The sequence below is a fragment of the Burkholderia sp. ABCPW 11 genome, assembly GCF_001523445.1.
In the GTDB taxonomy this organism is placed as follows: domain Bacteria; phylum Pseudomonadota; class Gammaproteobacteria; order Burkholderiales; family Burkholderiaceae; genus Burkholderia.
Genome location: NZ_LOVM01000013.1, coordinates 57,672 through 172,384 on the forward strand (window position 1 = coordinate 57,672; position 114,713 = coordinate 172,384).

At 64.8% G+C, this 114,713-nt stretch carries 104 protein-coding genes, 1 tRNA gene, 2 pseudogenes and 1 riboswitch (2 of these 108 cut by a window edge); of the genes and pseudogenes, 27 read left to right on the forward strand and 80 right to left on the reverse strand.

The window, feature by feature from the left end; translation table 11 throughout:
- Nucleotides 1-394 carry the start of an aminopeptidase P family protein gene (locus tag WS61_RS05995; protein WP_059499689.1) on the reverse strand. The gene continues 1,421 nt to the left of window position 1, outside the view, so only the first 394 of its 1,815 coding nucleotides appear in the window; its start codon is at nt 392-394; its stop codon lies off the left edge, out of view.
- 18 nt (nt 395-412) lie between these two features.
- Nucleotides 413-667, reverse strand: a complete 255-nt coding sequence (locus tag WS61_RS06000) for a hypothetical protein (protein WP_034209823.1) — start codon at nt 665-667, stop codon at nt 413-415.
- A gap of 171 nt (nt 668-838) precedes the next feature.
- Between WS61_RS06000 and WS61_RS06005 the strand changes: the two genes are divergently transcribed.
- From WS61_RS06005 to WS61_RS06035, 7 genes are all read left to right on the forward strand, one after another.
- Complete coding sequence (locus tag WS61_RS06005) at nt 839-1,603, forward strand: response regulator transcription factor (protein ID WP_059499690.1); 765 nt, start codon at nt 839-841, stop codon at nt 1,601-1,603.
- A 26-nt stretch (nt 1,604-1,629) separates the two neighbouring features.
- A complete protein-coding gene (gene hemA, locus WS61_RS06010; protein WP_034209821.1) occupies nt 1,630-2,928 on the forward strand; it encodes a glutamyl-tRNA reductase in 1,299 nt (432 codons plus the stop codon).
- An 89-nt stretch (nt 2,929-3,017) separates the two neighbouring features.
- Nucleotides 3,018-4,100, forward strand: coding sequence for a peptide chain release factor 1 (gene prfA / locus WS61_RS06015; protein WP_059499691.1), 1,083 nt, complete (start codon nt 3,018-3,020; stop codon nt 4,098-4,100).
- A gap of 7 nt (nt 4,101-4,107) precedes the next feature.
- A complete protein-coding gene (gene prmC / locus WS61_RS06020) occupies nt 4,108-4,950 on the forward strand; it encodes a peptide chain release factor N(5)-glutamine methyltransferase (protein WP_034209819.1) in 843 nt (280 codons plus the stop codon).
- Nucleotides 4,951-5,017: 67 nt separating this feature from the next.
- The gene (gene grxD, locus WS61_RS06025; protein ID WP_006477066.1) at nt 5,018-5,329 is read left to right on the forward strand and encodes a Grx4 family monothiol glutaredoxin; all 312 of its coding nucleotides are present in this window, start codon (nt 5,018-5,020) and stop codon (nt 5,327-5,329) included.
- A 23-nt stretch (nt 5,330-5,352) separates the two neighbouring features.
- Complete coding sequence (locus WS61_RS06030; protein WP_059499692.1) at nt 5,353-5,949, forward strand: UbiX family flavin prenyltransferase; 597 nt, start codon at nt 5,353-5,355, stop codon at nt 5,947-5,949.
- A 198-nt stretch (nt 5,950-6,147) separates the two neighbouring features.
- Complete coding sequence (locus tag WS61_RS06035; RefSeq protein WP_059499693.1) at nt 6,148-6,939, forward strand: class III extradiol ring-cleavage dioxygenase; 792 nt, start codon at nt 6,148-6,150, stop codon at nt 6,937-6,939.
- Nucleotides 6,940-7,047: 108 nt separating this feature from the next.
- Here the strand turns inward: WS61_RS06035 and WS61_RS06040 are convergent, their stop codons facing one another.
- Nucleotides 7,048-8,646: an APC family permease gene (locus WS61_RS06040; RefSeq protein ID WP_059499694.1), complete on the reverse strand. Its 1,599-nt coding sequence runs from the start codon at nt 8,644-8,646 to the stop codon at nt 7,048-7,050.
- A 419-nt stretch (nt 8,647-9,065) separates the two neighbouring features.
- Between WS61_RS06040 and WS61_RS06045 the strand changes: the two genes are divergently transcribed.
- Nucleotides 9,066-9,269 (forward strand): cold-shock protein, encoded by a 204-nt coding sequence (locus tag WS61_RS06045; RefSeq protein WP_006477070.1) that lies wholly within the window; start codon nt 9,066-9,068, stop codon nt 9,267-9,269.
- Between the two features lie 98 nt (nt 9,270-9,367).
- Here WS61_RS06045 and WS61_RS06050 read toward each other — a convergent pair whose 3' ends face one another.
- The 3 genes from WS61_RS06050 to WS61_RS06060 form a co-directional block, all read right to left on the reverse strand.
- Complete coding sequence (locus tag WS61_RS06050; protein WP_059499695.1) at nt 9,368-10,618, reverse strand: Hsp70 family protein; 1,251 nt, start codon at nt 10,616-10,618, stop codon at nt 9,368-9,370.
- Between the two features lie 184 nt (nt 10,619-10,802).
- Nucleotides 10,803-11,408 carry a nitroreductase family protein gene (locus WS61_RS06055; RefSeq protein ID WP_034209815.1) on the reverse strand — a complete coding sequence of 202 codons (606 nt, stop codon included), beginning with the start codon at nt 11,406-11,408 and terminating at the stop codon, nt 10,803-10,805.
- A gap of 156 nt (nt 11,409-11,564) precedes the next feature.
- Nucleotides 11,565-12,848 (reverse strand): MFS transporter, encoded by a 1,284-nt coding sequence (locus WS61_RS06060; RefSeq protein ID WP_059499778.1) that lies wholly within the window; start codon nt 12,846-12,848, stop codon nt 11,565-11,567.
- Nucleotides 12,849-13,065: 217 nt separating this feature from the next.
- Here WS61_RS06060 and WS61_RS06065 point away from each other — a divergent pair, with 217 nt between their 5' ends.
- Together WS61_RS06065 and WS61_RS06070 are read left to right on the forward strand one after the other, a co-directional pair.
- Nucleotides 13,066-13,686 carry a TetR/AcrR family transcriptional regulator gene (locus WS61_RS06065; RefSeq protein WP_059499696.1) on the forward strand — a complete coding sequence of 207 codons (621 nt, stop codon included), beginning with the start codon at nt 13,066-13,068 and terminating at the stop codon, nt 13,684-13,686.
- Nucleotides 13,687-13,762: 76 nt separating this feature from the next.
- The gene (locus tag WS61_RS06070; protein ID WP_034209813.1) at nt 13,763-14,335 is read left to right on the forward strand and encodes a DUF1415 domain-containing protein; all 573 of its coding nucleotides are present in this window, start codon (nt 13,763-13,765) and stop codon (nt 14,333-14,335) included.
- 51 nt (nt 14,336-14,386) lie between these two features.
- Here WS61_RS06070 and WS61_RS06075 read toward each other — a convergent pair whose 3' ends face one another.
- From WS61_RS06075 to WS61_RS06090, 4 genes are all read right to left on the reverse strand, one after another.
- Complete coding sequence (locus tag WS61_RS06075; RefSeq protein ID WP_059499697.1) at nt 14,387-15,277, reverse strand: SAM-dependent methyltransferase; 891 nt, start codon at nt 15,275-15,277, stop codon at nt 14,387-14,389.
- Between the two features lie 89 nt (nt 15,278-15,366).
- Nucleotides 15,367-16,500 carry a class I SAM-dependent methyltransferase gene (locus WS61_RS06080; RefSeq protein ID WP_059499698.1) on the reverse strand — a complete coding sequence of 378 codons (1,134 nt, stop codon included), beginning with the start codon at nt 16,498-16,500 and terminating at the stop codon, nt 15,367-15,369.
- Nucleotides 16,501-16,635: 135 nt separating this feature from the next.
- Nucleotides 16,636-16,968, reverse strand: coding sequence for a YegP family protein (locus WS61_RS06085; RefSeq protein WP_059499699.1), 333 nt, complete (start codon nt 16,966-16,968; stop codon nt 16,636-16,638).
- 154 nt (nt 16,969-17,122) lie between these two features.
- Complete coding sequence (locus tag WS61_RS06090; protein WP_059499700.1) at nt 17,123-17,617, reverse strand: LEA type 2 family protein; 495 nt, start codon at nt 17,615-17,617, stop codon at nt 17,123-17,125.
- Between the two features lie 644 nt (nt 17,618-18,261).
- Between WS61_RS06090 and WS61_RS06095 the strand changes: the two genes are divergently transcribed.
- Entirely contained in the window at nt 18,262-20,430 is a 2,169-nt protein-coding gene (locus WS61_RS06095) for a M1 family metallopeptidase (RefSeq protein ID WP_059499701.1), read from the forward strand.
- A 208-nt stretch (nt 20,431-20,638) separates the two neighbouring features.
- Here WS61_RS06095 and WS61_RS06100 read toward each other — a convergent pair whose 3' ends face one another.
- Both WS61_RS06100 and WS61_RS06105 read right to left on the reverse strand, forming a co-directional pair.
- Nucleotides 20,639-21,667, reverse strand: a complete 1,029-nt coding sequence (locus WS61_RS06100) for a transporter (protein ID WP_059499779.1) — start codon at nt 21,665-21,667, stop codon at nt 20,639-20,641.
- Between the two features lie 214 nt (nt 21,668-21,881).
- On the reverse strand, nt 21,882-22,850 hold the full coding sequence (locus tag WS61_RS06105; RefSeq protein ID WP_059499702.1) for a hypothetical protein: 969 nt from the start codon (nt 22,848-22,850) through the stop codon (nt 21,882-21,884).
- 121 nt (nt 22,851-22,971) lie between these two features.
- Here WS61_RS06105 and WS61_RS06110 point away from each other — a divergent pair, with 121 nt between their 5' ends.
- From WS61_RS06110 to WS61_RS06125, 4 genes are all read left to right on the forward strand, one after another.
- Complete coding sequence (locus WS61_RS06110; RefSeq protein ID WP_027783396.1) at nt 22,972-23,817, forward strand: M15 family metallopeptidase; 846 nt, start codon at nt 22,972-22,974, stop codon at nt 23,815-23,817.
- Nucleotides 23,818-24,118: 301 nt separating this feature from the next.
- A complete protein-coding gene (gene tssM / locus WS61_RS06115; RefSeq protein ID WP_059499703.1) occupies nt 24,119-28,132 on the forward strand; it encodes a type VI secretion system membrane subunit TssM in 4,014 nt (1,337 codons plus the stop codon).
- Complete coding sequence (gene tagF, locus WS61_RS06120; RefSeq protein WP_034209805.1) at nt 28,129-29,118, forward strand: type VI secretion system-associated protein TagF; 990 nt, start codon at nt 28,129-28,131, stop codon at nt 29,116-29,118. The genes tssM and tagF overlap by 4 nt, the downstream gene beginning before the upstream one ends.
- 4 nt (nt 29,119-29,122) lie before the next feature.
- Nucleotides 29,123-30,073 (forward strand): OmpA family protein, encoded by a 951-nt coding sequence (locus WS61_RS06125; protein ID WP_059499704.1) that lies wholly within the window; start codon nt 29,123-29,125, stop codon nt 30,071-30,073.
- 90 nt (nt 30,074-30,163) lie between these two features.
- Here the strand turns inward: WS61_RS06125 and tssA are convergent, their stop codons facing one another.
- From tssA to WS61_RS06170, 9 genes are all read right to left on the reverse strand, one after another.
- Nucleotides 30,164-31,285: a type VI secretion system protein TssA gene (tssA, locus tag WS61_RS06130; RefSeq protein ID WP_059499705.1), complete on the reverse strand. Its 1,122-nt coding sequence runs from the start codon at nt 31,283-31,285 to the stop codon at nt 30,164-30,166.
- Between the two features lie 42 nt (nt 31,286-31,327).
- The gene (gene tssH / locus WS61_RS06135; RefSeq protein WP_059499706.1) at nt 31,328-33,997 is read right to left on the reverse strand and encodes a type VI secretion system ATPase TssH; all 2,670 of its coding nucleotides are present in this window, start codon (nt 33,995-33,997) and stop codon (nt 31,328-31,330) included.
- Nucleotides 33,998-34,036: 39 nt separating this feature from the next.
- Complete coding sequence (tssG, locus tag WS61_RS06140; protein ID WP_059499707.1) at nt 34,037-35,137, reverse strand: type VI secretion system baseplate subunit TssG; 1,101 nt, start codon at nt 35,135-35,137, stop codon at nt 34,037-34,039.
- Nucleotides 35,101-36,936 carry a type VI secretion system baseplate subunit TssF gene (tssF, locus tag WS61_RS06145; RefSeq protein ID WP_059499708.1) on the reverse strand — a complete coding sequence of 612 codons (1,836 nt, stop codon included), beginning with the start codon at nt 36,934-36,936 and terminating at the stop codon, nt 35,101-35,103. The genes tssG and tssF overlap by 37 nt, the downstream gene beginning before the upstream one ends.
- 76 nt (nt 36,937-37,012) lie before the next feature.
- Nucleotides 37,013-37,498, reverse strand: a complete 486-nt coding sequence (gene tssE / locus WS61_RS06150; protein WP_059499709.1) for a type VI secretion system baseplate subunit TssE — start codon at nt 37,496-37,498, stop codon at nt 37,013-37,015.
- 48 nt (nt 37,499-37,546) lie between these two features.
- The gene (locus tag WS61_RS06155) at nt 37,547-38,050 is read right to left on the reverse strand and encodes a type VI secretion system tube protein Hcp (RefSeq protein ID WP_059449787.1); all 504 of its coding nucleotides are present in this window, start codon (nt 38,048-38,050) and stop codon (nt 37,547-37,549) included.
- A 70-nt stretch (nt 38,051-38,120) separates the two neighbouring features.
- Nucleotides 38,121-39,611 carry a type VI secretion system contractile sheath large subunit gene (gene tssC, locus WS61_RS06160; RefSeq protein ID WP_059499710.1) on the reverse strand — a complete coding sequence of 497 codons (1,491 nt, stop codon included), beginning with the start codon at nt 39,609-39,611 and terminating at the stop codon, nt 38,121-38,123.
- Nucleotides 39,612-39,626: 15 nt separating this feature from the next.
- The gene (gene tssB, locus WS61_RS06165) at nt 39,627-40,142 is read right to left on the reverse strand and encodes a type VI secretion system contractile sheath small subunit (protein WP_059499711.1); all 516 of its coding nucleotides are present in this window, start codon (nt 40,140-40,142) and stop codon (nt 39,627-39,629) included.
- Nucleotides 40,143-40,188: 46 nt separating this feature from the next.
- Nucleotides 40,189-40,815 carry a M48 family metallopeptidase gene (locus WS61_RS06170; RefSeq protein WP_059499712.1) on the reverse strand — a complete coding sequence of 209 codons (627 nt, stop codon included), beginning with the start codon at nt 40,813-40,815 and terminating at the stop codon, nt 40,189-40,191.
- Nucleotides 40,816-41,188: 373 nt separating this feature from the next.
- Between WS61_RS06170 and tssJ the strand changes: the two genes are divergently transcribed.
- The 3 genes from tssJ (at nt 41,189) to icmH (ending at nt 44,028) form a co-directional block, all read left to right on the forward strand.
- The gene (tssJ, locus tag WS61_RS06175) at nt 41,189-41,800 is read left to right on the forward strand and encodes a type VI secretion system lipoprotein TssJ (protein ID WP_034209794.1); all 612 of its coding nucleotides are present in this window, start codon (nt 41,189-41,191) and stop codon (nt 41,798-41,800) included.
- Between the two features lie 102 nt (nt 41,801-41,902).
- The gene (tssK, locus tag WS61_RS06180; RefSeq protein ID WP_059499713.1) at nt 41,903-43,249 is read left to right on the forward strand and encodes a type VI secretion system baseplate subunit TssK; all 1,347 of its coding nucleotides are present in this window, start codon (nt 41,903-41,905) and stop codon (nt 43,247-43,249) included.
- Entirely contained in the window at nt 43,246-44,028 is a 783-nt protein-coding gene (gene icmH, locus WS61_RS06185) for a type IVB secretion system protein IcmH/DotU (RefSeq protein WP_034209792.1), read from the forward strand. Before tssK ends, icmH begins: the two co-directional genes overlap by 4 nt.
- A gap of 114 nt (nt 44,029-44,142) precedes the next feature.
- Here the strand turns inward: icmH and WS61_RS06190 are convergent, their stop codons facing one another.
- The 3 genes from WS61_RS06190 to WS61_RS06195 are packed head-to-tail and all read right to left on the reverse strand — an operon-like array spanning nt 44,143 to nt 45,015.
- Entirely contained in the window at nt 44,143-44,478 is a 336-nt protein-coding gene (locus WS61_RS06190) for a hypothetical protein (protein ID WP_059499714.1), read from the reverse strand.
- Between the two features lie 28 nt (nt 44,479-44,506).
- Nucleotides 44,507-44,683, reverse strand: coding sequence for an Imm1 family immunity protein (locus tag WS61_RS36015; RefSeq protein ID WP_095211616.1), 177 nt, complete (start codon nt 44,681-44,683; stop codon nt 44,507-44,509).
- Nucleotides 44,684-44,697: 14 nt separating this feature from the next.
- Complete coding sequence (locus tag WS61_RS06195; protein ID WP_059499715.1) at nt 44,698-45,015, reverse strand: hypothetical protein; 318 nt, start codon at nt 45,013-45,015, stop codon at nt 44,698-44,700.
- Nucleotides 45,016-45,569: 554 nt separating this feature from the next.
- Between WS61_RS06195 and WS61_RS06200 the strand changes: the two genes are divergently transcribed.
- Entirely contained in the window at nt 45,570-46,370 is an 801-nt protein-coding gene (locus WS61_RS06200) for a transporter substrate-binding domain-containing protein (protein ID WP_011546588.1), read from the forward strand.
- Nucleotides 46,371-46,437: 67 nt separating this feature from the next.
- Here WS61_RS06200 and WS61_RS06205 read toward each other — a convergent pair whose 3' ends face one another.
- Both WS61_RS06205 and WS61_RS34725 read right to left on the reverse strand, forming a co-directional pair.
- Nucleotides 46,438-46,641 (reverse strand): hypothetical protein, encoded by a 204-nt coding sequence (locus WS61_RS06205; RefSeq protein WP_027783368.1) that lies wholly within the window; start codon nt 46,639-46,641, stop codon nt 46,438-46,440.
- Nucleotides 46,635-47,246 (reverse strand): hypothetical protein, encoded by a 612-nt coding sequence (locus WS61_RS34725; RefSeq protein WP_157692685.1) that lies wholly within the window; start codon nt 47,244-47,246, stop codon nt 46,635-46,637. The genes WS61_RS06205 and WS61_RS34725 overlap by 7 nt, the downstream gene beginning before the upstream one ends.
- 929 nt (nt 47,247-48,175) lie before the next feature.
- On the opposite strand from WS61_RS34725, the gene WS61_RS32710 reads away from it, so the two are divergent.
- Nucleotides 48,176-48,772 (forward strand): DUF4291 domain-containing protein, encoded by a 597-nt coding sequence (locus tag WS61_RS32710; RefSeq protein WP_095211617.1) that lies wholly within the window; start codon nt 48,176-48,178, stop codon nt 48,770-48,772.
- 1 nt (nt 48,773) lies between these two features.
- Here WS61_RS32710 and WS61_RS32715 read toward each other — a convergent pair whose 3' ends face one another.
- The 12 genes and pseudogenes from WS61_RS32715 to WS61_RS06240 form a co-directional block, all read right to left on the reverse strand.
- Nucleotides 48,774-49,376, reverse strand: a complete 603-nt coding sequence (locus WS61_RS32715; RefSeq protein ID WP_218921199.1) for a hypothetical protein — start codon at nt 49,374-49,376, stop codon at nt 48,774-48,776.
- A 110-nt stretch (nt 49,377-49,486) separates the two neighbouring features.
- Nucleotides 49,487-49,882, reverse strand: a complete 396-nt coding sequence (locus WS61_RS06210; protein WP_257127164.1) for a hypothetical protein — start codon at nt 49,880-49,882, stop codon at nt 49,487-49,489.
- A 201-nt stretch (nt 49,883-50,083) separates the two neighbouring features.
- Entirely contained in the window at nt 50,084-50,596 is a 513-nt protein-coding gene (locus WS61_RS34730; protein WP_157692686.1) for a hypothetical protein, read from the reverse strand.
- A 150-nt stretch (nt 50,597-50,746) separates the two neighbouring features.
- Entirely contained in the window at nt 50,747-51,052 is a 306-nt protein-coding gene (locus tag WS61_RS32720; RefSeq protein ID WP_157692687.1) for a YrhB domain-containing protein, read from the reverse strand.
- 81 nt (nt 51,053-51,133) lie between these two features.
- Nucleotides 51,134-51,406 carry a toxin glutamine deamidase domain-containing protein gene (locus tag WS61_RS36020; protein ID WP_095211619.1) on the reverse strand — a complete coding sequence of 91 codons (273 nt, stop codon included), beginning with the start codon at nt 51,404-51,406 and terminating at the stop codon, nt 51,134-51,136.
- 1,203 nt (nt 51,407-52,609) lie between these two features.
- Nucleotides 52,610-54,856: pseudogene (locus WS61_RS36025) on the reverse strand (hemagglutinin repeat-containing protein); the annotation flags it as partial.
- Nucleotides 54,857-54,958: 102 nt separating this feature from the next.
- The gene (locus WS61_RS34740) at nt 54,959-55,141 is read right to left on the reverse strand and encodes a hypothetical protein (protein ID WP_157692689.1); all 183 of its coding nucleotides are present in this window, start codon (nt 55,139-55,141) and stop codon (nt 54,959-54,961) included.
- Nucleotides 55,142-55,473: 332 nt separating this feature from the next.
- Nucleotides 55,474-55,890 (reverse strand): hypothetical protein, encoded by a 417-nt coding sequence (locus tag WS61_RS34745; protein WP_157692692.1) that lies wholly within the window; start codon nt 55,888-55,890, stop codon nt 55,474-55,476.
- 7 nt (nt 55,891-55,897) lie between these two features.
- Nucleotides 55,898-62,542: a hemagglutinin repeat-containing protein gene (locus WS61_RS35550; protein ID WP_059499719.1), complete on the reverse strand. Its 6,645-nt coding sequence runs from the start codon at nt 62,540-62,542 to the stop codon at nt 55,898-55,900.
- Nucleotides 62,539-65,760: a filamentous hemagglutinin N-terminal domain-containing protein gene (locus WS61_RS35555; RefSeq protein ID WP_257127165.1), complete on the reverse strand. Its 3,222-nt coding sequence runs from the start codon at nt 65,758-65,760 to the stop codon at nt 62,539-62,541. The genes WS61_RS35550 and WS61_RS35555 overlap by 4 nt, the downstream gene beginning before the upstream one ends.
- Before the next feature lie 71 nt (nt 65,761-65,831).
- Entirely contained in the window at nt 65,832-66,734 is a 903-nt protein-coding gene (locus WS61_RS06235; protein ID WP_059499721.1) for a hypothetical protein, read from the reverse strand.
- An 81-nt stretch (nt 66,735-66,815) separates the two neighbouring features.
- Entirely contained in the window at nt 66,816-68,522 is a 1,707-nt protein-coding gene (locus WS61_RS06240) for a ShlB/FhaC/HecB family hemolysin secretion/activation protein (protein WP_059499722.1), read from the reverse strand.
- Between the two features lie 491 nt (nt 68,523-69,013).
- On the opposite strand from WS61_RS06240, the gene WS61_RS35160 reads away from it, so the two are divergent.
- Nucleotides 69,014-69,907 carry a hypothetical protein gene (locus tag WS61_RS35160; RefSeq protein WP_179949661.1) on the forward strand — a complete coding sequence of 298 codons (894 nt, stop codon included), beginning with the start codon at nt 69,014-69,016 and terminating at the stop codon, nt 69,905-69,907.
- Here the strand turns inward: WS61_RS35160 and WS61_RS06255 are convergent.
- From WS61_RS06255 to WS61_RS06290, 8 genes and pseudogenes are all read right to left on the reverse strand, one after another.
- A pseudogene (locus WS61_RS06255) lies at nt 69,880-70,607 on the reverse strand (IS110 family transposase); the annotation flags it as partial. The gene WS61_RS35160 and the pseudogene WS61_RS06255 overlap by 28 nt on opposite strands.
- A 273-nt stretch (nt 70,608-70,880) precedes the next feature.
- Nucleotides 70,881-70,956 (reverse strand) — tRNA-Thr (locus WS61_RS06260).
- Between the two features lie 18 nt (nt 70,957-70,974).
- On the reverse strand, nt 70,975-71,496 hold the full coding sequence (locus WS61_RS06265; RefSeq protein ID WP_027809263.1) for a ClpXP protease specificity-enhancing factor: 522 nt from the start codon (nt 71,494-71,496) through the stop codon (nt 70,975-70,977).
- A 71-nt stretch (nt 71,497-71,567) separates the two neighbouring features.
- Entirely contained in the window at nt 71,568-72,179 is a 612-nt protein-coding gene (locus WS61_RS06270; RefSeq protein ID WP_006400565.1) for a glutathione S-transferase N-terminal domain-containing protein, read from the reverse strand.
- 94 nt (nt 72,180-72,273) lie between these two features.
- On the reverse strand, nt 72,274-73,032 hold the full coding sequence (locus WS61_RS06275; protein ID WP_059499726.1) for a cytochrome c1: 759 nt from the start codon (nt 73,030-73,032) through the stop codon (nt 72,274-72,276).
- Between the two features lie 21 nt (nt 73,033-73,053).
- On the reverse strand, nt 73,054-74,436 hold the full coding sequence (locus tag WS61_RS06280; protein ID WP_059499727.1) for a cytochrome bc complex cytochrome b subunit: 1,383 nt from the start codon (nt 74,434-74,436) through the stop codon (nt 73,054-73,056).
- Nucleotides 74,436-75,056, reverse strand: a complete 621-nt coding sequence (petA, locus tag WS61_RS06285; RefSeq protein ID WP_059499728.1) for a ubiquinol-cytochrome c reductase iron-sulfur subunit — start codon at nt 75,054-75,056, stop codon at nt 74,436-74,438. Before petA ends, WS61_RS06280 begins: the two co-directional genes overlap by 1 nt.
- Nucleotides 75,057-75,274: 218 nt before the next feature.
- Nucleotides 75,275-76,021, reverse strand: coding sequence for a Nif3-like dinuclear metal center hexameric protein (locus WS61_RS06290; protein ID WP_059499729.1), 747 nt, complete (start codon nt 76,019-76,021; stop codon nt 75,275-75,277).
- Between the two features lie 21 nt (nt 76,022-76,042).
- Between WS61_RS06290 and WS61_RS06295 the strand changes: the two genes are divergently transcribed.
- Nucleotides 76,043-77,248: a Do family serine endopeptidase gene (locus WS61_RS06295; RefSeq protein WP_059499730.1), complete on the forward strand. Its 1,206-nt coding sequence runs from the start codon at nt 76,043-76,045 to the stop codon at nt 77,246-77,248.
- Nucleotides 77,249-77,455: 207 nt separating this feature from the next.
- On the opposite strand, the gene tatC is transcribed toward WS61_RS06295, so the two are convergent.
- The 29 genes from tatC to WS61_RS06440 form a co-directional block, all read right to left on the reverse strand.
- Nucleotides 77,456-78,244, reverse strand: coding sequence for a twin-arginine translocase subunit TatC (gene tatC, locus WS61_RS06300; protein WP_059499731.1), 789 nt, complete (start codon nt 78,242-78,244; stop codon nt 77,456-77,458).
- Nucleotides 78,245-78,285: 41 nt separating this feature from the next.
- Complete coding sequence (gene tatB, locus WS61_RS06305; RefSeq protein WP_059499732.1) at nt 78,286-78,819, reverse strand: Sec-independent protein translocase protein TatB; 534 nt, start codon at nt 78,817-78,819, stop codon at nt 78,286-78,288.
- Nucleotides 78,820-78,845: 26 nt separating this feature from the next.
- Nucleotides 78,846-79,076, reverse strand: coding sequence for a Sec-independent protein translocase subunit TatA (gene tatA, locus WS61_RS06310; RefSeq protein ID WP_034209780.1), 231 nt, complete (start codon nt 79,074-79,076; stop codon nt 78,846-78,848).
- Between the two features lie 94 nt (nt 79,077-79,170).
- Complete coding sequence (locus tag WS61_RS06315) at nt 79,171-79,536, reverse strand: histidine triad nucleotide-binding protein (protein ID WP_034209779.1); 366 nt, start codon at nt 79,534-79,536, stop codon at nt 79,171-79,173.
- Between the two features lie 31 nt (nt 79,537-79,567).
- Nucleotides 79,568-79,960, reverse strand: coding sequence for a hypothetical protein (locus WS61_RS06320; protein ID WP_059499733.1), 393 nt, complete (start codon nt 79,958-79,960; stop codon nt 79,568-79,570).
- Nucleotides 79,961-80,030: 70 nt separating this feature from the next.
- A complete protein-coding gene (locus WS61_RS06325; protein ID WP_059499734.1) occupies nt 80,031-80,396 on the reverse strand; it encodes a phosphoribosyl-ATP diphosphatase in 366 nt (121 codons plus the stop codon).
- Complete coding sequence (gene hisI / locus WS61_RS06330) at nt 80,393-80,809, reverse strand: phosphoribosyl-AMP cyclohydrolase (protein WP_011546604.1); 417 nt, start codon at nt 80,807-80,809, stop codon at nt 80,393-80,395. Before hisI ends, WS61_RS06325 begins: the two co-directional genes overlap by 4 nt.
- Nucleotides 80,809-81,582, reverse strand: a complete 774-nt coding sequence (hisF, locus tag WS61_RS06335) for an imidazole glycerol phosphate synthase subunit HisF (protein WP_059499735.1) — start codon at nt 81,580-81,582, stop codon at nt 80,809-80,811. Before hisF ends, hisI begins: the two co-directional genes overlap by 1 nt.
- Nucleotides 81,583-81,688: 106 nt before the next feature.
- Nucleotides 81,689-82,444: a 1-(5-phosphoribosyl)-5-[(5-phosphoribosylamino)methylideneamino]imidazole-4-carboxamide isomerase gene (gene hisA / locus WS61_RS06340; protein WP_059499736.1), complete on the reverse strand. Its 756-nt coding sequence runs from the start codon at nt 82,442-82,444 to the stop codon at nt 81,689-81,691.
- 163 nt (nt 82,445-82,607) lie between these two features.
- On the reverse strand, nt 82,608-83,249 hold the full coding sequence (hisH, locus tag WS61_RS06345; RefSeq protein ID WP_059499737.1) for an imidazole glycerol phosphate synthase subunit HisH: 642 nt from the start codon (nt 83,247-83,249) through the stop codon (nt 82,608-82,610).
- Nucleotides 83,246-83,866: a YchE family NAAT transporter gene (locus WS61_RS06350; protein WP_059499738.1), complete on the reverse strand. Its 621-nt coding sequence runs from the start codon at nt 83,864-83,866 to the stop codon at nt 83,246-83,248. The genes hisH and WS61_RS06350 overlap by 4 nt, the downstream gene beginning before the upstream one ends.
- 61 nt (nt 83,867-83,927) lie before the next feature.
- Nucleotides 83,928-84,515: an imidazoleglycerol-phosphate dehydratase HisB gene (gene hisB, locus WS61_RS06355; protein ID WP_011546606.1), complete on the reverse strand. Its 588-nt coding sequence runs from the start codon at nt 84,513-84,515 to the stop codon at nt 83,928-83,930.
- Between the two features lie 65 nt (nt 84,516-84,580).
- Nucleotides 84,581-85,654, reverse strand: a complete 1,074-nt coding sequence (gene hisC / locus WS61_RS06360; protein WP_059499739.1) for a histidinol-phosphate transaminase — start codon at nt 85,652-85,654, stop codon at nt 84,581-84,583.
- 145 nt (nt 85,655-85,799) lie between these two features.
- Nucleotides 85,800-87,116, reverse strand: a complete 1,317-nt coding sequence (hisD, locus tag WS61_RS06365; protein ID WP_027783351.1) for a histidinol dehydrogenase — start codon at nt 87,114-87,116, stop codon at nt 85,800-85,802.
- Between the two features lie 24 nt (nt 87,117-87,140).
- On the reverse strand, nt 87,141-87,794 hold the full coding sequence (gene hisG, locus WS61_RS06370) for an ATP phosphoribosyltransferase (RefSeq protein WP_059499740.1): 654 nt from the start codon (nt 87,792-87,794) through the stop codon (nt 87,141-87,143).
- Nucleotides 87,791-89,140 carry a UDP-N-acetylglucosamine 1-carboxyvinyltransferase gene (gene murA, locus WS61_RS06375; protein ID WP_059499741.1) on the reverse strand — a complete coding sequence of 450 codons (1,350 nt, stop codon included), beginning with the start codon at nt 89,138-89,140 and terminating at the stop codon, nt 87,791-87,793. The genes hisG and murA overlap by 4 nt, the downstream gene beginning before the upstream one ends.
- Nucleotides 89,141-89,154: 14 nt before the next feature.
- Entirely contained in the window at nt 89,155-89,394 is a 240-nt protein-coding gene (locus WS61_RS06380) for a BolA family protein (protein ID WP_006477131.1), read from the reverse strand.
- 55 nt (nt 89,395-89,449) lie between these two features.
- Complete coding sequence (locus tag WS61_RS06385; RefSeq protein ID WP_230624984.1) at nt 89,450-90,271, reverse strand: ABC transporter permease; 822 nt, start codon at nt 90,269-90,271, stop codon at nt 89,450-89,452.
- Nucleotides 90,268-91,194, reverse strand: a complete 927-nt coding sequence (locus tag WS61_RS06390; protein WP_034209771.1) for an ABC transporter ATP-binding protein — start codon at nt 91,192-91,194, stop codon at nt 90,268-90,270. Before WS61_RS06390 ends, WS61_RS06385 begins: the two co-directional genes overlap by 4 nt.
- Before the next feature lie 192 nt (nt 91,195-91,386).
- On the reverse strand, nt 91,387-91,662 hold the full coding sequence (locus tag WS61_RS06395; RefSeq protein WP_059499742.1) for a lipid asymmetry maintenance protein MlaB: 276 nt from the start codon (nt 91,660-91,662) through the stop codon (nt 91,387-91,389).
- Nucleotides 91,659-92,288 carry a phospholipid-binding protein MlaC gene (locus tag WS61_RS06400; protein WP_059499780.1) on the reverse strand — a complete coding sequence of 210 codons (630 nt, stop codon included), beginning with the start codon at nt 92,286-92,288 and terminating at the stop codon, nt 91,659-91,661. Before WS61_RS06400 ends, WS61_RS06395 begins: the two co-directional genes overlap by 4 nt.
- 111 nt (nt 92,289-92,399) lie before the next feature.
- A complete protein-coding gene (locus WS61_RS06405; protein WP_059499743.1) occupies nt 92,400-93,362 on the reverse strand; it encodes a VacJ family lipoprotein in 963 nt (320 codons plus the stop codon).
- A gap of 30 nt (nt 93,363-93,392) precedes the next feature.
- Nucleotides 93,393-93,953 carry an outer membrane lipid asymmetry maintenance protein MlaD gene (gene mlaD / locus WS61_RS06410; protein WP_059499744.1) on the reverse strand — a complete coding sequence of 187 codons (561 nt, stop codon included), beginning with the start codon at nt 93,951-93,953 and terminating at the stop codon, nt 93,393-93,395.
- 24 nt (nt 93,954-93,977) lie between these two features.
- Complete coding sequence (gene mlaE, locus WS61_RS06415; RefSeq protein ID WP_034209767.1) at nt 93,978-94,745, reverse strand: lipid asymmetry maintenance ABC transporter permease subunit MlaE; 768 nt, start codon at nt 94,743-94,745, stop codon at nt 93,978-93,980.
- Nucleotides 94,742-95,563 (reverse strand): ABC transporter ATP-binding protein, encoded by an 822-nt coding sequence (locus WS61_RS06420; RefSeq protein ID WP_006477138.1) that lies wholly within the window; start codon nt 95,561-95,563, stop codon nt 94,742-94,744. Before WS61_RS06420 ends, mlaE begins: the two co-directional genes overlap by 4 nt.
- Nucleotides 95,564-95,647: 84 nt before the next feature.
- A complete protein-coding gene (gene thiE / locus WS61_RS32755; protein WP_095211621.1) occupies nt 95,648-96,781 on the reverse strand; it encodes a thiamine phosphate synthase in 1,134 nt (377 codons plus the stop codon).
- Nucleotides 96,778-97,593, reverse strand: coding sequence for a thiazole synthase (locus WS61_RS06430; RefSeq protein WP_059499745.1), 816 nt, complete (start codon nt 97,591-97,593; stop codon nt 96,778-96,780). The genes thiE and WS61_RS06430 overlap by 4 nt, the downstream gene beginning before the upstream one ends.
- Before the next feature lie 36 nt (nt 97,594-97,629).
- Nucleotides 97,630-97,827 (reverse strand): sulfur carrier protein ThiS, encoded by a 198-nt coding sequence (gene thiS, locus WS61_RS06435; protein WP_006488534.1) that lies wholly within the window; start codon nt 97,825-97,827, stop codon nt 97,630-97,632.
- 32 nt (nt 97,828-97,859) lie between these two features.
- A complete protein-coding gene (locus tag WS61_RS06440; RefSeq protein ID WP_059499782.1) occupies nt 97,860-98,996 on the reverse strand; it encodes an FAD-dependent oxidoreductase in 1,137 nt (378 codons plus the stop codon).
- A gap of 225 nt (nt 98,997-99,221) precedes the next feature.
- Nucleotides 99,222-99,345, reverse strand: a riboswitch (TPP riboswitch).
- 270 nt (nt 99,346-99,615) lie between these two features.
- Here WS61_RS06440 and WS61_RS06445 point away from each other — a divergent pair.
- The 4 genes from WS61_RS06445 to WS61_RS06460 all read left to right on the forward strand — a co-directional run bounded on the left by WS61_RS06445 (nt 99,616) and on the right by WS61_RS06460 (nt 105,035).
- Nucleotides 99,616-101,385 (forward strand): ABC transporter ATP-binding protein/permease, encoded by a 1,770-nt coding sequence (locus WS61_RS06445; protein WP_059499746.1) that lies wholly within the window; start codon nt 99,616-99,618, stop codon nt 101,383-101,385.
- Entirely contained in the window at nt 101,382-102,158 is a 777-nt protein-coding gene (locus WS61_RS06450) for an SDR family oxidoreductase (protein WP_059499747.1), read from the forward strand. The genes WS61_RS06445 and WS61_RS06450 overlap by 4 nt, the downstream gene beginning before the upstream one ends.
- 215 nt (nt 102,159-102,373) lie before the next feature.
- Entirely contained in the window at nt 102,374-103,636 is a 1,263-nt protein-coding gene (locus tag WS61_RS06455; RefSeq protein WP_059499748.1) for an MFS transporter, read from the forward strand.
- 25 nt (nt 103,637-103,661) lie between these two features.
- Entirely contained in the window at nt 103,662-105,035 is a 1,374-nt protein-coding gene (locus WS61_RS06460) for a D-amino acid dehydrogenase (RefSeq protein ID WP_059499749.1), read from the forward strand.
- 108 nt (nt 105,036-105,143) lie between these two features.
- On the opposite strand, the gene thpR is transcribed toward WS61_RS06460, so the two are convergent.
- Both thpR and WS61_RS06470 read right to left on the reverse strand, forming a co-directional pair.
- Nucleotides 105,144-105,710, reverse strand: coding sequence for an RNA 2',3'-cyclic phosphodiesterase (gene thpR / locus WS61_RS06465; RefSeq protein ID WP_059499750.1), 567 nt, complete (start codon nt 105,708-105,710; stop codon nt 105,144-105,146).
- On the reverse strand, nt 105,707-107,197 hold the full coding sequence (locus tag WS61_RS06470; protein ID WP_059499751.1) for a sodium:alanine symporter family protein: 1,491 nt from the start codon (nt 107,195-107,197) through the stop codon (nt 105,707-105,709). The genes thpR and WS61_RS06470 overlap by 4 nt, the downstream gene beginning before the upstream one ends.
- Nucleotides 107,198-107,566: 369 nt before the next feature.
- On the opposite strand from WS61_RS06470, the gene WS61_RS06475 reads away from it, so the two are divergent.
- On the forward strand, nt 107,567-107,965 hold the full coding sequence (locus WS61_RS06475; protein WP_059499752.1) for a hypothetical protein: 399 nt from the start codon (nt 107,567-107,569) through the stop codon (nt 107,963-107,965).
- A 60-nt stretch (nt 107,966-108,025) separates the two neighbouring features.
- Here WS61_RS06475 and WS61_RS06480 read toward each other — a convergent pair whose 3' ends face one another.
- The 3 genes from WS61_RS06480 to WS61_RS06490 form a co-directional block, all read right to left on the reverse strand.
- On the reverse strand, nt 108,026-109,492 hold the full coding sequence (locus tag WS61_RS06480) for a glutamate synthase subunit beta (protein ID WP_034209758.1): 1,467 nt from the start codon (nt 109,490-109,492) through the stop codon (nt 108,026-108,028).
- A gap of 85 nt (nt 109,493-109,577) precedes the next feature.
- Nucleotides 109,578-114,281 carry a glutamate synthase-related protein gene (locus WS61_RS06485; RefSeq protein ID WP_059499753.1) on the reverse strand — a complete coding sequence of 1,568 codons (4,704 nt, stop codon included), beginning with the start codon at nt 114,279-114,281 and terminating at the stop codon, nt 109,578-109,580.
- A 288-nt stretch (nt 114,282-114,569) separates the two neighbouring features.
- On the reverse strand, nt 114,570-114,713 hold the end of the coding sequence (locus WS61_RS06490; protein WP_027783329.1) for a transposase. It continues 570 nt past the right edge of the window; only the last 144 of its 714 coding nucleotides appear in the window; the start codon falls outside the window, past its right edge — the gene reads right to left on this strand; the stop codon is at nt 114,570-114,572.

The window sequence follows — 114,713 nt, forward strand, 5'->3', positions numbered from 1 at the left end:
GCGCGGCCGCGACGCCGAGCACGGCGCCGTCGACCCCGACCGTCGCGCCGGCCGCCACGTTCCGCGCGAGCCAGTCGACGTGCGGTGCGCTCTGCTGCCCGCCCGTCATCTTCATCAACTGCACGCCCGTGCCCGCCAGTTCGGCATCGGCCTGCACCCAGTAGCGGCTGTCGACCCACAGCCCCGCGAAATCCGCGGTCACGACCAGCGTGCCGACCGAGCCCGTGAAGCCGGACAGCCAGCGGCGCGCCTGCCAGCGCTCGGGCAGGTATTCGGACAAGTGGGGATCGGCGGACGGCACGAGATAGGCGGCCAGATTCTCGCGCGCCATGGCGTCGCGCAGCAGCGCGAGACGGGCCGGCACCGGCGAGACTTCGGGGAGACGGGCATTCATGATTTCACCTGAGAGCATTCAGCGACGGGCCGACAGCGCGACCGTCACGGCTACGGCAAGGAACGCGACGCCGGTGCAGACCGGCCATTCGAGCGTCTCGCCATCGTAAAACAGTCCCGAGAGATTGCCGACCATGCGGGCGGCGGCCGCGCCCACGATGCCGACGAGCACCGCGATCCACCACGCCGGCCGGCCCGTGCGCCGCAGCGGATGCAGCCAGCGGCCGAACAGCCCGACGGCCGCTCCCAGGACAAGGATTCCAAACCAGTTCATTCAACGCCTTCTATAAATTCAGATTCGTCCCATAGGCGTGAACGCTGCCAGCGGCTAGCATCGATTCATCCATCGAACCCGAGACCAGCCGGGCGCCGCGAACATTCGAGTGTAGGGGCCGACTCGACGTTATGGCAAGCGCACACCGGCTGCCGTATTGAAGAAATCCTCATGCGAATCGCTCTGATCGATCCGGAATCGCGTCATACCGCACTCCTGAACCGCCTGCTCTTCGCGGGCGGCCACGTGTGCCATGCGTTTTCGTCCAGCACCGCATTCTTCGAGTGGCTCGCTGCCGACAACACCTGCGACATGCTGGTCACCGGCCACTGGGCCGGCGACCAGCCGGCGCAGGAAGTCATCCCGCGCGCGCAGGCGGTCCTGCCCGGATTGCCGGCCATCGCGGTGATGCAGTCGGCGCGCGAAAGCGAAATCGTGTCGTGCCTGCACGCCGGCGCCGACGATTGCCTCGTGCGCCCGGTGAGCGGGCCCGAGCTGCTCGCGCGCGTCAACGCACTGAGCCGGCGCGCCGGCGTACGGCGGGCGCCCACCCGCTCGCGCGAAATGTATGGCGAATACGCGTTCGACGCCACGCATTGTCTCGTGCGTTTCGGCGACGCAATCGTTTCACTCACGCCGAAAGAGTTCCGTTTCGCACAATTGCTGTTCACGAACCTGTCGCGACCCGTGTCGCGCGCGCACATCCTGGAAACGGTATGGGCACGCCGCCGCGACATGAAGTCGCGCACGCTCGACACGCACGCGTCCCGGCTGCGCAGCAAATTGCAGTTGCTTCCGGAGCGCGGCTACCAGCTGTTGCCGCTCTACGGCTTCGGCTATCAGCTCGACCGCGTACCGATCGAGCCCCCAAATTCCCGGCCGCGCCACGCCGATGCCCGGTATGCGGCGAGTGAGGAAATCGCCGAAACGCTATAATATGGGGCTAAACGATAGCCCTCGATATGCAACTCCTCACGATCGGAATCAATCACCACACTGCGCCTGTCGCCCTGCGCGAACGCGTGGCGTTTCCGCTCGAGCAAATCAAACCGGCTCTCGTTACGTTCAAGAACGTGTTTCTCGGCCCGCAGGCGCCCAATACGCCCGAAGCGGCGATCCTCTCCACCTGCAACCGCACCGAACTGTATTGCGCGACCGACGATCGCGCGGCCCGCGAAGGCGCGATCCGCTGGTTGTCGGAATACCACCGGATTCCGGTCGACGAGCTCGCGCCGCACGTCTATGCGCTGCCGCAGTCGGAAGCGGTCCGGCACGCGTTCCGCGTCGCCTCCGGCCTCGATTCGATGGTGCTCGGTGAAACCCAGATCCTGGGCCAGATGAAGGATGCCGTTCGCACCGCGACGGAAGCCGGCGCGCTCGGCACCTATCTGAACCAGTTGTTCCAGCGCACGTTCGCGGTCGCGAAGGAAGTGCGCGGTACGACCGAAATCGGCACGCAGTCGGTGTCGATGGCCGCCGCCGCGGTTCGCCTCGCGCAGCGGATCTTCGAAAAGGTGTCGGATCAGCGCGTGTTGTTCATCGGCGCCGGCGAAATGATCGAGCTGTGCGCGACGCACTTCGCCGCGCAAGGCCCGCGCGAACTCGTCGTCGCGAACCGTACGGCCGAACGCGGCCAGCGGCTCGCCGAACGCTTCAACGGCCGCGCGATGCCGCTGGCCGATCTGCCCACCCGCATGCACGAATTCGACATCATCGTGTCGTGCACCGCATCGACGCTGCCGATCATCGGCCTCGGCGCGGTCGAGCGCGCGGTGAAGGCGCGCCGCCACCGTCCGATCTTCATGGTCGACCTCGCGGTGCCGCGCGACATCGAGCCCGAAGTCGGCAAGCTGAAGGACGTGTTCCTCTACACCGTCGACGATCTCGGCGCGATCGTGCGCGAAGGCAATGCATCGCGCCAGGCCGCGGTCGCCCAGGCCGAAGCGATCATCGAGACGCGCGTGCAGAATTTCATGCAATGGCTCGACACGCGCAGCGTCGTGCCGGTGATCCGTCACATGCATACGCAGGCCGATGCGCTGCGCCGGGCCGAAGTCGAGAAGGCGCAGAAGCTGCTCGCGCGCGGCGACGATCCGGCGGCCGTGCTCGAAGCGCTTTCGCAGGCGCTGACCAACAAGCTGATCCACGGCCCGACGAGCGCGCTCAACCGCGTCAACGGCGCCGATCGCGATTCGCTGATCGACCTGATGCGCGGCTTCTACCAGCACGCGCCACGCTCGAACGACCCGTCCGGCCACTAGCGCCGCTCGCCCTGCCGCCGGCCGGTCGTCGTTCTGCCGCCGGTCTATCCTTTCCGAACACCCCTTGCCCGGGAGCGCCGCTCCACACCATGAAGACGAGCATGCAACGCAAGCTCGACCAGCTTTCCACACGGCTGGCCGAACTGAACGACCTGCTGAGCCGCGAAAACGTCACGGCCGACCTCGACCAGTACCGCAAGCTGACACGCGAACATGCCGAACTCGGCCCGGTCGTCGAGCAATACGCGTTATGGCGCCAGTCGCGCAGCGACGAGACGGCCGCGCAGGAACTGCTTGCCGATCCGTCGATGCGCGATTTCGCGGAAGACGAAATCCGCAGCGCGCGCGAGGACATGGCGCGCCTCGAGACCGAGCTGCAGAAGATGCTGCTGCCGAAGGACCCGAACGACGACCGCAACATCTTCCTCGAAATCCGTGCCGGCACGGGCGGCGACGAATCGGCGCTGTTCGCGGGCGACCTGCTGCGCATGTACCTGCGCTTCGCGGAACGCCAGCGCTGGCAGGTCGAAATGATGTCGGAAAGCGCGTCGGACCTCGGCGGCTACAAGGAAGTGATCGTGCGGATCGCGGGCCAGGGCGCGTATTCGCGCCTGAAGTTCGAATCGGGCGGCCATCGCGTGCAACGCGTGCCGGCCACCGAGACGCAGGGGCGCATCCATACGTCCGCGTGCACGGTCGCCGTGATGCCGGAAGCCGACGAGATCGGCGAGGTCGAGATCAATCCGGCCGACCTGCGCATCGACACGTTCCGCGCGTCCGGCGCGGGCGGCCAGCACATCAACAAGACCGATTCGGCGGTGCGCGTCACGCACCTGCCGACCGGGATCGTCGTCGAATGCCAGGACGACCGCTCGCAGCACAAGAACAAGGATCGCGCGCTGAAGGTGCTCGCCGCGCGCATCAAGGACAAGCAGTATCACGAGCAGCATGCGAAGGAAGCGGCGACGCGCAAGAGCCTGATCGGCTCCGGCGACCGTTCGGAGCGGATCCGCACGTACAACTTCCCGCAGGGCCGGATGACCGACCACCGGATCAACCTGACGCTGTACCGGCTCGAGGCGATCATGGACGGCGATCTCGACGAACTGATCGGCGCGCTCGTCACCGAGCACCAGGCCGAGCTGCTCGCGTCGCTCGGCGAAGCCGACTGAGGCCGCGATGTCCGACACCACCGCCGACGCGCTGCTGCGCGCCTCGCCGCTCGACCCGGTCGATGCACGCGTGCTGCTCGCGCACGCGCTTGGCTGGACCCGCACGCAACTGATCACGCGCGGCGACGCGCCGCTCGACGCCGCCGCCGTCGAACGCTACCGCGCGCTCGAAGCACGGCGCATCGCCGGCGAGCCCGTCGCGCAATTGGTGGGGATGCGCGAGTTCTTCGGCCGCCCGTTCGAGGTGACGCCCGACGTGCTGATCCCGCGCCCCGAAACCGAGCTGCTCGTCGAAGCCGCGCTCGATGCGATCGACGGGCTGCCGCACGCAGCCGTGCTCGATCTCGGCACCGGCAGCGGCGCGATCGCCGTGTCGATCGCGGCCGAGCGTCCCGATGCGCGCGTGTGGGCGCTCGACCGTTCGCCGGACGCGCTCGCCGTCGCGCAACGCAATGCCGACAAGCTGCTCGGCACGCCGCGCCCCGGCGGCCCGCTGCACTGGCTGCAGAGCGACTGGTACGCGGCGCTCGATCCCGCGCTCGCGTTCGATACGATCGTCAGCAACCCGCCGTACATCGCGCAGCACGATCCGCACCTCGGACAAGGCGACCTGCGTTTCGAGCCGCGCGGCGCGCTCACCGACGATGCCGACGGCCTCAGCGCGATCCGCACGATCGTCGCGGGCGCCGGCGCCTATCTGAAACCGGGCGGCACGCTCTGGATCGAGCACGGCTACGACCAGGCCGAAGCCGTCCGCGCGATACTGGCGTCGCACGGCTTCGTCGCGGTCGAATCGCGCGCCGATCTCGCCGCCATCGAACGCACGACCGGCGGCCGCCTGCCGGGCTGACGCCCGGCCCGCCCGGTTGAAATCCGCTATCATTTCGATCTAACGCCCCGCAAACGCAAGGTCAGTCATGGACACCCAACAACGTATCAAGCAAATCGTCGACGAAAATCAGGTCGTGCTCTTCATGAAGGGCAACGCGCAATTCCCGATGTGCGGCTTCTCGGGCCGCGCCGTGCAGGTGCTGAAGGCCTGCGGCGTCGACCAGTTCAAGACGGTCAACGTGCTCGAGGACGACGAAATCCGCCAGGGCATCAAGGCATTCTCGAACTGGCCGACCATCCCGCAGCTCTACGTGAAGGGCGAATTCATCGGCGGCTCGGACATCATGATGGAGATGTACCAGTCGGGCGAACTGCAGCAACTGTTCGCCGCCGCTTAAACGCGGCGCCCGTCCCCCTTTCGATGGCATCTCCCAGCGTGCCGCCACGCCGGCTGATCGTCGCGATCACCGGCGCCACCGGCGCGATTTACGGTGTGCGGCTGCTCGACCTGCTGCGCGCCGCCGGCGGCGTCGAAACGCACCTGCTGATTTCGAACGCCGGCTGGCTCAACATCCAGCATGAACTGAAGCTGCCGAAAGCCGATGTCGAAAGCCGTGCCGACGTCGTGCATTCGGTGCGCGACGTCGGCGCGACGATCGCGTCGGGCTCGTTCGCGACCGACGGCATGGTGATCGCACCCTGCTCGATGAAGACGCTCGCGAGCGTCGCGCACGGGCTGTCCGACAACCTGATCACGCGCGCGGCCGACGTTACCCTGAAGGAACGCCGCCGTCTGGTGCTGATGGTGCGCGAAACGCCGTTCAACCTCGCGCATCTGCGCAACATGACCGCCGTCACCGAAATGGGCGGCATCGTCTTTCCGCCACTGCCGGCGTTTTACGCGATGCCGAAGACGATCGAGGAACTCGTCGACCAGACCGTCACGCGCGTCCTCGACCTCTTCGCGCTCAGCGCGCCGCTCACGACACCGTGGGCCGGTATCCGTCACGCGCAGTAACGCCTCTTTTGCGCGCATCTCCGTCGATTTGCGCAGCAACCCCGTTGATTTCGCGCTTTCGGATGCGAACCGGTATTCGATTGCCTGGCGCCGAGACGATTATCAACAAACAAGCGTCAATCAAATTCCCGTTCGCCGATTTATCAATGCACGGTACGCGCCTATAGTCACAGGCAAATCCTTTCGCAGGTCACCACCATGAACCGCTTGCCTTCGCTGTACCTGTCCCACGGCGCCCCGACGCTGCCGATCGACCCGGCGCTGCCGTCCGGCGCGTTCACGCACCTCGGCGCCGAACTGCCGCACCCGCGCGCGGTGCTGATGCTGTCCGCCCACTGGGGCACGCAACAGCCGGTCGCGAGCGTCGCCGCGCATCCGGACACGATTCACGACTTCTACGGTTTCCCGCAGGCGCTGTACGACATCCGCTATCCGGCGCCGGGCGCACCCGACGTCGCCGAGCGCGCGGCCGCGCTGCTGAACGCGGCCGGCATCGCAACCGCGACGACCGAACACGGCCTCGATCACGGCGCGTGGGTGCCGATGCTGCTGATGTTTCCGGAAGCCGACGTGCCGGTCGCGCAACTGTCGATCCAGCCGCGCGCGGACGCCGCGCATCACTTCGCGCTCGGCCGCGCGCTGCGGCCGCTGCGCGACGACGGCGTGATGGTGATCGGCTCGGGCCAGATCACGCACAACCTGCGCGCCGCCGATTTCGGCGCGGCGCCCGAGGATGCGGACCCGCGCGTCGCGGAATTCACGGACTGGTTCGAGGCGAGACTTGCCGCGCGCGACGTCGACGCGCTGCTCGACTACCGTCGGCAGGCGCCGCACGCGGCGCTGATGCATCCGACCGACGAGCACCTGCTGCCGGTCTTCGCGGCGCTCGGCGCGGCGGACGACGACTACCGGCTCGGCATCCAGTCGCTCGGCACCTACCAGCGCGTGCTCGCGATGACGAACTACGTGTTCGCGAGCGCCGGCGCCTGAGCCGCGGCGCAACCGCCGGGCCAGCAAAAAGCCCGCCCGGGCATCGCTCGGGCGGGCTTCTTTTATCCCTGCATCCTGCCGCCGCCGAATCCGGCGACAGGTCAGCCGTCAGACACCGACCCCTTCGAGGATCTCGTCGTGCGACTCGCGCTCGTCGAGATACTGGGTCCGGTAACCGGTATTCACGCCCCAGAAGTAGAACACCAGCGAGATTGCCGCGACGACCAGCATGTCCCAGCCGTACGGCAGCATGCCGTAACCGCCGAATTCCTTGCTGCCGATCAGCGACAGCACGGCCATCGTCGGCAGATACGCGACCAGCCACCATGCGGCCTTCAGGTCGGCGCCCCAACCGGTCCAGCCCGACTTCGCCTGGAAGTAGAAATACACCGGCAGCGCAACGATCATCAGCAGGATGATTTCGCCCGTCAGCGGCCACTTTGCCCAGTACAGGATCAGCGATGCGCACACGAACGCGAACGGCGCGATCAGCTTCATCAGCGGAATCGACAGCGGACGCTCGATGTCGGTCGCCGAACGGCGCAGCGCCATCAGGCTGATCGGACCGGTCAGGTACGAGATCACCGTCGCGACCGAGATCACCGCTGCGAGCGAACTCCAGCCGCGGAAGAAGAACAGGAACACGAACGACACGAGCAGGTTGAACCACATCGCCTGGCGCGGCACGCCGTAGATCGGGTGCACGTTGCCGAACATCTTCGGCATCGTGTTGTTGCGCTCCATCGCGTAGATCATGCGGGTGGTCGTCGCCATGTAGGTCGTACCGGTACCGCTCGGGCTGATGAACGCGTCGACATACAGCAGGACCGCGAGCCAGTTCAGGTTCAGCGCGATCGCGAGTTCCGCGAACGGCGACGAGAAGTTGAAGTGCGCCCAACCCTTCGCGACGTCGGCCGGGTCCACCGAACCGATATACGCCATTTGCAGCAGCACGTAGATCACGAGCGCGAGCAGGATCGACGTGATCACCGCGAACGGCACGCTGCGCGCCGGGTTGCGCGCTTCGCCGGCCAAGTTCACCGGGCTCTGGAAGCCGTTGAACGCGAACACGATGCCGCTCGTTGCGACCGCGGTCAGCACGGCCGACCAGCCGTACGGCGCGAAGCTCGTACTCGACGCGGTGCCGAGGTTCTCCGAGTGGAAGCTCGTCAGCATGAGGCCGAGGATCGTCAGGCCGGGGATCAGGAACTTGAAGATCGTGATCGCGGTGTTCGCCCGCGCGAAGGCCTTGACGCCCCAGTAGTTCAGCATGAAGTAGACGACGACCAGCACGGCCGACAGCAGCAGGCCGAGCGTCTGCAATTCACCGTTCACGAACAGTGCATGCGCCCACGGATACGGCCACGTGCTCATATACTGGATCGACGCTTCGGCCTCGATCGGGATCACGGATACGATCGCGATCCAGTTGGCCCATGCGCTGATGAAGCCCACCAGCGAACCGTGCGAGTAACGCGCGTAGCGCACCATGCCGCCCGACTCGGGGAACATCGCGCCCAGTTCCGCATACGTCAGCGCAATCGCGAGAATCACGACAGCGCCGATGATCCATGCGCAGATCGCCGCCGGACCGGCAATCTTCGCGGCCTTCCAGGCACCGAACAGCCAGCCCGAGCCGATAATCGAACCCAGCCCCGTCAGCATCAATGCAAACGGGCCGATGTTCCGTTGAATAGAACTCTTCACATCCTCTCCTGTGTCTCAAAAAGCATGGTCGGCCGGCGGTCCGGGATCGGCTCGGACCGCACCGCGCACGCATTCTTGGGGGGAGGGTCACCCGATCGGGGCAACCCGTCCACGCGGCGCGTAGTTTAACGGTTGCACCTCGAACGTGGCGCCAAAATCGATCGGCCCCTACAAAAAATTCGCATCGCTTGCAAGCTTTGTAAACCTGATCTCCGCAATAACCCTGAGAGCATGGGAATACGGTTGACCGTCAGACCGATTAGCCGTATAAAGGACTTCGCAGGATTTCAAGTGGCGAGTGAATTGGTTCTTTCGTAGTTCGCCCATCAACGGTACTCCGGTTGGTCCTATTACCCCTTCCTTGATTTTCCGCACACCATGGGCTTCGGCCCCGTTTTATTTTTTTAGGAACAAGTAACATGGCAACCGGTACCGTCAAGTGGTTCAATGACGCAAAGGGCTTCGGCTTCATCACCCCGGAAGGCGGCGGCGACGATCTGTTCGCGCACTTCTCGGAAATCCGCGTCGAAGGCTTCAAGACGCTGCAAGAAAACCAGAAGGTTGAATTCGAAGTGAAGACGGGCCCGAAGGGTCTGCAAGCTGCGAACATCCGTCCGGTCTAAGCTGGCGCGATCATTCGTGTAAAAAAGCCCCGCTTCGGCGGGGCTTTTTGCTTTTGGGCGCCGGTCATCCTGCATGGCGACCGGTCACCACCCGCCATTCAGCCGAACAGTCGCTGCGCGTGAATACCGAGACCCGTCGCGACACTCGCGAGGCGATCGCCGAACACCGGCTGCGCATCCGGGAACGCGCCGGCGAGCGCGCCCGACAGGAACGCGAGCCCCGTCGAACCGCCGGTGAAATACAGCGCACCGACATCGCGCGGCGCAACGCCCGCAAGCCGCACCGTCTCGCGCGCGGCGTCGACGATGCGCGCGGTATCGTCCCGGCTCGCGTCGACGAGGCGATCCGCGTCGAACGCGATCAGCAGATCTTCTTCCACGTCGTTCAGGTCGATCATCGTCTCCCCGCCCGCCGCGACGCCGATCTTCGCTTCTTCCGCGCGCGCCATCAGCGCATGCCCGAGCCGCTGCTCGACCACGCTCGTGAGCCGGTCGTACTGCCGCACATCCTGGTACAGGTGCTTCATCAGCTTCAGCTCGCCGATCCGCTTCGGCGTGTAGACGGTGTTGATCAGGTGCCAGGTCGCGAGATCGAAGTAGATCTTGTTCGGCAATTCGCGCCCTTCCGGGTCGAGCGAACGGTAGCCGAATGCAGGCAGGATCGCCGCCAGCTCGACACGCCGGTCGTAGTCGGTGCCGGCGACGTGCACGCCGTGGTGCGCGAGCACGTCGTCCTTGCGCTCGAGCCGCGCCATCCGCTGCGGGCCGACGCGCACCAGCGAGAAGTCGGACGTGCCGCCGCCGATGTCGGCGACGAGCACCAGACGCTCCGTCGGCTGGCGCGATTCGTAGTCGAACGCGGCGGCGATCGGTTCGTACTGGAAGTGCACGTCCGTGAAGCCGACCGATTGCGCGGCCGCCTCGAGCTGAGCCTGGGCGAGGCGGTCGGCGCGCGGATCGTCGTCGACGAAGAACACCGGCCGGCCGAGCACCGCGCGGCCGATCGGCGCGCCCGCGCGCGCTTCGGCCTTGCGCTTCAGGTGCGTCAGGAAGCGCGCGATGATTTCGGTGTACGCGATCGCACTGCCGTCGCCGAGATCGGTCGTCGTTTCCGCGAGCGGCGAGCCGAGGATGCTCTTCATCGAGCGCATCAGCCGGCCGTCGAAACCGTCGATATAGGAAGCCAGCGCCGCCCGGCCGTACTCGACCGTCTCTTCGTCGTTGTTGAAGAAGATCGCGGTGGGCAGCGTCAGGTGGTCGCCTTCGACGGGCGCGAGGCGCATGCCATCGCCGTCGGGCAGCGCCACGGCGGAATTGGACGTGCCGAAATCGATCGCGCAGTAAGTCATGGGAAATTGCCGCAGCAGGCCGGCGCGAAAACGGAAAGGACGGGCTTTTTAACATGAAGCCCGCGGGATCACAACCGGGGTCGGCCACCGGTGTCGCGCAGCGGGCGCCGGCGGCGGCGCGCGGCGTGGCGCGCCGGGAACATGCGCGGGCAGGATGCGCGACGCAGCCCGCCCGCCTGCGGGGTCAGGCTGCCGTGTCGAAGCTCTTCTTCCACGCGCCCGCGTAGACGACTTCGCCGATCGCATGGCGCGTGCGCGGCGCCTTCTCGCGATCGCGCAGCACGGGATCGAGCTTGTCGACGTTGCCGTAGTGGCCGAGCGAGATGATCGACACGATCGCGACGTCCGCCGGAATCGCGAACGCGTCGCGGAACGCCTTCGCGTCGAACCCGCTCATCTGGTGCGCGGCGAGGCCGAGCGCGTGCGCCTGCAGCACCAGCGACATCGCGGCGGCGCCGGCGTCGTACAGCGCGGTCGGCGCCGGCTCGCCCTTCGGCGTCAACGTGTGCGCGGTGACCGCGATCAGCACCGGCGCCGGCGCATTCCAGCCCTGGTTGAACGGCACCAGCGTCGCAAACGCGCGCTTGAACGCGTCTTCGTCCTGGGTGCGATCGAATACGATGAAACGCCACGGTTGCGCGTTGTACGCGGACGGCGCCCAGCGCGCCGCTTCGAGCACCGCGTGGAGATCGCCGGCGCTGACGGGTTCATCCGAATACGCGCGCGGGCTCCAGCGGCCCGCGATCAGATCGTGAATCGAAACAGTGGTGGGAGCAGGTTTGACGGACATGCGGTTCCTCGCTGACATCGATGAAGGGGCGCGAACGCCCGGCGAACCGCAAGCATACCTGCTTGAGCGACAGCGCGCCCGATGCTGCCGCGCTATGCAAATCTCCGTACGTGCAATGGCCGGCCGCAGCGGGTGCGGCCGGCCGGGCCGCCGCGATCAGGCTGCCTGCGCGGCCGCGCGCGACGGGCCGCGGTTGATCCGCAGCACGATCAGCGCGCCGACGATGCACAACCCGCCCGAGATCATCGACGCGATCGTATAAGTGCCGAGGCTCGCGCGCAGCAGCCCCGCGCCGAGCGCCGCGAACGCCGCGCCGAGCTGGTGGCCGGCGACGATCCAGCCGAACACGACCGGCGCCGCGGCCTTGCCGAACACGTCGGTCGCGAGCCGCACGGTGGGCGGCACGGTCGCGATCCAGTCGAGCCCGTAGAACATCGCGAACAGCGGCAGCCCGAAGAAATCGATCCCGAACGCATGCGGCAGGTAGATCAGCGACAGCCCGCGCAGCCCGTAGTACCAGAAGAGCAGCACGCGGTTGTCGTAACGGTCGGACAGCCACCCCGACAGCGTCGTGCCGAACAGGTCGAACACGCCCATCGCCGCGAGCAGCGACGCGCCCTGCACTTCGGTCATCCCGTAGTCGCTGCACATCGCGATCAGGTGCGTGCCGACATAGCCGTTGGTGCTCGCGCCGCAGATGAAGAAGCTGAAGAACAGCAGCCAGAAGTCGCGCGAGCGGCTCGCCGTCAGCAGCGTGCGGAACGCGACCGCGAGCGGGTTCTCCTTCGTCGCGTCGGGCGCGGGCGGCGCATCGGCCGGCTCGCCGTACGGGCGCAACTGCACGTCGGCCGGCCGCTCGGGCAGCAGGAACGCGACGAGCGGAATCACGATCGCGGCCGCCACCGCGACGACCAGCACGACCGGCCGCCAGCCGTGGCGCTGCGCGATCGCCGCGAGCATCGGCAGGAACACGAGCTGGCCGGTGGCCGTGCTCGCGGTCAGGATCCCCATCACGAGGCCGCGCCGCGCATGGAACCAGCGCGTGACGAAGGTCGCGGACAGCGTCAGCGCGACGACGCCCGTCGAGCAGCCGACCATCAGCCCCCAGATCAGCACCATCTGCCAGCTCTGCGTCATCATCGACGACAGCGCGACGCCCGCACTCATCGTCACGAGCGCGGTGAGGATCGTCGGGCGCAGCCCGAAGCGCTGCATCGCGGCGGCCGCGAACGGGCCCGTCAGGCCGTACAGCGCGATGTTCACCGAAATCGCCAGCGAAATCGCCGCGCGGCTCCAGCCGAGCTCGCGCTCGAGCGGCACCATCAGCACGCTCGGCGTCGCGCGCGTGCCGGCCGCCGCCAGCAGGATCAGGAATACCACCGCCGCCGCGAGCCATCCGTAATGGAAGCGCCCGCCGATTCGTGTCACTGCCCAGTTCATCTTCATGTTCTCCAGTTGGCGGCTCCGGTGTCGTCGCACCGGCTCCGCCCCAACCAGGCCACCTCCGCCGCACACTGCATCGGCTGACCCGGGCCGATGCTTGGCATTTTTCCCGTCGATCCGGCCGGCATTGTTACCGGTCGGTCACAAGTGTGTTGCGATCGTAGTTACCAGTCGGTAACATGTCAAGCAATTCATCACGAAGTCGAGGGTCATCATGTCGGACATCGAGGTCGCCAAGCCGCTGGCGCGGCGCACGCGCCGGCCGATCGACGGCGCGACCGCGCAGGAGCACCTGCTGCGAGCCGCCGAGGAGCTGTTTTACAAGGAAGGCGTGCGAACGGTCGGCGTCGAGGCGGTGGTGGAGCGCGCGGGCGTCAACAAGATGAGCCTGTACCGCCAGTTTTCGTCGAAGGACGAGCTGATTCTCGCGTATCTGGAGCGGATGGACGCGTGCTTCTTCGAGCGGCTCGACACGAGCGCCGCGAAGCATCCGGGGCAGCCGAAGGCGCAGTTGATCCAGTACTTCGTCGATCTCGCCGAGCGGGCGACGCAAAAGGACTATCGCGGCTGCCCGTTCGTCAACGTCGCCGCCGAATTCCCGGATGCGTCGCACCCGGCGCGCGAACGCGTCGCGCAGAACAAGGCGCAACTGATGCAACGGCTCGTCGCGCTTTGCGAAGGCGCCGGCGCGCGACAGCCGAAGGCGCTGGCCGATGCGCTCGCGCTGGTGGTCGAAGGCATCTACGCGGCGAGCCAGACCTACCGGCACGGCGAAACGCCGATCGGCATTGCGCCCGCGCTCGTCACGCAGTTGATCGAAGCCGCCTGCGCGTGACGGCCGGCGCGCCCTCGTCCCCGGCGCGCCCGCTACAATGCCGCTCTCTTCGCCCTTTCGCCCGACTGGCATCACGATGACCGACACCCGCCCCGATTCGCACGACGACATCCTCGCCGCCACGCGGCACTGGCTCGCGCGCGCGGTGATCGGGCTCAACCTGTGCCCGTTCGCGAAAAGCGTCTACGTGAAGGAACAGGTGCGCTACGCGATCAGCGAAGCGACGACGCTGGAAGACGCGCTCGCCGAACTCGAAACCGAGCTGCGCGCGCTGGAAGCGGCGGACCCGCGGCAGGTCGATACGACGCTCGTGATCTACCCGCATGCGTTCGCCGATTTCGTCGACTACAACGATGCGCTGTTCTTCGCCGAGCGGCTCGTGCGGCAATTGCGGCTCGACGGCGTGCTGCAGATCGCGAGCTTCCATCCGCAATACCAGTTCGAAGGCGCCGAACCCGACGACATCGAGAACTACACGAACCGCGCGCCCTATCCGATCCTGCACCTGCTGCGCGAGGACAGCATCGCGCGCGCGGTCGACGCGTTCCCGGACGCGTCCGCGATCTACGAAAAGAATCAGGAAACGCTACGCCGCCTCGGCCACGAAGGCTGGCGCGAATGGATGCGCCGGCCGGGCGACGACGTGTGACGCGGCGTGCAACGTGGGGCGGCGCGGGCGCGATGCCCGCGCGGCCCCACGTCAGCCTTCGGCCGGCTCGACGGCGCCGCCGCCCGCCGCGGCGGCTTGCGCGACGAAGAAGCGTTGGTTGAGTTCGGCGAGCCCGAACATCGCGAGGATCTCGGTCAGCCGCTCGCCGGGCTTGCGGCGCGGCAGGTTCTTGTACTGCGCGATGATCAGCTCGTTCTTCATCGAATGCTCCCAGCCGACCAGCTCGGTCACGCTGACCTGGTAGCCGTGCGCTTCGAGCTGCAGGCAGCGCAGCACGTTGGTGATCTGGCTGCCGAATTCGCGCGTATGCAGCGGATGCCGCCATACCTCGGTCAGCGCATTCGCGAGCGACTTGCCCTTGTTCTTGCGCAGCACACCCGCGACTTCCGCCTGGCAGCACGGCACCAGCACGATGTGCTGCGCGCGCTTCGCGAGCGCGAAGCGGATCGCGTCGTCGGTCGCCGTGTCGCATGCGTGCAGCGCGGTGACGACATCGACCGTTTCGGGCAGTCGCGGCGACGTGATCGAATCGGCGACCGACAGGTTCAGGAACGACATGCCGCCGAACCCGAGCCGCGCGGCGAGTTCGGTCGAGCGCGCGACGAGTTCCTCGCGCGTCTCGATGCCGTACACGTGCGACGCAAACGCCGGCGTGCCGTGCCCCGGCTGCTGCTTGAAGAACAGGTCGTACAGGATGAAGCCGAGATACGACTTGCCGGCGCCGTGATCGACGAGCGTCACGTTGCCTTTGTCGGCCTGCACGCCGGCGAGCAGCGGCTCGATGAACTGAAACAGGTGGTAGACCTGCTTCAGCTTGCGGCGGCTGTCCTGGTTCAGCTTCCCGTCGCGGGTGAGGATGTGCAGTTCCTTCAGCAGCTCGACGGACTGCTCCGGACGGATTTCGTGGGTCTTGTTCGACATCGTGAAGCGGCGCCGGGCCACGGTCTGTCGACCACGGCCCGGCGGCGGGAATTCGTGAGGAATGGCGGTAGTTTACCGAAAATACGCGCTCAGGCCCGGACGCCGAGCCGCCACAACGACGTGACCTCGGCCCGACGCGCCGCATGCAGCGGATCGTCGGCGTCCATCGACTTCGGATGCGCGGGGCGGATGTCGTCACGGCCGAGCACGACGAGGCCGGCTTCGTCGATCCACTGCAGCAAGGTGTCGCGCGGCCGCAGGCCGAGATGCTCGGCGAAATCGGACAGGATCAGCCAGCCCTCGCCGCCCGGCTCCAGATGCGCGGCCAGCCCTGCGAGGAAACCGCGCAGCATGCGGCTGTCCGGGTCGTAGACCGCGTATTCGATCGGCGCGCTCGGCCGGGCCGGCACCCACGGCGGGTTGCACACCACGAGCGGCGCGCGGCCGGGCGGAAACAGGTCGGCTTCGACGATATCGACCCGGGCCGCGTGCCCGAGCCGCGCGACGTTCTCGCGCGCACAAGCCAGCGCGCGCGGATCCTGGTCGGTCGCGACGATGCGCTCGACGCCGCGCGAAGCGAGCACCGCCGCCAGCACGCCGGTGCCCGTGCCGATATCGAACGCGAGCGACGTCGCCGGCAGCGGCGCGCGCGCGACGAGCGCCACGTATTCGCCGCGCACCGGCGAGAACACGCCGTAGTGCGGATGGATCGGCGCGCCGCCGAGCGCCGGGATCGGCACGCCCTTCTTGCGCCATTCGTGCGCGCCGACGAGGCCGAGCAGTTCGCGCAGCGACACGACCGACGGCGCGCCGCCGGGGCCGTACGCCTCCTCGCAGGCCGCCCGCACGTCGGGCGCGCGGCGCAGCGGGATCGTGTAATCGGCGTCGAGCGGGATCAGCAGCATGCCGAGCGTGCGGGCGCGCTGCGATTGCGCGAGACGATGCAGGTTGAACGCATCGACGCCGGCCGCGGCTTTCGCCTTCTTCGGCTTGCGTTCGACACGGCGCGCCATCGCCTGCACGAGCTGGCGCGCATTCTGGAAGTCGCCCTGCCAGACGAGCGCGGTGCCCTCGCAGGCGAGGCGGTAGGCCGCGTCGGCGGTGAGGCGGTCGTCGGCAGACACCGCGCGCTTCGGCGGTTGCACGCCGGCTTCGGAGCGCCAGCGCACGGCATGATCGACGCCGTCGGCATCGGTCCAGTGGAAAACGGGGGAATCGGTCACGCGAACTCGGTACGGTTGGCTTCAACGGCGGCGAGAATTCACCGCGCGGACCACACCATACCGCGCTTTGCCCGACCCGGCAAAACAGGCGCCGCGACGGCCGCCCGAAAGCGTTCGTCGCGGCGCAACCGTCAATCAGGCGAGATCGAAGGTTTCCGCAACGGGCGCGTCGCGCTTGACGGCCGCGATGCCGTTCTCGCGTGCCTGCTCGCTGCTGTACGTCTCGCTCGTGCCGATGACCTGGTGATTGGCCGCCTTCAGATTGAACATGGGCTCACCGTTGTGGGCGAGCTTCCGTTCGTAGCGCGCGTCGAGCGGCGCGTTTTCCCGTACGGACGCGATCCCGTTCTTCGCGCCGCTTTTCTCCTCGTACCGCTCGCTCGCGAGGATGATCTCGCCGTTCGCCGACTTCAGATGGAAGTAGTACTGACCGTTCGTGGCTTTCTTGAGCTCGAATTTTGCCGCCATGGATTTCCCCTAAAAGAATGTCCGACCCTCGGACATCGTCAAGTGTAGAGCCCACGCCGACGAAAATCGATACTCCACGAAGATAAGCGTTAAATATTGTTAAATGGTGAATTTTCAGACACATTTGACCGACGTTGCACATCAACCGGACGACCTAGCCGCCCCACCCCGGCATGGCCGGCAGACGCAGCGTGCCCACGTCGCTGAAGTGCACGGTGCCCAGCACGCTGCCCGCGAGCCGGCCGCGCAGCGCATACGGTAGCTCGCCGTTCGCGGCCGCGCCGGGCAGGTTCCACGCCTGCCGCGCGGCCGCGAAAGCCGACACCGAAACCGGCACGTCGAGCACGGCTTCGCCGAACCGCGGCACGGTGCCCGCCCGGTCGCTGACGCCGCTTGCGAACGGCGTGCCGTTCAGGTCGAGCGCGACCGAGATGCCGTCGTAGTCGATTGGCGCATCGTTCGGATTCTGCACGCGCAACTTCAGGCTGAAGCGCATCTCGAGGCCCTGCCCGACCAGGGGGTCGAGCCCGGCGACCGACACGCGCACCGGCTCGCGCGTGAGCGCCGCGCAACCACCCAGCAGGAACACGGCGGCGAACAGCAACAGCACGGCGCGCAACGGCGCGATACGGAACAGGGCTCGCGGCATGGGACAACCTCCTCGCGGCAATCGATGAACGGGTTCGTCGCTCCATTGTACCGATCGTGCCGCCCTTCACCGGATTTCGTAGTTTCCGCGACGCCGCAAGATCGTTAATAGATTAAAACTACGAAATTTCCAGTCGAACGGAGAGCGCATTAATGCCTTTCAGCATTCAATGAAGCGCCAGGAATTCAATAGATGCGCTTTCTAATTTTTTCGTTTCCTTTACCCAAAACCATCAAGTATATTTACGCATCCTTGGAGCAAGCCGACAAACCTTGAAGCCGCATGACGGCGCATTTACGGGACGGCTACACGCTGTCCCTCCGTCCTGCGGACTGGCCCGGCCAGCCCCGTAGGTCGTCGGTTCAAAGGGATTGCGCGCCCGCGCCGGGCGTGCGGCCCCGTGTCGTGCGCGCGAAATCAATTCAGTACAACACGCGCCCGGCCATTTTGAACCGGCCAGTTAACCGATATCCGGAAATTCAGAGGGGGCAGTAAACCATGATTACCTTCACGTAGTCGGCCGCCGTCTTTTTCGAATAATCCGTCATTGGCATTTTTTCGCTGTTGATTAAACGGCGAGGGGATTGCTTTTGCCGGCGTTTTCGCAGCACTGAACGATTCTTTCAACAATCGAGGATTCAGTCATGTCGATTCATATTCGCAAGATGCGTTATCTGCCGCTCGTCGCCGCACTCGCGCTCGCCGGGTGCGGCGGCGACGACGGCGGTGCGGGCTCCGCTTCCGCGCTCAGCTCCGCCGGCGCGCCGCACACGAGCTCGTCGCCTGCCGTCACCGCGCCGCCGAGCGCATCCAATGTCGACAAGAGCGTCTCTCCCGTCGAACTGCCGGACACCGTCGTGCCCGTGAACTACCGGCTGTGGTTCCGCCCGAACGACGCGCTGAACGCGTTCGACGGCCGCGCCGACGTCGAGATCAAGGTGCTGAAGCCGGTCAACAACATCGTGGTCGCCGGCCACCGGATCAAGTTCACCAACGGCCGCATCACGCTACAGCCGGGCAACATCCAGCTGATCGCGACGCCGCAGGACAAGGGCGACTTCTATCAGTTGCGCCCCGTCGCCGGCACGATCTCGCCGGGCAACTATTCGCTGCACATGGAGTGGTCGGGCATCATCAACTTCAAGTCGTATGACGATCCGGTCAACCACACGGGCGGCAGCTGCGGCGACGATCCGTATCCGGGCTGCTCGGCCGCGGAAGGCGTGTTCCGCGTCGACCTGAAGGGCACCGACGGCAAGACGAGCGGCGCGATCCTCACGCAGGGCGAAACCAACCTGTCGCGCCAATGGTTCCCCGGCTGGGACGAGCCGGCGTTCCGCCCGACCTATGAAGTGACGGCCGAAGTGCCGCAAAGCTGGCGCGTCGTGTCGAACGCGGCCGAGAAGCCGTCGACCAACGTCGGCGGCGGCTACAAGCTCGTGCAGTTCGAGAAGACCCCGCCGATGCCGTCGTACCTGCTGTTCTTCGGCGGCGGCATGTTCGACACCTACGAGGACGATTTCACGAGCCCGCTGCCGGGCGGCAAGGGCGGCCTGCACCTGCGCGTGTTCACGCCGCCGGGCATGAGCGAGTGGGCGAAGCCGGCGATGGACCGCACCAAGCAGGCGCTCGACTTCTACTACCGCTACACGGGCATCCCGCTGCCGCTCACGAAGTTCGACACGGTGGCCGCGAACGACGCATTCAAGGAGCAGAAGGACCTGAACTTCGGCGGGATGGAGAACTGGGGCTCGATCCTCGAGTTCGCCGACGACATCCTGCCGCAGCCGGGCCAGCCGATGTCGCACTACGGCAACGAAGTGTTGACGCACGAAGTGGCGCACCAGTGGTTCGGCGATCTCGTGACGACCGACTGGTGGGACAACGTGTGGCTCAACGAATCGTTCGCGACGTTCTTCGAGACGAAGACCACGATCCAGTTCTTCCCCAACGAGTTCAGCTGGCTCGACCAGGTGAAGAACAAGTATCGCGTGATCAATCGTGACATCGGCCCGAACGCATTCCCGGTCGCGCCGAACTTCAACGATTGGGCGTCGAACGACTTCGTGCTGAGCGCCAGCGCGTTCACGTACGACAAGGGCGGCCACGTGCTGAAGACGCTCGAGAACTATCTCGGCGAGCAGACCTTGCGCAAGGGGCTGCAGCAGTACCTGGTCGACTACTCGTTCGGCAACGGGACGCCGAAGCGTCTGTGGGATGCGCTGTCGAAGGAAAGCGGCCAGGCGGTCGGCCCGATCGGCGACAGCTACGTGCGTCAGACCGGCGTGCCGCTGATCTCGCTCGACACGCAGTGCGACCTGACGAAGAACCAGACGGTCGTCACGCTGAAACAGCAGCCGTTCCCGAACAAGAACGCGTATCCGGGCCTGCAGTGGACGGTGCCGATCACGCTCGCGTACGGCCAGGGGCTCGCGAAACGCACGACGCTCGCGCTGAAGGATACGCAGGCACAGACGCGGATCGACGGCTGCACGGGCGTGGTCGCCGACCCGAGCGGGCTCGACTACTACGTCGTGAACTACAGCGACGCGGCCTGGAGCGGGCTGCTCACGCAGGTCAACAGCTCGACCGATCCGGTGCTGCTGGCGAACCTGAAGAGCGAAGCGGCGCTGCTCGTCGCGAACAACCTCGCGCCGGCCTCGCGCTCGACGTCGATCGGCTCGGTCGCTTCGCCGGCCGCGATGAAGCTGCGCCAGACGCCGACCTTCGGCGGCATCGAACCGGTGACGAAGGAGCGCCCGGCACGGCAATACCAGGGCATCTTCAAGCCGCGCAAGGTAGTGACGCAGTAACGGTGCGGCTCCGGCCGGCGCCGCGCCACCCGCGGTGCCGGCCGGCGTACCGGTTTCTCCGACCTGTTGACGGGCCTCGCATGCGAGGCCCTTTTTTCATGCGGCGGCGCCTCGGCCCGCCGTCTCGCCCACGCGGCGTTTCCCACGCAGGCTGCGGAAACCACGGGGCGAAACGCGCGGCTGCTGCGATGCAACGCGCGATGCCGCGCTAGCGATCGTCGCGGCGCCGGAACGCCCACCACGCGGCCAGCGCGGTGAAGCCCGCGACGAGCAGCACCATCAGCCAGAAGCCGTGCTTGTTCTCCGCGAACGGCACGCCGCCGACGTTCATCCCGAAGAAGCCGGCGACGATGTTGATCGGCAGCGCGATCACGGTGACGAGCGTCAACGTGAACAGCGTCCGGTTGTTCTGTTCGTCGAGGCGCGAACCGATCTCTTCCTGCAGCAGCTTGATGCGCTCGTTGAGTCCCGCCAGGTCGGCGAGCACCAGCGAGAATTCCTCGGTCGACTCGCGCAGCTCCTGCACGTCCTCCGTGTGCAGCCACGCAGGCGGCTTCGCGAGCAGCCGGAAGATCGACCCCGGCTCCGGCGCGAGCATGCGCTGCAGGCGCGTCAGCGTGCGGCGCATCGCACCGAGCTCGATGCGGTTCGACGTGAGCCGCTGCGACAGGAAACGATCCTCGATGCGGTCGACATCGACGCTCGTGCGCCGCATGATCTGGATCAGCAGGTCGGCCTGGTCGCGCAGCAGGTGCACGAGCAGTTCCGCGGGCGACCGGAACCGCTCGCCGTCGCGCACGCTCGCGCGCAGCGTGTCGACCGAGCGCAGCGGCTTGAGCCGCGCGGTCACCATGATGCGCCGTTCGACGTGGACGAACAGCGTCGCGATCTCCGACGGCGTGAGCTCGAGATTGAACATCACGTCGTTGACGATCGCGCGCAACGCGCCGTCCTCCTGCTCGATGCGCGTCGAGCGCGAGCCTTCGTGCAGGAATTCGAAGAAGCTGTCGGGCAACCCGAGATGCGTACGCATCCAGCGCTCGCTCGCGCCATGCGCGAGATTGAAATGCAGCCAGACGAAATCGCCCGATGCGGCCGCGCCGTGCTCGCGGCACGTGCGCAACCACGCGGCGGCCGCGTCGGCATCGAGCATCGTGCCGGCGCCGCCCGGAACGAAGCGGAATCCGCACACCATGCCGGACGTGTCGGCGCCGTAAGTCTGTACGATCAGGTCCATCGTGTCGAAGGTCGTGCGGCGCGCGCCGCGCCGCACATCGCGGGTCGCGGGCCCGCGCCGGGAAAAGAAAGAAAACGTATGCCCGACGGGCGTGACGCGTTCGTGACACCGTCACGCGGCATCATACCGGCGGTCGCTCCGTGCCCCAAAAAAACAACGCGCCGCCCATTGGGCGGCGCTGACAGGAAAGACCTCGCGGCGTGCGCGGCACGCGTTACTGCCGCGTCTCCGACTGCGCGGCGCTCGGGCACGCCGGGTCCTTGCCCCAGTGGCCGTCGCATACGCGCCAGCGGCACAGTTGATCCTCGAAGAAACCGCGCTCCGAGCACTCCTTCACGCGCGACGCCAGCGAGCCGCCGGTCGCCGCCGCCGCCTTGGTCGGCACCGCCTGCGCCTTCTGCGCGGCAAGTTTCTTGTCGGCCGGCTTCGTGCGCGCGACGAGCGCCGCGAGCAGATCGGCATCCGGATCGTCCTTCCCTGCCGCCTTCGCGGTTCGGGTCGGCGTCGCGTCGCGGCGCTTCTTCGCCTGCGCGAGCTCGGCCTGCTGTTCCTTGCGATGCTTGCGGGCTTCGGCCTTCGCTTCGGCTTTCGTGTCGATCTTGCCGTGCGCGGCGACCTTCGTGCTCTTCGACGCGTCGGCCTTCGCGGTCCTGGCCGTCGCCGCCGCGGCGGCCGCCGTTGCGGCCGCGCCGGCCGTGGCCGCGCCCGATGCGTCGTCGGCGCCGTTCGCAAGCGCGCGCGACAGACGGCCGTTGTCCGCGGACGCAGTCGAAGCAGATGCAACGGCCTGGGACGCCGAATCGTCGTTGACGATCGTGGCCGGTTGCACGGCCGACGCGGCGGATGCGCCGTTCTGCGCGACCTGCGCGGCGGCGCCGCTGGCCGGTGCGGCCTTGTCCGGCGCAGCCGCCGCGGGTGCCGGCGCGGCCGCGACGACCGCGGGCCGCTCGCCCGACGACTGCTGCATGCGCCACGCGCCCCAGCCGCCGACGGCCACGACCAACGCCACCACGGCGGCGATCGGCGCCTTCAGCGAACGGCGCGGCGGCTCGGCGGGCGGCGTGACACGCCCTTCCAGATCCGCGAGAATGCGCGACTGCCGAGGTCCTCCCTCGCCTGCCGGTTTGGTATCGGACAGCAGGCTGGGCGGAGTTTTCGAATTTGAATTTTCCGGCGCACTCATTCAGCGTCTCATTGAATCCTGGTTTAATTCACCGCGATAATATAGCCCGGCTTCTCGAAGCAGCCTGATTCTAAGAGCAAGCATTGCAAAACACAATCAATTCCAATTTCCGGGGATTTCGTTGATTGCCGTCGCACTCGTCGCCTATTTCGCCCTTGCCGTCGCCGTCGCGGCACTGTTGCTTTTACCGGGTATCCGCGCGACCGTTTTCGAATCCGTCGCCCAGTTTCACGGCCGCCTTACGCGTCGTGCGAACGATCGCGCCGCACGCACGCGGAGTCAGATTGTTAAATCGGCAAGCGCGACGCGCGGCGCATTAAGCGATGTGCAAAATTTACTGGTTCGGCGGCGCTTGATGATTATGGTATCGGCAGGTATTCTTGCGACGCCGCCATTGGTCGCCATTGCGTTACGCGGCCGGCAATTATTCCAGTACGACGACACGGCGCGCGTGCCCGACGAGAAAATCGCCGCGCTGCTGCAGGGCGAACAACTCGTGCCGCCCCCGCCGCTGCCGCCGGAAGTCTTCGCCACCAAGGAGGTCGAACAGGTCCGCCCGGCGCTGAAGGATGCGAGCCGCGACTGGAACCTGCTGGACCCGGATTTCCGTACGCGTTTGCTGCTGGTCTACAAGATCATGCACGAACAGCACGGTTATGAAATGGCGTTGCTGGAAGGTTACCGGAGCCCGGAACGGCAGAACCGGCTGGCGCAGATGGGCAGCAACGTGACCAACGCGGCAGCCTTCCAGAGTTATCACCAATTCGGGCTGGCGGCCGATAATGCATTCCTGCGCGACGGCAAGCTGGTCATTTCCGAGAAAGATCCGTGGGCGATGCGCGGCTATCAGTTGTACGGCCAGGTCGCCGAACAAGTCGGCCTGACCTGGGGCGGCCGATGGAAAATGATGGATCTCGGGCACGTGGAATACCATAAACCCGGTTTTAAACTGGGACGCGGCAGCTAGCCAGGGCTGCCGGACAAGAAATAATGAGGGCGGCATGGGGCTTTTTAATCACCCGGCAGGAAACGATTTGAGCGGCGCAAACGATCGGGCATTCCGGTGCGCGATTTTTTCCGGCCGCCGCTTCCGTTTTAAATCTCACAGCGTCCTTTCGTTAATGCGCGCGCCTTCTCCGATGCCGCGAGCGCGTTGATGCCAGCCTCCTTCATCCCGTTTGACAGCATGGCGACACATCGCGGCGCCACCCTTGCCGCTCGGCGCGCCTGCGTCGCCTCACCGAATCGCACCGGAACCTGAACGTCCTATGCAACGCATCCTCAACGTGCTGACTCATCCGCGTACGCTCTCGATCGTCGGGATCGTCGCGCTAGCGGCCATCCTGTTCATCGTCGCCGACATGCTGCAGTTGCCGCTCCTGTGGGCGGCGCTCGCGTTCGCGGCGGTCCTCGCGCTGTGGCTCGTCGTCGCGCTGTGGCGCCGCTGGCGCGTGAAGCGCGCGAACCAGCAGCTCGGCCAGGTGCTGGAAGAGCAGGCGGAAACCGGCAAGATCGCCGCACCGGCCGCTGCCGCGCTCGCACCGGACGCGAAGACGGCCGACCTCGACGTGCTGCGCACGCGCCTGTCGGATGCGGTGAAGACGATCAAGACGTCGAAGATCGGCCAGGTGTCGGGCGGCTCCGCGCTGTACGAACTGCCGTGGTACATCGTGATCGGCAACCCGGCCGCGGGCAAGAGCAGCGCCGTGCTCAATTCCGGCCTGCAGTTCCCGTTCGCGGACAAGAACAACGCCGTGATCCACGGCATCGGCGGCACGCGCAACTGCGACTGGTTCTTCACGACCGAAGGGATCCTGCTCGACACGGCCGGCCGCTATTCGGTGCACGAGGAAGACCGCAGCGAATGGCTCGGCTTCCTCGGGCTGCTCAAGCGCTACCGTCCGAAGGCGCCGATCAACGGCATCATCGTCACGGCCAGCATCGCCGAACTCACCGGCAATCGCCCCGAATTCGCGATCAACCTCGCGAAAAACCTCCGCCAGCGCGTTCAGGAGCTGACGGAAAAGCTGGAAGTGTTCGCGCCGGTCTACGTGATGTTCACGAAGGCCGACCTGATCACCGGCTTCACCGAATTCTTCAGCAGCAGCGACAAGCACGAGTACGACCGCGTATGGGGCGCCACCCTGCCCTACGAGCCCGACGACAAGCGTGACGTCGTCGCGCAGTTCGACACGCACTTCGAGGAGCTCTACGAAGGGCTGAAGGAGATCAGCGTCGCGCAGCTGTCGCTGTCGCGCGGCAACCAGCTGTCGCCGGGCCAGTTGAGCTTCCCGCTCGAATTCTCGACGATCAAGCCGTCGCTGCGCGCGTTCCTCGCGACGCTGTTCGAGAACAACCCGTTCCAGTACAAGCCGATCTTCCGCGGCTTCTACTTCACCAGCGCGCTGCAGGAAGGCGAAACCAACAGTGCGGCCGCGCAGCGCATCGCGCACCGCTTCGGCCTCGACGGAAGCGCGCTGCCGAAACCGCACAGCGCGTTCTCGAAGAACGGCTTCTTCCTGCGCGACCTGTTCTCGAAGGTGATCTTCGCGGACCGTCAGACGGTGCGCCAGTTCGCGAGCCCGACCAAGACGCGGCTGCGCTACGCGACCTTCTTCGGCTTCGTCGCGGCGCTCGCGCTCGCGCTCGGCGGCTGGACCTGGTCGACGATCGGCAACCAGCAGCTCGTCGCGAACGTGCAGGCCGACCTCGACAACGTCACGCGCCTGCAGCAGGGCCGCAACGACCTGCAGTCGCGCCTGCAGGCGATGGACATCCTCGAGGATCGGATCGAGCAGCTCGAACAGTTCCGCCGCGACAAGCCGCTTTCGGTGTCGCTCGGCCTGTACCAGGGCGACCGTCTCGAACAGCACCTGCTGACCGAGTACTACAACGGCGTGCGCCAGATCCTGCTGGCGCCGGTGTCGCAGAACCTCGCGTCGTTCATGAAGGACGTGAACGCGCACCCCGAACAGCTCGTGCCGATGACGCGCCCGCCCGAATCGGGTGCCGTGCAGGGCGGCACGCTGCCGGTCTCGACGAACGCGGCAGGCGCCGCGCCGCAGGCGGGCGCCGTGCCGGCCGCGTCGGGCGCCACGCCGGCCGCCGCCCCGCAACAGGCGGCCGCGCCGCAGGGCGGCCTCTACAGCGACGCGTCGCCGACCAACGTGCAGGACGCGTACAACGCGCTGAAGACGTACCTGATGCTGTCCGACAAGCGTCACGTCGAGCAGGCGCACCTGACCGACCAGCTCGCCCGCTTCTGGCGCGGCTGGCTCGAGACGAATCGCGGCAACATGCCGCGCGACGAGATGATCAGGAGCGCCGAGCGCATGATCTCGTTCTACCTGTCGCGCGTAAACGACAACGACTGGCCGATGATCGACGCGAACCTCGCGCTCGTCGACCAGACCCGCGAGAACCTGCGCCGCGTGGTGCGCGGCATGCCGGCCCGCCAGCGCGTCTACGAGGAAATCAAGGCCCGCGCATCGACCCGCTTCGCGCCGATGACCATCGCGCGCATCGTCGGCGACGGCAACCAGTCGCTGGTTGCCGGCAGCTACGCGATTCCAGGCACGTTCACGCGCGAGGCGTGGTTCGACTACGTGCAGCCGGCGATCCGCGATGCGGCGACGAAGGAATTGCAGGCGAAGGACTGGGTGCTCAACACGTCGACGCAGGACGACCTGACGCTCGAGGGCAGCCCCGAGCAGATCCAGAAGACGCTCGTTGGCATGTACAAGACCGAGTACGCGCAGCACTGGCAGAAGTTCATGCAGGGCATCGCGGTACAGGGCTTCACCAGCTTCGGCCAGGCCGTCGACGGGATGAACCGCCTCGGCGACCCGCAGGATTCGCCGATCCGCAAGATCCTCGAGACCGCGTACGACCAGACGTCGTGGGACAACCCGTCGCTCGCGAACGTGACGATCAAGAAGGCGCAGACGGGCGTCGTGAACTGGGTCAAGCAACTGTTCTCGCGCTCGCAGGCCGGCCAGGTGGCGGCGGCCAACATCGACATCAATGGCAATCCGGCCGAGGTGCCGATGGGCCCGATCGGCCAGGAGTTCGTCGGGCTCGCGCGGATCGTCGCGACGCATGACGGCACGTCGATGCTGAAGGGCTACATGGAGTCGCTGTCGAAGGTCCGCACGCGCTTCAACGTGATCAAGAACCAGGGCGACCCGGGCCCGGGCGCGCGCCAGCTGATGCAGCAGACCCTCGACGGCAGCGGTTCGGAACTCGCCGATTCGCTGAAGCTCGTCGACGAGCAGATGCTGACGGGCCTGACCGATTCGCAACGCAAGTCGCTGCGCCCGCTGCTGGTGCGGCCGCTGATGCAGGCGTTCGCGGTCGTGATCCAGCCGGCCAGCGCCGAAGTCAACAAGGTGTGGAACGCGCAGGTCTACCAGCCGTTCCAGAGCTCGCTCGCGACGAAGTACCCGTTCGCGGCGAACGCGAAGGTCGAGGCCGGCGCCGGCGAGATCGCGCAGGTGTTCGGTCCGGACGGCTCGATCGCGAAGTTCGTCGGCACGACGCTCGGGCCGCTCGCGGTGCGCCGCGGCGACACGCTCGCCGCCCGCACGTGGGGCGACATGGGCATCGGGCTCACGCCGGAGTTCACGAACGGCTTCGCGCGCTGGGTCGCGCCGCTCGCCGGCGGCGCCGCCGGCAGCGCGGCCGCGTCGGCCGAGCCGCAGACCGTGTTCCAGATCCTGCCGCAACCGAGCACGGGCACGACGGAATACACGATCGCGATCGACGGCCAGCAACTGCGCTACCGCAACACGCCGCCGCAGTGGACCAACTTCGTGTGGCCGAACCCGCAGGGCTCGCCGGGCGCGACGCTGTCCGCGACGACCTTCGACGGCCGCACGGTGCAGCTCGTCAACGAGCCGGGCCGCTACGGCCTCGAGAAGCTGATCAATTCGGCGCAGCGCAAGCGCCGTCCGGACGGCACCTTCGACCTGACGTGGGCACAGGGCAGCGTGAACGTGTCGGTGACGATGCGCATCATCAGCACGTCGCAACCGTCGGCCGGCGGCGGCGACCAGCCGCAGCAACAGAGCCTGCGCGGCCTGCAGCTGCCGTCGTCGGTCGCCGACGCGAGCGCCGGCGCCGCGCAGAACGCGACGCAGACCGCCACCGGCACGTCCGCCACCGGCACGTCCGCCACCGGCACGTCCGCCACCGGCACGTCCGCTACCGGCACGTCCGGCACGCCGGGCGCAGCGCCGGCCGTCGCGGCCGCCAACGCAACGAATGCACAGAGGGCGCAATGACGCAAACGGTACAGGCGCAAATCGCCTACTTCGGCAAGATTCCGTCGCGCGGCGACTTCGTGAAGAGCGCGCACAATCCTCAGTTGCTGCAGACGCTCGATCGCTGGATCGCGCAGGCGCTGGAGCTGCTCGCGGAAGATCCGCGCTGGAAGATCGTCTACGAGGATGCGAAGCCGATGCATTTCGCGTTCCTCGGCTCGCGCAGCAAGCTCGCGATCGCGGGCCACATGGTCGCGAGCCACGACGTGTCGATGCGCCGCTTCCCGTTCCTCGGCGCCACCGCGCTGGAGGTCGACCGGCCGCTCGCATTCCTCGCGCGCAGCCCGCTCGCGTTCGCGCGGCTGTGGTCGCGCGTCGCCGCGCAGATCCCGCCGCTGCTCGGCAAGGACGAGCCGCCCGGCGCGCTGCAGGCGCTCGGCGACACCCAGGTGCCGATCGACATCGGCGGCCCGGGCACGTCGCACGACGGCACCTTCAACGATTTCGTCGAACACCAGTCGCTGTACGGCCTGCAGCAGATGCTGCTCGAAAGCGGTCATCCGGTGCGGCTGCGCGGCGCGATGCTCGCGCTCGGCTCGCTGCTGCGGCCGGTGATGCAGAGCGGCTCGTCGCACATCGAGCGCGGCCTCACGCTGCCGCTGCCGGTCGATCCGTTCTACCGCAGCCTCGTCGCCGCGTTCTGGCTCGAGCTGATCGCGCCGTTCGTCGCGCAGGCCGACTTCGAGCTCGCGATCTTCATCGGCACGATCGCCGAGCGCGAACGGCTCATCATCGGCTTCAACGGTGCGTCGGCGAAAACGCTGCTGAGCGTCGTCGACCCGCAGACCTACGCCGCCCACAACATCGACATCGACGATCCCGAGTGGATCGACGCCCATGCGCAAAACGATCAGCAGATCAGCAAGCTCGTCAGCTACCTCGACCAACCGCAACTCTCGCTGCGCGTCGCCATCGACGCGTTCCGCGAAGCGTTCATCGGAGGCTGACGGCATGCATCGCACGATTCAGGTCCGGCGCGCACGCCTGTCGGCCGCCGTCTCGCCCGCCCTCGCCGCGCTGTTCGCGGCCGGCCTCGTCGCGAGCGGCGCGGCCTTCGCGCAGAACACGGGCGCGACCGTCACGCCGGTCGGCAACGGCACGGTCGCGACGACCGCGCTGCCGCAGGCCAACCCGAACGCCGGCGGCGCGTCCGGCACGGTGGTGCACGGCACCGCCGGCACGATCGCGCCGCCGCCCGCGAACGCGACGCCCGGCCAGGTGGTCGTCGGCGGCAAGGTGCCCGACGAAGCGACCAAGGCGGCCGTGCTGCAGAAGCTGCGCGATACCTACGGCGCGACGAACGTCGTCGACCAGATCGAGGTGGGCGACGTCGCGACGCCGCCGAACTGGAGCGCGAACGTGCAGAAGCTGCTCGGCGCGCAGCTCAAGCAGATCAGCAAGGGCCAGTTGAAGATCAACGGTACGCAGATCGAGATGAAGGGCGAGGTGCACAACGAGGCGCAGCGCCAGCAGCTCGCGAGCGACATGGCGAACACGCTGAACCCGACGTATACGATCAAGAACGGGCTGCGCGTGTCCGCGTCCGAACAGGGCGTGCTCGACCAGACGCTCGCGAACCGGACGATCGAGTTCGAGACCGGCAGCGCGACGCTGACGCCGCAGGGCAAGCTGATCCTCGACCAGATGGCGGCCGCGCTCGCGAAGATGCCGAACCGCACGGTCGACATCATCGGCCACACCGACAACTCGGGGAACCGGACGTCGAACATCGCGCTGAGCCAGGCGCGCGCGGATGCGGTGAAGGGCTACCTGATCACGAAGAGCATTCCGCCGCAGCAGATGACGACGACGGGCGTCGGGCCGGATCAGCCGATCGCGCCGAACGATACGGCGGACGGAAGGGCGCGGAACCGGCGGATCGAATTCCGCGTCGGGCAGTAACGGGAAATCGGCCGGCCGCTCGCGCGATGGCGAAGCGGCACGGCGCGGCACACGACGGGCGGCGGCAGCAATGCGCCGCCCGTCTTGCGTTTACGACTGCTCGTCGGGCCGCACGCCCAGCAGCTCGCGAATGTGCGACAGGGAGCCGTCGTCCTTCACGACGCTCTCGAGCCACTTGTGCAGCGGCATGTCGGCCCATTCGGCCGCCTTGTCGGCGAGATACGCGACCGGGCTGTGCGGCTCGGTCTGGCGGAAATAGCGCGCCACCGCACGCAGCTGGTCGACGGCCTGCGCACGGTTCTGGATGCCGGCGATCATCTGCGCCACCGGAGGACGCGAAGCGGTCTGCTGCGGCACGTGAGTCTCCTCGGTCTGGATCGGCTGGCCGAACACCGGCTCGATGCGCTCGGGCTCGGCCTGCGGCGCTACCTGCGCGTGCGGTGCGCTGCCCGTATAGCCCTGTTCGCGCGCAAAGCGCTCGGCGAGCCGGTACACGGTCTCGAACGCGTCGCGCGCCTGCCGGAAGCTCGGCGCCGAATCGCCCGCGCGCTCGACCAGCCGCTCCTCGAACGCATCGAGCGCGAATTCGAACGCCTTCAGGTTCGCCAGCAGCGCCGTGTAGAACGCGATCGACGTCACGCGCCGCGACGCATCGATCTGCTCGATCGACGGCTTGCCGCGCGCGATGTCGTCCGCGTGGTCCGGGTCGCGCTTGATCGACTGCGCGACGTGCTGCGCGACTTCCCAGTCGAGCGTACTGAACGCATTCGATGCGCCGTCCGTCAGCGGTACCGCGCGCAGCAACTCGGCCGTGCGGCCGGACAGCCACGCGACGTTGCCGAGCCGGTGCTCGATGTCGTCGTCCTCGGGCAGCGGGTGGAAGGTGTCCCAGAACTCGCGGCACAGGCCTTCGAGCAGCGCATAGCCTTCGGTGAGACCCGTGATGCCGTCCTCGAGCGCGAGCGCCTCGGTCAGCCATACGGCGAGCCGCAGGTCCTTCGTGCGCGTGCGCAGCAGCTCGCCCGCATGATCGACGACGAAGCCCCAGTCGGCCTCCTTGATCTCGGTCACCCATTCGCCTTGGTCGAGCGTCGGGTCGTCATAGCGCCGCGCGTCCTGGATCGCGTCGAATTCGTTCGAAAACAGCAAGTCGTCGCCGCTGGGCGACGCCTCGCTGATCGGCGTCAGCAGCTCGGGGAGATTGATCGGCATGGTTCGGTCAGTTCATCAATGCTTGACTGGGCGCGGCCGCGCTCATTCGACGGTGTACGCGAATTCGCCGGCCTCGTCCGCGCGCACCGCGATGCGCGCGATGGCCGCGCCGTCGGCGATCCGGCCGAGCACGTGGCCCGCGATCTCCGGCAGCAGCGTGCCGTTCAGGATGTGGTCGACGTTGCGGGCACCCGAGTCGACCTCGGTGCAGCGCGCGAGCACCGCCTCGACGAGCGACTCGTCCCATTCGAACGCGGCCTTGTGGTTCGTCTCGATCCGGCGGCGGATGCGCTCGAGCTTCAGCTCGATGATCTCGGCCAGCACGTCGTCGGAAATCGGATAGTACGGCACGACCTTCATCCGGCCGAGGAACGCCGGCTTGAAGGTCTTGTACAGTTGCGGACGCAACGTCTCGGCGAGCGCGTCCGGATCGGGCAATTCGTCGGCCGGCTTGTTCAGGCAGGCCTGCATCACCGCGGCCGAGCCGACGTTCGACGTCAGGATGATCAGCGTGTTGCGGAAGTCGATCTCGCGGCCTTCGGCATCGTCCATCGTGCCCTTGTCGAACACCTGGAAGAACATTTCGAGCACATCCGGGTGCGCCTTCTCGACCTCGTCGAGCAGCACGACGGAATACGGGTTGCGGCGCACGGCCTCGGTCAGCACGCCGCCTTCGCCGTAACCGACGTAGCCCGGCGGCGAACCCTTCAGGCCGGACACGCTGTGCGCTTCCTGGTACTCGCTCATGTTGATCGTGACCATCTTGCGCTCGCCGCCATACAGGATGTCGGCCAGTGCCAGTGCCGTCTCGGTCTTGCCGACACCCGACGGCCCGACGAACATGAACACGCCGCGCGGCTTGTTCGGATCCTCGAGGTTCGCGGTCGCGGTGCGCACGCGCTGCGCGATCACCTCCAGCGCATGATCCTGGCCGATCACGCGCGCGGCGAGCAGCGGCTGCAGGTTCAGCACGGTGTCGATCTCGTCCTTCACCATTCGGCCGAGCGGAATGCCCGTCCACGCGGCGACGATCTCGGCGACCACGTGGCCGTCGACCTGCAGCGGCACCATCGGCTCGCCGCCCTGCAGCGCATGCAACGCCGCGACGCGTTCGGCGAGCTTGTCGCGGGTGGCCTGCACGTCGACCGGCTGGCCGTCTTCCGACGGGCCGCGCGCGCGGTCGAGCGCGTCGCGCAGTTCGGTGATCTCGGCGACGATCGCGCGCTCGGCTTCGTAGCGTTCTTCGTCCTTCGCCAGTTGTTCGAGCGCCGTGTCGCGCGCGCCGCGCAGCTCGCCGAGCCGCTCGTCGTGCACCGCCCCGCCCGCCGCCTCGCGCTCCAGCGACGCGATTTCCGCATCGATACGCTCGATGCGCTTCCTGGTATCGTCGATCGCCGCCGGCGTCGCGCTGTGCGCGAGCGCGACCTTCGCGCACGCGGTGTCGAGCACGCTGATCGCCTTGTCCGGCAACTGGCGGCCGCTGATGTAGCGGTGCGACAGGCGCACGGCCTCGGTGATCGCGTCGTCGAGAATCCGCACGTCGAAATGCTTCTCCATCAGGCCCGACATCCCGCGCAGCATCGCCGCGGCCAGCGGCTCGCTCGGCTCCTCGACCTTCACGACCTGGAAGCGCCGCGCGAGCGCCGCATCCTTCTCGAAGTACTTCTTGTATTCGCTCCACGTCGTCGCGGCGATCGTGCGCAGCTCGCCGCGCGCGAGCGCCGGCTTCAGCAGGTTCGCCGCGTCGTTCTGGCCGGCCTGGCCGCCCGCGCCGATGATCGTGTGCGCCTCGTCGATGAACAGGATGATCGGGTGCGCACTCTTCTTCACTTCGTCGATCACGCTCTTCAGGCGGTTCTCGAACTCGCCCTTCACGCTCGCGCCGGCCTGCAGCAGCCCCATGTCGAGCACGTGCAGCGCGACGCCGCGCAACGGCGGCGGCACGTCGTCGGCCGCGATCCGCAGCGCGAGCCCCTCGACGACCGCCGTTTTGCCGACGCCGGCCTCGCCGGTCATGATCGGGTTGTTCTGGCGGCGGCGCATCAGGATGTCGATCGCCTGGCGGATCTCCGCTTCGCGGCCGATCACCGGGTCGATCTTGCCGTCGCGCGCGCGCTGCGTGAGGTTGGTCGTGTACGTGTCGAGCGCGGGCGTCTTCGACGGGCCGGCCGCGGGCGCCATGCCGTCGGCGGCCGGCGCGACGTCGCTGCCGTCTTCATCCGCCTGACGCGGCTCGGCTTCGCTCGAACCGGCCATGATTTCGTCGAACTTGTGCTTCAGGTCCGTCACGTTCATTTCCGCGAACCGCGACGACATCCGTTGCGCGAACTGCGCGAGATCGGGCGCGGTCAGCAGCGCGAGCAGCAGGTGCCCCGAGCGAATGCGACCGAGCTGCGAGTCGAGCGACGCGATCAGCCACGCCTGCTCGAACAGCGCGATCAGATGCACGGAGAACACCGGCGTGCGCGTGTTGCCCGTCTTCAGGCGCGTCAGCTCGCGTTCGAGATCGGCATGCAGCGCATGCGGGTCGACGCGGCTCGCGCGCAATGCGAGCGGCAGGTCGCCCGTCGCTTCGTCGAGCAACGCGAGGAACAGATGCTCCAGATCGACCTCGTAATGGCCGCGCGCCAGGCACGCGCTCGCCGCGCGCTCGGTCGCGTGGCGGCACAGCGGGTTCAGTTTCGTGATCAGGGTCTTCAGAGGCGTGCTCATGGCGTCGATCTCAGGTTCGATTGCTTGTTGTTGTCAGGGTCAGTGAATCACGTGCAGCTCGTAGCGGGCGTCGGAGCGGTCTTCGGCGGCGTCGCGCGTGCAGAGGAACGCATCCCAGCCGAGCCGCGAGCCCACACCGAGCATGCTCGCGCCGACTTCCGTGCGCTTCAGCACGAGCCTCACCTCGTACTCGAGCGTGACGCCGGCGAGCAGCGTCAGCATCCGCTCGAGCGCGACGGCGTGCGCGCCGCCGGGCAGGAACGCCTCGTAATCGCGCTTGGACAGCGGGCCGACGACGATCCGTGCACGCATGTCGCGCTGCCACACGCGCTCGCCGACGAGCGCCGTCGCGCCGAGCACCGCGTTGACTTCGCCGAGCACGCTCAGTTGATCGGGCGGCACGTCGTACCACTTGCCGACGAACTGGTCGATCTTCACCGGCACGCGGAAGTAATCGGACAGCGTGCGCTGCAGGTAAGCCGCCGACATCGGCCGGTGCCGCGCGGCCAGCGCGTAGCCGGCCACGGCCTCGTCGAGCACGCCGCCCGGGCCGGCGGCGAGACTGTCGCGCACCTCGTCGCTCGGCACGCCGGCGATCGCGAGCAGCAGCGGCAGGTAGCGCTCGTCGCGGTCGAGTTCGTAATGGAACGGCAGCCGGTATTTCTTCCACGCCGCATAGAACAGCGCGGTCGCGCGGTTCGAGAACACGTCGAAGAACGCGCGCGCCGCGTGGTCGCGCCTCAGATGCTCGCGCGCGACGATCTGCTCGGTGTAGTGCAGCGGCAGCGCGCCCTGCCCGCCGAGCAGCCCGAAGAACGCGGGCGTCAGCTCGACGCGGCCGAGCTCGCCGGCGGCCAGTGCGGTGTCGCGCTGCTCATCCGAGTTCAGCGGCGTGCCGTCGTCGTCGTACGAACGCGCGCCCTCGATCTCGCTCGGCGGGAAGCCGAGCGACAGCGTGTTGCGGAATGCGATGCGCTGCGCGACCACGTCGCCCTGCCGCCACGCGCCGGGCGCATCCGACGCCTGCCGCGCGAACAGCCCTTCGAGCACGCGCACCGCCTGGAAGAATTCGAAGCGATGCGGCTCGTCGAGCAGCGCGTCGACTACGCCAGGATCGATTCGCCGGTTCGGGGCTTGCATCGAATGATCTCCTCGCCGGTGCGCTTCGACACGACGACCAATTGAACGAAACTGTTGAGGTGGACGTACAGCCCGAAGAAGCTGTCGAGCACGCGCACGAACGACGCGAGGCTCGCGCCGACGAAGTGTTCCTCGTCGATCGTCAGCCGGATCTCGATGCCGCGCACGAACGTCGCGAACGGCTTGCCGGGCAGCCACTGCACGGCGCCGCGCTGCTCGATGCCGGCGAGGCCGTCGATCTGGCGCATCGACACGGCGGTGCGTCGCAGGTCGTACAGCGTCAGCATTTCCTTCAGCGGCGCGAGGCCGTGCGCGACGAGCGACACGTGGTTGAGCGCGAGGTGCGACACGAGCCGCCAGTGCGCGGCGCGGCCGCGCTCGAAGCGCACGCTTTGCGTCGGGCGGCGCAGCAGCGAGATGCCGCTCGTCTGCGCGCCGCCTTCCTGAAACAGGTCGCCGCCTTCGAGGCCGAACGCCAGCATCGCCGGCAGGTCGCGGTTCGTGCAGGTGAGGTCGAGGCTCAGCGTGTCGGTCTGCGGCGACGTCGGCTCGAAGTCGATGTCGACGATCGAAATCTCGGTTTCGTAGCCGGGGCTTTTCTGCGCGACCCAGTCGTTGCGGCGCGCGAACCAGTAATGACCGATCCGCGCCGATTCGCCGTGATGCAGCGAATAGAACGGCCGGAACTCGATCACCGATTCCTCGTGCGCCTGCTGCCGGACGAGCTTCACCGAATCGATCGAATACACCTCGTACGCGAACGCACGCCGCGCCTCGGCGATCACCGGATACGACACCGCGCGGTGCGTGATGCGGATCGGCTCGCCGTGCTGGCGGAACAGGTTGACGATCGGCGTGCAGAACAGCCGGAAATGGCTCGCCGTCAGCAGCTCGAGCAGGCGCGCGACGTGCGAATCGCTGCGCACGTCCTGCAGTACCAGATGCAGCGTCGCGCGCTGGCAGCGGCCCGACGCGCGTGCGATCGCCGCGAGGTCGAAGTCGACGAAATCGAACTTGTCGGGGAACGCGAAGTATTCGGTGAGCAGCCGGTATGCGGGATGCGATTTCGCCGGATAGTCGATCAGCGCGTCGTCCTCGGCGAAGCCGGCCTGCGCGATCGGCAGCTTGCGCAGCGCGGTCCAGCGGCCGTTGCGTTCGGGCTCGACGTACGCGCCGAGCACGTTGACGAACAGGCAGTCGGTCAGCGCGGCGACGAACGACTGCTCGCCGTGCAGATGCGCACGCAGCGTCGACACCTTCAGCGCGCCGAGATCGAGCTGCGCGGCGAGCGATTCGAACGTGATCGAGATCACGCCCGTCGCGTTCGACGGCAGCACCGTCGCGCTCGGCGCGAGCGCGACCGGCGTATAGCGCGCCTCCGAGATGCGGATCGGCGCGAGCGTCACGTCGTAGGCGGTGCGGAACCGGCATTGCACGCCGCGGATCGGGCGGCTCTTCAGCTCGGTGCCGCGATCGACCACGACCGGTTCGGTCTGCTGGCCGGGCGAAGCCGGCGTGAACTGCGCGATCGAGCAGGACGGGAACGGCCGCAGGTAGTGCGGATACAGCACTTCCAGCAGCGCTTCGGTGAATTCGGGGTAGTCGTCGTCGAGCTTCTTGTTGATGCGCGCGCCGAGCAGCGCGAACGATTCGATCATCCGCTCGACGTGCGGATCCTCGCAATGCTCGCCGGACAGCGCGAGGCGCGCGGCGATCTTCGGATAGCGTTCGGCGAAATCTCGCGAATAGCGCCGCAAAAACGATAATTCGCGTTCGTAATACGGCAGCAACTCTTCCATCGACGACCCCGAACCTCAATGTTTCATGCCGGACCTGATCGACCACCGGGCGGTCCGGCCCGCTCGGCGGCTTGATTTACTGCATTCGTGCCGCGCGTGCGCGCGTGACCGAATATTGCAGCGTCGACGGTTGCAACATCGCGTCGAAACTCACCGGCTCCTCGGCCGGGTGCACGACGAGCAACGCCTGGATCGCGAAGTAGAGCGCGTTGGTGGCCTGCTCGTTCAGCTCGAACGTCACCTGCACCTGCTGCAGGCGCGGCTCGTGGCGCGCGATGGCCTGCTGGATCGACTTGCAGATGAATGCGCGATCGTAGTGGCTCGCGAGGCTCAGCCCCGCGAAATCGTTCAGTCCGTAGGTCAGCACCGATTTCTGGCATTCCGGCAGTGCGGCCAGCTCGTCCTCGGTGTGCGCGATACGGGTGTTGAGGATCGCCTCGACGTCGCGGGCGACCGTATTCTTGAGCTCGTCCAGCGACAATTGCCGCATCGCCGCCGCTGCGGGCAGATGCGGTTCGTCGTCGAACAGCTTGTCGAGAAAACTGGGTTCGAATCGTTTCATGACGAAAACGGCAACGGGACGCGACGCGCCCCGTTGCCGCAACCGACCTTAGACCGCGTAGGTCTTGTCGTTCTTCGTCAGGCTCCAGGCGCCTTGCGTGTTGCCGCCCTGGTTGCCGCCGATCTTCTGCTGGGTTTGCTTCCACTGCACGGCTGCGTATTTCAGCGAGAACGTCTCGATCGGCAGACCTTCCTCGCGAACGCTCGGTGCGATGCTCGAGATGATCACGTACTTGAGCTTGACTTCCAGATACTGCACGCGCTTGCCTTCACCGTCCGCGCGCGAGAAATGGACCGTCACTTCGTCGAACGTGGTACCGCCCGAAGCGTGCTGATACAGCAGCGGGCTCGACGAATCGATTTCCTTCGTGAAGATCATGTCGCCGTGCTCGCAACGCGTCATCGTGTGACCGCCAGCGGTCGATGCGGTTGCCGAACGCGGCTGAACGATCGAGTGATCCCACGATTTCAGTTCGATCCAGCCCTGGTGGTCCTTGTCCGCGGACTCGCCCTTCACCGCGGGACTACCAAACTGCAAGTGCATATGTAACATGGCCCTTCGACTCCCCAAAGAGGTGGTTTTAACGTCCTACCCAGGCGGCCCGCCCGGGCGATTTACTCGCTTATGAATTTGCCGGTTTGGGCAGATCAGCGACAAGTCGCAGAGAAATCGAGAGTTCGTCGAGCTGAAAGTGCGGGCGCAGGAACGCGACCGAACGATACGAGCCCGGCTTGCCCGGAATCTCCGACACTTGTATGGATGCCTCGCGCAGCGGAAATTGCGCTTTCTGTTCCTGCGAGGCGTTGTCGTCGAGCAGGACGTATTGCGAAATCCACCGGTTGAGGAAAGTCTCCACGTTCTGCGCCGATGCGAAGCTGCCGATCTTGTCCCGCATCATCGCCTTCAGGTAGTGCGCGACGCGCGATACCGAGAAGATGTACTGAAGCTGGGCGGACAGGACGGCATTCGCATTCGCGCTGTCGGTGCTGTATTTTTTCGGCTTCTGCACCGACTGCGCAGCGAAGAACGCGGCGTAATCCGAGTTCTTGCAATGGACGAGCGGGATGAAGCCGAGGTCGCTCAGCTCCTTCTCGCGGCGATCGGTGATCGCGATTTCGGTCGGGCACTTCAACGCGACTTCACCGTCGTCGGTCTTGAACGTGTGGGTCGGCAGATCCTCGACGAGGCCGCCGCCTTCGACGCCGCGGATCGCCGCGCACCAGCCGAAGTCGTCGAACGCGGCCGTCAGGCGTGCCGCGAAGGCCCATGCCGCGTTGCACCACAGGTACTTGTCGTGATCGGTGCCGTCGACTTCCTCGACGAAGTTGAAGTTCTCCGCGGTCTGGCCGTCCTTCGGATTGAACGGCAGGCGGCCGAGGAAGCGCGGCAGCGTCAGGCCGACGTAGCGCGAATCCTCGGCGTCGCGGAACGACTTCCACTTCGCGTATTCGACGGTATCGAACACCTTGCCGAGGTCGCGCGGCTTGCCGAGGTCGGAGAACGACTCGAGACCCAGCAGTTCCGGCGACGCCGACGCGATGAACGGCGCATGCGCGGCCGCCGCGACGTGCGACATCTGCTCGATGAAGTACATGTCTTCCGGCTGGCGCGAGATCTCGTAATCGCCGATCAGCGCACCGAACGGCGAGCCGCCGAACGTGCCGAATTCTTCTTCGTAAACCTTCTTGAACAGCGCGCTCTGGTCGAACTCGCTCGCGCCCTTGAAGTCGCGCACGAGATCGCGCTTCGGTGCGTGCAGCGCCTTGATCTTGATCGTCTGGCCCGTGTTGCTTTCCTTGACCAGATAGTCCATCCCGCGCCACGTGCTTTCGAGGCGCTGGAATTCCGGCGCGTGCATCACGGCGGAAAGCTGCGTGGAAATCAGGCGGTCGAGTTCCGCGACGCGCGCGTCGATCGTGGCCGACAGGTTGTCCGACACGATCACCGTGCCGTCGAGCACCTGGTGCACGAGTTCGCCGATCAGGTCCTTCGCACGCGCATGCTCGGAATCGGATTTCGCGACCTTGCTCTTCTCGACGATGTCGTCGAGCAACGAAGTCCCGGCGGCGTATTCCGCGCCGCTCGCTTGGGCCGCAGCCGTTTGCTGGTTCATCTCAACACTCCGTCGTCATTCGCCGTCTTTGTCGCCGCCGGTGCCCTTCGCGAGCGCCTGCAGCTGCTGCGTGTTCTTCAGCACCTCGGACAGCAGATCCTCGAGCTTGTCGTTGCCGGCGAGCTTGTTGCGCAGGTCGGCCAGCTTCGAGCGCGCCTCGAGCAGGCGGCGCAGCGGCTCGACCTGTTCGACGACTTGGTCCGGGCTGAAATCCGACAGCGAGCGGAACTTCAGGTCGACCGCGAACTTGCCGCCTTCCGGGCTCAGGCGGTTTTCCACCTGGAACGCAGCACGCGGCTCGATCGCCTTCATCACGTCGTCGAAATTGTCGCGGTCGATATTGACGAACTTGCGATCGCGCAGCTTCGGCTGCTCGATTTCAGACTGGCCCGCCAGATCGCCGACGACCCCGACGACGAACGGCAGCTCCTTCACCTCGATCGCATCGCCCTTCTCGACCTCGTAGGTCAGCTGGACGCGCGGCGGCCGTATTTTCTGCAAGCTTTTCTGAATGCTTTCTTTCTTGGCCATCTCGACGGCTCCCAGGTTAGTTGTGGTTATCGCGTCAGTTGCGGTTTCAGTTGCGCAGTGCGCCGAACGGATCCGCGCTGCCCTTTTGCGCCGTGGGCGGCGTCGGCGTGGTGGACGCCGCCGCCTCGGCGGCCGGTGCGGCGCCGCCCCTCGGACGATGGACGACCCGGCGCGGCGGGCGCGGTTTCGCGACCTTCGTTTCCGGCGGGAACAGCGCCGATTCGCCGAGCGTGTCGCGCAGTTGCTTCGCGAGCGCCTGCGCGTCGGACTTCGCGTCGCCCGCGAGCGATGCGTCCTGGCGCAGCTCGCCGAGCGACTGCGTCGCGATCCGCAGGCCGGCGACGGCCAGCACGCTCTTCGCCTGACGATCGGTCGCGTCGCGCTGCAGCGCTTCCTGGGCGGCGACGATCGCCTGCCCGTAATGGTTTTGTGCGAACTGGATTTGCGCGATGCGCGACCACGGTTCCTCGCGCGTCGGATCCGACTTCGCGAGCTGCTGGTACAGGCCGAGCGCCTTGTCCTGGTCCCCCGCCTTCGCGACGGCGTCTGCATCGGCCAGCGACTTGTTGAACACTTCCGCAGTCGGCGGCGCGGGAGGCTGGCTCGCACAGCCGGCGATCACGCCGCAAGCCACCACTACCCCAGACAGTTTTGCGAACAGACGGTCTTTCATCGTTATATCCACCGGCGCGTGAGTTTTAAATCGTTGAGAATCTGGTTCTTTTGCTTTGCAAGAAGCGCGCGGGTATAGTACCGATCAATTTTTCATAATTCAATCGTCGTGTGAAGAGTAATTCCTTTTAAAACCGGGCGCTACCCCCTCGAATGGCCTCTCGCCGCGGGCTCGCGGCGGTTTTTCTTTCGGCCGGAATGCGCAAGTTTTACTGGCCGCACGACCCGCCGCCCGGATGGCGGAAAAAATTTCCGAACGCTTGCCTGGCGCGGGCGTGCTTAATAGTTGAACGGTGCAATGTCGGGGATACGCAGCGAACGCGGCAATATCCCGGCAGTTTTGACAGGGATAAAGGCGGCACGCCGGAAAAACGATGAGATCGTCCATGATTCGCTACGCGCTGCCGCTGGTTGCGTGCGCCCTTCTGGCCGGATGCGCGGCCGCCCCGCTGCTCGGCTCGGCCGCCAGCGCCGTGATGTCCGCGGCCGGCATCGGCAAGCCCGAGGTGCCTGACGCGCAGAAACCGCCGCGCAATATCGGCCTCACGCTGGCCGCCGCGCCGAACCTGAATGCCGCGACCGACCACAAGCCGCTCGCGCTCGTCGTCCGGCTCTATGCGCTGAAGGACCCGACCTCGTTCCAGCAAGCGCCGTTCGACGCATTTACCGATCCGACCAAGGAAAAAGCCGCACTCGGCGCCGATCTGCTGAATGTGCGCGAAATCACGCTGATTCCGGGCCAGCGCTATACGGCAACCGAGAAGGTGTCGCGTGAAGCGCAGGCATTCGGCATCGTCGCGCTGTTCCGCGATCCCGCAATACAACGATGGAAACTGACGTTCGATCCGGTGAAGTCGGAGAAATCCGGCATAATCGTCGGCCTGCATAATTGCGCGATGACGGTCACCGACGGTACGGTCATCGCTCCGCAGCAGGGTGCGCCGTCGCAACCGCTGAATATGCTTTCTTCGGTCTCCTGCGGTTAAACATGACGCACGAATGTCAATTAACAAGAGTTAACACTTGGCGATTTAATTCGGGCACGAACAAATCGATTACATCGCAACGCCACATTAACCGGATTTGACATGAGTTATTCGGCCAAGGTGCTGTGGGGGGAAGGGCTGTTCCTCCGGCCTCAACATTTTCAGCGGCAGGACGCGTACCACGAGGCGCGCCTGTTCGAGTCCATCCAGGCGATCCAGCCGTACAACTGGGGCGTGCGCTCGGTGCGCATCGACCGCGACGCGCTCGGCAGCAACGTGCTGCGGGTGGCCGAGCTCGCGCTCGTGTTCCCGGACGGCGCGCTGTATGCCGCGCCGCAGGCCGATGACCTGCCGCCGCCGATCGCGCTGGACACGTTGCCCGACGGCATCAACGAATTCGTGTTCTATCTCGCGCTGCATCCGCTGCGCGAGAACGGCACCAACTACAGCGACGATCCGGCCGCCGGCTTCATGACGCGGTTCGTCAGCGAGCAGACGAGCGTCGCCGACAACTTCACCGACGCCGCCGAAGCCGACATCACGTTCCTGAAGACCCAGGTCAAGCTGATCGCGCACAGCGAGCCGCGCGACCAGTTGCTGTCCGTGCCGCTCGTGCGCGTGCGCCGCACCGCGACGTCCGGTTTCGAGATCGACGACAACTTCGTGCCGCCATGCCTCGCGATCGAAGCGTCGCCGATCCTGCACCAGCGGCTGCGCCAACTGGTCGACGCGCTGCAGGCGAAGGTGAACGCGCTGTACGGCTTTCACCGCGAGCCGTCGAAGAACATCATCGAATTCCGCTCCGGCGACATCGCGTCGTTCTGGCTGCTGCACACTGCGAACGCCGCGTTCGCGACGCTCGCGCACCTGCACCAGCACGCGGCGCTGCATCCGGAGCGGCTGTTCCACGAACTGCTGCGCCTCGCAGGTCAATTGATGACGTTCTCGAAGGGCTATACGCTCGCCGACCTGCCCGTGTACCGCCACGACGATCCCGGGCCGAGCTTCGCGCGTCTCGACCTGATGCTGCGCGAATTGCTCGACACCGTGATCTCGACGCGCTATTTCGCGATCACGCTCGACGAGGTGCGCCCGTCGTTCCACCTCGGCCGCCTCGATTCCGGCAAGATCGACGACAAAACCGAGTTCTACCTCGCAGTGTCGGCGGACATGCCGAGCGTCGAGCTCGTCGATGCGGTGCCGGCCCGCTTCAAGGTCGGCGCGCCCGACGACGTCGACAAGCTCGTGCTGTCGGCGATGCCCGGCGTGCGGCTGTCGTACACGCCGCAAGTGCCGCCCGCGATTCCGGTGCGCCCCGGCGCGTGCTACTTCGCGCTCGATTCGCGCAGCCCGCTGTACGAGCGCATGCTGCAGGCCCAGTCCGCGATGATCTACGCGCCGACTGGCATCAATGACCTGAAATTCGAACTGATCGCGGTCACATCATGAGCTACGCGCCTTCCCTGTTCGGCGACAACGTGCCGCCGCCCCAGCATAGCCCGGCGTCGACGGACTCCGCGTTCCAGGCCCGCTCGCTGCTCGATTTGCTGTACGACGGGTTCTTCATGCTGTTCCTGCTCAAGAACGGGCGGGAACCGGACAGCGCCAGCGAGTTCAGCACGCGGATCCAGGAATTCCTGTCGGATTTCGAGCGCGGCGCGAAGAAGCTGAACATCGCCGCCGAGGACGTGTACGGCGCGAAGTTCGCGTTCTGCGCGGCCATCGACGAGATGGTGCTGTCGTCGCAGTTCAAGATCCGGACCGACTGGGAACGCCGGCCGCTGCAGCTCGTGCTGTTCGGCGAGCAACTCGCGGGCGAGAAGTTCTTTCAGTATCTCGAGGAAGGTCGTGCGCAGGGTGCGGCCCGACTGCAGTCGCTCGAGGTGTTCCATATGTGCCTGCTGCTCGGGTTCCAGGGCAAGTATCTGCTCGAGGGGCCGGAAAAGCTCGCGTATCTGACCGCGCGGCTCGGCGACGAGATCGCACACATGAAGGGCAAGCGTGCGCCGTTCGCGCCGCATTGGCCGCTGCCCGATCAGATCGCGCATCGGCTGAAGCGCGAGGTGCCGGTGTGGGCGATCGGCGCGGTTTTTGCGCTCGTCGCGCTGCTCGCGTTCATCGGGCTCAACACGTATCTGAAGGACAAGACGCTGCAGACGCTCGCCCCCTATTCGCAAGTGATCAAGGTCGGGCCGGAGTCGGCTAATTTGACGATTTCGCTGCCGTAACAGGCGTGCGTTTTTCGAACGCCACTTCATGGAAAAAGGACCGCCTGGCGGTCCTTTTTCGCTTCTATCCGCTTTATCGGGACAACTGAAGAAGATCGACGGCGTACCGATGCGTCACGCCATCCAGACGTCTTCGTAGCCGGCATCGTCGATGATGAAGCGTGCGCCGGCCGGCAACCGCAGATAAGGCAGGACCCATGGCAGGCACGCCGACAGGTGCGCGGCATGCACGGGCTGATAGAAGTCGGCGGCGTCGCTGTATTCGCCGCAATGGAAGAACCAGCCGACGTTGTCGCCTTCGGACAGCGCGATGCGCGTGCCGTAGACGGGCATGCGCCCGAGCGTCGACAACGCGACGGCAACCATGTCTTCCGGTTCGACGGCATGCAGCCCGTAACGTGCGCAAACGGCATCCTGTTGCGCGCGCAGCACTGCCGGATCGTCGGCCATGTTCGTTTTCTTCCTGTCTTTCGGCGAGTCAGCCGGGTTGCCAGCACAACCGCGGGTCGTCTGCGCCGCCGGTCGATACGAAATATGTAGCAGCCTGCGTCGCCGTTGCCCGATCGACGCACTGCCGCGCCGGACAGTTGCCTCGCTGGCCGCCTGCCACGAGTTCGATCGTGTCGCCTGCCGGCGCTTCGGGCGCCGTTCGCATTCGCCGGCTCGTCGTCACAACAGGATGAATGCGTCGTTCTCGACGTAGAAGACGAACGCATCGAGCAATTGCGCGACGCTCGGTTCGTCGACCTGATCGTGTGCGTTGATCACGATGTCCTCGATCGTCGCGCTGTCCAGCGTGACTTTCCAGTCCGGTTGGGCCGCGATGGCAGGCGCAACGTCGGCTTGCACGTCATCGGCGTCTTCGAAAAATGCCCCCTCGGTGTCGAGCGTCCACGGCATCGGCGGCAGGTAAAGCCGCCCTGAGAAATCGCCGGGACGTTCGAGAATATGGTGCAGCGACACTGCGGTCGGTGAATCGAGCGACATGGGTATTGCGGTGGTATCCGGATTGATTGCGTTGCATCGGCCGCGAGCGAGCCGCAGCAGGCCGTGATTATGCCAATTCCTTGCGCGTCCGCCTCCGCGCGCACGTCAGTCGATACACACCGTGACCGGTGTTCCCGCAAAAGCCGCCGCCCCCCCCCCTGCTTCACGTGTTCCAGTCCGTCTGTCGCGCGCACCACGATCGTGACCCGCGCCCGTCCTTGCGCCCATCGCGCATCCGGCGTCAGTTGGGATATTCGGCATTTCTCCACGCAACGAGACGGACTCGGCATCGCCATAGCCGGCCACCCGCTCAATCCCTGTCGATCTGCTCCTGGCCGGTGGTTTCGACGCCCGCCGACGGACTGTGTCCGTAAGATTATTCCGCCCGCGCGAGCACGTCACCGGTTTTCCGTGAAATCGATTGCAATCAGGGCCACTTCGACTTCCGGTAAGGCTCGGTTGCGAGTAGTGTCTACGTGCCCGTATTCCGGCCCAGCCGGGCCCGACCGGCGCCCTGCACTCATTTACACAACACTGCACACTGGAGATCTGCGATGAAACGTTCGAAGTTCCTGTTGTCGGGCCTGCTGCTCGCGTCCGCCCTCGGCTTCACGGCCGTCGCCGCGCACGCGGACGATCTGCTCGATTCCGTGAAGAAAGCCGGCGTGCTGCGCGTCGGCCTCGAGGGCACGTATCCGCCGTTCAATTCGCGCGGCACGTCCGGCCAGCTCGAGGGCTTCGACGTCGACGTCGCGAACGCGGTCGCCGGCAAGCTCGGCGTGAAGACGCAGTTCATCCCGACCGAATGGAGCGGCATCATCGCCGGCCTGCAGGCCGGCAAGTTCGACGTGATCGTCAACCAGGTCACGATCACGCCGCAGCGCAAGGAAGCGCTCGACTTCAGCGAACCGTACACGTACTCGGCCGCGCAGCTGATCCAGCGCAAGGACGACACGCGCAACTTCAAGTCGCTCGACGATTTCAAGGGCAAGAAACTCGGCGTGACGCTCGGCACCAACTACGACCAGATGGCGCGCACCGTGCCGGGCATCGAGGTGCAGACGTATCCGGGCGCGCCGGAGAAGTTGCGCGATCTCGCCGCGGGCCGCATCGAGGCGACGCTCGACGACCGCCTGATGCTGCCGTACATGATCAAGACGTCGAACCTGCCGCTGCGCGCGGGGGCGGTGCTGAACGGCGGCAAGCAGGAAATGGCGATCCCGTTCCGCAAGGGCAACCCGAAGTTCGAGAAGGCGATCAACGACGCACTCGAGTCGCTGCGCAAGGACGGTACGCTGAAGAAGATCTCGACGCACTGGTTCGGCAGCGACGTGACGGTGCCGGTCGCGCAGTAAACGATCCAGCGATCCAGCGCTTCAACGCGTCACGCCGGTCATGTCGATGAAGGCGTGACGCGTCTCCTCAAGCCGCTTCGTCGAAGCGCGCGAGCAGCATCTGGCCGATCGGCGTCAGCGCCGGACGCACGGCCACCGCATTCACGCGCACCTGCGTCGGGTCCACCAACCGCTTCTCGACCAGCACGGCGAAAGCGGGATTCGATTGATCGACGCTGTCCGGCGCACGTGCAATGCGCAGCAGCATCGAGAATTCATGCGGGCTCAGCATGGTTCACGTCTCCTGATCGTCCGCGATCCGGTCCGAACCGGCGTCGATCGTATTTTCGAAGGAAAGGGTGCGATGCATGATCGCTGCGGCGCCGGGAGCGAGATCCCGGTGGTCTGCCTGCGACGCGGGCACATCGTCGCGAGCAGGTTGCGCGCGCCCCGGAGCCGGCGATGCCGCCGCGGCACGGGGGCTTCCCACCTTATGGACATATCATGACGCGGACGTGACAGTGAAATGGGGAAGTAGCGGATTGAAAGCAGGGCCGCGCCTGGCCGGCTACAGCGGGCTGGGTATGACGACGCGCTACGTCCGCGGCGCTCATCCCGTAAGACGATCACGCTGATCGCCGTGCTGCCCTGCCGGCGCCGCGCCAGAGCCCGCGCGCGGTGTTGTAGTGCGTCGAGCGAACGCAGCAGCGCGCGCTTCAGCAGGCCGGCGGCCGGTTTCTCAACGATCACATGCACCAACAGCGCTGTGCCTATCGCCGCAGCGACAACACCCCAAAACAGCACGCGCTGGTCAACGACCGGGCCGGCTTGATTGAACACCATGTAACCAACGTTCTGGTGGATCAGGTACAACGGGTAGCCCCCGGAACGGTCCATTGAGAAGATCTCCGCTCCGGCTAGCGATAGCATTCAGCCAGCGCGCTTCAATCTCATACGCTTCGCATGCTTCACAACGAGCTTGCTCGCCTCGGTACAGTAGCGCCATTGCATTGCGAGTAAATCGGTGGCCTTTCTCGCATTCGAATTCATACCGCTCGTTGTAGCCGGCCCAGGTGCCAGAGAGACAACGCCAGTTCAGCGCCGTAACAGTGGCGTGCAATCGCTCAAACGCTACCGCTCCCGCTTCGTCGAATCGACATGCCGTACACCATGCCCCATCCAAGATCGAACCGGCAAAGCTTTGCCACTCATGGCCTGCTGCACAACGAAACCGGTATCGTGACATCAGGCCCGTATAGCTTTCACTCAAACAAGCCCACCCCGTAACGCCGCTGCCGCCTGCAGGCGTGCAAGTCCGTCATGGTCCAATCGGCGCGCAGAATTGGCTTCCGCCACGCAACGCCGACACCAGTGGCCGGCAACGATATGCTGTCCCAGCGCCGCCCACTCATGCTCCTTCGCACAGCGGAGGCGGTATCGCCTCGCTACGGTCGTGAATTCGCTCCCTACAAGCTCTCCTCCGCGCTCCCTGACAATTTCCATCCATCGGTCACGCAGCACTTCCCGCTTGCATTCGGGACATGCGGTCACATTTTTGTACAGGATAGACGTCGCAAGCCGCTCGAATTCATGCCCATTCGAACACCGGAAAAGGTAGTTCGCCTGTGCTCCAGCCCATGCCGTCGTCAGAAGCGTGAGCCCTCCCGCCTCCGCAAGCTCTACTGTATGTTTAAACGCCTCTTCAGCTGTACGCGCCATATCCTAAACAACCGCATTGTTTCATCACGAACACCGGACATCCCACCCAATCGGAACAACTTGCTCCGAAGCCATCTAGAAGACGAGTCCCGAGCTAGAATGCAGTCATGGAAAATCAGCTGAAACCGCACCACGGAGAGATCCCAATCCGTCAAATCCGCGCGATGTACGACGACCACACAATCCGAGTCTACCAAGCGTACTCAGACGCGATCGCCGATTCTGCTCTGACGAATGGAACATTCGTTTCACCACCGTTCAAGATGGAACGAATGACCTGGATTAAGCCATCGTTCATGTGGATGATGTACCGTTCAGGTTGGGGACTGAAAGATTCCGGACAAAGACGCATTCTCGCCATCGACATATCGCGCCAAGGCTTTGAGTGGGCATTGGCTCATAGCTGTCCGAGTCACCCTGAGGAAGCAATGAATCGAGAGGAATGGTTGCGCATTAAGGAGAGCGCTCTCGTACGCGTTCAATGGGACCCAGAGCGCGATCTATCGCTACAACCGCTCACACACCGTGCGATACAGATTGGCCTCAGCAAGCAAGCCGTCGACCTGTATGTGCATGAGTGGATACAGCGCATCACCGACGTAACTCCGCTGTCACATAGCGTGCACGCTCGTGTCCTCCAAGGCGATCTTGCGTCGGCTCGCGCGTTGCTGCCAAAAGAAACCGTCTACGAAGCCCTCGCCTAATTCAGTTTGAACGATCGCTTGCGACATCGCCCGACTGCGGCGCTCGGCCGCGCTCGTTTAGTTCATACAGTAGATCGCGGCCGTCAACGATCCAAAACTTATCGGCTACCGGGAACACTTCATCGGGCAAGGTATTCGCAAAATCGACAAACTCCCCGGTCCATCCATCGGGGACATAGCGCTCCAATCGTGGACCATTGTGATAAAAACCGAAGAATCTCTTGCCATCAAAATCAATGAATGCAATGGGGAATAAAAAATCGACGTCCCACCAGGATTTCGCGCTCGAGAATCGCTCCAACAGAGCACCCCTCAAAAAATCAATATTTAAGGGATGAGTTATCGGCTCCGCCAAGAATTCTTCGGCTGCATCCTGATCGACAACTACAATACCAGCTCTCTCCCTTGCCGTTGCGCTCTCATCAGGCACTTCATAGCCTGCAGCTACAAACTCGTCCCGCCATTTTTTCCAATCGAGTACTAGATTATCGTGGTCCGACAAGAACCAATGTGCAGTCCCGTTGCGGCGTGCCACAGCGACGGCATATTGCCGCTCAAGCGACTCAGGGGGAACCAGTCCTAAGGTTTCTTCGAGATTTGACATTGCTTTCTGCCCCCGTCCGCGAAATTTCGGCTCGGCGCTACCGAGGTTTCCGACTTCCCCTACGGACCCAGTACGCACTAGCGGTTGAAATAGGCGACGCAATAAGCTCATTACTCGACCTCTACCACCATTTCCAACGCGATCTTCGATTGATTGAGGCTGCCATCCGGGGCCGGCTGCTGCTTCAATTCGTCGAGGGCATAGACGATACCAACTCGACGCCCAGGTTGGAAAAGCTCCACGTCAATCTTGTTGTTGACGTAGATCCCCGACGTACATAGCGCCCCGTCATCCAACTGAATTTCGATTGTATTGTTTGGCACATTCTCGTCTTGTCCAGCAACGAACGCTCGACGGATAACATCAATTTGATAAAGAAGTGGCATTCTGACTTCTTGAATACTGGCCCACCATTCCGTTGATCCAAATAGACCATACGTACCACGAAGCCCCATTCGAGGCTTCGCAGCATTTGGCGTCAACGCTTGTGCGAGCTGAACCTGCATAGGGTCTTCTCGCAATCTATCTTCGAGCCGAAAGACACATTTCATAGGAACGCCGAAGTCTTCAAATCGCAACAGCATGATAAGACCTCACAAGCACAACCACTTAAACCAAACCGCGCTTCGATTACAGGCATACGGACCTTGACCAAGTTGAGTCGCCACTCACCCGCCATCAACCTAGAATCGAATATAAAATTTCGATCAAAATATTTTGATGTATACCACAACCTGATTTGGATTAACTGACAAATCACAAGAATCGTTGCCCGCAATCTCCAATCCCCCCAATCCATCCGAGTAGAAGACCTCGTCAGCATCGTCATATTCAAGCGACCCGAATTCAAGCAAATCTACCACTTTCGCACCAAGACCGACTCTGGTAAAAATCTTTCCCTTATACTCATACCCCGCCCCGCCCACAACGGACTCGACCACAATGCTTTCGAGCACATTTTTCTTAAAAACAAGCCTGGCAAGTATATTCTGCCAATCGTACACAACGTTTTCCATATCAGCCGCACGAAAAAATATAACTCCCGGCTCACGGCAGTCGATCAACAACCTCGGCGAATTATGGAATTTTACTATTCTCTGAACAGTCTCACCGTCACACCCTATAAGCTTTTGAATAGCGTCACGCGATAACCCAAGGGGTAACCCAAGCATTGCCCGCCCTGGCTCAATAGGCGCTTCCCAGTCAAACCCTTGATTCATCAGTGACTCCACTTCCTACTTACCAGGTCAAAACTAATCACAGCAGCGACATATTTCCAGTCAAGCAAATCGGGAGATGCTGCCCCTAGAATTTCCTTAAGATCTATTATTGGCGAAATTCACATTAAACATCTTGCCATTCGGCTTCCTTCATTGACAATCGAAACCATGGGCATCCTCGAATTGCTTGACGGAATCTTGCAGAGACGAAGCCGACCCCAATTGGTGTAGCTGCCCGCTCTCCCGCTCCACAACAATTGGCCCATTTCCCCCAAGAGAAAATATAATGTTCCCGGTCTCCAAATATTTTCTCGAATTGAATACGAACACCCACCCATACTGTTTTTCGATCGTCTTTCCCTCAACAACTGCATATCCACCGGTGGACTCGGTTGAACCCATTTGATCAAGATACTCTTGAACACGTTGTAGCGCCTGATCCTTGGTTATAGCCATGCTTCCTCCTATTTGTCTGTCCTGAGAATGAACCATCGCGTGTACCCATCGCTCAGGTTTGTAGGCTTGCCAGTTTGTCCATCAAGGAAGCGAATCGATCCGCCTTGATTTACCGTTACTGAAGTGTCCTACCTCATCGCCGCGAGCACCGAACACAACTGCTCTGGAGCCATCTCCCCAATTCGACATAGTCTGAGCAATCGCATCAGGGCCTGTACGACCGATCCAATTGAAGGGTTTTTTTCCAAAAGCCGTCGCAACATCCGCTGGGCTTGTCACCTCTCCTGGCAAGGCGCTCGCCGGATTTCCGGCCAATGTCGCGTCTGTGGCAACGGCGCAGTTCGCACAATTCATCGTTCGGCCATCGGAAGGATAGATCGAATTTACATCTCGGACGCTGTGCCCGCCGACCGCCTCACCAATATCGACGCTAATACCCGGCTTGCTGCTTGCCAGAACCCTGTCAGTAAGCACCGCCAACGCGGCACTACCAGTCACCCCTTAGAAATAGACGCCTTTATTCCACTTTTGCACATTATGTATTCGCGATCACTTTCACCCATACCCCCTTTTCCTCCAAGAATTTCTCGAGCACCTGAGCTTTTTTGCACCGAAACTTGATACATCTACGTTATAAAACCCAAGTGTCGCCGCGACTTCGCATTCTCATGCCGATAAAAAATGGTTGAATTTTTGATAAAATAATTCAAATCTCCAACCATAACATCAAGCCCCCCTTTTTAATGGGCCGAGATGAAGTCCGACAAATTACTAAAATTAACAACATTATCCACAAGAAAGACGAAAATCTTCCATGCCGAGAACCTCTTCATTTTCTTGCTCGATCACTTTCCGTATATTGGGCGCCCCAATAAAAAATACCAGCCCCCGTCACGCAAAGCACCGTACGCAACCACCACTCAGATTTCCATCATCAACGACACGGATCTTCTTCATTTTTTCAATTACTTCTTTCTTACCCCCTAGAAAATCCATTTTTTATCAGAAGTCCAATAATAAATGCACATGCAGAAGCCACACATACCCAATAAACAATTTTTTGCTTACGAGTCATCTTCGCCCATTGATCCGGATTCGGGCCTCCACCGACTGCTGCCATACCCCCCTATTTTCCGCGCTCAGTAACTCCGGCCGAATGCCCCAAGGCATTACACCGAAAGATATAGAACCCAGTTGACCAATACCAAATTCAACCGCAGTAAACATGTATACCTCCGCCGATCCATGCAATCGAACAGGCAATAAGCCAAACGCAAGCCGCGCATAAAAAACTGCCACTAACCGGCCAATCATTTCCGCTCGCCTTCTATCTCTTTCGACCACCAACCCACGCCATGACAATAAGCACAACGGCAAGAATAGTGCCTTTCGTTACAACGCTTTTAAGATTTACCGCAGAAATCAGATGACCGATACTCAGCCACTGAAGGCATCCTGTCGCAAACATGCAATTCAAGGTTAGCCCAACAATCCATGCGACGTACATACCTGCGACGCAAATTCCCCATGCACCTAAGAACGCTATAACCCATCGCCTCATTTTTTACCTCCGATGCTTGGGGTGGGAACTATCGGAGCCACGGCTTCTTGAGTGATGCCACCTCCAATAGTGCCGCCGATTACTCCCACTGCGTTGGGTCGAATTAAATTCCATCCGTTTCTTGCCCAAACCCCACTGGTAGCCCATCCATTTGCATTACTTATAGTTGGCCGGAGCGAAGAATTAATCCACGACTCTGCGACTTTACCGGTCGAATAACCAACAGCTGATAGAGCGCCGCTCGTGATGCCGGCGCCAGTGACGCTGTCATTCTTGCCTTGCAGAATGTTATTGAGAGCCGTCGTCGTAGCCCCACCAAACGCGTTGACTCCAACGTTCCAAAACAGTCCCCCGTAAGAGCCCGCCACACCAGTACCAAACGCGCCCGCCACATCGACTGGACTGATATTGCCATTCTGCAAATACTGCGATCCAGCATTGATACCAGCGCTGATTACACCGGTTCCTATCGGCGAAGACATCGCGCCCGATCCTAATGCACCGCCCGTACTGAAGATCGGTGCACCCGGCAGTGCTGCAATCGCCGCCCCGCCCGAGATCAGCGCTGCGCCGCCCGCCGCTGCCATCGTGCCTTTCGCATAGGCGTCCCTATATCCCGCATCACGGCTTACCGAACTCGCGATCGCGTCGGCAGAAGGCCGATTCTCGGCCACGCCGTTCGGGTAGTAGCTCGAGTACATGTTCACGTTCGCCTTCTGATCGGGCGTTGCATAGAACATGTATCCGGGTCCACTATTGCCGTCTACCGGCAACATACCATGCGCTTGGCTGAGGAAAGCGCTCGCACTCTGGTTCCATGCGCCCGGCGAGCCGTTTTGCACCTGGCGATTCGCTTGTGCCGTCAGTTCACTTACTGCTTGATCAAACGAAATCCCTTTCTGTGCAGCGTATTTGGCTGCATTGTCTTTGATCCATTTTGTTTCAGTCGGATGCAACTGCCGATTGAAACGATCGACCGCGGCGCCCGTCAACCCCCCCGTTCCGCCACCAACGAGCGCACCCGCACCGCCGGCCAACAGATTCGACGCGACGTTACCCAGCAACTCATCAACGTTCGCGTTCCCGGTCGGTCCCGAATCCTTGATCGACTGCGCGATTTCATTCAGTTGCGGTGCGAGCTTCGCCGATACGCCCGCACCAGCAGCGCCACCAGCCGCACCCAACCCACCACCAGTCAACCCGCCGGTCAGCGCCCCTCCGGCAATATGCAGCGCAACGCGGTTGTCACCGCCTTCAGCCCAACTGTCAGCCTCCTGCTGATACTGCGCCTTGAGCGTAGGATCGGTTGCGCTGTCGGCATTTTTCTGTGCCGCCTCCCGCTTCCTGTCCGCATAGCTACCAATCTGCTTAGCGATCGCTTCCGACGCCGCTTGCGCTGCGTTGATCAGATCCGACTGGTTGCTCAACACCTGCTGCAAATCCCGGGTCTTGTCGACCTTACCGTTCAGATCGGTCGTATCACGATTGAGCGTCGCCACATCCTGCTTCTGGCTCGCCTTGTCCGTGATCGTAACGCTGCCCGCACTGATCGCGCTCTTCGTGGTCGCGCTGCTGCTATCGCTCTCGCTCACGTACAACGGCAGTGCACCACCCGTATTCTTACCGCTCGTCGGCCCATGAGTCGCGTAGTTGTTACCGCCATTGCCAACTCCACCACCGGCACGGATTCCAAAGCTACTCGCGTCGTATTCCGAGTGGTTCTGAATATCCGAGAACGACAACGTTCCGGTCGTCAATTGGTTCTTATCAGGCGTCGCCGTACTTGAGATATACGCGCCCTTCAGGTCCGTATTGCCCCTGACCGTCACATCAAAACCACCGTCCCCGGCCTGGATACCGGTCTGCTCGTTCACGCCCGCGTAGTTGCCCCTCGCATCACCGTTCTGCATACTGGCGCTCGCGCTCCCGCCCCCCGTGCTTGCGCTGAACCCGCCACCCGAACTGCTCTGATGCGCCGCGCTCTTGCTCGTATCCTGCACCGACGCGAGATTCAGGTTGCCGCCGTCATCCGCAATCACCTTGTTCGCGTTGACGTTCGCCCCGACGATATTGGTGTCACCGCCGCTGATGATCGTCGCCGTCTTGCTCGCGTTGACGTGCGTATTGCTCTGCGTCGCCGCATCCGAGTTCGCATCGCCGTGTGCGCGCGACATTGCCGCCGACACGCCAAACCCGCCCGTGCCGTACGAGACACCCACGCTCGCACTCTTCGACTCGTTCGTACCCACACCGAAACAAGCCGGAGGAAATTTGCGCACCTAAACCTTCACCAACCTGACTCAAAAACCATCAAACCACAACATCAAGTCGAACGCCCGATTCAATCAAAACACTTTGATATATGTTACAACTTGATTTGAGTTAACTGACAAATTACAAGAATCATCACCAGCCACTTCAACCCCCTTCAACGTGTCCGAATAAGAAACCTCCTCAGCATCGTCGAATTCAATTTCCACAAGCTCAAGCAACTCAGCGACCTTGTCACCGAGACCAACGTTACTCAAAAGTTTTCCTTTATATGCATACTCAGCACCGCCCTCGACGGATCAATCACAATGCTTTATAGCACAGTCTAACAATTGGATTTCCTGCCGGAGCCACGCTAACCTACAATAAAAAGGATGTTTGATAGCTACAGTGTCCGATTGAAGCGAGCCGGTCGAGGTTCAACCCGGTGCCAGCCGAACGCAGACTCGTCGGTGATTAATGAATACATCCGCCCCGAGCGCCAGCGATAAAGCCAACGGACATTCCGCGGCGGACGCAGAATACTTACCGCCACAAAGTTCATTGCACTGATCGCTAACAATCGTTTCAAACTGACATTTTCTCATCCTCAACTCCTTCGACCATGGAGAGTCTGCCGAAGAGTCTCAGCCGTATATTCTTCACTACCATCCAGTTCGCCTGCATCATTGAACACAACGTAGCCGGAGAACAAGCAAAGACCGTAAGCAACGATCCCGGCAAAATCCCATGTCACACGCGTCTGCACATCGGCTATGTAACCGTAACCCTCTCGCCCGCTAATTTCTATCACGCATCGGTTGAATGAAACCCAGCATTGCGCACCGCCACCACCTTCCACCAGTACAAAATCATTCAAAAGATCTTCGTTGCCATCGGGTCGCCCTGCAAATTTGACGTCGCCAAGAACCACTCCGAAATCGTCACATGCACGAGCCAGAATCCCTCGCAACTCCTGCAGGCTTTTTGGCATCACTGCCAATGGAACGTACATGCTGTTTGCCATAACGTTTTTACCTCGGCACCTTCAAAGTCGATCGTGTGAGTGTGAGCCACCCTTCCGCAGTCTTGATGTTAATGCTGGTCACCGTTCCCTCGTTAAGGATATTGCCAATCGGTGTACCCGGCTTAACAAAATTGGTAATTTCGTTCGTGGACACGCCAGTCTTCGTAGCATCGATATAAACTTCTCCTACGTATCCTCCCTTCGACATATCCGATGCAGCACCAACAATATTTCGCTGAATCGCCGATATGCTTTGCCCAGTAACTACCTTCAGTTGCACCGGCACGTCATTCAGCCAACCATCAATACCTTGAAAGTTGCTCGTCGGAGCGCCCTTAAAAGTTCCGCCCTTAAGATTTACAATATCTTGCGCCTGTGCTACCTCAGCATCGCTCATTGCGTTCCGGATAACGGAACCGGCTTGCGGCGCCGCCAAGGCAAGAGGTGGATTTGGCGTTACGCTGGGCGTCGCCGTTGCCTTTCCAGCCGCGGAGTACGTCTCGCGCGCTGCCGCATTCGCCGCTGCCTCGGCATTGACAGCACGATTCGCAAGCACGGCCTGGGTCATTGCAGGCGCTAGTCCCACCATCCCGTAAAGTAGCTCCGCACCTTGCGAGGACATCCCAAACACGCTCTGTAGAGCTTGCGCGCCCAAGGTCGGCTGCTGCCCTCCACTCAGTACAGTGCCAACTCCCGCACGGTATTGGTCTGATCCGACACCTATTGCCGCACCGCCGAGTGCGGCCACACCACACCCTGCCCCGAGCGTTTCGAGACAACCAGCCAAACCGCCCGCAACCATACCTGCGCCCGCTACAGCAGTCCCTGCCCCTCCCGCCGCTTGTAATGCACCTTGTGCTCGTGTAGCGAGCTGATACGTGTTGTTGATTCTCTTCGCAGCGTCAACATTGGCATCACTCAATGGATTAATGATGCTCGTTGAATAGGTGAAGAGCCCTTGTTGTCGTGATAGCGTATCGCGCTCTGCTGCCAGTTCCGAGCTATTTCCAAGCACCTCTACCTTGCTGTAGTAATTGTACGCGGCGCTTCCTTCCGCGTACTCTGCCGAACAGTGCACCAATGCACAAGCAGCCGCAGTTAGACGTGCTTCCTTCGTCGAATCACCATTCGCCAGATCATGAATTCGCTGCTTCTCATCGGGATGCAATTGACGATTGAACCGCTCGACACTCGCCCCAGTCAGTGCTCCAGTGCCGCCGCCAACCAAAGCGCCCGCACCACCAGCCAGCACATTCGATGTCAGGTTGCCCAACAACTCATCGACATTCGCGTTACCAGTCGGCCCCGCGTCCTTAATCGATTTAGCGAGCTCATTCAGCTGCGGCGCGAGCTTCGCCGACACACCGGCGCCCGCAGCTCCACCAGCTGCTCCCAATCCCCCACCCGTCAACCCGCCCGTCAATGCACCACCAGCGATATGCAACGCGACGCGGTTGTCGCCGCCTTCGGCCCAGTCCTTCGCATCTTGCAAATATTGCGCCTGAAGCTTCGGATCGGTCTCGTTTGCCGCCGCCGTCAATGCTTCACGCTGCTTCTTGTCCGCATAGCTGCCAATCTGCTTTGCAATCGCCTCCGATGCCGCCTGCGCCGCGTTGATGAGATCCGATTGATTGCTCAGCACCTGCTGCAGATCCGGCGTCTTGCTAACCGTGCCATTCAGGTCCGACGTATCACGAGTCAGCGTCGCCACATCCTGCTTCTGGTTCGCCTTGTCCGTGATCGTGATGTTGCCGGCACTGATTGCACTCTTCGTGGTTGCATTGCTGCTATCACTCTCGCTCACGTAGAGCGGCAATGCACCACCTGTATTCTTACCGCTCGTCGGCCCATGCGTAGCGTAATTGTTGCCACCATCACCCACGCCCCCGCCCGCACTAATCCCGAAGCTGCTCGCGTTATAGCTTGAGCTGTTCTGGATGTTCGAGAACGATAACGTCCCAGTCGTCAGCTGATTCTTGTCAGGCGTCGCCGTGCTCGCGATGTATGCGCCCTTCAGGTCGGTGTTGCCCTTCACGGTGATGTCAAAACCATCGTCTCCGGCTTGAATACCCGACTGCTCGTTCACGCCAGCGTAGTTGCCGCTCGCATGACCGCTCTGCGCGCTGAAACTCGCGCTGCCGCCGCCCTGGCTAACACTGAATCCGCCGCCCGAACTGCTCTGGTGAGCCTCGCTGCGGCTCGTATCCTGCACCGACGCGAGATTCAGGTTGCCGCCGACATCCGCAATCACCTTGTTCGCGTTGACGTTCGCACCGACGATATTGGTGTCGCCGCCGCTGATGATCGTCGCCGTATTGCTCGCGTTGACGTGCGTATTGTTCTGCGTCGCCGCATCCGAGTTCGCATCACCGTGCGCGCGCGACATTGCCGCCGACACGCCAAACCCGCCCGTGCCGTACGAGACACCCACGCTCGCACTCTTCGACTCGTTCGTGCTGCGCGTGCTGTCGGTATCCGTGCTGTTGACCAGATTGACCTTGTTGGTCGCCTGCAACAGAACATCCTTCGCGCTCACGTCCGATCCCTGGATCGTCACGTTGCCCTGCCCGGCGTTCTTGTCACCCGTCGCGACGAACGCGGCCGTACCGCCCGCCTTCACGCTGCTGCCGTTGTTCTGCGTGCTGTTCTCGGTGAACGTCGACTTGCTGTACGACGAGCCGAAGCTCAGCTCCATCTTCGCTTCGACCTTGCCCTTCGGATCGTTCAGCGCATTCGTCATGTTGCCCGTTGCACCGACAAGATCCGCCATCCCGCCCGCCGCCGCGATCGCGTGCAGCGCTGCCGCCCGGCCGTCCTTGCTGCCGCCCGCGCCCTGCGCCTGCTGATTCACGTTCTGGATCGCGTCGATCACCGGCGACTTCACCGCGAGCGTGAAGCCCGAACTCTTCACCTCGTGCGTTTCTTCGTGATGACGATCCGTCTGCGATGCATCGATCGTGACTTCCTTCGCGATGCCGGTCACATCCTGGCCGGCGACGATGTCCGAACCGGTCACATGGAGCTTGTTACCAGCCACCATCGACACGCTGCCGTCCGTGCTGCCGATCAGGCTGCCCTGCGAACCCTTCACCGTATCGCGGCTGGTATCGATCGTCTGGTTCGTGCCATACGAGATCCCTGCGCCCGCGCTACCGAGGCCGGACTTCTTCACATCCTTGTAGTGATACTCGCTCGAAGCCGTATCCGCCGTCGTGACCGTCAGGTCGTGGCCGGCAGAAAGGCTCACGTCGTTGGTCGCCGCGATCGTCGCCGCCTTCGCCGTCAGGTCGTTGCCAGCCTGCACCGCAACCGTGCTGCCCGACAACGTCGTGCCGACCGCATTGGTGTAGCTGCTCGAATCGATCGTATGCGTCGATTTCGACGACAGGAAGCCGTTTTCCTTGCGGTAGTGCTCGTCGTTCGCGCTCGCGCTCTGTTCACCGGCCTTCAGGTTGACATCATGGCCGGCGCTCACGCCGATTGCGCCCTGCGCGTTGGCATATGCAGCCGTCGCATTCACGTCATGGCCGGCCACTATCGCCAAGTTGCCGCCCGTCGCGATCTGCGTGCCCGTGTCGCTCGACGCCGTATGTTCCGCGTGGTTGCGAGCATCCCACTTCACCGCGTCCTGGCTACTTTGGCGAACCGAATTCAGATTCACGTCATTGTTGGCTCCCAGTACTGCATTGCCAGTCGTCGCGATTACGGCCGCATTGGCGTTCAGATCGTGACCGGCGACCGCGTGTAAGCTGCCAGCATTGATCGTCGAAATACGGTCGAGACCGGTTGCACTACCGGTCTTCGTGGTGGCCGAACTCGTCGTAGTCGTCAGGTTGAGGTCTCGCCCGGCCGACAGCGCTACGGTATTGCCCTGAATCAACCCGCCAATATTATTGAGATCCTGGTTCGCGCTCGCGAGCACGGTTCCGCCCGACACGGTACCGCTGTTGTCGATCGAATCCGCATGGATGATCGTGACATTTCGGCTCGCGATCGTGCCCGAGTTCTTGTACGCACCGTCGGCATTCATCGTGACGTTCTTGCCGGAGATGATCGTACCTTCGCCCGTCACATCCGCCGCGTTCGCGTGCAGATAGACCTGCGGCACCAGCACCGTCTGCTGGCTACCATTCGGTAACGTCACCGTCTGACTCACGAGCCAGACGATGTCGCTCGTCAGCGCGGCCATTTGCGCATCGGTCAGCGCCGTACCGACGTTCAATCCGAACTGCTGCGATGCCTTCACGCCATTCGCCATCAGCGCCTGATATTCGCTCTGGTTGTCCGTATAGTCGCCAATGAAACGCTGGCCGGTGGTCTGGATGATCTGCTGCTGAATCAGTTGCTGCTCGTAGAAGCCGTCGCCGATGCGCTTGAGAACCGTGTTCGGATCGACCTTGAGTGCGTCCAGCATCGTGTCGCTCGACAGCCATTTCCGGTAATCGGTAAAGCGCGGGTCCGTCTCGATCAGGAAGTGGCTGCCGGGGTCGCTCGTGACCTGATACAGCGCGTTGTTGGGCAAACGGGTGTTCGGCGTCACCGTGCGCACGACGACATCACCTACATTCGCCTTCACGGCCGATACGTTCCCCGCACCGACACCAGACACGCCCGAGTCGACAACCAATTGCCCGCCAATATCCTTGCCCGCCACCGGCGTCACGCCCGTACCGCTTGCGCCCTGCGCAACGGACGTCGCTGCCGCCACGCTCTTGATCGGATTTGACGGCTTGCTCGGATCGGTCAGCACCACCGGCAGATCGATGGTCTGCGCCGGAATGGCCGGCATGAAGGGAGTCGAACTGGTTGCGCGCTCGTCACCGCTGAACGCACCGCCAGACTGAACCCATGTATAGATCGCCTGGCCTGAACCCGTGAACGTTTCCGTGCCTTGCGCACCGATGTTCTGTACGTTTTTAGGATTGTTACCGTCACCGGCCACGATCTGACTCTTGTCGTTGACGCCCGAGACGGTATTGATCGTGATACTACGACCAGAGGTGATCGTGCCCGGTTGCGAAGCCGTGACAACATCCTTGGTCGATGTCACGTTGGCCGTATAAACGGTGTACGTCTGGACGAGGCGGCTCGCCACGTCCGCGTTATACCCGACCAGCGCCTGATTCAGGTTCTGATAGGCGGCAACGGTCGCCTTGTACCACTGCTGGAAAGGCGCACATGCCGCGTTGGTCGAGGTCAGGCACGACGGGCTCGCCGGATCGAAGGGATTCGGTTTTGCACCCGTTACGTCCGCTTCAGTGGGAGCCTTGATGGAAAACCAGTCGCTGCCGACGTTGCTTCTACCGGTCACCAGCGCTACGCCCGAAGACATCCAAAACGGCCCCGACGTAGTCCATGCCGGATTGGCGTCGGGCGGCGGCGTCACACCGAAAGTCGCCCAGATGTCGGCCGGCACCGTCCGATACGCGCCAGTCTGAGCCGCCCAAGCTCCAGTGGCGAAATTGCTTGCGGGATACGCCGTGTTGTCGATTTTGCCCGCCACCCCGTTCATCGTGTACTTCGCGTACTCGGCGAACGGATACTTGGTCGACGGCAGCAGAATGAATTTCTGGTCGTCGTCCAGCGCCCACTGATAGTCCATGCCCGGATGAATTTCCTGACTGTTCTTCTGGTACAGATAAACGGTCGACGGATCGATCTTCTCGGTCGAGCCCGGCACCTGATACCACAACTGGTTGCCACTGTCGGTCGTAACCTTCGAAGTCTGGAAGTTCGAGTTCAGATTCTCGAACCGGTTCGCGCTGATCGTGATGTCGCGGCCCGCATCGATCTGCGCGCCATTGTTCGTCACGAGTTGGGCGCTGCCGGTTGCCTGACGATTCGCATCCAGCGCGCCGCCAACGCGAATGTCGTTGCTCGCGTAGATCAGTGCATTGTTCTGGTTCTTGAAAGTCTGCGCGCCGATGTCGAGGTCGCCACGCGATGCGATCACGCCCCCCACGCCTTGGGCATTCTGGCCGTTGATGACTGTGTTCGCCCCGACTGCGACCGTATCGCCATAAATCCGGCCACCGGCATTCGTGATGGTGTCTCCGGCGGTCACCGTCGTTGTGCCACCATCGATCAGACCTTCGTTCGTAATCGACTGATTCGCGTGGACGTTCGTAGCATTCCCACCAAAAATCTCGCCTGCCGCACGATTCTGGATCGAATTGGCATTCACGTTGGCAACGTTGCCCGCCGACAGTGTGCCGCTGTTGTCGAGCGCGCCGCCGACCGTGGTCGTCAGATCATGGCCCGCCACAATCTGACCGGTGTTGGTCAGATCGCCTTGCGTCGTCACATTGACGTCGCCCGCCGATTGGAGCTTGCCGTCGTTGTTCAGCGTCCCGGTCGAGACCGTCAGTTGCTGGCCTCCGTTGATGTCGCCCCGGCTATTGACCAGCGCATTCGACGCTCCCAATGTTGCAGTGCCTTTCGACTGAATGCTACCCGACGTGTTGTCGATGGTCGGCGCGATCAGCTTGGCATCCTTGTCCGCACGAATCGAGCCGGACGTATTGTCGAGCGCCTGGTTGGCGTTCAACATAACGCTTGCGCCCTCCATTCCGGCCGTCAGCCCCGGCACACCTGCGGTCGTCGGCAGCGTCGAATTGGCTGTCTGCGCATTGCGAATCGTATCGCCCGTCACCGACAGCGCGCCGCTCGCGTGTTGTCGACCGTCGTACCGGACACCGTGACATCCCTGTTGCCGCCGATCTGGCCGGCCACGTTCGACACCGTGCCGGCGCTCCGTACGGTCAATGCGCTGTCCGCCACGAGCGAACCCGCATCGTTGGTCACGAATGCGGCATTGACGGTCGCCGCACCGCTCGACGAGATTGCACCACCCACGTTGCTCAGTGCTCCGGTTGTCAGCGTGACACCATTGCCGAGAACCTGACCACCTGTGGACTGCCCTGCCAGTATGCCGTTGTCGAACGTCTGGCCGCGCGTATCGATGTCGACCGCTCCCGTTGCCTGCACCAAACCCGACCGGTTATCCACCGCCCCCGCCCGACTCGTCAGCGATTGACTTGCCGCCACTTTGCCGAGCGTGTTGTCGATCGCACCTTGTCCGGATGCAAGCGTGACGTTCGCCCCCGTGATCGTGCCGTCCGAGTTCAGCAATCCCGCATTGGTCAGGGTCGTGTCGCCCGACGCGAGCAGCTTGCCGCCTGCGTTGTCCGTCGTGCCGGATGTCGTCACTGACAACGCACCGGAAACCGAACCGATGGTGCCACCGTGGTTCGACACGGTCTGCGCCGCCACGGTCGTGTCGTGTGTCGCCGCGATCGTACCGCCTGCATTCGTCAGTGCGCCTGCTACAGTGAGCTTCGCCGCATCCGCCGACACCGTGCCTTGCGAATTGTCGAACGTACCGGCCTGCGTGTTCAGCGCGCCAGCTGCGGTAATCTTGCCCTGCGTATTGTCGAGTGCCTGAGAGACAGTCAGCGCCATGTCGCCGGTGGACGTGCCGATCTGGCCCGCACGGTTGCTCAGCGTGCCAGCGGTTGCGGTCAACCCGGTCGCCCCCACCATCTTGCCGCTATCGTTCGACAGCGTGCGCGTGGCAGTCAGCGACAATGCATCCGACGTTGATCCGATCTGGCCACCCGCATTGACCAGGTCCCCCGTCTGGATTTGCGCACCGTGCACGGCCGTCATACTGCCGTTCGTGTTGTCGATCGTGTCGCTTGCGACGGTAAGTGCATTGGCCGAGCTCACCGTGCCGCCAGTATTCGTCAGCGACTGCGTCGCACGCAGCGTCGTGTCGCCAGCGGCCGATCCGATCGTACCCGCCGCGTTGCCAATGCTGTTTGCCGTCACCGACAGGCCATTGCCGCCGACCATGGAGCCCGACTGATTCGAGACGTCGCCCGTCGCCGTCACGGTCAGTGCGTCAGTAGCGCCGATCTTGCCGCCCGTATTCACGACATCGGCCGCTGTGATCTGTGCCGCATGTGCGCTGATCGATCCGGCCGAGTTGTCGAGATGGGCCGTGTGAATCGACAGGTCATTACCGGACGCAACTTTGCCGTTTGCGTTGTTCAGTGATTGCGTGACATCGAGCGAGGTGTCACCCGCCACGGAGCCGATCTGGCCTTGTGCGTTGGAAACCGTATTCGCCGTCAGCGTGAGGCCATTGCCGCCTGCAATCTTCCCGTTATCGTTCGCGACGCGCCCGGTCGCCGTCAGTGCCAACGCGCCCATCGACGTGCCGATCTCACCGGCCACGTTCGTCAGGTCGGTTGCAGCGATCTGCGCCGTGCGCGCCGTGATGTGCCCTTGGGTATTGTCGAGCGCACCGGACGAGTTCAGCGACAACGCATCGGCCGCCAGCGTGCCGGACCGGTTCGATACCGATTGCGCGGTCACGTTCGCCAGGTTCTGCGAGCTGATGATGCCCGAGTCGTTGACCAGTTGCCCCGCATTCAGCGTCACGTTCTGGCCGCTCATCGTGCCGGCGACGTTCGACAGCGTGCCATTCGCCGTGACGTTGACTGCGCTGGCCGCATTCACGGTCCCGTGGTCCAGCGTGACGTCGTTTGCGAACAGATTAACGTTGTCACCCGCTGCCAGCGTGCCGCTGCTCGTCACGTTCGCAGCGCGTGCCGCGACGGAGCCACCGCCGACGAGATTACCGGCGGAATCTACCCCCGCGTATGCCTGCCCGCTGTTGCTGAACGACGTGGCGGCTGTCAGGTTCGTGTTGCCGCCTGACGAAATCGTTCCGGCGTTCGACAATGCCTGCGACGCGTTCAGATCGGTGGCCTGCGTACTGACAATCGTGCCTTGCTGAGAAATGTTGGCGCCATCGATCCGGGTGTTCGCGGCCGACTGCAGACGCGCGGTCGGCGCAATCGTCACATCGCCGTTGTTCGAGACTTCAATATCGCCGGTCAGTGACGTGACAGCACCCGCGTCTCGCACGCCCACGCCGGCCTCGGTCCCGATCATCCGGACGCTATTGGCGAACATGCTACCCAATGCCTGCACGTCGATTGCGACGCCCGGCACCGCGCCAGTGCCGGCCTGGGCCTGCGCGGCATTGCTCGCATAGTCGACCCGGTTCGCGCCCGCTACCGCATTGATCGAGTCCGCCCACACCTGACCGTTGATCGTCATCGCACGCGAAATCAGGTCGATCGCACTGCCGTGCGCGTCGAGTCCTGCCCCGGCGATGCCGATCTGTCCTTGCGTCACATTGAAACCCGCCAACGTGCCGTCCGGATTGAACGTCGGCACGCCGGTCGTCAGCGTGATACGCGGCACATTCAGAAAACCGCAACCCGAACAGGTGATGCCTGCCGGGTTCGCGATCACGAGGTTTGCGCGATTGCCCGCGATCTCGGTCGGTCCGAGCAACTGACTGGGGTTACCCGACGTGACTTGGTTGACGATCACGCGGGCCGAGCTGTTGCCGAGAAATGGATTGCCTTGGACCCAGCCGGCGAGCTGCGTTTGCGAATTCTGGCCACTGTTGACCAGCACCGCGCCCTTCGTACCCACGTTGTACTGCGTGAAGTTGTTCAGCGAGACGCCGTTTTTCGGTGCGGTGATATTGACGAGCGGCACGCCTGATGCCGACACGCCAACGACCGGATGGGTCGGACCGCTTCGATCAGGCGTGATCGGTAGCGAAGCCTGCGCTTCCGCAACGAGGGGCTGCATGCCAAATGTGCAGAGCGCGGCAAAGACTGTCGCCCGTGCCGCGAACCAGATCGAGACCCCGGAATCCTCGGCCGGACGAACGACACGTTGTACACGAGAGCGCTCGCCGCCCCCATGCGCCGATGCGTTTTCGTCAACTGCCACCAGCATGCCGCGCACGGCACTGAATACCAAGCGAAAGATTCCGGAATTCATGATCGTTTTATTCTTGAATGCATGTCGGGCCGGCATGGCGCACATCGCGCAAACGACCGGCCCCACTCACGTTACTTGCAGCTCAGTGCCACCAAGCCGTTGATGTTGCCCGTCGTCGTAGCCGGAATGCCGTACGACACGATCAGATACGGTTGCTTCGCATCCGAGCCCATGACCGTGCTCATCAGAGTCGACTTCGTTTTGGCGCTGAGTTCGGTGAGGCCGACCGAGGAAGTCCCGACGAACGACTGGTTCTGGTCGTTCCCGATCGAATACTGCAGATTCAACGTGTAGTTGATGGCCGTATTGCCGAACGTGTCCGTTCCGCTCGTCAGCGTCGCCGTAGCGCCAGTCAGCGAACCCGGCGCCGTATTGCCGTCCGCCGACGTCGGACGCGTTGCAAAAGCGAGCGAACATTGCATCTGCACAGCCGAGGTCACATCGATTGCAACCGGTACGCCGACTGCCCAGACCTGGCCTTGATTGGCGTTATACGTAGCGCCCGATGAATCGGCGCCGTCTGTCCAGCGGCCGATCGCGATGTCACCATTTCCAGCGAGGTCCGTCACGACGCCCTTCGTCAGCGTTTTGATCGTGCCCGACGAACCATACGGAATCGCGACATACGCACCCGGCGCGTGCTCCTTGAGCGTCGATACAGGCTGAGAGAGCGCCACCAGTGTGTAATTCCCGTTCGGCATCTGCCCGCCGTTCCACGACGCGGGCGGCATCAGAACACGAACCGTCGAAACCTGGCTCGAGATCGATTGCGATTGCCCTTCCACACGAATCCCCGACGAAGACGACGCGCTGCCCGACTGTGCTCCGTTCGACGACGCGCCACTCGATGCGGCATTGCTACCGCTGCCACCATCGTCACCACCGCCACATGCGCTCAGGCCCAGCGCAGCCACCACCGCAAACGTTGCCGTTACAGCTTGAAAAACACGGCGCTTCTCGTACACGCTCTGCATAGTCTTTCCTTCTTCTCTTTCTCGATCGACAAAAACACCCCGAGTCGCAACATGTCGTTCCGCTCGGACCGCCCCTACTGCTTAGAACAACGTGCTGACCTGGAACAGCAGCGTCGGCGAACTTGTCTTGAAACCCTGCGGCTTTGACAGCGGGAATCCCAGTGACACGTCGTAGTTCAGCGCCGCGCCGAGCACGTTCTTCGGCGCGAGATTGCCCCGCACGCCAACTACGGCGCCGACCAACGTTTCGCCAAGCAGGTACTGTGCTGCCGGCCCGCGCACGCGCCCGGCATCGACGCCGGAATACAGGGCCTGCGTGCCAACCGGCGTCGGCACGTACCAGTCAAGTTCGTTGGAAACGACCCAGCCGCTCTCGGCAGCCAGCGTCAGTTGCTGATCGAAGCCGCGCACGGCGTAACGCGTGCCGATCGTGAAATAGTCGGAAGGGGTCAGTGGCGTACGTGCGTTCTGCATGTTCCAGCCGAACTGGTACGAGAACGTTTGACCGCCTACCTTGAAAGGGACCTGTGCACTGAGGCTCGCCAACTCGATCTGTGTCTTGCCGTTGAAGTCGGGCGTGCCAACCACCGTGCCCGAATTACTGGACAGGCCCGGCAGCGATGCGCGCCAAGCGAACGAGCCGTCGAGGACAACATCGCCAATGTACTGGCGATGCGCGATGCCGAGCTCGTAACCGATGATGTCGCGATGCTGCACGGGAAGATCGACACCATCCAGCGAGTTGCGACTGATTTTGTGAAACAGGTTGCCGTGAAGCTCCGTACGCGCGTGAGCGTTCCGATAGATCACGCCCGAAAGGCCAGCCTGAAGCTGTGATTGCACGCCGCTATATTCGATCGGCGCATCGAAGCCGGCCACCGTCTGCTTATAGCGTGAGCGGCTCGCATTCAACGTCAGCATCGCATAGCCAATCGGCACGCTATAGTTCGCAGACACCGACTGGTTGCCCTTGTCGGACGCGCCGAAATTCGCATTCGTCGTGCCGGCGATTTGCAGCTGGTCGTAGAGGTGGAATGGCGAGTCGAACGTGAACGAGCCCGACAGTTCGTACTTGCCCGTGGAATCGAGGCCCGCGTTGTCCGTACCGATAACGGCATGCCAGCGCTTGCCGGTTCCGGGGTGAAAGACGAGTTCGGAGTCTCCCGGATTCAGGCCCGGCGCGATGTCGAACGTGGCATCGGATTGGGATTGAAGACGACGCAGGTTCTCCAGCCCTTGATCGATGTCGCGCTGGTTCAACAGCACCCCGCCCGACGTCGGCAACGCCGCGCGCAACCAGCCGATTGTGGGCTTGTCTGCTCGGACCTCGCTAATGCGCCCCGGCACAACGCGTAGCGTCAACGTGCCCGATTGCAACGTTTGCGTCGGCACGAGCACGCGAGACGTCACGTAACCGCGCTCGATCAGCGCATTATTGGCTGCATCCTGGATCTGCTTGAGTGCGGTCTTGCCGACACACTGGCCCACGACCGGCTGAAGGAAACGCGCGAGCCAGCCGAACGCATTGTCTTCCAGCGCGATTTCCTTGATCGGAAAACACGGATTATCGAGCGGCAGGTTCGTGACGCTGGGGATCGAAGTCTTCTCTCCTGTCGGCGTCAATACGTTGGGGCGCGGATTCAGCTCCTTGGTAGCCTCAAGTTGCTGCTGCTGCAAACGCTGGATTTGTGGGCCGGACGTAGTTTCGGATGGCGGAATACCTTGGGCCAGCGCAGAAACGCTCGCCAACGCCGAAATCAACGCTGCCGAAGTTTCTCGTTTCTTCACTTGTTAGCGGCGTAATGGTTGGTCTCTCGCGCTGTAATCTATCGAAGTATTCGCCCGTGCATTGTCAGGGATTGCAAAGACAGTTAATCGATTGACCGCCCAGGTCCGATGCTGTAGCGACTCTCGTGGCCCGATAACTTCTATTAAAGCGACTGCAATCACCCATTATAATTTAACAATTACAAACATTTAAACAAGTTAGCCATCCACGCATTTAGAGACACCAGAAGCACTCTTCCCTCCGCCTCTTTCGACACCTCAGAGCATCGAACACACGGCTCTCTCTTTGTTTTTTCTGCAAAATCAATTTTCGCCGTTACCGAACCCCCATTTCGCAAATTAATTTCAAGACAGTCGCGAACTGTTTCTTGCCAGCAAAATCGAGCACTTAAACAATCTCATCAAGCAAAAATCTTGACAGAATTAACTTTTTCATCGGTTTTTTTATGCATTGAAATGCCGGTTCGTTCACGATAATCGCATACGTCAACGTGTCGCGTATCTACAACGGTCTCTGCGAGGGCAAAGCCGAGTTCGAAACCGCATTCCAGTTTTTTTTCGGACACATATCACTTTCCCGAGCACGGCCGGCTACGGCCGCTCCGCCGCTGCATTTCCGCATCGGCACACTTCGCTCAGGAGTTTCCGTGATCTCTGATCCCCCTACCTTTGTGCTGATCGGGCTGGGCCTCGCGCTCGTCGCCATGTTCGCGGTGGGTTTCTATTGGCTCGCCACCAAGGACCGGCCGACACGCCCACATTCCCCCGTCGCTCCACCGCTGGCTCCCGGCGCTGCCCTCCCGCGTGCCGTCGCTGTCGACGAATTCGAAGAATGGGAAGCGTTCGCCCCGTATCCCGATCACGTCGCCCACACGGCGCATGAAGCCAGCGTCGAATCGAGCGATAGCTATCCGCCGCTCGGCCGGCGCGAAGAACCTGCCTACGCGTCCTCTGCAACCGAAGCTCGCCACGACCTGCACGACGCGATCGAATCGTTGATGGGCGAACCGAGCAAGCCTGATCCGGCGCCAACCAAGGCCGCCGCGCCGACATCGTCCGGGTCATCCGCTGCCCGCGTTGTCTGTCCTCGCGTATCGACACGCGCAATCGCGCCCGCAAGGCCGGCAGCACGATCGGCAGATAGATTGAGATTGCGGCCATACATCCGGACTGTTCAGGAGGCTAGCGAGACGCCTCTGTCCCTGATGGAATCAGCTGATCGGACTCTATTCACCACCTCGCGCTCGAAGCGCCTGTGGGAGGGCAGAGTATTCCGATCCCGGTCCAACCTGTCTTGCCATCACGTCACGATTGCCCAAGCAACCTCCTGGGAGAGCCTTGACCGAACCCGATCGGATTACGCAGCGGCCGCGGACGGCGCGTAATCCGATCGGAACGCAGTGCCTTGTGTGAGCAGCGCCCAGGCAATCCGGGCGTTCCTCTTCGCCACTGCTACCACGGCAACGTTCTTGTGCCGGCGCGTGAGCAAGCGATGAAGCCAGCCCGAGAACGCATCGTCCTTGTTGGCGCAATAGCGAACGACAGCCCGCGCGCCGTGCACCATCAGTGTCCGCAGGTAGGTATCGCCGTGCTTGCTGATACCCAGCAGCGGCGGCTTCCTCCGCTCGAATACTGGCTGGGTACCAGACCTAACCAGGCCGCCAGTTGCCGGGCATTGCAGAAGCACTTGCCGTCGCCGATCGAGGCAACCAGAGCGCTGGCCGTAATCGGGCCGATGCAGGGAATCTCTGCCAGTCGGCGACTGGCGTCGCTCGCGTGATGCCACGCGTTGATCTGCGTCTCGATCTCTGCGACCTGCCGGTCAAGTTCCTTCAAGTGGTCCGTCAAGCGCTGTATCAACAGACGGAATGACCCCGGCAGTTCATTGCTTGCGTCTTCGATGAGCTGAGGTACGTGCTGGGCAATGCTGGTGATCCCCCGCGGCATCACCAAACCGAATTCCCCCAGCAGCCCGCGCATCTGATTGGCCTGCGCGGTACGCGCCCGAACGAACCCTTGGCGGGCTCGGTGCAATGCAAGAACCGCCTGTTGATCGACGTTCTTGATGGGCACAAACCGCATGTTGATACATCCCGCCGCCATCAGCGAGGCGGTACGGCTTTTCACGCGGGGAGGCCTTTCCGATAGCGATGTCGGTCAGCGGCATAGTGCACCTTACAGCCCCAGGGGCATTTTTTGTAAGGGGCATCGACCATCAACCAAAGTTCCCCCAGAGGTGCCCCCGCATGCCCCCGGATTCACACGGGTCGGGCTGGACAAATCAGGAATAAAAAAACCCGTGAAGCCTTGTGCTATCACGGGTTTCTGGATTTCCAAGGATGGCCTTGGAAGGGTGTTTGGTGCCGGCTGCAGGACTCGAACCCGCCACCTGATGATTACAAATCAACTGCTCTACCAGATGAGCTAAGCCGGCGTAGCGCGAGATTCTACCTCATTTCACGATCTTGAGGCGAGGTCTGCTGCCGCCTTTCGAGCCGTCGCCGTCGGTTTTCGGCGGTTCGTCGGCGCCTTCGGACGGCTCCTCGTTCGCGCCGCTGTCGGCGACCGGCGCCAACGGCGAGACGGACTCGTCGCGCTGCGCGTCATCGGCCGGCACGGCGTCATCGTCGAACGCGCCCGAATCCTCGCCTTCGCCCGCGACCGCATCGACCTGGAACGCCATCCCTTGCCCGTTCTCGCGCGCATAGATCGCGAGCACGTTGGCAACCGGAATCTCGATCTTGTGCGCCTTCCCGGAGAACCGGGCCGTGAACTCGATCCACTCGTTGCCCATCTGCAGCTGGCTCGTCGCCTCGAAGCTGATGTTGAGCACGATCTCGCCGTCACGCACGAACTGACGCGGCACGCGCGTCGAGTTGTCGACCCTCACCGCGATATGCGGTGTGTAACCGTTATCGGTGCACCACTCGTACAACGCGCGCAGCAGATAAGGCTTCGTTGAAATCTCTTGCATCACAATCCTCGAACCCGGAGCGGGCACGCGGCACGCCGCGCCACCCGCTCCGTCATGCCTTCATTGCAACATTAACGACGCATGACCTTTTCGGACGGCGTCAGTGCTTCGATGTAGGCCGGACGGCTGAAGATCCGTTCGGCATACTTCATCAGCGGCGCGGCGTTCTTCGACAGCTCGATGCCGTAGTGATCCAGGCGCCACAGCAGCGGTGCGATCGCGACGTCGAGCATCGAGAACTCCTCGCCGAGCATGTACTTGTTCTTCACGAAGATCGGCGCGAGCTGCGTCAGGCGATCGCGGATCGCGAGGCGGGCCTTCTCGTGATTCTTCTCCGCCGCCTTGCCCTTCTCGTTCTCGAGCGTGCTGACGTGGACGAACAGTTCCTTCTCGAAGTTGAGCAGGAACAGGCGCGCACGCGCGCGCTGCACCGGGTCGGCCGGCATCAGTTGCGGATGCGGGAAGCGCTCGTCGATGTACTCGTTGATGATGTTCGATTCGTACAGGATCAGGTCGCGCTCGACCAGAATCGGCACCTGACCGTACGGGTTCATCACCGAAATGTCTTCCGGCTTGTTGAACAGGTCGACGTCACGGATTTCGAAGTCCATGCCCTTCTCGAACAGCACCAGCCGGCAACGCTGGGAGAACGGGCAAGTTGTGCCGGAATACAGAACCATCATATTTGCGTTTCCTCAAAAAAGCCGAGGGCCGGCACGCGGCGAAACCCCTTTCACGGGTTCCGCCTTGCGCCGGCCCCACGCCGGTCAGGCGTGTTTACTTGATATCTTTCCAGTACGCGGCATTCAGCCGCCAGGCCAGGAAAGTCAGGACACCGAGAAAGATCAGCACCCACACGCCGAGGCGCTTGCGGGTCTGCTGGGCCGGCTCGGACATCCATGTCATATAGGCCACCAGGTCGGCCACCGCAGCATCGTAGTCGGGCGACGAGAGCGTGCCCGGCGTGACCTGCTGGAAGCCGACGAGCGTGTGGACCTTCTCGCCCGTCTCCTCGTCCGTCTTGTCTTCGAATTTGGCTACGCGTTGCCCCTGCAGTTGCCACAACACATGGGGCATGCCGACGTTCTCGAACACCGCGTTGTTCCAGCCGGTCGGCCGCGTATCGTCACGGTAGAAGCTGCGCAGATACGTGTACAGCCAGTCGCGGCCGCGCGCGCGCTCCTCGACCGACAGGTCGGGCGGCGTGGTGCCGAGCCAGTTCTTCGCGTCGTCGGGCCGCATCGCGACGGACATCGTGTTCCCGACCTTGTCGGTCGTAAACAGGAGATTCTTCTCGATCTCCTTCTGGGATATGCCCAGATCCGTCAGACGGTTGTAGCGCATCAGGTTCGCGCTGTGGCAGTTCAGGCAATAGTTTACAAACAATTGCGCGCCGTGCTGAAGCGAAACGAGATTTTCCGTGTTATCGGGCGCCCGGTCGAGCGGAAAATTACCCTCCGCCCGCACGGCCGGCGCCGCCAGCAGCGCACAGGCGGTCGCCCCGATCAGCGCGAGTGTCGAAAGCAGTTTCTTCATGTCGTTCTCTCCTCGCTCACGTTAATGGGGCTTGAAGCGCACCCGTTCCGGCGGCTGCTTGAACGTGCCAAGCGGCGTCCAGACGGGCATGCCGAGGAAGAACGCGAAGTAGATCAACGCACAGGCCTGGGCGATCAGCGTGGCCGCCGGCGATGGCGGCCGCGTGCCGAGGAACGCGAGGGTCAGGAACGCCGCGACGAAGATCCCGAGGAACACCTTGTGGAACAGCGGCCGGTAGCGGATCGACTTCACCGGGCTGCGGTCGAGCCAGGGCAGGAAGAACAGCGTGATCACCGCCGAGCCCATCACGACGACGCCCCAGAACTTCGACTCCGTCAGGTACATGAACACGACGATCGCGGCGGCCAGCACCGGCAACCCGACCTTCCATTTGCCGCGCGCGCGGATCAGCGCGAGCACGCCGAGCAGCGCGATCACGATCATCAGCACGATCTTGAACGGGTCGGTGGTCGCGCGCAGCATCGCGTAGAACGCGGTGAAGTACCAGACCGGCGCGATCTCGGGCGGCGTCTGCAGCGGGTTCGCCGGGACGAAGTTGTTCGCCTCGAGGAAGTAGCCGCCCATCTCCGGAGAGAAGAACACGATCAGCGCGAACACCATCAGGAACACGCACACGCCGAGGAAATCGTGCACCGAGTAGTACGGGTGGAAGGGGATGCCGTCGAGCGGGATGCCGTTCTCGTCCTTCTTCGCCTTGATCTCGATGCCGTCCGGGTTATTCGACCCGACTTCGTGCAACGCAACGAGGTGCGCGACGACGAGCCCGACCAGCACGAGCGGAATCGCGATCACATGGAACGCGAAGAAGCGGTTCAGCGTGACGTCGGACACGACGTAGTCGCCGCGAATCCACAGCGACAGGTCCGGGCCGACGAACGGGATCGCCGAGAACAGGTTCACGATCACCTGCGCGCCCCAGAACGACATCTGGCCCCACGGCAGCAGATAGCCGAAGAACGCCTCGGCCATCAGGCACAGGAAGATCGCGCAGCCGAAGATCCACACGAGCTCGCGCGGCTTGCGGTACGACCCGTACAGCAGCCCGCGGAACATGTGCAGGTAGACGACCACGAAGAACATCGATGCACCGGTCGAGTGCATGTAGCGGATCAGCCAGCCCCACGGCACCTCGCGCATGATGTACTCGACCGACGCGAACGCGAGCGTCGAGTCGGGCTTGTAGTTCATCGTCAGGAAGATGCCCGTGACGATCTGGTTGACGAGCACCAGCAGCGCGAGGGAGCCGAAGAAGTACCAGAAGTTGAAGTTCTTCGGCGCGTAGTACTCGGATACGTGCTTCTTCCAGGTGGACGTGAGCGGGAAGCGCTGATCGATCCAGCCGGTGAAACCTGTCGTGGAGACTTCCTTGTTGTCGGCGGCCATCACGCTTCTCCTTTCTCGTCCTTGCCGATCACGAGGGTCGTCGCCGACGTGAACATGTAGGGCGGGATGTCGAGATTCTGAGGCGCCGGCTTGTTCTTGAACACGCGGCCGGCGAGGTCGTAGGTCGAACCGTGACACGGGCACAGGAAACCGCCCGGCCAGTCGTCCGGCAGGTTCGGCTGCGGACCCGGCGTGAAGCGTTGGCTAGGCGTGCAGCCGAGGTGCGTACACACGGCCATCACGACGAGAATGTTCTTGCGATCGGTCCGCGCGCGATATTCGTTGGCGCAATACGCGGGCAACGGCATCGAATACGGGGATTTCGTGGTCGGATCGGCCACTTCCTTGTCGGCCTTGACCACGTCGGCCAGCATCGAATCGGTGCGATTCAGGATCCAGACGGGTTTGCCGCGCCACGGCACGGTGACCATTTCGCCGGGCTTCAGGCCGCTGATATCGACCTCGACCGGTGCACCGGCCGCTTTCGCTTTCGCGGACGGCGCGAGCGACGCCGCGAAAGGTATGACGGTGGCTACGCCTCCTACGCCACCTGCTACGGATGTCGCAATCAGCCAGGTACGGCGGCCGCTGTCGACGCGTTTCTCTTCCTTGTCTCGCATCACACGCCCCACTTCTGAGTTGGATTTTCCGTCACGACTTTTCATTCCGCCGCTAGTTTGCGCGAATGGAGTCGCCATTTACAAGGCCCGGCGATGAAAATCCCTTCGAAGTGATTGATAGTTAAGGGTTATCCCCCACTATCGGAGCGATTAAATCATTTCACTTTTAAGCAAATGCTACATTGTGAAATTTCGATGCGCTGCCGCAAATCCGTCGCTCAGACCGGATTATGAATATCGATAAAAAGGTGTTCGAGATCGAATTCTTCGGACAAGTGGCGCCCCAGCGCCTGGATTCCGTAGCGCTCGGTCGCATGGTGCCCCGCCGCAACGAACGCGACACCGCTCTCCGCCGCCGCGTGCGTGGTCGATTCGGACACCTCGCCGGTCAGGAACACGTCCGCGCCGGCATCGATCGCCGCGTCGAAATAGCTCTGCGCGGCGCCCGTGCACCACGCGATGCGGCGCAACTGCATGTCCGGGTCGCCCAGCACGAGCGGCGCGCGGCCGAGCGTGCGCTCGACCTTCGCGACGAAGTGCTCGAGCGTGACGGGCATCGGCAGCGTCGCCATCCAGCCCAGGTCGCCTTCGCCGAAGCGCTGCTCGCCGATCAGGCCGAGCTTTTCGCCGAGCTGCGCGTTGTTGCCGAACTCGGGATGCGCATCCAGCGGCAGGTGAAACGCGAACAGGTTCAGGTCGTTCGCGAGCAGCAGCTTCAGGCGCCGATACTTGCGGCCGGTGATCTGCGGCGCCTCGTTGCGCCAGAAATAGCCGTGATGGACGAGCACGGCATCCGCCCCCCATTCGAGCGCGGCTTCGAGGAGCGCGACCGACGCCGTCACGCCGGTGGCGATCTTCTCGATCTTGCGGCGCCCTTCGACCTGGAGGCCGTTCGGGCAATAGTCCTTGAAGCGCGCGGTTTCAAGGGTATTGTTCAAGTACAATTCAAGTTCGATCCGATCCATATAAACCTCTAATCCATTCAGATGCTTAGACGCTTCTGGCTGTTCTTCGCGCAAGCGGTGACCGTACTGCTCGCGCTGATGTTCATCGTCGTGACGCTCAAGCCGCAATGGCTGCAACGGCAAGGACAGCTCGGCAAGCAGCTCGCCACGCCGATCGTCGCGCTGCGCGAAGTCGCGCCGGGCATCGGCGGCGCACCGGCGACCACGTCGTATGCCGAAGCCGCGCAGAAGGCGATGCCGGCCGTCGTCAACGTGTTCTCCAGCAAGGACGGCTCGCTGCCGCCCGACCCGCGCGCAAAGGATCCGCTGTTCCGTTACTTCTTCGGCGACCGCAACGCCCGCAAGCAGCAGGACGAGCCGGCCGCCAACCTCGGCTCCGGCGTCATCGTGAGCCCTGAAGGTTACATTCTAACGAACCAGCACGTCGTGGACGGCGCCGACCAGATCGAAGTCGCGCTCGCCGACGGCCGCACGGCCACCGCGAAAGTGATCGGCAGCGATCCCGAAACGGATCTCGCGGTACTGAAGATCAACATGACGAACCTGCCGACGATCACGCTCGGCCGCTCCGACCAGTCGCGCGTCGGCGACGTCGTGCTCGCGATCGGCAACCCGTTCGGCGTCGGCCAGACGGTGACGATGGGGATCATCAGCGCGCTCGGCCGCAACCACCTCGGCATCAACACGTTCGAGAACTTCATCCAGACCGACGCGCCGATCAACCCCGGCAACTCCGGCGGCGCGCTGGTCGACGTGAACGGCAACCTGCTCGGCATCAACACGGCGATCTACTCGCGCTCGGGCGGCTCGCTCGGCATCGGTTTCGCGATTCCGGTCTCGACCGCGCGCACGGTGCTCGAAAGCATCATCACGACGGGCTCGGTCACGCGCGGCTGGATCGGCGTCGAGCCGCAGGACGTCACGCCGGAAATCGCCGAGTCGTTCGGGCTCCAGCAGAAATCGGGCGCGATCGTCGCGGGCGTGCTGCAGGGCGGCCCTGCCGACAAGGCCGGCATCAAGCCGGGCGACATCCTGGTGAGCGTCAACGGCGAGGACATCACCGACACGACGAAGCTGCTGAATGTCGTCGCGCAAATCAAGCCGGGCACGCCGACCAAGGTGCACGTCGTCCGCAAGGGCAAGCAGTTCGACGTGAACGTCGTGATCGGCAAGCGTCCGCCGCCGCCGAAGCAGACGCTCGACGAGCAGGACAACGATAGCGAATGAGGCTCGGCGGGCGGCACGCCGCTTGCCGTTCGCGATGCGATTTGATGCGGCGCAGAAATGAAAAAGGGCAGCCGGCTGGCTGCCCTTTTGCTTTGCTTCCAACGATGTCTGGTGCCGGGAAGGCCGCGTTGGCATGCGCTGGCTGGCGGCCAACCACAGGTACCGGCCCCTCCGGCTTGGCCCGGAAAGCCGCTCAGCGACGCGCCGTCAACCCGCGGCTTCGCCGTTCCCCGCCTCGCCCTCTTCTACCGGCTTCTTCGGCACGAAGAACCGCGCGGCCAGCAGCCCGATCTCGAACAGCACGACGAGCGGCAGCGCCAGCATCAGCTGCGAGAACACGTCCGGCGGGGTGACGACCGCCGCGACCACGAATGCGCCGACGATCACGTACGGTCGCATCTCCTTCAGCTTCTGCAGGGACAGCACGCCCATCCGGACGAGCAGCACGACGACGATCGGCACCTCGAACGTGACGCCGAACGCGATGAACATCCCGAGCACGAAGCTCAGGTAGTTGTCGATGTCGGTCGTCATCTCGGCCCCGAGCGGCGCGTTGTAGTGCGCCATCACGCGGAAGATCGTCGGAAACACGAGGAAGTACGCGAACGCCATCCCGCACAGAAACAGCACGTAGCTGCTGCCGACGAGCGGCGTGACGAGTTTCTTCTCGTGCTGGTACAGCCCCGGCGCGACGAACGCCCAGATCTGGTACAGCACGATCGGCAGCGCGATCACGAGCGCGACGAGCATCGTGACCTTCATCGGCACGAAGAATGAGCCGGTGACGTCGGTGACGATCATCTTGCCGTCTTTCGGCAGGTTCTCCATCAACGGCCGCGCGAGCAGCCTGAAGATGTCGGGCGCCCAGTAGACGAGCCCGACGAACACGACGATCACGGCCAGCCCCGCGCGAATGATGCGATCGCGAAGCTCGACGAGATGGGAAATGAAGGTTTCTTCCGGGGCGTCGCCCGGGTTCTGCTGGGGGTCGCTCACACCGGCCCTCGGTAGGATTGACGAGCGAGCATGCGCTCGACTCAGAAGAAGCGCGTCGGCCGGCGCAGGCTGGCCGGCTGGTGGCGCGCGACACGTGCGGCGCCCGACTGCACGTGGGTGCGGCGGGTCGTCGCGCGCTTGTACCAGACAGGCGTCGCCGCCTGCTTGATGCGCCAGTTGCGACGCTTCGGCGCAAGCGCGGCCGAACTGCCGCCACGCCACGACGGCGCTGCGGGTGTGTCGCCACCGTACGTGCCGGCATCGACCGAGCCTTCGTTGATACCGCCGACCGCGGAATGCCACGTGTAGTTCAGCGCCTTCTCGTGCTCGCGCAGATTGTCGTGAATCGTCGTCTCGACATTGCGCGCGGCCGATTCGAAATCGGTCTTCATCGTCCGCAGCGCGTCGAGTTCGATTTCGCGCGAGACCTCGGCCTTCACGTCGTTGATGTACCGCTGCGCGCGGCCGAACAGCGCGCCGGCCGTACGCGCGACGCGCGGCAGGCGCTCGGGGCCGAGCACCACGAGCGCGACGACGCCGATCAGCGCCATCTTCGAAAGACCGAGATCCAGCATCGCGAATGCCTGTCAACGTGCCGGCGTTACGCCTTGTTCGAATCGGAACGCGTCGTTTCCTTCGCGTTGACGTCGACCGTGCCCGAACGCGGCAATTGCTGCGCGTCCGCCGGCGTTTCGCCTTCCTTCATGCCGTCCTTGAAACCCTTCACGGCGCTGCCGAGGTCGTTGCCGATGTTGCGCAGCTTCTTCGTACCGAAAACCAGCGCGACGATCAGCAGCACGATCAGCCAGTGCCAAATGCTCAATCCACCCATGATGAAACCTCTCCTCAACCACGCCGCGATGCGGCGCAAATCGCCGGCGACGCGCCGGCTTCGACTATCGGATGCGGGGAAACGCCCCGCTTCGTCAACCCATCCGTTGCCACGGGCGCGGGCCGGCCAGGATATGCGCGTGCAGGTGGTAGACCTCCTGCCCGCCGCCCGGGCCCGTGTTGATCACCGTGCGAAAACCGGTTTCGCCGCCCGTATACGCGACCCCGAGCTGGTCGGCCAGACGCGCGACGAGCAGCATCAGCCGGCCGAGCATCGGCGCATCGGCGTCGCCCACCGCCGACAGCGTCGGCACGTGCCGGCGCGGAATCACGAGCACGTGCGTCTCGGCGGCCGGGCGGATGTCGCGGAACGCGACGAATTCGTCGTCCTCGTGCACCTTCGTGCTCGGGATCTCGCCTGCCGCGATCTTGCAGAACAGGCAATTCGGATCGTGACTCATGTTGCTCCTGCAAACGCCCGCACGCGGCCGGTCAGAACCACGCCTGCGAATCGAGCGTCTTGTTGTCGTTCAGGTACAGCCAACCCTTGATGATACGGTACAGCGTCCAAATCCATGTGACAAACATCACGACGAATCCGACCGCGACGAACAGCAGCGCGATCCCGATCACGTAAGCGATCAGCGCGCGCCAGAACGTGCGGATCTGCCACTCGAAGTGATCGGCGTACGGCGTGCCGGCCACGTCGCCGCGCTTCACGTAGTTGATGATGATCGCGATGATGCCGGTGACGCCGCCGGTCAGCCAGTGAATCGCATAGAGGCCGTACAGCACGTGGGTCAGCGTGCGCAGCCCGTTCAGGCGTTCGGCATCCGCTGCTCCCGGCACCGCCGGCGTCGGAAACTGGTTCGACGTTTCGTTCATGATGCTACCCCCGTCAGATGACAATTCTTACAGCTTACCGCACTGTTGCCACCGCGGCGGGGTCTGTCCGTCACCCGCCGTTTTCCTCGCGCTCGCGGCGCTTGCGCAGCGCTTTTTCCTCGATGCCCGACAAGCCCTCGCGGCGCTCGAGTTCGGCGATCACGTCGGCCGGGCTCAGGTCGAAATGCGACAGCATCACGAGGCAGTGGAACCACAGGTCGGCCACCTCGCCGACGAGCGCGGCCGGCGCGCCGCCCTGGCGCACGTCCTTCGCGGCCAGCACGACTTCCGTCGCCTCTTCGCCGATCTTCTTCAGCACCGCGTCGTCGCCCTTGTGGAACAGGCGCGACACGTACGATTGATCGGGATCGCCGCCCTTGCGGCTATCGATCACGGCCGCGAGGCGCAGCAGCGTGTCTTCGGTCGATTGCGTCATTTGTAGATGTGTTCGGGGTCTTTCAGCACCGGCTCGACCGCGACCCAGTCGCCGCCGTCCACGGTACCTTCGAATTTCTGGAAGAAGCACGAATGCCGGCCGGTGTGGCACGCGATGCCCGACACCTGCTCGACCTTCAGCAGCACGACGTCCTCGTCGCAGTCGAGCCGCACCTCGTGCACGTGCTGCACGTGGCCCGACTCCTCGCCCTTGAACCACAGGCGCTTGCGCGAGCGCGAATAATAGACCGCGCGCTGCGTCTCGATCGTCTTCGCGAGCGCCTCGCGATTCATCCACGCGAACATCAGCACGTCGTTCGTCGACGCTTCCTGCGCAATCACCGGCACGAGGCCGTTGTCGTCCCAGCGGACCTTGTCGAGCCACGCGGGCAGGGATTTCGTTTCGGTATTCATCACAGCCTCACCGGGATGCCCTGGTCGGACATGAAGCGCTTCGCCTCGCCGACCGTGTGCTCGCCGTAGTGGAAGATGCTCGCGGCCAGCACCGCGTCGGCGCGACCGTCCTTGATGCCGTCCGCGAGATCCTGCAGGCAGCCGACGCCGCCCGACGCGATCACCGGCACCGGCACCGCGTCCGACACGCCGCGCGTGAGTGCAAGGTCGAAGCCCGACTTCGTGCCGTCGCGGTCCATGCTCGTGAGCAGGATCTCGCCCGCGCCGAGCTCGGCCATCTTGCGCGCCCATTCGATCGCGTCGAGGCCCGTGTTCTTGCGGCCGCCGTGCGTGAACACTTCCCAGCGCGGCGTCTCGCCGTCGGCCGACACGCGCTTCGCGTCGATCGCGACGACGATGCACTGCGAGCCGTACTTGTCGGCCGCGTCGCGCACGAGCTGCGGATTCGCGACCGCCGACGAATTCATGCTGACCTTGTCCGCGCCCGCGTTCAGCAGGCGCCGTACGTCCTCGACGGCACGCACGCCGCCGCCGACGGTCAGCGGAATGAACACCTGCGACGCGACGGCTTCGATGATCGGCAGGATCAGGTCGCGCTGGTCGGACGTCGCGGTGATGTCGAGGAACGTGAGTTCGTCGGCACCTTGTTCGTCGTAGCGGCGGGCGATTTCGACGGGGTCGCCGGCGTCGCGCAGCTCGACGAAATTGACGCCCTTGACGACACGCCCGGCAGTCACGTCCAGGCAGGGGATGATGCGTTTAGCTAGAGCCATGATGTTGCGCCAAATGCCGCGCTGGGACGGCCGGTTGCGGAGGCCTCGCACGAGGCGTCCGGTCGGGGCTGCTCGCGGGCAGCCCCGGCGAACGGGACAACCGCGGTTACGCGTTGTCGAGTTCGCCGTTCAGTTCGTCCGCGCGCTTTTGCGCGGCCGCGAAATCGAGATCGCCGGAATAGATTGCGCGGCCGCAGATCACGCCTTCGACGCCGTGTTCCTCGACTTCGCAGAGCTTGTCGATGTCCGCAAGATTCGACAGGCCGCCGCTCGCGATCACCGGAATGCCGACGGCCTGCGCGAGCTTCACGGTCGCGTCGATGTTGATGCCCTGCAGCATCCCGTCGCGGCCGATGTCCGTGTAGACGATCGATTCGACGCCATAGTCCTCGAACTTCTTCGCGAGATCGATCACTTCGTGGCCGGTCAGCTTGCTCCAGCCGTCGGTCGCGACCTTGCCGTCCTTCGCGTCCAGCCCGACGATGATGTTGCCCGCGAACGCGGTGCATGCGTCCTGCAGAAAGCCCGGATTCTTCACGGCGGCAGTGCCGATGATCACATAGGACAGGCCGGCGTCGAGATACTTCTCGATCGTCTCGAGGCTGCGGATGCCGCCGCCGAGTTGTACCGGGATTTCGTCGCCGACTTCGTCGAGGATCGCTTCGATCGCCTCGAGATTCTTCGGCTTGCCGGCGAATGCGCCGTTCAGGTCGACGAGATGGAGCCGCCGGGCGCCGAGATCGACCCACTTGCGGGCCATCGCCGCCGGGTCCTCGGAGAAAATCGTGGCCTGGTCCATATCGCCCTGTTTGAGGCGCACACACTGACCGTCTTTGAGGTCGATGGCCGGAATCAGCAACATAGCAATCGGGTGTCGTCGTGGAAAATGAAAAGAATCCGGCGCGTACCGGCCAAACCGGTGCCGCGCCGTCTCGCTAGTTTAGTACAACTCTTTCGGCGCTTAAGCGGGCAAGCCCCGCGCGACAGGCCGTTCGGCCAGTTCGACTGTGGCTCGCGCACCACGTTTACGGTTTCCAGTGTACGAAGTTGCGATACAGACGCAACCCGACCTCCGCGCTTTTCTCGGGGTGGAATTGGGTCGCGAAGAGATTGTCCCGCGCGACCGCTGACGTAAACGGCGCGCCGTAGGCCGTTTCGCCAACCGTGTGCGCCGGGTTGTCCGGCACGACGTAATAGCTGTGCACGAAGTAGAAATACGCGTCGTCGGGCACGCCGTCCCACAGCGGGTGCGGCTGCGCCTGGCGCACGCGGTTCCAGCCCATCTGCGGCACCTTGAAGCGCGAGCCGTCGTCCTGCAGCCGGCCGTCGAGCTCGAAGCGCACGACCTTGCCGGGCAGGAGACCCAGGCCCTTCGTGTCGCCTTCCGCGCTCCAGTCGAACAGCATCTGCTCGCCAACGCACACGCCGAGCAGCGGCTTCGTGCGCGACGCGTCGATCACGGCCTCCTGCAGGCCGGATTCGCCGAGGCAGCGCATGCAGTCGGGCATCGCACCCTGGCCGGGCAGCACGACGCGGTCGGCCGCGCGAATCGCGGCCGGCGTGTCGACGATCGCCACGTCGGCGGCCGGTTCGGCTTTCTTGAGCGCCTGCGCGACCGAGCGCAGGTTGCCCATCCCATAATCCACAATCGCAATCGAAGTTTTCATCTCAGTGCAGGCAGTAGCGCCCTCAGTCCATTGACGATGAATTCCACCGCCAGCGCCGACAGCATCAGACCCATCAGCCGCGTGGCGATGTTGATGCCGGTGCGGCCGATCCAGTTCGCGATCGGCTCGGCGAGCCGCATCGCGACGAAACACAGAAAAGCCAGAACCGCGCCGATCGCGACCAGCCCGGCCCGTTCATACCAGTGATGCGCGCTCGCCGCATAGACGATCACCGTGCTGATCGAGCCGGGGCCCGTGAGCAGTGGAATCGCCAGCGGCACGACCGCGATGTTGTCCTTCAGCTCGGCTTCGTCACGCTCCTCGGGCGTCGATCGCGTGTTGCCGATCTGCGCGTTGAGCATGTTGATCGCCATCAGCAGCATGATGATCCCGCCGCCGACTTCGAGCGACCCGACCGAAATGCCGAAGAAGTTGATGATCTGCTGCCCGAGCAGCGCGGTCACCGTCATCACGCAGAACACCGACACCGATGCGATCCGGATCGTGCGCCGCCGCTCGGCCTCCGTCTGCTGCGCCGTCAGGCTCAGGAAGAACGGCACCGCACCGACCGGATTGATCAGCGCGAGCAGCGAAATGAACGATTTGAGCAGATCCATCGCAAGCCGGCGCCGCGCGCCGAAGCCGTGAGGTTGTCCCGAGCGCAGTCCGTTCGGACGTTCAGAGGCTTCCTTTCGTCGACGGAATCTGCCCCGCCGCGCGCTCGTCGAGCTCCACCGCCGCGCGCAGCGCGCGGCCGAAGGCCTTGAACACCGTCTCGAGCTGATGGTGCGCGTTGATCCCGCGCAGGTTGTCGATGTGCAGCGTGACGCCCGCGTGGTTCACGAAACCGCGGAAGAACTCGATCGACAGGTCGACGTCGAACGTGCCGATCCGCGCGCGCGTGAACGGCACGTGGAATTCGAGGCCGGGCCGGCCCGAGAAGTCGATCACGACGCGCGACAGCGCCTCGTCGAGCGGCACGTACGAATGGCCGTAGCGGCGGATGCCCTTGCGATCGCCGATCGCCTTCGCGACGGCCTGGCCAAGCGTGATGCCGACGTCCTCGACCGTGTGGTGATCGTCGATATGCGTGTCGCCATGCGCTTCGACCTCGAGATCGACCAGACCGTGTCGCGCGATCTGGTCGAGCATATGGTCGAGAAACGGCACGCCGGTGGCCAGCTTCTGCCGGCCGGTGCCGTCGAGATCGAGCTTCACACGGATCTGCGTTTCGCTGGTATTGCGAACGACTTCCGCCACACGCATGGCAATTCCTTGATTGAGTCTGATGTAAATGGGGATTGATCGTCGCGCGCCGCCGCGCCCTGGGCTCAACCGGGCAGCGCGAGTTTCAAGGCGGCCAGCAGGCGGGCGTTTTCGTCGGGAGAACCGACGGTCAGCCGCACGCATTCGGCCAGTAACGGATGCATTTTACTCACGTTTTTGACCAGCACCCGCTCGGTGAGCAGCGCATCGAACACGGCAGCCGCGTCCGGCACGCGCACCAGCAGGAAATTGCCGGCGCTCGGAAACACCGTCGCGCCCGGCAGCGCGGCCACCGCCTGCGCGAGGCGCGCGCGCTCCGCGCGCAATTCGGCCGCCTGCGCATCGAGCACGTCGAGGTGGTCGAGCAGGAAATCGGCGGTCGCCTGGGTCAGCACGTTGATGTTGTACGGCGGGCGCACCTTGTCGAATTCGTTCAGCCACGCGGGCGAGCCGACGAGATAGCCGAGGCGGATACCCGCGAGGCCGAGCTTCGACACCGTGCGCATCACGACGACGTTGTCGAACTCGGCGGCACGGGGCAGCCACGAGCGCTCCGCGAACGGCTGGTACGCCTCGTCGATCACGATCAGGCTGTGCCGCGCGGCCGCGACGATCCGCTCGACGTCGGCATCGTCGTACAGCGTGCCGGTGGGGTTGTTCGGATACGCGAGATAGACGATCGCCGGCCGGTGCTCGGCGATCGCCGCGAGCATCGCATCGATGTCGAGCGTCAGGTCGGCCTTCAGCGGCACGCCGACGAATTCGAGCTGCGCGAGCTTCGCCGAGAGCTCGTACATCACGAAGCCCGGCACCGGCGCGAGCACCTTCGCGCCCGGCCGGGCGCACGCGACCGCGATCATGCTGATGATTTCGTCGGAACCGTTGCCGAGCAGCACGTCGCAACCGGCCGGCACGCGCATCGCGTGGCGCAGCTTGTCGAGCAGCGCGGCCGGGCGCGGCGCCGGGTAGCGGTTCAGCGCGACCTGTGCGAGCCGCTCGCCGAGCGCCGCGGCGAGCGGCGCCGGCAGCGGATACGGGTTCTCCATCGCGTCGAGCTTCACGAACCCGCTCGCGTCGGGAACCGGATAGCTCGTCATCGCGAGCACGTCGCGGCGGATGATGTCTTGTGGCGTCGTCATGGTCTCAAGCCGGCGTGCGTCGCGCTGGCGTCAAATGGTTGGCAAGGCGGCGGCTGCCGCCTTGCGCTCGTCTCCTGCGTCGATCCGGGGCCGCCGGCGCCGGTGCCGGCGCGTCGGCGCGCGCCCGGTCCCGCGCACGGCGCGCTCAGCCCTTCATCCGGAACTCGGCGCTCCTCGCATGCGCCTGCAGCCCTTCGCCGTACGCGAGCTCGGACGCGATCTCGCCGAGCGTCTGCGCGCCTTCCGCGCTGACCTCGATCAGGCTCGAGCGCTTGATGAAGTCGTACACGCCGAGCGGCGACGAGAAGCGCGCGGTGCGCGACGTCGGCAGCACGTGGTTCGGCCCCGCGCAGTAGTCGCCGAGGCTTTCGCTCGTATAGCGGCCGAGGAAGATCGCGCCCGCATGGCGGATCTGCTGACCCCATTGCTGCGGCTCCAGCGCCGAGATTTCGAGGTGTTCCGGTGCGATGTCGTTCGCGATCCGGCACGCCTCGGCCATGTCGCGCACCTTGATCAGCGCGCCGCGCCCCTCGAGCGACGCACGGATCACGTCCTGGCGCGGCATCGTCGGCAGCAGCTCGTCGATCGCCTTCTCGACGCGATCGAGGAACGCACCGTCCGGGCACAGCAGGATCGACTGCGCGAGTTCGTCGTGTTCGGCCTGCGAGAACAGGTCCATCGCGACCCAATTCGGATCGGTCGTGCCGTCGCACAGCACGAGGATTTCCGACGGCCCGGCGATCATGTCGATGCCGACCGTGCCGAATACGCGGCGCTTCGCCGACGCGACATACGCGTTGCCGGGGCCGCAGATCTTGTCGACGGCCGGCACCGTCGCCGTGCCGTACGCGAGCGCGCCGACCGCTTGCGCGCCGCCGATCGTGAACACGCGATCGACGCCGCCGAGCAGCGCCGCGGCGAGCACGAGGTCGTTCTTCACGCCGTCCGGCGTCGGCACGACCATCACGATCTCGCCGACCCCCGCGACACGCGCGGGAATCGCGTTCATCAGCACCGACGACGGATACGCGGCCTTGCCGCCCGGCACGTACAGGCCGACGCGGTCGAGCGGCGTGACCTTCTGGCCGAGCACCGTGCCGTCGCTTTCCGTGTACTGCCAGCTATGCGTGCCGCACTCGATCTTCTGCTTCTCGTGGTACGCGCGCACCCGCGCCGCGGCGGCTTCCAGCGCCGCGCGCGCCTTCGGCGCGAGGCCGTCGAGCGCCGTCTGCAGCGCGTCCTGCGGCAGTTCGAGCGCGGCGACGCTGTCCGCGCTCAGCCGGTCGAAGCGGTTCGTGTACTCGAGCACCGCGGCGTCGCCGCGCGACTTCACGTCGGCGAGGATCTGCGCGACCGATTGCTCGATCGCCTCGTCTTCGCTCGCCTCGAACGCGAGCACGGCGCGCAGGGCGGCGCCGAAGCCTTCGTTCGTCGAGTCGAGCTTGCGGATGGTGATGGACATGGGAGTTCCGTTACGGTGATGCGCTCAACCGCCATTCTGCGACGCGCGTTCGAACGCGTCGAGGATCGGCTTGAGCGCCGCGCGCTTCAGCTTGAGCGCGGCCTGGTTCACGACGAGGCGCGACGAGATCGCCATGATCTCCTCGACCTCGACCAGATTGTTCGCCTTCAGCGTGCCGCCCGAGCTGACGAGGTCGACGATCGCGTCGGCCAGCCCGACCAGCGGCGCCAGCTCCATCGAGCCGTACAGCTTGATCAGGTCGACGTGCACGCCCTTCGCGGCAAAGTGTTCGCGCGCCGTTTCGACGTATTTGGTCGCGACCCGCAGGCGCGCGCCCTGGCGCACCGCGCTCGCGTAGTCGAAACCGGCCGGCACGGCCACCGACATCCGGCAGCGCGCAATGTTCAGATCGATCGGCTGGTACAGGCCCGAGCCGCCGTGCTCGACCAGCACGTCCTTGCCGGCCACGCCGAAATCGGCCGCGCCGTATTCGACGTAGGTCGGCACGTCGCTCGCGCGCACGATGATCACGCGCAGGTTCGGATCGGTCGTCGGCAGGATCAGCTTGCGCGACGTTTCCGGATCCTCGGCCACCTGCACGCCGGCAGCCGCCAGCAGCGGCAGGGTTTCCTCGAAGATCCGGCCCTTCGACAGGGCGAGGGTCAGCGGCGCGGTCATGCTTGGCTCCCGGAAAGGCGGCGCACGTTCGCGCCGACGGCGGTCAGTTTGGTTTCCATGCGGTCGTAGCCGCGGTCCAGATGATAGATGCGGTCGACGAGCGTTTCGCCGTCGGCGCGCAGCCCGGCGATCACGAGGCTCGCCGACGCACGCAGGTCGGTCGCCATCACGTTCGCGCCCGACAGCTTCTCGACACCCGTCACGAGCGCCGTGTTGCCGTCGATCGTGATGTTCGCGCCGAGCCGGTTCAACTCCTGCACATGCATGAAGCGGTTCTCGAAAATGGTTTCGACAACCTGCGCGGTGCCCGTCGCGACCGTATTGAGGGCCATGAACTGCGCCTGCATGTCGGTCGGGAACGCCGGGTATTCCGACGTGCGGATCGTCACCGCCGACGGGCGGCGATCCATCTTCACGCGCAGCCAGCTGTCGCCTTCCTCGATCGACACGCCCGCTTCGCGCAGCTTGTCGATCACCGCGTCGAGGATGTGCGGGCGCACGCCCGTCAGCCTCACGTCGCCGCCGGCCGCCGCGACCGCGCACAGGAACGTGCCGGCCTCGATGCGGTCGGGGATCACCGAATGGCGCGCGCCGTGCAGCCGCTCGACGCCCTGGATCACGAGGCGGTCGGTGCCGATGCCGTCGATTTTCGCGCCCATCGCGACCAGCAAGTGTGCGAGATCGCTCACTTCCGGCTCGCGCGCGGCGTTTTCGATCACCGTCTCGCCGTCGGCGAGCGTCGCGGCCATCAGCAGGTTCTCGGTCCCCGTCACCGTGATCATGTCGGTCACGATGCGCGCGCCCTTCAGGCGTTTCGCGCGCGCTTCGATGAAGCCGTGCTCGATGCTGATCTCGGCGCCCATCGCCTGCAGGCCCTTGATGTGCTGGTCGACCGGCCGCGCGCCGATCGCGCAGCCGCCCGGCAGCGACACCTTCGCCTCGCCGAAGCGCGCGAGCAGCGGCCCGAGCACGAGGATCGACGCGCGCATCGTCTTCACGAGTTCGTACGGTGCGACGAGGTTGTCGACGCGCGACGCGTCGAGCTGCACGCGGCAGCCGTCGGTCTCGCTCTTCACGCCCATCTGGTTCAGCACCTTCAGCGTGGTGCGCACGTCCTTCAGGTTCGGCACGTTGTCGAGCTCGACCGGCTCGGCGCTGAGCAGCCCCGCGCACAGGATCGGCAGCGCGGCGTTCTTCGCGCCCGACACGACGATCTCGCCGGACAGCCGGCGACCGCCTTCGATCACCAGCTTGTCCATCCCCTGTCCCTGCGATTCCCCGTTGGCGGCCGGGTGTGCCGTGGCGACGCTCTGGACGGCGTCGCGCTCGTTGGCGGTGACTTGCACTCAGTGATTTCCGTTTATGCGTTCTGCCATTCGGCGGGCGTCAGCGTCTTCATGCTGAGCGCGTGAATTTCCTGCTTCATGCGATCGCCGAGCGCCGCATAGACGAGCTGGTGCCGCTGGATCGGCCGCTTGCCTTCGAAGGCCGCCGACACGATCGTCGCGAAGAAATGCTGGCCGTCGCCTTCGACTTCCAGATGTGTGCAGGCGAGACCGCCGGCGATGTATTGCTTGACCTGTTCGGGAGTCGGCAACATGGTGTAGGGCTCCTGTCGGCGCGCGCCGCCCCGGGGCGGCCGCGGCCTGTCGATATCAATGACGCAGTTTGTAGCCGGTCGCGAGCAGCCGCATCGCGATCAGCGCGAGCAGCACGAAGAAACCGGTGACGATCGCGAGGCTCGCGAACGGGTTGATGTCGGACGCGCCGAAGAACCCGAAACGGAAGCCGTCGATCATGTAGAAAAATGGGTTGAGACGCGACACTTCGCGCCACACGGGCGGCAGCGAGTGCGTCGAATAGAACACGCCGGACAGAAACGTCAGCGGCATGATCAGGAAGTTCTGGAACGCGGCGAGCTGGTCGAACTTCTCGGCCCAGATCCCGGCGATCAGCCCGAGCGTGCCGAGGATCGCCGAGCCGAGCAGCGCGAACGCAATGATGAACAGCGGCGCCGCGAAGTGCATCGGGATAAACCAGATCGTCACGACGAACACGCCCGCGCCGACCGCGAGCCCGCGCACGACGGACGCGAGCACGTACGCGCCGAAGATGTCGCGATACGACAGCGGCGGCAGCAGCATGAACACGAGGTTGCCGGTGATCTTCGACTGGATCAGCGACGACGAGCTGTTCGCGAACGCGTTCTGCAGCACGCTCATCATCACGAGGCCCGGCACGAGAAAGCTCACGTATTCGACACCGGGATAGACCTCGACGCGGCCCGACAGCGCATGGCCGAAGATCGTCAGATACAGCAGCGCGGTGACGATCGGCGCGAGCACCGTCTGGAACGACACCTTCCAGAAACGCAGCAGTTCCTTGTAGAACAGCGTGCGGAACCCGCTTCCCGGCACGCGCCGGGCCGTCCCCTCGGACGACAGCGAACGCAGTTCGCGTGGGGAGTGTTGATTCATGCCAGACCCTCGATCACCTCGGCCCCGTTCATCACCTGGACGAACACGTCCTCGAGGTCGGCCTTGCGGACCTCGATCTCGTCGAACGTGCAGCCCGCCGCGCGGCATTGCGCAAGGATGCGTTCGACCTCGTCGTAACTCGCGAGGCGCAGCAGGTGCTCGCCCGGCGCGCGCGCGGCCGGGTCGGTTTCCAGCCCGCGCAGCTCGGCCGGCAGCGCGCCCGTCGCGAACCGCAGGTACAGCTGCAGGCCCGCGAAGCGGCGCAGCAGCGCGTCGGTGCGGTCGAGCGCGACGACTTCGCCACGGCGCAGCATCGCGATGCGGTCGCACAGCGACTCGGCTTCCTCGAGGTAATGGGTGGTCAGCACGATCGTGTGACCCTCGCGATTCAGGCGCGAGATGAATTTCCACAGCGTCTGGCGCAATTCGACGTCGACGCCGGCGGTCGGCTCGTCGAGCACGATTACGGGCGGCCGGTGCACGAGCGCCTGCGCGACGAGCACGCGACGCTTCATCCCGCCCGACAGCGCGCGCATGTTCGCGTCGGCTTTCTCGGTGAGATCGAGATTGGCCATCACTTCGTCGATCCAGTCGTCGTTGCGGCGCAGCCCGAAATAGCCGGACTGGATCCGCAGCGTTTCGCGAACGGTGAAGAACGGGTCGAAAACGAGCTCCTGCGGAACGACGCCGAGTGCGCGGCGCGCGCTGCGGAAGTCCTGGACGACGTCGTGACCGAGCACCGAGATACTGCCTTCGTCGGCCCGGGCGAGCCCGGCGAGGATGCTGATGAGCGTGGTCTTGCCTGCGCCGTTGGGGCCGAGCAGACCGAAAAACTCGCCTTCCTCGACCGACAGGCTGACGCCCTTGAGCGCCTGAAGCGACTTGTAGCGCTTCTTGACGTGACGGATTTCTATGGCTGACATGACTGTGCGCGACGCAAGGGCCGCGACGCCTATTCTGTGCTTGCTGCGAAAGAAAATGGGGGCCGGACGCCGATTGGCTGCCCCGCAAAACGCTTGATTATAGGGCAAACCGGCTGGTGGAGCCGGCGCCGGCGGCGCGCGGCCTGAAGCGTGCGCGCGCCGGCTGGCGCGGCAGGCTTCGGTCGGACAGGGTCAATGTCGCCCGGTGCCGTCGATGAGCGTGTCGACGCCGTAGGCGCGCGCGAGGCTGGCGAGCTTCGGAGGGAGATTGAGGATGTCGAGGGTCGCGCCGCGCGCTTTGGCGGCACGTTGCCATGCGAGCAGCACGGCGAGCGCCGACGAGTCGAACTGCGTCAGCGCCGCGCAATCGACGGCGGTCGCGCCGGCGCCGATGCGCGCAAGACCGTCCGCGAGCGCGGACTTCGCGCTCGCGACGGTCAGCGAGGAAGCGGCTGCGAAGCCGCTCACGACGCTTGCTTGCCCGCGGCAAGTTCCTGGTTGCGCTGCGACAGGAACTTGATCAGGCCGTCCACGCCGCTTTGCTGGATCTTCTCGTTGAACTGTTGCTGGTACGTCTGGATCAGCCACGCGCCGAGCACGTTCAGGTCATACACCTTCCAGCCGTTCGCCGTCTTGTACAGGCGGTAGTCGATCTGGACCGGCTGGCCGTTGTTCATCGCGATCGTCTTGACCACGACGTCGGTATCGGCCGGATCGGCGCGGAACGGCGGGTACTGGATCTGCTGGTCCGGCTTCAGTTGGGCGAGCGCGCCCGAATACGTGCGGATCAGCAGCAGCTTGAACTGCTCCTGAACCTGCTGCTGCTGCTCGACCGTCGCCGTGCGCCAGTTGCGGCCCATGGCCAGCTGCGTGGTGCGGCGGAAATCGGTGTACGGCAGGATGTCCTTGTTGACGATCGTGATGATGCGGTTGGTGTCGCCCTGCTTGATCGTCTGCTGCTTGACTTCGTCGAGCACCTGCTGCGTCGCCGTCTTGATCAGCGCCTGCGGGTTCGACTGGTCGACTTGCGCGTGAGCTGCGCTGCCGAACGAGAACAGCGCCGCGAAAACGGGGATCAGGAACAGTTTTTTCATCATAGTGGCCTGCATGAATGAGTCGATGCGAAGGTTGGAGCAGGTAGCTTACGCGCAAGTTCGCATACGCTACCGACTGAATCGTTTCCGGCTGTAACGAATGTAAATCCGTCAGTGCAGCCGGATGCTCGGGAACCGGAACCCGCCCGGCGACGGCGGCGCCACCTGCATGGCCGGCACGTTCGTTTCGCTCGCCGGGTTGGGCGCTTCGGCCGCGCCCGACGCAGGCGCAGCAACCGCCGCGCCCGATGCGCCCGCCGGCGCGGCGCCGCCCACCGCGGCCGCGCCCGCCGTACCGGCCGCGCCGGCTGCCGCCGGTGCCGCCCCGTCTTCCGGCAGGTCGTACTTCGGCAGCGCGTCGTTGCTCGACGTCGTGGCGGCCTCGCCGCGCGCGTTGTTGATCAGCATCTGGCGACGCTGCAGGTACGCATTGCGTACGAACGAATACTTGTCGAGCGCCGCGGCATCGAGCACGTCGCCCGCGCCCAGCAGGTTCGCACGCGTGTTGACCAGGTTCACGCCGAACAAGCCCCAGCTCAGGCCGTCCGGCTTCACGTAGGTGAGCGGGTTGCCGACGTAGTCGACGCCCAGGCCGGCCGTGTCGCGCAGTGTGCTCGGGCCGAGCAGCGGCAGCACGAGGTACGGACCCGACGGCATGCCGTAGCGGCCCATCGTGATCCCGAAGTCGGCCGTGTGCTTCGGCAGCTTCGCGATCGTCGCGACGTCGAACAGGCCGCCGACGCCGAACACCGTGTTGATCACGACGCGCATGATGTCGCCGACGCCGTCCGCGATCCGCAGCTGCACGATGTTGTTCGCCGCGATGTAGACGTCGCCGATGTTCGAGAAGAAGTTCGTCACGCTGTCGCGCACCGGCTGCGGCACCACGTACTGGTAGCCCTTCGCGACCGGCTTCAGCGCGTACGTATCGACCGTGTCGTTGAACTTGTACATCGTCCGGTTGAAGCCTTCGAGCGGATCGCCCTTGGTCGGCGTCTGCACGGTCGCGCAGCCGCTCAACGCGGCGACTGCCGCTACCGCCAGCGCGGCGTGCCTGATGCGGATCGTGTGCATGTCATTACCCTCTTGTTTTCTCTCGTGTGGTTATTGGCCGGCCGAACCGGACACCGCCGACGCCGGTATCGCCACCGGCGCCGGAGCGGCGGGAGCAGCCGATGCGCCGGTTGCCGGCTTCGCACCGCCCGCATCGGCGGCCTTGCTGTACAGGAACTGGCCGATCAGGTTCTCGAGCACGATCGCCGACTGCGTCATCGCGATCGTATCGCCCGATTTCAGCATTTCGGTGTCGCCGCCCGGATCGAGGCCGATATATTGCTCGCCGAGCAGGCCCGACGTCAGGATCTTCGCCGACGAATCCTTCGGGAACGGGTATTGGCCGTCGATGTCGATCGTGACGAGCGCCTGGTAGGTGTTCGTGTCGAAGCCGATCGACTTCACGCGGCCGACCACGACGCCGGCGCTCTTCACGGCCGCGCGCGGCTTCAGCCCGCCGATATTGTCGAATTTCATCCTCACCGAGTAGGTCGGCTGAAACGACAGCGAGCTCATGTTGCCGACCTTCAGCGCCAGGAACAGCACCGCAAGGAAGCCCACCACCACGAACAGGCCGACCCAGAAGTCGAGAGCAGTCTTTTTCATCGTCATCCCAAAATTTGGCTTGGCTGAGGCTTAGCTGAACATCAGCGCGGTCAGCAGGAAATCGAGGCCGAGTACGGCGAGCGACGCGAACACGACCGTCTTGGTGGTCGCGCGCGACACGCCTTCGGGCGTGGGCTTCGCTTCATACCCCTGAAACAGTGCAATGAAGGTCACGGCGAAGCCGAACACGATGCTCTTCAGCACGCCGTTGCCGACGTCGGCCCAGACCTGGACGCCGCCCTGCATCTGCGACCAGAACGCGCCCGGATCGACGCCGATCAGCACGACGCCGACGAAGTACCCGCCGAGCACGCCGACCGCGTTGAAGATCGCGGCCAGCAGCGGCATCGCGATGATGCCCGCCCACATGCGCGGCGCGATCACGTTCTTGATCGGGTCGACGGCCATCATCTCGAGCGCGGTGAGCTGCTCGCCGGCCTTCATCAGGCCGATCTCGGCCGTGAGCGACGTGCCCGCGCGGCCCGCGAACAGCAGCGCGGTGACGACGGGCCCGAGCTCGCGCACGAGCGACAGCGCGACCAGCAGGCCGAGCGCCTGCTCGGAACCATAGCGGTTCAGCGTGTAATACCCCTGCAGGCCGAGCACGAAGCCGACGAACAGCCCCGACACGGCGATGATCACGAACGAATAGTTGCCGAGGAAGTGGATCTGCTTCGTGACCAGCCGCGGCCGACGCAGCAGCGGGAAGAATTCCAGCACGAGGCGCACGAACAAGCGCGTGCCGTAGCCCGCCCGCTCGAGGCCGCCGATGACGTAACGTCCGATCGCGCTGATCATGCGCGCCCTCCGCCGAGCCCGAAATCCGCCGCCAGCGGCGGGCTCGTGTAGTGAAATTTGAACGGGCCGTCCGGCGCGCCGTCGATGAATTGCCGCACGCTCGGATCGGTCGACGCGCGCAGCTCGTCGGGCGTGCCCTGCGCGAGCACGCCGCCGTTAGCCAGAAAATACACGTAGTCGGCGATCGCGAACGATTCCGGCACGTCGTGCGTGACGAGGATCGACGTCGCGCCGAGCGCCTGGTTCAGCGTGCGGATCAGGTTGGCGGTGATGCCGAGCGAGATCGGATCCAGGCCCGCGAACGGCTCGTCGTACATGATGAGCTGCGGATCGAGCGCGATCGCGCGAGCCAGCGCGATGCGGCGCGCCATCCCGCCCGACACCTCGGACGGCATCAGGTCGCGCGCGCCGCGCAGCCCGACCGCGTTCAGCTTCATCAGCACCAGGTCGCGGATCAGGTCTTCGGGCAGGTCGGTATGCTCGCGCAGCGCGAACGCGACGTTCTCGAACACCGACATGTCGGTGAACAGCGCGCCGAACTGGAACAGCATGCCCATCTTGCGGCGCAGCGCATACAGGCCGTCGCGCGTTTGCGCGCCGACGTCGGCGCCGTCGAACAGCACCTGGCCACGGCGCGCGCGCACGAGGCCGCCGATCAGGCGCAGCACGGTGGTCTTGCCGCAACCCGAGCCGCCCATGACCGCGACGACCTGCCCACGCCCGAAGCGCAGGTTCAGGTTGGACAGGACGAGGCGATCGCCGTAGCCGAAGTCGACGTCGCGAAGTTCCAGCAGGGTCTCGGTAGGAGTGGGGCTCACGGAGCTGACAGTCCTTTTACGCAGAACGCCGAATTATAGGGCCTGCATTGGAATGATGTCGTGACGCCGTTCCGGACCCCGCGGTCAATGATTGTCAAATTGTCCGGCAAAGCACTGCTGCAGTGCAATAAGCGCCGTCCGATAGTCGGCCGCGCCCGTGATCGCGCTGACCACCGCGACGCTGCCGACGCCCGTCGCCAGCACGGCCGGCAGCGCGTCGATCCCCACCCCGCCGATCGCGACGAGCGGCGCCCGCGCGCCGGCCAGGCGCGCATAGCGGGCGATCCGCGCGAGGCCCTGCGGCGGCGCGGCGACCGCCTTGGTGGCGGTCGCGTACACGGGGCCGAGCGCGAGGTAGCTCGGCCGCTCGTGCAGTGCCCGCAATATCTCGTAATAGCCGTGGCTCGAAAGTCCGAGCCGCAGGCCCGCGCGCGCGATCGCCGCCAGATCGGCCGTTTCGAGGTCCTCCTGGCCGAGATGTACGCCGTACGCCCCCTCTTCCACGGCGATCTGCCAGTGATCGTTGATGAACACGCGCGCATCGGGATAACGGCGCCCTGCCGCGACCGCGCGCGCGATTTCGCGGCGCAGCGCGTCCGGCGTCGCGTCTTTCACGCGCAATTGCACGGTTCGCGCGCCGCCGTCGAGCACGCGCTCGACCCATTCGGCGCTCGGCACGACCGGATAGAGGCCGAGCTGCGCGGGACACGGGGCGAACGCGGGCTCCGGCGCGGGCGGCAGCCCGGCGACGCGCGGGAATTGCGCGGCATCGACCGGCCACGCGTCGGCGGCGCGCGTCTCGTCGCCGTCGCGCCACGCCAGCGCGAGCACCAGCGCGTCGACCGGCGCGAAGCCGCAATCGAGGAACGCAGCGAGCGCCGCGATCCAGTCGTCCGCGAGCGGATGCGCGGCGTCGAGCGCGTAGCGCACGCCGGCCGCATGCAGCACGGCGCCCTGCTCGTCGAATTCGATCGCCACCGCCGCCACCGCCGCCGGCGACGCCGGCCGCGACACGGCCGACGCACGCGCCTGCGCGGCACGATCGCCGGCCGACACGATCAGCACGTCGCCGTCGGCCGGCACGTCGGGCGCCGCCACGCAGAGCCGCCACGGCGCCGCGCCGTCCGGCCAGTCGCCGAGCCGCGCGCGAATCCGCTCGGCCGCTTCGGCCAGTTCGTCGGCCGGCGGCCAGAACGCATCGGCGAAGCGCGCGCTCATGCGCCGCCCCCGTCCTGGTGCCAGAACGGCATCCCGACGACCGGCGTACTCGCGTGCGCGGTTTCGCGCGCGTCCATCGGGCCGGCGAGATACGCGGCGCGGCCGGCCTCGACGCCCTGCGCAAACGCGCGCGCCATGATCTCCGGGTGCGTGGCCTGCGAGACGGCCGTATTCAGCAGCACGCCGTCGAAGCCCCACTCCATCACCTGGCACGCGTGCGACGGCACGCCGAGCCCCGCGTCGACGATCAGCGGCACGTCCGGCAGCCGCTCGCGCAGCACGCGCAGGCCGTACGGATTCACGACGCCCTTGCCGGTGCCGATCGGCGCGCCCCACGGCATCAGCGCCTCGCAGCCGACGTCGAGCAGGCGCCGGCCGATCACGAGATCCTCGGTGCAGTACGGCAGCACCTTGAAGCCGTCCTTGATCAGTTGCGCGGCGGCTTCGATCAGCCCGACCGGGTCGGGTTGCAGCGTGTAGTCGTCGCCGATCAGTTCGAGCTTGATCCAGTCGGTGTCGAATACCTCGCGCGCCATGTGCGCGGTCGTCACGGCTTCGGCGACGGTCTGGCAGCCGGCCGTGTTCGGCAGCAGCGGCACCGCGTGGCGCTTGAGCAGATCGAAGAAGCCGGCTTCGGCCGTGCCGCCCGTCATCTGGCGGCGCAGCGCGACCGTCACCATCCCGGGGCGCGACGCGGCGATCGAATCGGACAACGACTGCAGCGACGGATAGCGCGACGTGCCGAGCAGCACGCGGCTTGCGAAAGTGGCGCCGTATAGCGTGAGCGCGTCGGCGGAGGTGTGGGACGTCATGTCGTTTTCCTGGAAGAGCGGGGCGAACGGCGGCGCTCAGCCGCCTGCGACGGGGTGCACGACGTCGAGCCTGTCGCCCGCCGCGAGCGCACGCGCCGCATGCTGCGTGCGCGCGACGAAGTTGCCGTTCAGCGCCACCGCGTACGGCGGACGCGCGCCGTACGCGGCAAGCGCGTCGGCCACCGTCGCGCCGTCGGGCAACGTCAGGGTCTGTTGATTGATCTGGATATCCATGAGGCTGGGTCGGATTCGGTCGGCGGCGCACGTCAGGCCGGCTGGCGCGCGTCGTTGCGGTGATGAAGCAGCGTCGGCCAGCGTGCGGCGTCGCGCCATGCGGCGAACGCGTCGGCATCGCCGAGCGAGCCGCCGAGCGCGGCCTGCGCGAACGCGACGGCCGCCTGCGCGACTTCCGGCGCGATCATGAAGCCGTGCCGGTACAGGCCGTTGACGGCGAGCGTCGATGCGCCGTCCCAGATCACCGCCGGGCGATGATCGGGCAGCGTCGGCCGGCACTGCGCGTTGAGTTCGAGAATGCGCGCCTCGCCGAACGCCGGATGCACGGAAAACGCCGCGCTCAGCAGTTCGAGCGCGGAGCGCACGCTGACGGGCGACATGTCCTCGCCCTCCACCTCGGTCGCGCCGATCACATAGAGATCGTCCTGCTTCGGCGCGATGTACAGCGGGTAACGCGGATGCAGCAACCGCACGGGCCGGGTGAGCCCGATGCCCGGCGCATGCACGCGCGCGACTTCGCCGCGGATGCCGCGCAGCGCGGGCAGCGCGGATTTCGCGCCGAGCCCGCGGCAATCGATCGTGAAATGGGCGGCAGGCCGGTTCGCGTCGTCGACCGACGCGTGCCAGTGCAGCGCGACGCCGCGTTCGGCGAGGCCCGCTGCAAGCGCGCGCAGCGCCTGGCGGTTGTCGAGCTGCCCTTCGCGCGGCAGCATCAGCCCGCGCGCGAAGCGGCCCGCGAGCGCGGGTTCGGCCGCGTCGACCTGCGCGCCGGCGAGCGTCACGAAGCCGCCGTCGAACAGCTCCGCCGGCGCGTTCGCGCGCAGGCGCCGCTCGAACAGCGGCGCCTCCGCGCGGTCCGCGTGATGCCAGACGACGAGCGTGCCGCGATGCTGGAAAAAGACGGGTTCGGGCAGTTCGGCGAGCCACTGCGGCCAGCGCGCGAGCGATGCGGCGCCGAGCTCGGTGATCAGCCGTTCCGCGCTCGCCGCTTCCGCGAGCGGCGCGAGCATCGCGGCCGCGACCCACGCGGCCGACTGCTCGCCGTCCGGGCCGCCGCGCTCGTAGAGTGCGACGCGATGCCCGTCGCCCGCGAGCCGCCACGCGATCAGGCGGCCGACGAGCCCGCCGCCGAGCACCGCGAAATCGGGCCGTGTATCGCGGACGTTCATCGCGCACCCTCCGCGCGGCCACGCGCGACGGACGTCGACGCGCACGCGCCGCCGCATGCGAACGCACGCGACACCGGGCCGGGAATCATGCAAAAGACTGAGGATTGTGCGGTCATCATTCCTTCCGTAACGCGCAATGCGCGTACCCAAAAGGACGAAACCGGCAGCAAAGGCCGGCCGGGCGGGACTCGGGCGCTGACCATGTGGGATGGCGGCCAGCGCGGCCCGGCGGGATCAGAAACTTCCCTCGCCGGTATTACCCGGATCGGGTGCGAAGGGTCTTTCTCAGCCTCGCCGCGCTGCCCGGAACATCTGCCGGCCACGCCACGAAGCACCCCTGTTTCGTCGTCGGCCATTAGACCATAAAAGCGGAAAGCGCCGCAAACTGTCCCCCTTGCGGCAAATTCGCCGGCGCGCCGCGCCGCTCTGGCACAATGCCCGCAGGCCGGCCGCGCGAGCGGCCGGTTGCCGCGTCACCGCCGGTTTTTAAGTGCCGTTTAAGACGCACGGGCGACCATCCGGACGCCCGCCGTCAGTCGGCGCCGCGCCCCGGCATGCCGTATCGCGGCGCGCGCCCGGTTTCGCCCGGCCCGCGCGCCGGCTCATCATCAGGAAGCACATGACCCAATCGATCGACCCCGTCCGCTCCGTCTCCGACGCGCCGCAGGACGAGCGCCCGGTATCCGCATGGAGCCTCATCAAGCCCTACTGGGTATCGTCCGAATGGAAAATCGCGTGGGGGTTGCTGGTCACGATCATCGCGATCAACCTCTGCGTGGTCTGGATCAACGTCCGGCTGAACAAGTGGAACGCGCAGTTCTACAACGCGCTGCAGTCGAAGGACGTCCACGACTTCCCGAACCTGCTGATGCAGTTCTCCGCGCTCGCCTTCGCGTTCATCATCCTCGCCGTGTACGGCCGCTACCTGCGGCAGATGCTCGGCTTCCGCTGGCGCCAGTGGCTCACCGAGCGCTTTCTCGGCCAGTGGCTCGGCGATCGCGCGTTCTACCGGATCGAGCGCGACCGCCTCGCGGACAACCCCGATCAGCGGATCACCGACGACCTCCAGTCGTTCGCGACCACGACGCTCGCGCTGTCGCTCGACCTGCTGTCGACGGTCGTCACGCTCGTGTCGTTCATCACGATCCTGTGGTCGCTCGCCGGCGCGCTGACGTTTACGCTCGGCGCGACGCCGATCGCGATTCCCGGCTACATGGTGTGGGCGGCCGCGCTGTACGCGGTGGTCGGCTCGCTGATCATCCAGAAGGTCGGCCATCCGCTCGTGTCGATCAACTACCAGCAGCAGCGCGTCGAGGCCGATTTCCGCTTCGGGCTGATCCGCGTGCGCGAGAACGCCGAGCAGATCGCGTTCTACGACGGCGAAAAGACCGAGACCGGCAACGCGCAGACCCTCTTCATGCGCATCCGCGACAACTGGTGGCGCGTGATGAAGTACACGAAGCGGCTCACGTTCGTGCTGAGCTTCTATGGGCAGATCGCGATCATCTTCCCGCTCGTCGTCGCCGCACCGCGCTACTTCGCAGGCGCGTTCTCGTTCGGCGTGCTGATGCAGATCTCGTCCGCGTTCGGCACCGTCAGCGATTCGTTCTCGTGGTTCGTCAACAGCTACTCGACCCTCGTCGAATGGCGCGCCACCGTCAACCGTCTGCGCGAATTCAAGCGCGTGATGGGCACGTCGCATCTGAAGGAAAGCCTGTCGCCCGCGACCGAGCACGGCGGCATCAACCTGCACTACATCGACGCTGCGAAGCTGTCCACGTCGTCGCTCAAGCTCGCGCTGCCGAACGGCAACGCGCTCGCGAACATCGGCGACGTCACGATCGAGCCCGGCTCGCGCTGGCTCGTGGTCGGCAAGTCGGGATCCGGCAAGAGCACGTTCATGCGTGCGCTCGCGGGCCTGTGGCCGTTCGGCGACGGCGCGATCGATGCGCCAGTCGGCGCGCGGATGATGTTCGTGCCGCAGACGAGCTATTTGCCGATCGGCACGCTGAAGGCCGCGCTCACCTATCCGGCGACGCCCGACACGTTCAGCGACGAAGCGTGCCGCGACGCGCTGCGCGCATGCCGCCTCGAGGATTACGTCGAGCGCCTCGACGAAACCGCGCACTGGACCCGCGTGCTGTCGCCCGGCGAGCAACAGCGCCTGGCCGGCGCCCGCGTGCTGCTGCACAAGCCCGACTTCCTGTTCCTCGACGAAGCGACCAGCGCGCTCGACGCCGACAACGAAGCCCGCCTCTATCACCTGTTCGCCGAACGGCTGCCGAAGGCGGCGATCGTCAGCATCGCGCACCGCGAATCGCTGGCCGCGTTCCACGGCGGCACGATCAACGTCGAGCGCGTGAACAGCGACGACAAGGTCGCCGCGTGAACGCACGCGCCGCGCACATCGCGCGGATCGCGCTGATCACCGGCGCAGGTTCGGGGATCGGCGCGGCGCTCGCGCGGCGACTCGCGGCGCCCGGCGTCGCGCTGGCGCTGCATGCGCGCGGCGCGGACCCGGCAGCCCGCGCACGCGTCGCCGACGTCGCCGACCGATGTACGGCAGCGGGCGCGCAATGCGTGACGCTCACCGGCGATCTCGCCGAAGCGGGCGTCGCCGCCGCGCTCGTCGACGCCACCGCTGCCCGCTTCGGCGGGCTCGACCAGCTCGTCGCGAACGCCGGCTTCGCCGCGCGGCAATCCTTTTCCGACCTCTGCGCGGACGCGCTCGCATCCGCCTTCGCCGCGATGCCCGGCGCGTTCTCCGCGCTCGCGGCCCGCGCACGGCCGCTGCTCGAAGCGTCGACGGCGCCGCGCATCGTCGCGGTCAGCTCGTTCGTCGCGCACCGCTATCGGGCGGACGCCCCGTTCGCGGCGACCGCCGCCGCGAAAGCCGCGCTCGAATCGCTGGTGCGCTCGGCGGCAGCCGAGTTCGCCGCGTGCGGCATCACCGTCAATGCGGTCGCGCCCGGCTTCACGCGCAAGGACCACGGCCCGAGCGCGGACAATGCGGCCGCTTGGGTCCGTGCCGAACAGGCGACGCCGCTCGGCCGGATCGCCGAACCCGACGACGTCGCCGCGCTGATTGCGTTCCTGCTGTCGGACGCGGCACGGCAGATCACCGGCCAGGTCATCCACGTGGACGGCGGCCTGACGCTCTGACGCGAGCGCGTGCCAGCCGTGCCGGCGCGCAGGTCGCCGCCGGCGTCCACATGGCGCTCACGCACGATCGAGCGTCGCTCCTGGCCCGACCGTCCACCCGCCGCGCTGCCGCGCCTGCCCCCGCACGCACCTTTTTGGCGCCCTTCATCCCGCCCGTAAAATAGCCGCCGTACGGCAGCGCGATACGAGAGACGACACAAGAGGGGGCGGCAGGCATGCAGGCATTCCAGTGGTTCAACGAATTGTCGACGCGCGAGCGACGAACGCTGTACGCCGGATTCGGCGGCTATGCGGTCGATGCGTTCGACTTCATGATCTATTCGTTCCTCATTCCGACGCTGATCGCCACCTGGGGCATGACGAAGAGCGAGGCCGGGATGATCGCGACGAGTTCGCTGATCTCGTCGGCGATCGGCGGCTGGGTCGCCGGCATCCTCGCAGACCGCTTCGGCCGCGTGCGCGTGCTGCAGTGGACGATCGCGACGTTCGCGCTGTTCACGTGCCTGTCCGGTTTCACGCATTCGTTCTGGCAGCTCCTTGCGACGCGCACGCTGCAGGGCTTCGGCTTCGGCGGCGAATGGTCGGTCGTGACGATCATGATGGCCGAGACGATCCGCTCGCCCGAGCATCGCGCGAAGGCAGTCGGCACCGTGCAGAGCAGCTGGTCGTTCGGCTGGGGCGCGGCCGCGATCCTGTACTGGGCGTTCTTCGCGCTGCTGCCCGAGCAGCTCGCGTGGCGCGCGTGCTTCTGGATCGGTCTCGCGCCCGCGCTGTGGATCCTGTACATCCGCCGCAACGTCAGCGATCCCGACATCTACACGGCCACGCGCCGCGCCCGCGACGAAGGCCGCGTGTCGGGCCACTTCCTCGAGATCTTCTCGCCGCCGCACCTGCGCGCAACGCTGTTCGGCAGCGCGCTGTGCACCGGCATGCTCGGCGGCTACTACGCGATCACGACGTGGCTGCCCACCTACCTGAAAACCGTGCGCCACCTGTCGGTGTTCAACACGAGCGGCTATCTCGTCGTGCTGATCGTCGGCTCGTTCGTCGGCTACGTGGTCGGCGCGATCCTGTCCGACCGGCTCGGCCGACGCGCGTCGTTCATCCTGTTCGCGGTCGGCTCGTTCTCGCTCGGCATGGCCTACACGATGCTGCCGATCACCGATACCGCGATGCTGCTGCTCGGCTTCCCGCTCGGCATCGTCGTGCAGGGCATCTTCGCGGGCGTCGGCGCGTATCTGTCGGAGCTGTATCCGGGCGCGATCCGCGGCTCGGGCCAGGGCTTCTGCTACAACCTCGGCCGCGGGCTCGGCTCGTTCTTCCCGATCCTGGTCGGATCGCTGTCGCAGTCGATGTCGCTCGTGAAGGCGATCGGGCTCGTCGCGGGCGGCGGCTACCTGCTCGTGATCGTCGCGGCGCTCGTGCTGCCGGAAACGCGCGGCAAGTCGCTCGCCGACGATCCGGCCGTCGCATCGTAAGCACCTTGCCCGTTCGGGAACCCGCATGCACGTGATCGTTCTCGGCGCCGGCGTGATCGGCGTCACCACTGCCTGGCACCTGCGCGAAGCAGGCTGCGACGTCACCGTGATCGAACGCGAGGCCGATGTCGCGCAAGCGACGAGCCTCGGCAACGCGGGCGTGATCGCGCCCGGCTACGTGACGCCGTGGGCCGCGCCGGGGATGCCCGGCAAGATCCTCAAATACCTGTTCAAGCCTGCGTCGCCGCTGATCTTCCGGCCGACGCTCGATGCCGCGCAGTGGCGCTGGATCGCGCGCTGGCTACGCGAATGCGAGTTCGAGCGATTCCGCGTGAACAAGCAACGGATGCAGCGCATCGCGTATTACAGCCGCGCGTGCCTGCATGCGTTTCGCGACCGTCATCCGTTCGACTATGGTGCGAGCCGCGGCTACCTGCAGTTGCTGCGCGGCGCATTCGACGTCGAGATGGCGCAACCGGCGCTGAAGGTGCTGCGCGACGCCGGCATCGCGTTTCGCGAACTCGACGCCGCCGGCTGCACCGCGATCGAGCCCGGCTTGCGCTGGGCGCGACAGGCCCCCGTCGGCGGCATCTACCTGCCCGACGACGAAGCCGGCGATTGCGCGCGCTTCACGCGCGAACTGCGGGCGCTGTGCGAAGCGAACGGCGTGACGTTCCGATTCCGCACCGCGATTCATGCGCTCGACGTCGCGGGCGGCAAGGTGCGCGGCGTGCGGGTAGGCGCGGCCGGAACGGATGGCCGCGCGCCGTGCGATGAAGGCGCGGGCACCGGCTTGCGTGACGGGGGGCAGCCCAGCCGCCCGGCGCCGGACCGCGCCGCGTCGACCGGAACCCTGCCGCGCGACGGGCTGCTTGCGGCCGACGCGATCGTGGTCGCGCTCGGCGTCGACAGTGCCGCCCTGCTGCGGCCGCATGGCATCGATGTGCCGCTGTATCCGGTGAAAGGCTACTCGGCGACGCTCACGGTCGTCGACGACGAAAAGGCGCCGCGCGCCGCGCTGATGGACGAATCGCTGAAGACGGCGATCACGCGCTTCGGCCCGACGCTGCGCGTCGCGGGCACCGCGGAACTCGGCAGCCGGCACGCGGCGCTGCGGCAGCAGGCGCTCGATACGCTGATGAAGGTGCTCGACGACTGGTTCCCGCACGCGGCCGAGCGCGCGTCCGCCCGCTTCTGGGTCGGCCGCCGCCCGATGACGCCCGACGGGCCGCCGTTGCTGGGGGCGAGCCGCATCGACGGACTGTGGCTGAACGTCGGTCACGGGTCGACCGGCTGGGCGATGTCGATGGGATCGGGGAAGGTGCTCGCGGATCTCGTCACGGGGCGGGAGCCGGAGATCGATTTGTCGGGGCTGACGCTCGCGCGCTACGAGCGCTAGGCAGGACGCCGGGCGACGTGCGCGGCACGATGCAAAGCGGCACGTCTGCATCCGAAACGATCGGGAGGGCGACCGGTCTCAACGATTCGCCGGACGCGCCGGGGCGGCTCAACCCGTCGCCGCGTCGTCCGCCCGCGCAATCGGCGCAGACACGATCGGCCGGTGCGACACGCCTTCGTGCGACAACCGGCTTTCGAACAGCGTGAGCGCGTCGAACCGCAGCGCGACGGCACGCCCCACCGCACCGCCGTGCGCCGGCTGGCCGACCGCGTCGTGCGGCAGCCGCGCGAGCGTCACGTGCGGCCGGAACGGCCGCCGATCGGCCGGCACCCCGAGTTCGCGCAGCAGCGCCGCGAGCCCCGCATTCAGCGCGACGCAAGCGGCGTCGGCCGCAAGTTCCGCAACGATCAGCCTCGCGCGCGGCAGGCTGGGCCACCACGCGATCCGCTCGACCGGCAACGACGGCAACGCATGCGCGGCCGCGAGCGCGGGCAGGTGCGCGGCCAGCACGTCGCACCGTTCCCGCTCGATCGCGCCGACGAACGCGAGCGTCATGTGCAGTTGCGCGAGCAGCGTGCGCCGCGCGCCACGGGTGACCGGCAACGCGTGCAGCGCGTCGCGCGACGCCGTATCGGGCATCAGCGCGACGAACGCACGGAGCCGGTCTCCATTCATGACTCGCTCACGGCCGCCCGCGGCGCGTTCGATGCATCGGCCGACGCCGGACGCTGCGGCAGCGGGCCGTGTTCGCCCCACACATCTCCCGGCAGCACGCGCGCGAGTTCGGGGATCGTGTTGCGCGTGAACACCGGATCGGTAACACCCGCCGCGCGCTGGCGGCGATAGTCGGCCCACGCGGCGTGCGCGTACTTGCCGAGCGCGAGGATCGCGATCAGGTTGATGATCGCCATCAGCCCCATGCTCGTATCGGCCATCGCCCACACGAGCGGCAGTTGCCCGACGCTGCCGAACATCACCATGCCGAGCACCGCGACGCGGAACAGCGGCAGCACGCCGCGCCGCTTCGTGATGAATTCGACGTTGCCTTCCGCATACGCGTAGTTGCCGATCACCGACGAATACGCGAAGAAGAAGATCGCGAACGCCATGTAGATGCCCCCCCAGTCGCCGACGTGGCTCGCGATCGAGCGCTGCGTGAGCGCCGCGCCTTCCATGCCGGTACCGAGCTCGTACTGGCCCGACAGCAGGATCACGAAGGCCGTCGCACTGCAGATCACGATCGTGTCGACGAACACGCCGAGCATCTGGATCAACCCCTGCACCACCGGATGGCGCGTGCTGGCGGTCGCCGCCGCATTGGGCGCGCTGCCCATGCCGGCCTCGTTCGAGAACAGCCCGCGCTTCACGCCCATCGCGACCGCCTGGCTGACGGCATAGCCCGTCAGCCCGCCCGCCGCCTGCTCGAGGCCGAACGCGCTTTTCACGATCAGCGCGATCACGCCCGGCACCAGCGCGATATGCGTCGCGACCGCATAGACCGCGAGCGCGAGATAACCGATCGCCATCACGGGCACGATCACCTGCGCGACCGCCGCGATCCGGCGGATGCCGCCGAAGATGATCGGCGCGGTCAGCAGCACGAGACCGAGACCGACGCTCGCGCGGCTCCAGCCGAAGGACGTGTCGAACGCATCGGCGATCGCATTGGCCTGCACCGCGTTGAACACGAAGCCGAACGCGAGGATCAGCGACAGCGAGAACAGCACGCCGAAGCCGCGCGAGCGCAGGCCCGTCTGGATGTAGTACGCGGGGCCGCCGCGATAGCTGCCGTCCGCGTGCGACACCTTGAAGATCTGCGCGAGCGTGGCCTCGACGAACGCGGACGACATCCCGACGAGCGCCGTCATCCACATCCAGAAGATCGCGCCCGGCCCGCCGACCGTCAGCGCGACCGCGACGCCGGCGATGTTGCCGGTGCCGACGCGGCTCGCGAGCCCGGTCGCGAACGCCTGGAACGACGAAATGCTGCCCGGTTCGCCCTTGCTGCCGACCAGCTTGATGCTGAGGAACAGCGCCTTCAGCTGGATCATCCGGAATCGCAGCGTGAACCACATGCCCACGCCGAGCAGCAGTGCGATCAGCACGTAATTCCACAACACGCCGTTGACGGCGTCGACCAGCCCTTGCACGAATGCTTCCATCCAGAGTCCTTGTAAATAGCGTCAGTCATGTGCGACGACCGCGAACGCGGCCCGAGGGGCGACATGATATGACAGTTTTCAAGGATTATTACAAAACGAAAGAAATTGAGATGATGAAAAATCAAGGCCGGATGTCGTCAGGTTAGACGACGCTTCGTGAAAATGCGGCGGTAGCGAGGCGATGGCCCTTCCGGTCCAGGCTGTTGGCTGGCGCGTGCGCCTGACGTGAAAATCCGGACGTCGCAATGTCTTGCGGGCACGCGGGCCCGACACGCGATTTGGGACAGGTGCGCTGGCAGCGCCTCCGCCGGCGCCGGGCATTCTGCTGCCGGGGTTACCCTCCCGTTGTTCATCCCGCATTGAGAGCGCATGATTTCCAGAATCGTACGCGGATGGTTCCGGCTGGTTCTCCGGGTGGTGACCGTAACGATCTGCATCTACGCGCTCCTATTTTTCGTCGTCGCGACTTCCCGATATGAGCGGACCGAAGGCAGTTGCCCCGACATGGCTGTCGATACGCTCCGAAAAACGGTCGAGATCCGCCTCCTCAAGGAGCATGGAATACGACCGGACAGCATCCGGTTCGACGGCGCGCCGCAGTATCACGCGTGGAAGCTGGGTGTGTGGGAATTGCCGCTGCGCGTCGACGAAATCCGATACACCGCGATGATCGACTGCAACGAGCAGCTTGCAAGCTACGGACGAACCGTCGATCCGCTGGGCGCCCCGACCGGACAAGCGCATGATCGCCCACCGCTTCGGAAATAAAAAAACCGGGCACCCTCTCGGGCGCCCGGTTTTGGTCGAAACCCGCTTGCGCGATTCAGCTCAGCGCGGCAGTTCCGAATGCCCCATCAGGTACGCATCGACCGAGCGCGCGCACTGGCGACCTTCGCGGATCGCCCACACCACGAGCGACTGGCCGCGCCGCATGTCGCCTGCCGCGAACACCTTGTCGACCGACGTGTAGTACGAACGATCGCCTTCGGTCGCCGCACGCGCGTTGCCGCGCGCATCCTTCGCGACGCCGAATGCGTCGAGCACCGGCGCGGCCGGCTGCGTGAAGCCCATCGCCAGCAGCACGAGATCGGCCTTCATTTCGAACTCGGAACCCGGCACTTCCTGCATCTTGCCGTCCTTCCACTCGACGCGCACCGCGATCAGCTTCTCGACCTTGCCGTTCTTGCCTTCGAGACGCTTCGTCGCGACCGCCCAGTCGCGCTCGCAGCCTTCCTCGTGCGACGACGACGTGCGCAGCTTGATCGGCCAGTACGGCCACACGAGCGGCTTGTTCTCCTCTTCCGGCGGCTGCGGCAGCAGTTCGAACTGCGTGACCTGCTTCGCGCCGTGACGGTTCGACGTGCCGACGCAGTCCGAACCCGTATCGCCGCCGCCGATCACGATCACGTGCTTGCCCTTCGCGAGCAGTTGGTCGACCAGCTTGTCGCCGGCGTTCACGCGATTCTGCTGCGGCAGGAAGTCCATCGCGAAATGAACGCCCGCGAGCTCGCGGCCCGGCACCGGCAGGTCGCGCGGCGTTTCCGAACCGCCGGCGATCACGACTGCATCGAATTCTTCCTTCAGCGTGTCCGGCGAAATGGTTTCCTTCGCGAGGCTGCCGATCGACTCGGGCAGCGGATCCTTGCCGATGAACACGCTCGTGCGGAACGTCACGCCTTCCGCTTCCATCTGGCGCATGCGCCGGTCGATCAGCCACTTCTCGAGCTTGAAATCGGGGATCCCGTAACGCAGCAGGCCGCCGATGCGGTCGTTCTTCTCGAACACCGTCACGTCGTGGCCGGCCCGCGCGAGCTGCTGCGCGGCGGCGAGGCCCGCGGGGCCCGAACCGACGATCGCGACCTTCTTGCCGGTCTTGTGCTCGGCCGGCAGCGGCTTCACCCAGCCTTCCGCCCAGGCCTTGTCGATGATCGCGTGCTCGATCGACTTGATGCCGACCGGGTCGTCGTTGATCCCGAGCGTGCAGGCCGCCTCGCACGGCGCCGGGCAGATGCGGCCCGTGAACTCGGGGAAGTTGTTGGTCGAATGCAGGACTTCGATCGCCTGCTGCCAGTCCTGGCGGTAAACGAGATCGTTGAAGTCCGGAATGATGTTGTTGACCGGGCAGCCGTTGTTGCAGAACGGGATGCCGCAATCCATGCAGCGCGCGCCCTGGATCTTCGCGTCCGCGTCGGTCAGCGCCGCGACGAATTCCTTGTAGTGCTTCACGCGCGTGAGCGGTGCTTCGTACGCCTCGTGGCGGCGTTCGAACTCCAGAAAACCGGTTGCCTTGCCCATAAGGTGCTCTTCTGTTCGGTGTATCGGGTGGGGGAGCCGCGCGCGGCCGTCAGGCGCGCGCGGCATTCGCTATGTCGTTCGTCGCTCAGGCGGCCAGCACTTCCTTCGCCGCCTTCTTCGCACCGATCTCGCCCAGCGCGCGCTTGTATTCGTGCGGGAACACCTTCACGAACTGGCGGCGCGCCGCGTCCCAGTTTTCCAGCAGCGACTTCGCACGCGGCGAACCCGTGAACTGGAAATGACGCTCGACGAGCCCCTTGAGCAGCGCTTCGTCGGTCGTGCCTTCGTGCCAGAGCGCGCGGTCGACCGTGCGCTCCTGTTCGGCCTGCTGCAGCACCGGATCGAGCGCGACCATCGACTTGTTGCACTTCGCCGCGAACGTGCCTTCCGGATCGTAGATGTACGCGATGCCGCCCGACATGCCGGCCGCGAAGTTGCGCCCGGTCTCGCCGAGCACGACGACCGTGCCGCCCGTCATGTATTCGCAACCGTGGTCGCCCGTGCCTTCGACGACCGCCGTCGCGCCCGAGTTACGCACGCAGAAGCGCTCGCCCGCGACGCCGCGGAAGAAGGCTTCGCCTTCGATCGCGCCGTACATCACCGTGTTGCCGCAGATGATGTTTTCTTCGGACTTGCCGCGGAAGTCGTTGGTCGGACGGATGATGATCCGGCCGCCCGACAGGCCCTTGCCGACGTAGTCGTTGCCGTCGCCGACGAGGTCGAGCGTCACGCCCTTCGCGAGGAACGCGCCGAAGCTCTGGCCGGCCGTGCCCTTCAGCTGGATGTGCACCGCGTCGTCGGCCAGACCGTCGTGGCCGTGCTTCTTCGCGATCACGCCCGACAGCATCGCGCCGACCGTCCGGTTCACGTTGCGCACCGGCTGGATGAACGACACATGCTCGCCGTTCTCGATCGCGGCCTTCGCCTTTTCGATCAGCACGTGGTCGAGCGCGCGCTCGAGGCCGTGATCCTGCGCGTCGACGTGACGCCGTGCGACGTCCTCGCATTCTTCCGGCTGGTAGAACACGCGCGAGAAGTCGAGGCCCTTCGCCTTCCAGTGCTCGATGCCCTTGCGCGTATCGAGCAGGTCGGCGCGGCCGATCAGGTCGTCGAACTTCGCGATGCCGAGCTGCGCCATGATCTCGCGCACTTCCTCGGCGACGAAGAAGAAGTAGTTCACGACGTGCTCGGGCTGGCCCTTGAACTTCGCACGCAGCACCGGATCCTGCGTCGCGACGCCGACCGGGCACGTGTTCAGGTGGCACTTGCGCATCATGATGCAGCCCTCGACGACGAGCGGCGCCGTCGCGAAGCCGAATTCGTCCGCGCCGAGCAGCGCGCCGATCACGACGTCGCGGCCGGTCTTCATCTGGCCGTCGGCCTGCACGCGGATACGGCCGCGCAGGCGGTTCAGCACCAGCGTCTGCTGCGTTTCGGCGAGGCCGAGTTCCCACGGCGTGCCCGCATGCTTCACCGACGACAGCGGCGACGCGCCCGTGCCGCCGTCATGGCCGGCGATCACGACGTGGTCGGCCTTCGCCTTCGCGACACCGGCCGCGACCGTGCCCACGCCCACTTCCGACACGAGCTTCACCGAGATGCTCGCCACCGGGTTCACGTTCTTCAGGTCGTGGATCAGCTGCGCCAGATCCTCGATCGAGTAGATGTCGTGGTGCGGCGGCGGCGAGATCAGGCCGACGCCCGGCACCGAGTAACGCAGCTTGCCGATGTAGTCGGACACCTTGTGGCCCGGCAGCTGGCCGCCTTCGCCCGGCTTCGCGCCCTGCGCCATCTTGATCTGGATCTGGTCGGCCGATGCGAGGTACTCGGCGGTGACGCCGAAGCGGCCCGACGCGACCTGCTTGATCTTCGAGCGCAGCGAGTCGCCGTCCTTCAGCGGAATGTCGCTGACGATCTCGTCGCCGATCACCGACTTCAGCGTCTCGCCCGACTTGATCGGAATGCCGCGCAGTTCGTTGCGGTAGCGCTTCTGGTCCTCGCCGCCTTCGCCGGTGTTCGACTTGCCGCCGATCCGGTTCATCGCGACCGCGAGCGTCGCGTGCGCTTCGGTGCTGATCGAACCGAGCGACATCGCGCCCGTCGCGAAGCGCTTGACGATCTCCTTCGCCGGCTCGACGTCGTCGATCGGGATCGCCTTGGTCGGCTCGACCTTGAACTCGAACAGGCCGCGGAACGTCATGTGACGCTTGGTCTGGTCGTTGATCAGGTGCGCGTATTCCTTGTACGTCTGGTACGAGTTGCTGCGCGTCGCGTGCTGCAGCTTCGCGATCGAATCCGGCGTCCACATGTGGTCTTCGCCGCGCACGCGATACGCGTACTCGCCGCCCGCGTCGAGCATGTCGCGCAGGACCGGACTGTCGCCGAACGCGTCGCGGTGCAGGCGGATCGCTTCTTCCGCGACTTCGAACAGGCCGATGCCGCCGACCTTCGACGCCGTGCCCTTGAAGTACTTCTCGACGAGGTCGCTCGACAGGCCGAGCGCTTCGAAGATCTGTGCGCCGGTGTACGACATGTACGTCGAGATGCCCATCTTCGACATCACCTTCTGCAGGCCCTTGCCGACCGCCTTCGTGAAGTTGTAGATGGCCTTCTCCGGCGACAGGTCGCCCGGCAGGCCTTCCGCCATCTTCGCGAGCGTTTCCATCGCGAGGTACGGGTGCACGGCTTCCGCGCCGTAGCCCGCGAGCAGCGCGAAGTGGTGCGTCTCGCGCGCGGAGCCCGTCTCGACGACGAGGCCCGTGCTCGTGCGCAGCCCTTGCTGGACGAGGTGCGTGTGGATCGCCGACGTGGCGAGCAGCGCCGGAATCGCGACGTGCTCGGCGTCGGTCTTGCGGTCCGACACGATCAGGATGTTGTAGCCCGACTTCACCGCGTCGACGGCTTCGGCGCACAGCGACGCGAGGCGCGCCTCGATGCCCTCCTTGCCCCACGCCACCGGGTAGCAGATGTTCAGCTCGTACGCGCTGAACTTGCCGCCCGTGTACTGGTCGATCGCGCGGATCTTCGCGATGTCCTTGAAGTCGAGCACCGGCTGCGACACTTCGAGACGCATCGGCGGGTTGATGTTGTTCGTGTCGAGCAGGTTCGGCTTCGGGCCGATGAACGACACGAGCGACATCACCATGTTCTCGCGGATCGGGTCGATCGGCGGGTTGGTGACTTGTGCGAACAGCTGCTTGAAGTAGTGATAGAGCGTCTTGTTCTTGTTCGACATCACCGCGAGCGGCGAGTCGTTGCCCATCGAGCCGACGGCCTCTTCGCCCTGCTGCGCCATCGGCGCCATCAGGAACTTCAGGTCTTCCTGCGTATAGCCGAACGCCTGCTGGCGATCGAGCAGCGCGGCGCCCTGCGTGCGGCCGGCCGCGACTTCCTCGGCCTTCGGCTCGATCTCGTCGAGCTTGATGCGCACCGCGTCGATCCAGCTCTTGTACGGCTTCGCGTTCGCGAGGTTGTCCTTGAGCTCCTTGTCGTCGATGATGCGGCCGTGCTCCATGTCGATCAGGAACATCTTGCCCGGCTGCAGACGCCACTTCTTGACGATCTTCGATTCGGGGATCGGCAGCGTGCCGGCTTCCGACGCCATGATGACGAGGTCGTCGTCGGTCACGATGTAGCGCGCGGGGCGCAGGCCGTTACGGTCGAGCGTCGCGCCGATCTGGCGGCCGTCGGTGAACGCGATCGCGGCCGGGCCGTCCCACGGCTCCATCATCGCGGCGTGGTATTCATAGAACGCGCGGCGGTTCTCGTCCATCAGCGTGTGCTGTTCCCACGCTTCCGGGATCATCATCATCACCGCGTGCACGAGCGGGTAGCCGGCCATCACCAGCAGTTCGAGACAGTTGTCGAACGAGGCGGTATCCGACTGGCCCGGGTAGATCAGCGGCCACAGCTTCGGCAGATCGTCGGCGAGCACGTGCGACGCGATCGCGCCGGTACGCGCGTTCAGCCAGTTCACGTTGCCCTTCACGGTGTTGATCTCGCCGTTGTGCGCGATCATCCGGTACGGGTGAGCCAGCTCCCACGCCGGGAACGTGTTGGTCGAGAAGCGCTGGTGCACGAGCGCGAGCGCCGACACGACGCGCGGATCCTGCAGGTCGCGGTAATACACGCCGACCTGGCCCGCGAGCAGCAGCCCCTTGTAGACGACCGTGCGCGCCGACATCGACGGCACGAAGTATTCCTTGCCGTGCTTGAGCTTCAGCGCCTGGATGCGGTGGCTCGCCGTCTTGCGGATCACGTACAGCTTCCGCTCGAGCGCGTCCGTCACCATGATGTCCTTGCCGCGGCCGATGAAGATCTGGCGGATCAGCGGCTCGCTCGCCTTCACCGTCGGCGAGATCGGCATCGCATGGTCGACCGGCACGTCGCGCCAGCCGAGCACGACCTGGCCTTCGGCCTTCACCGTACGCTCGAGCTCCTGCTCGCACGCGAGACGCGATGCGTTCTCCTTCGGCAGGAAGATCATCCCGACCCCGTATTCGCCGGCCGGCGGCAGATTCACGCCCTGCTTCGCCATTTCCTCGCGATAGAACGCGTCCGGAATCTGGATCAGGATGCCCGCGCCGTCGCCCATCAGCGGATCGGCGCCGACCGCGCCGCGGTGATCGAGGTTCTCGAGAATCTTCAGACCCTGCTGAATGATCTCGTGGCTCTTCTTGCCCTTGATGTGAGCGACGAAGCCGACGCCGCAGGCGTCGTGTTCGTTTTGCGGGTCGTACAGACCTTGTGCGGCGGGCACCGCGGCGAGCGGCTGCTGGTGGTCGTTCATGGGGACACCGTCGTAAAGGGGGCCTGGAGGCCGTTGAACCGTTTTCTTGTTGCCGTCGATCCCGCTCCCGACGGGAGACGGCGCGGCCGACAGTGGTTGGGCAGGCTGCGCCCGGGCCACCGGAATTCGGAATATACGCGACGAATCAAGGGAATAGCAACAAAAACCGCTTGATCGAACCCCAATTAAACGAATGCCTTGATGTGGTGCCGTTTTATTGGGGCCGTATCGTTTTGGTGCAAAAAGAAGCGGCGCCCGCAGCGCCGCTTCTGGCCCGCCTTTCCGGCCTTATTGCTGGATCGGCGGCGTGTTCTCGCGCACCTTTCTGGGGCGCCCGCGCGGCAACGGCGACACGCGCCGGTTCGCGGTACGCGCCGCCCACTCGCGGTAATTCTCGCCGCCGAGCACCCAGCCTTTCAGCGTCGCCTGCTG

What these genes read in the sequence shown, in the direction of transcription:
- WS61_RS06000 (WP_034209823.1), bottom strand. Translation starts at nt 667, where the DNA reads ATGAACTGGTTTGGAATCCTTGTCCTGGGAGCGGCCGTCGGGCTGTTC.
- WS61_RS06005 (WP_059499690.1), top strand. Translation starts at nt 839, where the DNA reads ATGCGAATCGCTCTGATCGATCCGGAATCGCGTCATACCGCACTCCTG.
- hemA (WP_034209821.1), top strand. Translation starts at nt 1,630, where the DNA reads ATGCAACTCCTCACGATCGGAATCAATCACCACACTGCGCCTGTCGCC.
- prfA (WP_059499691.1), top strand. Translation starts at nt 3,018, where the DNA reads ATGAAGACGAGCATGCAACGCAAGCTCGACCAGCTTTCCACACGGCTG.
- prmC (WP_034209819.1), top strand. Translation starts at nt 4,108, where the DNA reads ATGTCCGACACCACCGCCGACGCGCTGCTGCGCGCCTCGCCGCTCGAC.
- grxD (WP_006477066.1), top strand. Translation starts at nt 5,018, where the DNA reads ATGGACACCCAACAACGTATCAAGCAAATCGTCGACGAAAATCAGGTC.
- WS61_RS06030 (WP_059499692.1), top strand. Translation starts at nt 5,353, where the DNA reads ATGGCATCTCCCAGCGTGCCGCCACGCCGGCTGATCGTCGCGATCACC.
- WS61_RS06035 (WP_059499693.1), top strand. Translation starts at nt 6,148, where the DNA reads ATGAACCGCTTGCCTTCGCTGTACCTGTCCCACGGCGCCCCGACGCTG.
- WS61_RS06045 (WP_006477070.1), top strand. Translation starts at nt 9,066, where the DNA reads ATGGCAACCGGTACCGTCAAGTGGTTCAATGACGCAAAGGGCTTCGGC.
- WS61_RS06050 (WP_059499695.1), bottom strand. Translation starts at nt 10,618, where the DNA reads ATGACTTACTGCGCGATCGATTTCGGCACGTCCAATTCCGCCGTGGCG.
- WS61_RS06055 (WP_034209815.1), bottom strand. Translation starts at nt 11,408, where the DNA reads ATGTCCGTCAAACCTGCTCCCACCACTGTTTCGATTCACGATCTGATC.
- WS61_RS06060 (WP_059499778.1), bottom strand. Translation starts at nt 12,848, where the DNA reads ATGAACTGGGCAGTGACACGAATCGGCGGGCGCTTCCATTACGGATGG.
- WS61_RS06065 (WP_059499696.1), top strand. Translation starts at nt 13,066, where the DNA reads ATGTCGGACATCGAGGTCGCCAAGCCGCTGGCGCGGCGCACGCGCCGG.
- WS61_RS06070 (WP_034209813.1), top strand. Translation starts at nt 13,763, where the DNA reads ATGACCGACACCCGCCCCGATTCGCACGACGACATCCTCGCCGCCACG.
- WS61_RS06075 (WP_059499697.1), bottom strand. Translation starts at nt 15,277, where the DNA reads ATGTCGAACAAGACCCACGAAATCCGTCCGGAGCAGTCCGTCGAGCTG.
- WS61_RS06085 (WP_059499699.1), bottom strand. Translation starts at nt 16,968, where the DNA reads ATGGCGGCAAAATTCGAGCTCAAGAAAGCCACGAACGGTCAGTACTAC.
- WS61_RS06090 (WP_059499700.1), bottom strand. Translation starts at nt 17,617, where the DNA reads ATGCCGCGAGCCCTGTTCCGTATCGCGCCGTTGCGCGCCGTGCTGTTG.
- WS61_RS06095 (WP_059499701.1), top strand. Translation starts at nt 18,262, where the DNA reads ATGTCGATTCATATTCGCAAGATGCGTTATCTGCCGCTCGTCGCCGCA.
- WS61_RS06100 (WP_059499779.1), bottom strand. Translation starts at nt 21,667, where the DNA reads ATGGACCTGATCGTACAGACTTACGGCGCCGACACGTCCGGCATGGTG.
- WS61_RS06105 (WP_059499702.1), bottom strand. Translation starts at nt 22,850, where the DNA reads ATGAGTGCGCCGGAAAATTCAAATTCGAAAACTCCGCCCAGCCTGCTG.
- tssM (WP_059499703.1), top strand. Translation starts at nt 24,119, where the DNA reads ATGCAACGCATCCTCAACGTGCTGACTCATCCGCGTACGCTCTCGATC.
- tagF (WP_034209805.1), top strand. Translation starts at nt 28,129, where the DNA reads ATGACGCAAACGGTACAGGCGCAAATCGCCTACTTCGGCAAGATTCCG.
- WS61_RS06125 (WP_059499704.1), top strand. Translation starts at nt 29,123, where the DNA reads ATGCATCGCACGATTCAGGTCCGGCGCGCACGCCTGTCGGCCGCCGTC.
- tssA (WP_059499705.1), bottom strand. Translation starts at nt 31,285, where the DNA reads ATGCCGATCAATCTCCCCGAGCTGCTGACGCCGATCAGCGAGGCGTCG.
- tssH (WP_059499706.1), bottom strand. Translation starts at nt 33,997, where the DNA reads ATGAGCACGCCTCTGAAGACCCTGATCACGAAACTGAACCCGCTGTGC.
- tssG (WP_059499707.1), bottom strand. Translation starts at nt 35,137, where the DNA reads ATGCAAGCCCCGAACCGGCGAATCGATCCTGGCGTAGTCGACGCGCTG.
- tssF (WP_059499708.1), bottom strand. Translation starts at nt 36,936, where the DNA reads ATGGAAGAGTTGCTGCCGTATTACGAACGCGAATTATCGTTTTTGCGG.
- tssE (WP_059499709.1), bottom strand. Translation starts at nt 37,498, where the DNA reads ATGAAACGATTCGAACCCAGTTTTCTCGACAAGCTGTTCGACGACGAA.
- WS61_RS06155 (WP_059449787.1), bottom strand. Translation starts at nt 38,050, where the DNA reads ATGTTACATATGCACTTGCAGTTTGGTAGTCCCGCGGTGAAGGGCGAG.
- tssC (WP_059499710.1), bottom strand. Translation starts at nt 39,611, where the DNA reads ATGAACCAGCAAACGGCTGCGGCCCAAGCGAGCGGCGCGGAATACGCC.
- tssB (WP_059499711.1), bottom strand. Translation starts at nt 40,142, where the DNA reads ATGGCCAAGAAAGAAAGCATTCAGAAAAGCTTGCAGAAAATACGGCCG.
- WS61_RS06170 (WP_059499712.1), bottom strand. Translation starts at nt 40,815, where the DNA reads ATGAAAGACCGTCTGTTCGCAAAACTGTCTGGGGTAGTGGTGGCTTGC.
- tssJ (WP_034209794.1), top strand. Translation starts at nt 41,189, where the DNA reads ATGAGATCGTCCATGATTCGCTACGCGCTGCCGCTGGTTGCGTGCGCC.
- tssK (WP_059499713.1), top strand. Translation starts at nt 41,903, where the DNA reads ATGAGTTATTCGGCCAAGGTGCTGTGGGGGGAAGGGCTGTTCCTCCGG.
- icmH (WP_034209792.1), top strand. Translation starts at nt 43,246, where the DNA reads ATGAGCTACGCGCCTTCCCTGTTCGGCGACAACGTGCCGCCGCCCCAG.
- WS61_RS06190 (WP_059499714.1), bottom strand. Translation starts at nt 44,478, where the DNA reads ATGGCCGACGATCCGGCAGTGCTGCGCGCGCAACAGGATGCCGTTTGC.
- WS61_RS36015 (WP_095211616.1), bottom strand. Translation starts at nt 44,683, where the DNA reads ATGCGAACGGCGCCCGAAGCGCCGGCAGGCGACACGATCGAACTCGTG.
- WS61_RS06195 (WP_059499715.1), bottom strand. Translation starts at nt 45,015, where the DNA reads ATGTCGCTCGATTCACCGACCGCAGTGTCGCTGCACCATATTCTCGAA.
- WS61_RS06200 (WP_011546588.1), top strand. Translation starts at nt 45,570, where the DNA reads ATGAAACGTTCGAAGTTCCTGTTGTCGGGCCTGCTGCTCGCGTCCGCC.
- WS61_RS06205 (WP_027783368.1), bottom strand. Translation starts at nt 46,641, where the DNA reads ATGCTGAGCCCGCATGAATTCTCGATGCTGCTGCGCATTGCACGTGCG.
- WS61_RS34725 (WP_157692685.1), bottom strand. Translation starts at nt 47,246, where the DNA reads ATGGACCGTTCCGGGGGCTACCCGTTGTACCTGATCCACCAGAACGTT.
- WS61_RS32710 (WP_095211617.1), top strand. Translation starts at nt 48,176, where the DNA reads ATGGAAAATCAGCTGAAACCGCACCACGGAGAGATCCCAATCCGTCAA.
- WS61_RS32715 (WP_218921199.1), bottom strand. Translation starts at nt 49,376, where the DNA reads ATGTCAAATCTCGAAGAAACCTTAGGACTGGTTCCCCCTGAGTCGCTT.
- WS61_RS06210 (WP_257127164.1), bottom strand. Translation starts at nt 49,882, where the DNA reads ATGCAGGTTCAGCTCGCACAAGCGTTGACGCCAAATGCTGCGAAGCCT.
- WS61_RS34730 (WP_157692686.1), bottom strand. Translation starts at nt 50,596, where the DNA reads ATGAATCAAGGGTTTGACTGGGAAGCGCCTATTGAGCCAGGGCGGGCA.
- WS61_RS32720 (WP_157692687.1), bottom strand. Translation starts at nt 51,052, where the DNA reads ATGGCTATAACCAAGGATCAGGCGCTACAACGTGTTCAAGAGTATCTT.
- WS61_RS36020 (WP_095211619.1), bottom strand. Translation starts at nt 51,406, where the DNA reads ATGAATTGTGCGAACTGCGCCGTTGCCACAGACGCGACATTGGCCGGA.
- WS61_RS34745 (WP_157692692.1), bottom strand. Translation starts at nt 55,890, where the DNA reads ATGGCAAACAGCATGTACGTTCCATTGGCAGTGATGCCAAAAAGCCTG.
- WS61_RS35555 (WP_257127165.1), bottom strand. Translation starts at nt 65,760, where the DNA reads ATGAATTCCGGAATCTTTCGCTTGGTATTCAGTGCCGTGCGCGGCATG.
- WS61_RS06235 (WP_059499721.1), bottom strand. Translation starts at nt 66,734, where the DNA reads ATGCAGAGCGTGTACGAGAAGCGCCGTGTTTTTCAAGCTGTAACGGCA.
- WS61_RS06265 (WP_027809263.1), bottom strand. Translation starts at nt 71,496, where the DNA reads ATGCAAGAGATTTCAACGAAGCCTTATCTGCTGCGCGCGTTGTACGAG.
- WS61_RS06270 (WP_006400565.1), bottom strand. Translation starts at nt 72,179, where the DNA reads ATGATGGTTCTGTATTCCGGCACAACTTGCCCGTTCTCCCAGCGTTGC.
- WS61_RS06275 (WP_059499726.1), bottom strand. Translation starts at nt 73,032, where the DNA reads ATGAAGAAACTGCTTTCGACACTCGCGCTGATCGGGGCGACCGCCTGT.
- WS61_RS06280 (WP_059499727.1), bottom strand. Translation starts at nt 74,436, where the DNA reads ATGGCCGCCGACAACAAGGAAGTCTCCACGACAGGTTTCACCGGCTGG.
- petA (WP_059499728.1), bottom strand. Translation starts at nt 75,056, where the DNA reads ATGCGAGACAAGGAAGAGAAACGCGTCGACAGCGGCCGCCGTACCTGG.
- WS61_RS06290 (WP_059499729.1), bottom strand. Translation starts at nt 76,021, where the DNA reads ATGGATCGGATCGAACTTGAATTGTACTTGAACAATACCCTTGAAACC.
- WS61_RS06295 (WP_059499730.1), top strand. Translation starts at nt 76,043, where the DNA reads ATGCTTAGACGCTTCTGGCTGTTCTTCGCGCAAGCGGTGACCGTACTG.
- tatB (WP_059499732.1), bottom strand. Translation starts at nt 78,819, where the DNA reads ATGCTGGATCTCGGTCTTTCGAAGATGGCGCTGATCGGCGTCGTCGCG.
- tatA (WP_034209780.1), bottom strand. Translation starts at nt 79,076, where the DNA reads ATGGGTGGATTGAGCATTTGGCACTGGCTGATCGTGCTGCTGATCGTC.
- WS61_RS06315 (WP_034209779.1), bottom strand. Translation starts at nt 79,536, where the DNA reads ATGAGTCACGATCCGAATTGCCTGTTCTGCAAGATCGCGGCAGGCGAG.
- WS61_RS06320 (WP_059499733.1), bottom strand. Translation starts at nt 79,960, where the DNA reads ATGAACGAAACGTCGAACCAGTTTCCGACGCCGGCGGTGCCGGGAGCA.
- WS61_RS06325 (WP_059499734.1), bottom strand. Translation starts at nt 80,396, where the DNA reads ATGACGCAATCGACCGAAGACACGCTGCTGCGCCTCGCGGCCGTGATC.
- hisI (WP_011546604.1), bottom strand. Translation starts at nt 80,809, where the DNA reads ATGAATACCGAAACGAAATCCCTGCCCGCGTGGCTCGACAAGGTCCGC.
- hisF (WP_059499735.1), bottom strand. Translation starts at nt 81,582, where the DNA reads ATGGCTCTAGCTAAACGCATCATCCCCTGCCTGGACGTGACTGCCGGG.
- hisA (WP_059499736.1), bottom strand. Translation starts at nt 82,444, where the DNA reads ATGTTGCTGATTCCGGCCATCGACCTCAAAGACGGTCAGTGTGTGCGC.
- hisH (WP_059499737.1), bottom strand. Translation starts at nt 83,249, where the DNA reads ATGAAAACTTCGATTGCGATTGTGGATTATGGGATGGGCAACCTGCGC.
- WS61_RS06350 (WP_059499738.1), bottom strand. Translation starts at nt 83,866, where the DNA reads ATGGATCTGCTCAAATCGTTCATTTCGCTGCTCGCGCTGATCAATCCG.
- hisB (WP_011546606.1), bottom strand. Translation starts at nt 84,515, where the DNA reads ATGCGTGTGGCGGAAGTCGTTCGCAATACCAGCGAAACGCAGATCCGT.
- hisC (WP_059499739.1), bottom strand. Translation starts at nt 85,654, where the DNA reads ATGACGACGCCACAAGACATCATCCGCCGCGACGTGCTCGCGATGACG.
- hisD (WP_027783351.1), bottom strand. Translation starts at nt 87,116, where the DNA reads ATGTCCATCACCATCCGCAAGCTCGACTCGACGAACGAAGGCTTCGGC.
- hisG (WP_059499740.1), bottom strand. Translation starts at nt 87,794, where the DNA reads ATGACCGCGCCGCTGACCCTCGCCCTGTCGAAGGGCCGGATCTTCGAG.
- WS61_RS06380 (WP_006477131.1), bottom strand. Translation starts at nt 89,394, where the DNA reads ATGTTGCCGACTCCCGAACAGGTCAAGCAATACATCGCCGGCGGTCTC.
- WS61_RS06385 (WP_230624984.1), bottom strand. Translation starts at nt 90,271, where the DNA reads ATGAATCAACACTCCCCACGCGAACTGCGTTCGCTGTCGTCCGAGGGG.
- WS61_RS06390 (WP_034209771.1), bottom strand. Translation starts at nt 91,194, where the DNA reads ATGTCAGCCATAGAAATCCGTCACGTCAAGAAGCGCTACAAGTCGCTT.
- WS61_RS06400 (WP_059499780.1), bottom strand. Translation starts at nt 92,288, where the DNA reads ATGAAAAAACTGTTCCTGATCCCCGTTTTCGCGGCGCTGTTCTCGTTC.
- WS61_RS06405 (WP_059499743.1), bottom strand. Translation starts at nt 93,362, where the DNA reads ATGCACACGATCCGCATCAGGCACGCCGCGCTGGCGGTAGCGGCAGTC.
- mlaD (WP_059499744.1), bottom strand. Translation starts at nt 93,953, where the DNA reads ATGACGATGAAAAAGACTGCTCTCGACTTCTGGGTCGGCCTGTTCGTG.
- mlaE (WP_034209767.1), bottom strand. Translation starts at nt 94,745, where the DNA reads ATGATCAGCGCGATCGGACGTTACGTCATCGGCGGCCTCGAGCGGGCG.
- thiE (WP_095211621.1), bottom strand. Translation starts at nt 96,781, where the DNA reads ATGAGCGCGCGCTTCGCCGATGCGTTCTGGCCGCCGGCCGACGAACTG.
- WS61_RS06430 (WP_059499745.1), bottom strand. Translation starts at nt 97,593, where the DNA reads ATGACGTCCCACACCTCCGCCGACGCGCTCACGCTATACGGCGCCACT.
- thiS (WP_006488534.1), bottom strand. Translation starts at nt 97,827, where the DNA reads ATGGATATCCAGATCAATCAACAGACCCTGACGTTGCCCGACGGCGCG.
- WS61_RS06440 (WP_059499782.1), bottom strand. Translation starts at nt 98,996, where the DNA reads ATGAACGTCCGCGATACACGGCCCGATTTCGCGGTGCTCGGCGGCGGG.
- WS61_RS06445 (WP_059499746.1), top strand. Translation starts at nt 99,616, where the DNA reads ATGACCCAATCGATCGACCCCGTCCGCTCCGTCTCCGACGCGCCGCAG.
- WS61_RS06455 (WP_059499748.1), top strand. Translation starts at nt 102,374, where the DNA reads ATGCAGGCATTCCAGTGGTTCAACGAATTGTCGACGCGCGAGCGACGA.
- WS61_RS06460 (WP_059499749.1), top strand. Translation starts at nt 103,662, where the DNA reads ATGCACGTGATCGTTCTCGGCGCCGGCGTGATCGGCGTCACCACTGCC.
- thpR (WP_059499750.1), bottom strand. Translation starts at nt 105,710, where the DNA reads ATGAATGGAGACCGGCTCCGTGCGTTCGTCGCGCTGATGCCCGATACG.
- WS61_RS06470 (WP_059499751.1), bottom strand. Translation starts at nt 107,197, where the DNA reads ATGGAAGCATTCGTGCAAGGGCTGGTCGACGCCGTCAACGGCGTGTTG.
- WS61_RS06475 (WP_059499752.1), top strand. Translation starts at nt 107,567, where the DNA reads ATGATTTCCAGAATCGTACGCGGATGGTTCCGGCTGGTTCTCCGGGTG.
- WS61_RS06480 (WP_034209758.1), bottom strand. Translation starts at nt 109,492, where the DNA reads ATGGGCAAGGCAACCGGTTTTCTGGAGTTCGAACGCCGCCACGAGGCG.
- WS61_RS06485 (WP_059499753.1), bottom strand. Translation starts at nt 114,281, where the DNA reads ATGAACGACCACCAGCAGCCGCTCGCCGCGGTGCCCGCCGCACAAGGT.